We start from the raw sequence: 115,343 nt of genomic DNA, 5'->3' as shown, positions 1-115,343 counted from the left end.
GGAGGTGCCGGCCGCGATGCGCCGGTTCGCCGAGGCCGTCGCCCCCGGCGGGCTCGGCGTCATCGCCCAGGCCACCGGGCAGTCGCACTACCTGGTGTTCGACGAGGTCTTCCGGCGCTCCTTCGACCCGTCCGGCTCCCGGGTGCCGTACAGCACCGTCGAGCAGCTGGTCGCCGGGCTGGCCGGCTGCGGCGTCACCGCCGAGGGCCCCACGCTGCGCTACGAGACCTCGGTGGCCCGGGAGGACCGGGCGACGGCGGAGGGCTTCCTGCAGCGCTGCGCCTTCGACGACACGGTGTCGCTGGACCAGATGCTCGCCGACCCCCAGGTCGGGGCCTACCTGCGCTCCTGCGAGCGCGGCGACCGCTGGGTGTTCAGCCACGAGGTCCGGCTGGTGACCACCCGCCCGGTGGCCACCGCTCCGCAGCCCACGGCCGCGGCGCAGGCGGAGGTGCAGGCGTGAGCGGCAACCTCTCCCAGGACCACGCCGCGCGCGACGGGTTGGACCGCGCCTGGCAGGGCGACAACGAGCAGTGGTGGGACTGGTACCTGACCCTGGCCGACAACACCGACGGCGAGCCGGCCCCGCTGCTGGAGGTGTCGCCGCCGGCGGCCGTGCCGGCACCGGCCGCGGCCGAGCTCGACGCGCTGCTGGCCGAGGTGTACCCGGTCACCGAGGCGCACCGCGCGGCCTTCGCCCGCGACGGCTTCGTCAAGCTGCCCGCGGTGCTCACCCCCGCCGCGCTCGGCCTGCTGCGGCAGCGGCTGGTCGACCTGATGGCGGCCGGCGGGCGGCGGCCGGAGCCGGGCCGGTTCACCAGCCGGGAGCTGATGTGGACCGAGGACGCCGGCATCGCCGAGTTCGTGCTCAGCCGGCGGCTGGGCCGGATCGTGGCCGACCTGCTCGGGGTGGACGACGTGCGCGTCTACCACGACAACGTGCTGGCCAAGGAGTCCGGCTGCGGCCGCACCCCGTGGCACTTCGACGACCACCACTTCCCGATCGACAGCCAGGCGGTGGCCACGGTGTGGCTGCCGCTGCAGGCCACGCCGCAGGAGATGGGCCCGCTGTCCTTCGCCCGCGGCACCGACCTGCACCGCCTGGTGGCCGACGTGCCGTTCTCCACCTCCGACGCTAGCTACGACCGGGCGGTGTCGGCGGCGTTCCGGGAGGCGGGGGTCTCGGTGGAGGACGGGCCGTTCGAGCTGGGGGAGCTGTCGGTGCACTCCAGCCTGTGCTTCCACACCGCGGGCGCCAACCGCACGACGGCGTCCCGGATGGTGCTGGCGACCACCTACTTCGCCGACGGCGCCCGGGTGGTGCCGACCCCGACGCTGGTGTCCGGGGAGTGGCAGCAGTTCCTGCCCGGTGCCGCACCCGGAGAGGTGATCGACACCCCGCTGAACCCGGTCGTGTCCCGCTGAGGTGAGGGGGGCTTCGCCGCCCCTCTCACCGCTCAGCGGTTGAGCTCGAGCACCTGCGCGGTGTCGGCCAGGACGTCGGCCAGCAGGGCCGGGTCGTCGGAGAGCCGGCGACCGAAGGACGGGATGGCCTCGGTGAGCGCGGGCCGCCAGGCCTCGATGTGCTCGGGGAAGCAGCGCCGCAGCAGGGTCAGCATCGCCGAGGCGGCCGTGGAGGCACCGGGGGAGGCACCCAGCAGCCCGGCGATCGTGCCCTCGCCGCCGACGACGAGCTCGGTGCCGAACTGCAGCACGCCCCGCCCGCGGGCGTCCTTCTTGATCACCTGGACGCGCTGGCCGGCGGTGATCAGCTCCCAGTCGCGCGGGTCGGCCTCGGGCACGAAGTCGGTCAGGGCCTGGTGCCGGGCACCCCTGCTCTGCAGCACCTGCTGGATCAGGTACCAGGTCAGCGGCATGTTGGTGCGGGCGACGCCGAGCATGGAGGCCAGGTTGTCCAGGCGCACCGAGCGGGGCAGGTCCAGTAGCGACCCGGCCTTGAGGAACTTGGGGGAGAAGCCGGCGTAGGGGCCGAACATCAGCGTCTGGTCGCCGTCGACCAGGCGCAGGTCCAGGTGCGGCACCGACATCGGCGGGGCGCCGACCGCGGCCTGGCCGTAGACCTTGGCCTGGTGGGCGCCGACGAGTTCGGGGGAGCGGGTGCGCAGGAACTTGCCGCTGACCGGGAAACCGCCGAAGCCGGCGATCTCGGCGATCCCGGACTTCTGCAGCAGCGGCAGCGCACCGCCACCGGCGCCGACGAACACGAACCGGCTGCGCACCTCGCGGCGCTCGCCGGTGACCCGGTCCTGCACCGACACCGTCCAGCGGCCGTCGGTGCCGCGCGTCAGGTCGCGCACCCGGGTGTTGCGGTGCACGCGCACGCCGCGCGCCTCGGCGGCGTCCAGCAGCAGGCGGGTGAGCGTGCCGAAGTCCACGTCGGTGCCGGCGGTGGAGCGGGTGGCGGCGACCACCTGGTCGGCGGGACGGCCGGCCATCATCAGCGGGATCCAGGACTCGAGCTGCGCCCGGTCGTCGGTGTACTCCAGGCCGCCGAACAGCGGCTGGGCGGCCAGCGCCTCGTGCCGGTTGCGCATGTAGGCCCGGCCGGCCTCACCGGTCACGAAGCTGACGTGCGGCACCGGGGTGATGAAGTCCTTGGGCGACCCGGTCAGACCCGAGCGCACCAGGTGCGCCCAGAACTGCCGGGAGACCTGGAACTCCTCGTTGATGGTGACCGCCTTGGCGGGGTCGACCCGGCCGTCGGGGCCGGCGGGGGTGTAGTTCAGCTCGCACAGGGCCGAGTGACCGGTGCCGGCGTTGTTCCACGCGTTGGAGCTCTCGCCGGCGACCTCGGGAGCGGACTCGAAGACCGTCACCGACCAGTCGGGGGCGACCACGTCCAGCAGGCCGGCGAGCGTGGCGCTCATGATCCCCCCGCCCACGAGGACGACGTCGGTCTCACGTACGTGGTCGCTGCTCACTGGTGCCTCTCCCTGCTGCGGTCTCGGTCTCCCTCTGATCGTCGTCCGAAGAGCTCGGCTGCATGACCCCGACGGGGTGTGATCCATCTCCACCGCATGACATGGCTCACACGGCGGTGCCCCGGGTGCCGGACCCGCGCCGCTATCGTCTCGACGGTGGCGCCGCCCCGGCCGCCCGGCGATGCGAGGAGCGAGACAGGTGTCCGAGCCCGACCCGGTGGACGACGCCGAGACCCCGGTGCCCGCCGTCGGCGGCACCGACGAGCCCACGCCCCCCGCCCGGCCCCGCCGGCTGTCGCTGCTGGTGTGGCTGGCCCTGGTGGTGTTCGGCGTCGACCTCGCCAGCAAGCTGCTCGTGGTGGCCACCATCGAGCCCGGTGAGGACATCCGCGTGCTCGGCGGGCTGCTCTACCTGACCCAGGCCCGCAACACCGGTGCCGCGTTCAGCTTCGCTGAGGGCTTCACCGTGGTCTTCACGCTGGTGGCCGCAGTCGTCGTGGTGGTCATCGTCCGCACCGCCCGCCGGCTCTACTCGACGGCCTGGGCGGTGGCGCTGGGCCTGGTGCTCGGCGGCGCGGTGGGCAACCTGGTGGACCGGGTGTTCCGCGACCCCGGGTTCCTGCGCGGCGGTGTGGTGGACTTCCTGTCGGTGTTCGGCCCGGACGGCCGGTACTACCCGATCTTCAACGTCGCCGACTCCGCGATCGTCTGCGGCGGCGTGCTGGGCGCGCTGCTGGCCTTCCGGGGCGTCGAGTTCGACGGCAGCCGCAGCGGGGCGACCGCGCCCGCCGACTAGCTGTGGGGCCCGCGCGCGTGCGCGTGGTGAGCGGGGTGCGGTCCTCCCGCACAATGGTCGGGTGACCAGCTCCCCCGACCTGCACCGCGAGCTCCACGTGCCGGACGGTCTCGAGGGCCAGCGGGTCGACCAGGCGCTGTCCCGGCTGTTCGGGCTGACCCGCTCGACCGCCGCCGACCTCGCCGACGCCGGCGCCGTGCTCGTCGACGGCCGGGCCCGCGGCAAGGGCGACCGGCTCGTGGCCGGCAGCTGGCTGGAGGTCGAGCTGCCCCCGCCCCCGGGCGACCCCGTGGTCGCCGCACCCGTCGACGGGCTGGGCGTCGTGTACGACGACGAGGACGTCGTGGTCGTGGACAAGCCGGTCGGCGTCGCCGCGCACCCGAGCCCCGGCTGGGACGGTCCCACCGTCGTCGGCGGGCTGCTGGCGGCCGGCTACCGGATCTCCACCAGCGGTGCCGCCGAGCGCCAGGGCATCGTGCACCGGCTGGACGCCGCGACCACCGGCCTGATGGTGGTGGCCAAGAGCGAGCGGGCCTACACGCTGCTCAAGGCGGCGTTCAAGCAGCGCACCGTGGACAAGGGCTACCACGCCCTCGTGCAGGGCCACCCCGACCCGTCCCGCGGCACCATCGACGCACCGATCGACCGGCACCCGAAGCACGACTGGCGCTTCGCCGTCGTGACCGGGGGCCGGCCGTCGGTGACGCACTACGAGACGATCGAGGCCTTCCCCGCCGCCTCGCTGGTGGCGATCAAGCTGGAGACCGGCCGCACGCACCAGATCCGGGTGCACTTCTCCGCCCTCAAGCACCCCTGCGTCGGGGACACGACCTACGGCGCGGACCCCACCCTGGCCGCCCGGCTGGGCGTCTCCCGGCAGTGGCTGCACGCCCGGCGGCTCGGCTTCGCCCACCCCGGCGACGGCCGCTGGGTGGAGTTCACCAGCGAGTACCCGGCCGATCTCGCGGGTGCGCTGGCGGTCCTGCGGGCCGAGTACTGATCCCGTGACCGGCCTGCCCGACCAGTTGGACGACTTCGGGGCCGCCGCGTTCGCCGCCGTCGTCATCGCCGGGTACCTGGTGGTGGGGGAGCCGTTCGTCGGGCAGGCGCTGCACCGCCGGTTCGAGGCGCACCTGCGGGTCGACCCGGCCGCGCGCCGGTCGTTCTACCGGCGGCTGCTGCTGCTCGAGTGGGGCCTCGCCGCGCTGGTCGCCGTGGTCTGGCTCGCCGCCGCGGACGTCGACGCCGCCCAGCTCGGGCTGGCCTGGCCGCACAGCGCCCCCGGCCCGCTCACCGTGCTCGCGGTCGCCGCGGTGCTGGTCCTGCTGGTGCTGTCGGTGCGCAGCCTGCGGGCGGGCGTGCTGCTGGAGGACCCCGGCCCGGGCGCGGCCACCGACGCCGTCCCGACCGCGCCGGTCACCGTCGCCGAGCTGACCGGGCACCGGGCTGCCGGGGGCCGGCACGCCGGGCCGCCGGCCGAGCCGCCGGCCGCCGCGGTGCTGGCCCTGCTGCCGCGATCGCCCGCCGAGCGGCGGCTGTTCGCGCTGGTCGGGGTCACCGCCGGGGTCTGCGAGGAGTGGCTGTACCGTGGGTTCTTCCTCGCCGTCGTCGCGGCGCTGGCGCCGTCGGCGCCGGCCGGGGTGCTGGTGCTGCTGGCGGCGGTGGCCTTCGGTGCCGCGCACGCCTACCAGGGCCTGGCCGGGGTGCTGACCACCGGCGTGCTGGGCGGGGTGCTGGCCGCCCTCTACCTGCAGACCGGGTCGCTGCTGCTGCCGGTGCTGCTGCACGCGGCCATCGACCTGCGCTTCCTGCTGGTCCCGGCGTCCCGGCTGCCGGCCGCGCGCGTGCAGCCCGCCTCGTGAACACGCCCACCGCGTGCCGGGCGACGGCTGCGGACCTGCCGGAGGTGGCCGCCCTGCGGCACCGGGTGTTCGTGCTCGAGCAGGGTGTGCCCGCCGAGATCGAGCAGGACGCCGCCGACGCGGTGGCGGTGCACGTGCTCAGCCGGGACGCCACCGGCGCGGTCGTGGCCACCGGCCGGCTGCTGGAGCGCGACGGGCTCGCGGTGATCGGCCGGATGGCCGCCGACCGCGCCGTCCGCGGCCGGGGGCACGGCGCCGCCGTGCTGGACGAGCTGCACTGGCAGGCGGTGCTGCGCGGCCACCCGGCGGTGGAGCTGCACGCCCAGCTCACCGCCCGCGGGTTCTACGAGCGGGCCGGCTACGCCCCGGTGGGGGAGCCCTACCGGGAGGCCGGCATCGAGCACGTCACGATGCGCCGTCCGCTGCCGGTGCTGGAGGCCGACCCGGCGGCCCTGCGCTGGGCACTGTCGGACGCGGGGCAGGGGACCGTCACCGCGCTGGTGACCGGTGCCCCCGTCGCCGGCGGGAGCGTGACGCTCACCTCCCGGGCCGCCGCCGGCGGGCCGTGGGCCGGCCGGCTGGCCGCGCTGGCCCGCGCTGACCTGCACCGCGGCGGCCGGTCCGCGGAGCAGGCGACCGGGCCCGCCCGGACACGGGATGTCGGACCCTCGGCGTAGACCTCCAGGGGTGCGAGGATCGCAGGGGCTGCCCGTCCCCGTACCCGGGGCCGGGCCGCGTGCCCCGGCACCGGGGTCCACGCCTGCACGAGCCCGTCCTGCTTGAGGAGCACAGCGAGAACGTGACTGATCCGTCGAAGAACTTCGTGCACCTGCACGTGCACACCGAGTACTCGATGCTCGACGGCGCAGCCAAGTTGCCGGAGGTGACCAAGGCCGCCGCCGCCGAGGGCATGCCGGCCCTCGCCATGACCGACCACGGCAACGTGTTCGGCGCCTACGACTTCTACTCCAAGGCCAAGGCCGCCGGGGTCAAGCCGATCATCGGCATGGAGGGCTACTACACGCCCGGCTCCCGCTTCGACCGCGCGCCGTTCGACTTCGGCGAGAAGATGCTGGACGAGGAGGGTGACGGCGGCTCCAACCGCGGCAAGGCCGCGTACACCCACATGACCCTGCTGGCCCGCACCACCGAGGGCATGCACAACCTGTTCCGGCTGTCCTCGCTGGCCAGCCTGGAGGGCCAGTACCGCAAGCCGCGCTTCGACCGGGACCTGCTGGAGCGCTACGGCACCGGCCTGATCGCCACCACCGGCTGCCCGTCCGGCGAGGTCAACATGTGGCTGCGCGCCGGCAAGCCCGACCGCGCCCGGCAGGCCGCCGCGGACTTCCAGGACATCTTCGGGCGGGAGAACTTCTACGCCGAGATCATGGACCACGGTCTGGCGATCGAGAAGAAGACCAAGCCCGCGCTGCTGGAGATCGCCCGCGACCTGGGCATCCCGCTGCTGGCCACCAACGACCTGCACTACACCCACCGCGAGGACGCCGCGGCGCACGACGCCCTGCTGTGCATCCAGACCGGCTCCCGGCTCAACGAGCCCAACCGCTTCAAGTTCAACGGCGACGGCTACTACCTGAAGAGCGCCGCCGAGATGCGCGCGCTGTTCCCCGACCACCCCGAGGCCTGCGACAACACGCTGCTGGTCGCCGAGCAGTGCGAGGTGGGCTTCACCGAGGGCGCGGACCTGATGCCCCGCTTCCCGCTGCCGGAGGGCGAGGACGAGACCTCCTGGTTCGTCAAGGAGGTCGAGCGCGGGCTGCACAAGCGCTGGCCGGGCGGGACGATCCCCGACCACGTGCGCAAGCAGGCCGACTACGAAGTCTCGATCATCGTCCAGATGGGCTTCCCGGGGTACTTCCTCGTGGTCGCCGACTTCATCAACTGGGCCAAGGACCAGGGCATCCGGGTCGGCCCGGGCCGTGGCTCGGCCGCGGGCTCGCTGGCCGCCTACGCCATGGGCATCACCGACCTCGACCCGCTGGCGCACGGGCTGATCTTCGAGCGGTTCCTCAACCCCGAGCGCGTCTCCATGCCCGACGTCGACATCGACTTCGACGAGCGCCGGCGCGGTGAGGTCATCCGCTACGTCTCGGAGAAGTACGGCGAGGAGCGGGTCAGCCAGATCGTCACCTACGGGACGATCAAGGCCAAGGCCGCGGTCAAGGACGCCGCCCGCGTGCTCGACCGGCCCTACTCCGTGGGCGACGAGCTGACCAAGCTGATGCCGCCGGGCGTGATGGGCAAGGACATCCCGCTGTCGGGGATCTTCGACCCGAGTCACGAGCGCTACAAGGAGGCCTCGGAGTTCCGGGCCCGCTACGAGTCCGACCCGGGTGCCGCCGAGGTGATCGACCAGGCCCGCAAGCTCGAGGGCCTGAAGCGCCAGTGGGGCGTGCACGCCGCCGGGGTGATCATCGGCCGGTACCCGCTGATCGACAGCGTGCCGATCATGCGCCGGGAGTCCGACGGCGCGGTGATCACGCAGTTCGACTACCCGACCTGCGAGACGCTCGGCCTGCTCAAGATGGACTTCCTGGGCCTGCGCAACCTCACCGTGCTCGACGACGCGCTGCGCAACATCGTGGCCAACGGCAAGGAGCCGATCGACCTCGACGAGCTCAGCAAGGACCTCACCGACCCGGCCACCTACGCCCTGCTGGCCCGCGGCGAGACGCTCGGGGTCTTCCAGTTCGACGGCGGCCCGATGCGCTCGCTGCTGCGGCTGATGCGCCCGGACAACTTCGAGGACATCTCCGCCGTCGGTGCGCTCTACCGGCCCGGTCCGATGGGCGCCAACTCGCACACCAACTACGCGCTGCGCAAGAACGGCCAGCAGGAGATCACCCCGATCCACCCGGAGCTGGCCGAGGCTCTGGAGGAGATCCTGGGCCAGACCTACGGCCTGATCGTCTACCAGGAGCAGGTCATGGCGATCGCGCAGAAGGTCGCCGGGTACTCACTCGGCAAGGCCGACCTGCTGCGCCGGGCGATGGGCAAGAAGAAGAAGTCCGTGCTGGACGCCGAGTACGTGGGCTTCGAGGCCGGCATGAAGGCCAACGGCTACTCCGCGGCGGCGGTCAAGACCCTCTGGGACATCCTCGTCCCCTTCGCCGACTACGCGTTCAACAAGGCGCACTCGGCCGCCTACGGGCTGATCTCCTACTGGACGGCCTACCTCAAGGCCAACTACCCGGCCGAGTACATGGCCGGCCTGCTCACCAGCGTCGGCGACGACAAGGACCGCCGGCCGGTGTACCTGGCCGAGTGCCGGCGGATGGGCATCAAGGTGCTCCCGCCCGACGTCAACGAGTCCTCCTGGGACTTCACCGCCGTCGGCACCGACATCCGCTTCGGCCTGGCGTCGGTGCGCAACGTGGGGCACAACGTCGTGGACTCGATCGTGCGCGCCCGGGAGGAGAAGGGCCCGTACAAGGACTTCGCCGACTTCATGCGCAAGATCGACACCGTCGCCTGCAACAAGAAGGTCATCGAGTCCCTGGCCAAGGCGGGCGCCTTCGACTCCCTGGGCCACTCCCGGCAGGGCATCGCCGCCATCCACGTGCAGGCGGTCGACTCCGCGATGGGCCTCAAGCGCAAGGAGGCCGAGGGCCAGTTCGACCTGTTCGGCAGCTTCGGCGAGGACTCCGGGGTGGCCGACCCGCTCAGCGCCGCGCTGGACATCCCGATCCCCACCGCCGACTGGTCGAAGTCCGAGCGGCTGGTCTTCGAGCGGGACATGCTCGGCCTCTACGTCTCCGACCACCCGCTGTTCGGCGTGGAGCACGTGCTCACCTCGCACGCCGACACCGCGCTGGCCGAGATCATCTCCGGCGGCGTGGAGGACGGCGCCAACGTGACCATCGCCGGCATCCTCACCGCCGTGGCCCCGCGCACCAACAAGCAGGGCGCGCCCTGGGCGATCGCCACGGTGGAGGACCTCGAGGCCGGCATCGAGGTGCTGTTCTTCCCCAAGACCTGGGCGCAGGTGCAGGACAAGGTGGTCCGCGACGCGATCGTGGTGGTCAAGGGCCGGATCAGCCGCCGGGACGACACGCCCTCGCTGTTCGCCTCCGAGGTGTACGTGCCCGAGCTGACCGAGGGCCCGCGCGGCCCGGTGCTGGTGTCGATGCCGGCCTCCCGGTGCACGCCGCCGGTTGTGGAGCGGCTGCGCGAGGTGCTGGGCAGCCACCCGGGCACCACCGAGGTGCAGCTCAAGCTGATCAACGGGGGCCGGGAGACGGTCCTGCGGCTGGACCAGGGGCTGCGGGTACGGCCCAGCACCGCCCTGATGGGCGACATCAAGGCGTTGCTCGGGCCGACCTCGGTGGCGCTGCTGTGACGCCGGCCGCCCCGGGCGGGCCGCCGGGCCCCGCGGTCCCGGGCGGGCCGCCGGCCCACGGTGCCCCGTACCTGCCGCCGCCGGATCGTGACCCGGGTGGACCGTCGCCCGTGCCCGCTGTGCGTTCGGCCCGCTGGGACGGGCTGCGCGGTGCCCGGGGCGACCTGCGCACCGCCGCGGGTGTCGTCCTGGTGCTGGCCGTGCTCGGCGGGCCGGCCGGCCTGCTGTGGCTGTGGTGGGCCCCGCGGGCCGACTTCCGGATCACCGACACCGGGCCGGTCGCGATCGGCGACGTGTCCAGCGAGCTGCTGGCCGGCGACGACAGCGTCTACCTGTTCGTGCTCGCCGGCCTGGGCCTGCTCGCCGGGGCCGCGACCTGGGCGCTGCGCCGGCACCGCGGCGTCCCGGTGCTGGTCGCCCTGGCGCTGGGCATGGTCGCGGCGTCCGTCGTCGCCTGGCAGGTGGGGGAGCGGCTCGGCGCCGGGCCCAGCCCCGAGGAGCTGGTCGACGTCGGCCGGCGGGTCACCACGGCACTGGAGCTGAACGCGATCGCGGCGCTGGCCATCGGCCCGTTCCTGGCGGTGCTGGTCTACCTGCTGTGCACCGTGTTCGCCGCCCACGACGACCTGGACCGCGACGACTGGCCCGACGCCGATCCGGCCGACGCCCCCCACAGCGCCCACGACGGCGCCGCCGCCCGTGCCGACGCCACCGCCGCAGACGTCCCGCCGCTCAGGCCGGACCCGGCCACCGGCTCCGGCCTGGACACCCCGCGCCCGGGCAGCGGCACCCAGGCCTGAGGCGATCGGGCCGCGCCCATGCCGGGATGTACCCACCCGGCGCGGTGGTGCGTCCCGGCACGGGAACGGCCCGCGCGCAGGATCCCGCCCAGGCACCGTCCCCAGCCTGCGCGGGGTGAGGAGGACGGGTCCGTCAGTTGGGGGTCAGCGGCCCGGCGAACTGGTGCAGCGGCACCGGCACCGCACCGAGCTCGCGCAGCAGCATCAGCTCCCGGCGCAGCAGCCGGACCTCGCTGGCCAGCCGGCGCCGGGTGGCGGACTCGGCGAGCAGCGCCTGCCGGTCCTCGGTGGTCAGCAGCGCGGCCGAGGCGACCAGGTAGGACAGGCCGCGCGCGTCGTGGCTGACCTGGCGCAGCAGCGCCGCGGTCTCCGGGTCCAGCCCCGGGCCGTCCTCGCCGTCCAGCCCGAGCTGCGCGCCCGGCGCCAGCGCCGCGTCGAGGGTCGGGTCGACGTCGGACTCGTCGAGCACCCCGCCCTGCAGCAGCGCCACCTCGGTGGCGTAGCGGGCGAAGAGGTCCCGGACGTTGCGGGCCAGCAGGCCCATCGAGCCGCGGGCCACCGAGCGCGCCACCTCCGCGCTCTCGCTGCCCTCCGGGTCGCCACCGGGCACCGCGGGCGCCTGCAGGCCCTCGGAGTCCCCGGCGGCCTCCTCCGCTGCCTCCTCGTCGGCCAGCCACTCCACGTCGGCCTGCAGGTAGGGCGGGTCGTCCGCCACGTGCACGTCCAGCAGCCGGAACCGGTCACCGCCGACGGTGACGATCCGGAACCCGCCGTCGGGCTGCGGGGTGACCGCGCGCAGCAGGGCGGTGGTGCCGATGTCGAACAGGGCCTCGGCGGGGGCGACCCGCTCGACCTCCCAGCCCTGCCGGATCGCGACCACGCCGAAGAACCGGCGGTCGCTGCCCGCGGGCAGCGCCACCAGGTCGGCGACGAGCCGGCGGTAGCGGGGCTCGAACACCTGCAGCGGCAGCACCACGCCGGGGAAGAGGGGCGACCCCAGCGGGAACAGCGGGATCAGATCGCCCACGAGCCGCAGCCTACGCAGACCAGGGCCCCGGCGGTGGTGATCGGCGCCGTCGGTCCGGCGGGCGGGTGCTGGTTACGCTGGACCCTCCCCTGACGACCGCCGGAGGTGGCCCGTGCTCGCCCGCATCGACCTGCGTGGATCCGCGCTCCCCGGCGTACGGGAGCTGTCCGGCCTGCTGCCGCGCGCCGGGACGGACATCGACGCGGTGCTGGCCACGGTCCGCCCGCTCTGCGAGGACGTGCGCATCCGCGGCGCCCAGGCGGTCCGCGAGATCACCGCGCGCCTGGACGGCGTGGACGCCGAGGACTTCGCCGTCCCGCAGGCCGCCCTGGACGAGGCGCTGGCCGGCTGCGACCCGAGGCTGCGCGCCGCGCTGGAGGAGTCGATCGCCCGGGTACGCCGGGTGCACGCCGACCAGCGCCGCACCGACGTGACCACCGAGGTCGTCCGCGGCGGCACCGTCACCGAGCGCTGGGTGCCGGTGCGCCGGGTCGGGCTGTACGTGCCCGGCGGTCTGGCGCCGCTGCTGTCCAGCGTGGTCATGAACGTCGTCCCGGCCCAGATCGCCGGCGTGGAGTCGATCGCGGTGGCCACGCCGCCGCAGCGGGACAACGGCGGCCTGCCCGACCCCGGCGTCCTGGCCGCCTGCGCGCTGCTCGGGATCAGCGAGGTCTACGCCGTGGGCGGGGCCCAGGCGATCGCGGTGTTCGGCTACGGCGCAGGCTCCTGCGAGCCGGTCGACCTGGTCACCGGCCCGGGCAACGTGTACGTGACGGCGGCCAAGCGGCTGCTCCGCGGGCTGATCGGCATCGACTCCGAGGCCGGTCCCACCGAGGTCGCGGTGCTCGCCGACGACACCGCCGACCCGGTGCACGTGGCCGCGGACCTGATCAGCCAGGCCGAGCACGACCCGCTGGCCGGCGCGGTGCTGGTCACCACCAGCGAGGAGCTGGCCGACGCCGTCCTCGCGCTGGTGCCCGGGCAGGTGGCCGCCACCAAGCACTCCGACCGGATCACCACCGCCCTGGAGGGCACCCAGTCCGGGATCGTGCTGGTCGACGACCTGGACGCCGGGCTCGCCGTCGTGGACGCGTACGCCGCCGAGCACCTGGAGATCCAGACCCGGGACGCCCGGGCGGTCGCGTTGCGGGTGCGCAACGCCGGTGCGGTGTTCATCGGTCCGTGGGCGCCGGTGAGCCTGGGTGACTACATCGCCGGGTCCAACCACGTGCTGCCCACCGGGGGCTGCGCGCGGCACTCCAGCGGGCTGTCGGTGCAGACCTTCCTGCGCGGCATCCACCTGGTCGAGTACGACGAGCAGGCCCTGGCCGACGTCGCCGGGCACGTCGACGCCCTCGCCGGCGCCGAGGACCTCCCGGCGCACGCCGCCGCCGTGCGCGCCCGTGCCCGCTGACGCCGACGCACCGGTGACCTCGCTGGACGACCTGCCGCTGCGCCCGGAGCTGCGCGGGAAGACCGCCTACGGCGCGCCCCAGCTGGACGTGCGCCACCGGCTGAACACCAACGAGAACCCGCACCCGCTCCCCGCGGCGCTGCTGGCCGACCTGGGCACGGCACTGGCCGAGGCCTCCCGCGGCCTCAACCGGTACCCCGACCGGGACGCCGTCGCCCTGCGCACCGACCTCGCCACCTACCTCGCCCGCACCAGCGGCGTCCCGGTCGGGGCGGACCAGGTGTGGGCGGCCAACGGCTCCAACGAGGTGCTGCAGCAGCTGCTGCAGGCCTTCGGCGGCGCCGGGCGCACCGCGCTGGGGTTCACGCCGTCCTACTCGATGCACCCGATCATCAGTGCCGGCACCGGCACCGGCTGGGTCGACGGGCACCGGCGGGCCGACTTCACCGTCGACGCCGAGGCCGCCGTCGCCCAGGTGCGCGCGGTGCAGCCCGACGTCGTCTTCGTGACCAGCCCGAACAACCCCACCGGGACGGCGGTGGCGCTGGAGACCATCGAGGCGCTCTACGACGCGACCCGGGGCATGCTCGTCGTGGACGAGGCGTACACCGAGTTCGCCCGGCCCGGCACCCGCTCGGCGCTGACCCTGCTGGCCGGCCGGCCCCGGCTGGTGGTCAGCCGGACGATGAGCAAGGCCTTCGGCATGGCGGGCCTGCGGCTGGGCTACCTGGCCGCCGACCCCGCCGTGGTCGAGGCGGTGCAGCTGGTGCGGCTGCCCTACCACCTGAGCTCGCTGACCCAGGCCGCTGCCCGGGCGGCACTGGCGCACACCGACGCGCTGCTGGCAGGAGTCGACGCCGTCAAGGCCGAGCGGGACCGGATCGTCGCCGCCCTGCCCGGCATGGGGTTGACCAGCGTGCCCAGCGACGCCAACTTCGTGCTGTTCGGCCACTTCGGCGACGCACCCGCCGCCTGGCGGGCGCTGCTGGAGCGCGACGTGCTGGTGCGCGACGTCGGCCTGCCCGGCTGGCTGCGGGTCACCGCCGGCACCAGCGAGGAGACCGACGCCTTCCTCACCGCGCTGGGGGAGATCGTGCCGGTCGTCGGAGCCGGTCAGGGAGGATGAGCGGCATGAACCGCACCGCCCGCGTCGAACGGACCACCAGCGAGACCACCCTGACCGTCGAGGTCGACCTCGACGGCACCGGGAAGGGCGACATCCACACCGGGGTCGGCTTCTACGACCACATGCTGACCTCGCTGAGCAAGCACAGCGGCATCGACCTGACGGTGCGCGCCGACGGTGACCTGCACATCGACGCACACCACACCGTCGAGGACGTCGCGATCGCGCTCGGCCAGGCCTTCGCCGAGGCGCTGGGGGACAAGCGCGGCATCACCCGCTACGGCGACGCGACGATCCCGATGGACGAGGTGCTGGTGCAGGCCGCGGTCGACCTCTCCGGCCGGCCCTACTTCGTGCACGCCGAGCCCGAGGGCATGACGCCGATGATCGGGCCGGACTACCCGACGAGCCTGACGAAGCACGTGCTGGAGAGCTTCGCGTTCAACGCGCGCATCTCGCTGCACGTGCGCGTGCTCTACGCCGGCCGCGACGCGCACCACATCGTCGAGGGCCAGTTCAAGGCGCTGGCCCGGGCGCTGCGCGCGGCGGTGGCCCTGGACCCGCGGATCACCGACGTGCCCAGCACCAAGGGCGCCCTGTAGGTGAGCTTCGGCATCGCGCTCACCGCCCTGGGCCTGTTCCTGCTGGGCGGCGCGTGGAGCATCTGGCAGGCCGACCACGACGTGAAGGGCCGTACCACCCCGCAGGTGCTGTTCACCGTCGTCCTGCTCGTCGCCGCCGGGCTCGCCGTCGCGGCCGGGATCCTCTACCAGGTGTGAGCGACGAGCAACGGTTCCTGGACCTGGTCCTGGCCGCCCCGGACGTGGCAGCCGTCCTGGACCGGGCCCCGGAGCTGGGCGTGCAGGACTGGTGGCTGACCGCAGGCGTGCTGGTCCAGTCGGTGTGGAACGGGCTGACCGGCCGCGCGCCGGGCACCGGCATCCGGGACGCCGACCTCTTCTACTTCGACCCCGACACCTCCTGGGACGCCGAAGACGCCGTCATCCGCCGTGGTGCGGCGCTGTTCGCCGACGTCGGGGTGCCGGTGGAGATCCGCAACGAGGCCCGGGTGCACCTCTGGTACGCCGAGCACTTCGGCCGCCCGGCGCCGCCGTTCCGGGACTGCGCGGACGCCATCGACCACTTCGCGGCGGTGTGCTGCTGCGTCGGGGTGACGGTCGCGGGCGGCCGGCCCCGGGTGTACGCCCCGCACGGGTTCGGCGACCTGTTCGACCTGGTGGTGCGGCCGAACCCGCGGCTGGCGCCGCGAGCGGTGTACGAGGCGAAGGCGGCCCGCTGGCAGGCCCAGTGGCCGGAGCTGACCGTGCTGCCCTGGCCGGACGGCGTGCCCGGCTGAGGGCCGGCGCGGTGGCCGGAGCTGACGGTGCTGTCGTGGCTGTACGGCGTGCCCCCGGCTGAGAGCCGGCGCACGACGGGGAACAGGTCCGCGGTCGCTGCCGCTGGTGGGTAGCGTGGCAGCCGTGAAGAAGGTCGTCGTGCTCGACTACGGGTCGGGCAACCTGCGTTCCGCCGAGCGGGCACTGGCCCGGGTCGGTGCCGACGTGACCGTCACCGGGGACCCGCACGCCGCCCTGGAGGCCGACGGGCTCGTCGTCCCCGGCGTGGGAGCGTTCGCCGCCTGCATGGCCGGGTTGCGGGAGGCCGACGGGCCGCAGGTGATCGGCCGGCGGCTGGCCGGCGGTCGCCCGGTGCTGGGCATCTGCGTCGGCATGCAGGTGCTCTTCGAGCGCGGCGTCGAGCACGGCCAGGACGCGGAGGGCTGCGGTGAGTGGCCCGGCGTCGTCGAGCAGCTGAAGGCACCCGTGCTGCCGCACATGGGTTGGAACACCGTGCAGCCGGCTGACGGCACTCGGCTGTTCGCCGGTCTCGCCGACCAGCGGTTCTACTTCGTGCACTCCTACGGCGTGCGCGAGTTCCCCCTGCAGCCCGACGGCGGCCGGCTGCAGCCGCCGAAGGTCACCTGGGCCGAACACGGCGACCGGTTCGTCGCCGCCGTGGAGAACGGCCCGCTGTCGGCGACCCAGTTCCACCCGGAGAAGTCCGGGGACGCCGGCGCGCAGCTGCTCACCAACTGGCTCGCCACGGTCTGACTGCGGGGCCGCGAGGCTGCCGATGCTGCGCCAGGAGCGGACCACCAAGGCCCGGGAGGACGACCGGCGCTCACGGGGCAGAGGCTTCTAGGGGTAGTGCGGCCGGCTCCATCGGCGGCCCAGCTCCCACTCGCGTCCGAGCATCTCGACCCTCAGCACGGGGGACGACCGGAGCAGGCCGCGCCTCTGCACGATGCGTCCCTCGCCGTCCAGATAGGCACGGACGACGAGTGCCAGCGCCCGCAGGACGGCCTCCTTGTCGTCCTCCTCGTCGTCGTAGTCGTACAGCGCGGTCGAGACATCCAGGTCGAAGACGACCGCCTCGAACCACTCGTAGGACGCCCGGAGTCCCGCATGCCGCGTTCCACTCGGGTCGGTGAGCCGGACGCGGTGCTCGTGCGGGGCCTTCTCTGTCGAGTAGTCGACCCGGACGTCGGCAGCGAAGACGTCACCCACCACCCGTCGCAGCAGGGCGTCGATGTCGATGGCCATCAGGCGGACCCTGCCACGGCGCACGGCGCACGGCGCACGGCGCACGGCGCGCCGGTTCGATGACCGTGTTGCCCCCGAGCCAGTCCACATGCTCGGCCGACGGCGATCGGTCTCAGCTCGCAGGGCGCCAGCATCCCCGCAACGAGGTGGGGTGTGCGGCCGCTGCCGGACGTGGCCGCGTCCGGGACGTGCGACGTTCCCGCGGGAACGTCGGGAGGGGCGTCGCTCGGTCGTGTGCCGGGGCCGGTCCGACGGGTGCTCCCGCGGACCCGGGTGCGTCGTGGTCCGGGTGCGCCCGCAGAAGGCGAAGCGGGCCGGGCGCTTGGCCCGGGAGTCGCAGGACAGCTGCTGGCCGTCCCCGGGGGAGAAGGCGCGGGGTGGGCCGAGCATCCCACCCACGAGGACGTGGTCGTGCCACGACCGAGCGCCGACCACGCCGTGCGGGGAACCGGCCCCGGCTCAGCTGCGCAGGTAGGAGGCGCCGTTGACGTCCACGATGGTGCCGCTGGAGAACCGCGCCTCCGGCGAGGCCAGCCAGAGCACCGCGGTGGCGACCTCCTCGGGCCGGGCGACCCGGCCGAACGGCGACTGGGCGCGCACCGCGTCCCCGCCCGGGCCGTCGAGCACGTCGCGGGCCATCTCGGTCTGCACGAACCCCGGCGCCACCGCGGTCACCGAGATGCCCTGCGGTGCCAGCGCCAGGGCCATCGACTGCGCGAAGGCGTTCATGCCGGCCTTGGACGCGCCGTACGCCGGGCAGTTCGGCTCACCCCGGAACGCGCCCCGGCTGGAGACGTTGACCACCGCACCGCCGCCGGCGGCCACCAGGTGCGGCACGGCGCGGAACGTGGCGTGGGCCGCGCCCAGCAGGTTCACCGCCAGGGTGCGGGACCACGCCGCCTGCCACTGCTCGTAGTCGGTCTCCAGCGGCGGGTGGGCCAGGAACACCCCGGCGTTGTTCACCAGCACGTCCAGCCGGCCGAGCCCCGCGGCGGCCTCGTCGACCATCCGGCCCACCTGGTCGGCGTCGGCCAGGTCGGCCTGCACCAGCACGTGCCCGGCACCGGGCAGCCCGGCCAGCACCTGCTCCGCCTCGGCCCGCGAGCTGCCCCAGTGCACCGCGACCCGGTCACCCCGCGCGGCGAACGCAGCGGCGACGGCCCGGCCGATGCCGCGGGACGCGCCGGTGACCAGCACGCCCCGGCCGCTGCTCGCGGCGTCGGCGGTGCCGGACAGCCCGGTCGTGGGCTCCGTCGTCGTGGGCTCCGTGGTGTCCGTGATGGTGGGCTCCGTGGTCATGGCCCGGCAGTCAACCAGTCACCACGACCCCCGGTGCACCACCTCCTCGACCGGCCGCCGGCCCCGCCGCAGCGAGGGTGACCGGCGGTCCTCCGCCCCGGCGTAGCCCACCGAGACGCAACCGATCGGGCGGTGGTCCTCCGGGATGCCGAACGCGGCGCGCAGGGCCGGCACCCGCTCCGGCGGCACCCCGAAGAAGCACCCGGCCAGACCCTCGTCGACGGCGGTGAGCAGCATCAACAGGGCGGCCATGCCGGTGTCGACGTCCCAGTAGGGGACCGGCCAGCGGGACTCGTCGCGGTCGGTCCAGCCCTTGTCGGCCTCGGCGTACCGGTCCAGGTAGGCCGCCTTGTGCGACAGCGGCACGACCAGCAGCGGGGCCCGGCGCATCCGGGTGAGCCAGCCGTCCGGCGTGCCACCGTCGGTGGTCGCCGCCCAGAACCGCTCCCGCTCCCCGGCCGACTCCAGCACCAGGAACGCCCAGCCCTGGCTGAACCCCGCCGACGGCGCCCGGACGGCGTGCTCCAGCAACCGCTCGCGCACCTCAGGGGGCACCGGGCGATCGGGGTCGTAGTCGCGCACCATGCGCCGGCGACGCACCACCTCAGCGAACTCCACGGCGCGCACCTCCTCGGGACTGCATGCCCGGCACCCTGCCGCACCCCACCGACAGAACGGTGCGCGGGCCGGGCACGGACGTCCGGGCCGACACCAGCGGCCGGTGACGCGGACGCGCCGCCGCCGTCCCTACGCTGTGCGGGTGCCGAAGCTGCAGCTGCTCCCCGCCGTCGACGTCGCCGACGGCCTCGCCGTCCGCCTGGTCCAGGGGGAGGCCGGCAGCGAGACCTCCTACGGCGACCCCCTGGACGCCGCCCTGACCTGGCAGCGGGACGGCGCGGAGTGGGTGCACCTGGTCGACCTGGACGCGGCCTTCGGTCGCGGCTCCAACCGTGAGCTGCTCGCCCGGGTGGTCGGGGAGCTCGACGTGGACGTGGAGCTGTCCGGCGGCATCCGGGACGACGCGTCGCTGGAGGCCGCGCTGGCCACCGGCTGCCGCCGGGTCAACCTGGGCACCGCTGCGCTGGAGTCGCCGGAGTGGTGCGCCCGGGCGATCGCCGAGCACGGGGACCGGATCGCCGTCGGCCTGGACGTGCGGGGCACCCGGCTCGCCGCCCGCGGCTGGACCCGGGAGGGCGGCGAGCTGTACGAGACCCTCGCCCGCCTGGACGCCGAGGGCTGCGCGCGGTACGTGGTCACCGACATCACCAAGGACGGCACGCTGCAGGGCCCCAACCTCGGCCTGCTGCGCGAGGTCTGCGCCGCCACCGACCGGCCGGTGATCGCCTCCGGCGGGGTGTCCTCCCTGGACGACGTCCGGGCGCTGGCCGGGCTGACGACGATCGGCGTCGAGGGCGCGATCGTGGGCAAGGCGCTGTACGCGGGCGCGTTCACCCTGCCCGAGGCGCTGCGGGTGACCGGGGAGCAGCGGTGACGGTCCTGCGGCTGGGGTCCGGGGCGCCCTGGGAGTCGATCGTCGGCTACAGCCGGGTCGTGGTGCACGGCGACATGGCGTGGGTGAGCGGCACGACCGCCGTCGTCGACGGGGAGGTCGTCTGCCCGGGCGACGTCGCCGGACAGACCCGTCAGGCTCTGGAGACCCTCGCCGCGGGTGTGGAGAAGGCCGGGTTCTCGCTCACCGACGTCATCCGGACCCGGCTGTACGTGACCGACATCAGCCGCTGGAAGGAGGTCGGCCACGTGCACGGCGACGTGTTCCGGGCCATCCGCCCGGCCACCACCATGGTGCAGGTGGCCGCGCTCATCGACCCGGCGATGCTGGTGGAGATCGAGGCCGACCTCGTCCGCGGGGCCAGCGCGTGAGCCTGGCCGTGCGGGTCATCCCGTGCCTGGACGTCGACGCGGGCCGCGTCGTCAAGGGCGTCAACTTCGTGGACCTGGTGGACGCCGGGGACCCGGTGGAGATGGCCCGCGTCTACGACGCCGAGGGCGCCGACGAGCTGACCTTCCTGGACATCACGGCCAGCTCGGGCAACCGGGAGACCACCTACGACGTGGTGCGGCGCACCGCGGAGAGCGTGTTCATCCCGCTGACCGTCGGCGGTGGCGTGCGGGCCGCCGAGGACGTGGACCGGCTGCTGCGCGCGGGCGCGGACAAGGTCGCGGTCAACACCGCGGCCGTCGAGCGTCCGGAGCTGATCGCCGAGATCGCCGACCGCTACGGCAACCAGGTCCTGGTCCTGTCGCTGGACGCGCGGCGCTGCCGTGACGGCGCGCGGACCGACTCCGGCTTCGAGATCACCACGCACGGCGGCCGCCGCGGCACCGGCCGGGACGCCGTGGAGTGGGTGGTGCAGGCCGCGCAGCTGGGCATCGGCGAGGTCCTGCTCAACTCGATGGACGCCGACGGCACCCGCGCCGGCTTCGACACCGAGCTGATCCGCAGCGTCCGCCGGGAGGTCGCCGTCCCGGTGATCGCCAGCGGGGGAGCGGGTGCGGTCGAGCACTTCCCGCCTGCCGTGGCCGCCGGCGCCGATGCCGTGCTGGCGGCCAGCGTCTTCCACTTCGGCCAACTCCGGGTGGGCGACGTCAAGCAGGCGCTCGCCGCGGCCGGGGTGCCGGTCCGGCACGAGGGCGACACACCGCTGCCTGGCTGAGCACCCGGTCGACAGGTCGCCGTGTCGACATGTCGACGGGCCGGGGACGGGGCCGCCGGACGGGAGGCGGCAGGTGGTCCGTCCCGGCACCCGTCGCCGCGTGGCGCCAGGGCATCGGTCGAGCAGCCGACCAACCGCCGGGGTCGTGGCCGGCACTCCTGCCGTCAGGTGGGCGGCGTGACCGTCACCCGCGCGGCGTCCCGGCCACCGGCCCAGAAGAGCAGCTCCATCGGCTCGCCGGCCACCGACGTCACCGTGTCGCCCTTCTTCACCAGCTTCTCCACGCCCTCGACGTCGGTGCGGCGGAACAGCAGCCCGCCGGGGTGGTCGGCGCGGCCGGCCCGGGCCAGGAACGGCACCGCGCCCCACAACTGGTCCTGCGCCGACCGGGGCAGCACGCGCGGCTCCCAGCCCGGCTGCGCCCGCCGCACGTCCTCGTGGTGCACCGCCATCTCCGCGGTGTTGACCAGCCGGTCCACCGCGGGCCAGGCGGTCGGCGACCAGCGCGGCGGGCCACTGCGCACGTCCCGCACCAGGTCGGCGTAGTCCCGTTCCAGCCGGGTGCGCTCCAGCAACCGGGCGGTCCACGCGCCGAACGGACCGCCGAGCACCGCGCCCGGCGCCGAGTCCGGCCGCCGGTCCCGGATCACCAGGTGGGCCGCCAGGTGCGCGGTCGTCCAGCCCTCGCAGCAGGTCGGCGCACCCGGCCCCACCTCGGCCAGCAGGTCGGCGAGCGCGTGCCGTTCCGACACGGACAGCGAGGGGGTGGAGGTCACGATCCGAGGCTACCCAGCGGATGTGCTGCGCCGACCCCGCTCACCGGCCCGCTGCGAGCCACACTCGGCAGGTGCCCTCCCTCGTCCCGCCCGTCGTGCCGCCCGGGTCGCTGTCCGGTCGGGCGCAGCCGGTGCTCACCGCAGGGAGGCTGGTGCTGCGGCCCTGGGCCGTGACCGACGCGCCGGCCGTCACCGCCGCCTACGCCGACCCGGCCATCCAGCACTGGCACGCCCGCACGATGACACCGGAGGAGGCCACAGCCTGGGTCGACGCCCCCGCCGCGCGCTGGGCGGCGGAGACCGGGGCCGGCTGGGCGGTCACCGAGCACGGCACCCTGGTGGGCCGGATGGACCTGCGCACGCTGGACCTGCACGAGGGTCTGGCGTCGGTCGCCTACTGGGTGGTGCCCGCCGCCCGCGGCCGCGGGGTCGCCGCCCGGGCGCTCGACGCGATGACCCGGTGGGCGCTCGACGAGCTGGGGCTCAACCGGCTGGAGCTGCAGCACTCGGCGGCCAACCCGGCGTCCTGCGCCGTGGCCCGGGCCTGCGGCTACGACCTGGAGGGGACCAAGCGGCGCGAGGCCCGGCACGCCGACGGCTTCCACGACATGCACCTGCACGCCCGGCTGCGCGCCCTGGCCTGAACCGGACCACGTCAGGACGGCGGACCGCCGGCTCGCCCGGCGGTCCAGGCCGGCCGCTCGTGCACCGTGCTCCCGGCCTGCGCCAGGTTCCGGGCGCTGGGCGACCCCGGCGCGGCCGTGGCGGTCGCCAGCGTCGCGCCGGCGCCGCACGCGGCGGCCAGCCGGGCGTGCAGCAGCGCGGTCTGCCCGCCCCTGCCACGGTGAGCCGGCAGCGTCGAGGAGCCACCGAGCACGGCGACGTCGCCGTGCAGGCTCAGCGCCGCCGCGGCCACCGGCACCCCGTCCGGCCGGGCCACGAACCCCCGCACCCGGACATCGGCGTGCTCCGCGGCCAGGAACCGCCGGACCGCCTCATCACCCCCGTAGCCCGCGACGAGCACGTCGAGGAACGCTGGGTCGTCCCTGGTCACCGGCAGTGCCGTCGCCGGCGGTCCGGGCACGGGGGGCGCGGTCACCGACTGTCCGGCGCGGGGTGCCCGGTCCGCGTCGCCCACTGCCCGGACGCCGATCGGGCGGGGCGCCGTGCGCCGCAGCCCCAGCTCCTCCAGTACCGGCGACACCTCGGGCGAGCCCACCACGCCCACCACCTCGGCGCCACGGCCGGCGAGTGCTGCCAGCAGACCCGGCAGGGCACCCACGGTGTCGGCGTCCACCCCGGTCACCCCGGTCAGGAAGGCGAGCCCCGGCGACGTGCACAGCGTGAACCGCAGACCGTCGACCTCCCCGCCGTCCAGCACCCCGGGCAGGCCGGCGGCGCGCGCAGCGGCCAGGGCCAGCAGCGACCGGGCGTGCACCGCCCGCTCGGCCCGGGGCAGGTCCGCGGTCACCGGGCCACCCTGGCACGCAGGCACCCAGCACGCAGGCGCCCAGCACGTAGGCGCCCTGCACGCAGGCGATCGGGCACCCTGGCCCGCCCCGTGGAGTCCGTTAGGACTGGTAACCACCGGGTAGGCTCGGGCCACCCACCCCGAAGGAGCTCCGTGTCTGGCCGTGATGCCGTCGTCCGGCGCGGGATCCGCCACATCGGCCGGGCCATCGCGGGTGAGCCGGTCTTCTTCACCCTCGCGTTCCTGGGCAGCAGCCTCTACGCCGCCATGACCGTGGCCAGCGCGTACGTCATCGGCGGGGTCGCCGACCGGGTGATCATCCCGGCCTTCGACGAGGGCCGGACGACGGCAGGCGCGCTCGCCCTCGCCTCCGGCGTCATCGTCGGCGTCGCCGTGCTGAAGATCCTCGGGATCCTCGGCCGGCGGCTGTTCGCCGGCGTGATGGGCTTCCGGCTGCAGGCCGAGTACCGCCGCCGGGTCACCGGCCAGTACCTCCGGCTGCCGCTGAGCTGGCACCAGCGCCACCCCACCGGCCAGCTGCTGTCCAACGCCAACTCCGACGTCGAGGCCGCCTGGTTCTTCGTCTCGCCACTGCCCTTCGCCTGCGGCGCGCTGGTCATGGTCGCCATCACCGTCGTCGCCCTGCTGCTCACCGACCCGGTCCTCGCGCTGGTCGGCCTGGTCGTCTTCCCGCTGGTCTTCCTGGCCAACGTCGTCTACTCCCAGGTCATGTCCCCGCGCATGCAGCGTGCCCAGCAGCTGCGCGCCGAGGTCAGCGAGATCGCGCACGAGAGCTTCGACTCCGCGCTGGTCGTCAAGACCCTCGGCCGGGAGACGTCGGAGACCGCGCGCTTCGCCCAGCGGGCCGACGAGCTGCGCGACGGGCTGGTCGCGGTCGGCCGGGTCCGCGGCCTGTTCGACCCGGTGCTGGAGGCGCTGCCCAACCTCGGCACCCTCGCCGTGCTGTTCATCGGCGCCGGTCAGGTGGCCCGCGGGGACACCCAGCCCGGCGAGCTGGTGTCCATCGCCTACCTGTTCACCCTGCTGGTGCTGCCCGTCCGCGCGATCGGCTGGGTGCTCGCCGACCTGCCCCGCGCCCTGGCCGGCTACGACCGGGTCACCCCGGTCCTGGAGGCGTCGGGGGAGACCCCGCACGGCCCGGACACCGCCACCGGCGGCACCGGCGGCGCGCACGTGGCGCTGGACGGCGTCGACTTCGCCCACCAGGACGGCTCGGGGCAGGACCGGCAGGTGCTGCACGGGGTCACCTTCGACGTCCCGGCCGGGAGCACGGTCGCCGTCGTCGGCCCCACCGGTTCCGGCAAGTCCACCCTCGCCGGTCTGCTGGTGCGCCTGGTCGACCCGCGGGACGGCGCCGTGCTGCTCGACGGCGTGGACCTGCGCTCGCTGCGCGAGGGCGAGGTGAGCACCCAGGCCGCGTTCGTCCCGCAGGGCACCTTCCTGTTCGACGACACCGTGCGCGGCAACATCACCCTCGGCGGCGACCACAGCGACGCCGAGGTGCACCGCGCCCTCCGGACGGCGGCCGCCGACGACTTCGTGGACCGGCTGCCCGAGGGCCTGGACACCCAGGTCGGTGAGCGCGGCGCCACCCTGTCCGGCGGGCAGCGCCAGCGCCTGGCCCTGGCCCGGGCCGTGGTCCGGCGCCCGCGGCTGCTGGTGCTCGACGACGCCACCAGCGCCGTGGACCCCTCGGTGGAGGCCCGCATCCTGGACGCCCTGCGCCGACCCGACGCCCCCGGCGAGCAGCCGGCGACCGTGGTCGTCGTCGCCTACCGGCAGGCCACCATCAGCCTGGCCGACGAGGTGGTCTGGATCGAGCGCGGCCGGCTGGTCGCCCGCGGCAGCCACGAGCAGCTGCTCGCCTCCGTGCCCGGCTACGCCCGGCTCGTCCAGGCCTACGTCGACGACCCGGCAGCAGCACCGGGTCGTGGTCCGTCGCCCGCCGGGGAGAAGGTGCCCGCGTGAGCGCCGCGCCCCTGCCCGACGAGCGCACCGGCGAGCGGCCGGAGGAGAGCGCCACCCGCACCCTGCGGCGCGGGCTGGCCATGATGCCGGAGTTCCGCCGCGGCCTCCCGGCCACCCTCGCCCTGGCCCTGGTCGCCACCGCGGGCCGGGTGGTCGTGCCGATCGCCGTGCAGCAGACCCTGGACCGCGGGCTGAACGCCCCGGGCGGCCCGGACATCACGTTCGTCCAGGTCGTCGTCGGCATCTGCGCCGTCGTGGTGCTGGTCACCGCGCTGGCCGTGTACCGGATGAACGTGCGGCTGTTCCGCACCACCGAGACGGCGCTGGCCGGTCTGCGGGTGCGCGCCTTCCGGCACGTGCACGACCTCACCGTGCTGCACCAGCAGGGCGAGCGGCGCGGGTCGCTGGTCTCCCGGGTCACCAGCGACGTCGACCAGCTGTCGGTGTTCATGCAGTGGGGCGGCGTGCTCGGTCTGGTCAGCATGGGCCAGCTGGTGGTCGCCACCGCCGTCATGGCGTTCTACTCCTGGCAGCTGACCCTGGTCGTGCTGGTCTGCTTCATCCCGCTGGGCCTGGCCGTGAAGTGGTTCGCCCGCCGGCTCGCCGCGGTCTACGGCGTGGTGCGCGAGCGGGTCGGCGACGTGCTGGCCGCCGTCTCCGAGAGCGTCGTGGGCGCCCCGACCGTGCGTGCCTACGGCATCCGGCAGCGCACCGCCGCCCGCATCGACGCCGCCGTCGACCGGCACTACCAGGCCTCGGTCCACGCCCAGAAGGTCACCGCCGGCGTCTACGTCACCGGTGAGTTCGTGGCCGCGGTCGCCAACGCCGCCGTCGTCGTGGTCGGGGTGCTGCTCGGGGTGGGCGGCGACCTCAGCGCCGGCACGCTGATCGCCTTCCTGTTCCTGGTCACCCTGTTCGTCTCCCCGGTGCAGACCGCCAGCGAGGTGATCAACGAGGCGCAGAACGCCGTCGCCGGGTTCCGCCGGGTGCTCGACGTGCTGGACACCGAGCCGGACATCCGCGACCCCGCGGTCATCGACCCGGCCACCGCGCGGCAGCTGCCGCCCGGGCCGCTCGGCGTGCGCTTCGACCACGTCACCTTCCGCTACTCACCCGGCGGCCGGCCCGCACTGGACGACGTCGACCTGGTCGTCGCCCCGCGCACCCGGGTGGCCGTCGTGGGCGAGACCGGGTCGGGCAAGACCACCTTCGCCAAGCTGCTGACCCGGCTGATGGACCCCACGTCGGGCCGGGTGCTGCTCGGTCACGACGGCACGTGGGTGCCGCTGGACCAGGTGGCGTTCGACTCGCTGCGGATGCGGGTGGTCATGGTGCCGCAGGACGGCTTCCTGTTCGACGCCACCGTCGCCGACAACGTGCGCTACGGCCGGCCCGGGCTCACCGACGCCGAGGTCACCGCGGCCTTCGCCGAACTGGGGCTGGACGACTGGGTCGGTGGCCTCGCCGACGGCGTCGGCACCCCGGTCGGCCAGCGCGGCGAGTCGCTGTCGGCCGGGGAGCGGCAGCTGATCGCCGTCGCCCGGGCCTACGTCGCCGACCCCGACGTGCTGGTCCTCGACGAGGCCACCAGCGCCGTCGACCCGGCCACCGAGCGGCGGCTCACCCTGGCCCTGGACCGGCTCACCGACGGCCGGACGACGCTGACCATCGCGCACCGGCTGTCCACCGCCGAGCGCGCCGACGAGGTGGTCGTGGTCGACGCCGGACGGGTCGTGCAGCGCGGCCGGCACGACGAGCTCGTCGACGTCGACGGCGTCTACGCCCGGCTGCACGCCTCCTGGCGCCGCTCCTCCGGCGGGCTGCGCGCACCGGTCGGCTGACCCGCGCCGGTCGGCCGACCCGCACCGCCCGCCCCACCGGTCACGACACCCACGCCTGCCTCCGGACCACCCCGCGGACGCCGGACGGCGCCTAGCGTGCCCTGCCATGAGCTCCTCCCCGGTGACCGTCGACCGCGTCGCCCCGGCCGCCACCGCGCCCCGCACCCCGGTCGCCGCGGTCCTGGCCGCCGTCGCCGCGGTCGTCGGGGTCGTGCCGCTGGCGTTCGCCGGCTTCGTCTTCTGGGCGTTCTCCGCCGGCCACGGCGACTGGTCGGGCTGGTGGCTGGTCGCCGTCCCGGCCGTGCTGAGCGTGGCCGTCCTCATCGGCGTGGTGCGGCTGCTGCGCCGGCGGTCCTGGGCGGTTCTCGCGGTGTCGGCCCTGGCGACGACCGCCGTCGTCGCGGTGTTCGCCTGCGCCGACGGGATCACCGCCGATGCACTCGGGACGGTCGCCTTCTTCGGCGCCGGGCCGCTGCTCGCGACGGTGCTGCCGGTCCTGCCCCAGGTGCGACGCTGGGTCGCCGCCTGCCACCACTGACCGACCCCGGTCACGTTGTCGGCCGCAGCCAAGCGCCGGGGCAGCGGGTGTCCGCCGCCGCCAGGACCGGTGCGGTCCGCGGCGGTAGCTTCGCACCCATGGACGCTGACGTCATCGTGGTGGGTGCGGGGCTGGCCGGACTGGTCGCCACCGCAGAGCTGGCCGACGCCGGCAGGCGGGTGATCGTGCTGGACCAGGAGCCGGCGAGCAACCTCGGCGGCCAGGCGTTCTGGAGCTTCGGCGGGCTGTTCCTCGTGGACAGCCCGGAGCAGCGCCGGCTCAAGGTGAAGGACTCCCTCGAGCTCGCCCGCCAGGACTGGTTCGGCACCGCCGGGTTCGACCGGGACACCGACCACTGGCCTCGCCAGTGGGCCGAGGCGTACCTCCAGTTCGCCGCGGGGGAGAAGCGGTCGTGGCTGCGCCAGCAGGGCATACGGTTCTTCCCCGTCGTCGGCTGGGCAGAGCGCGGCGGCTACGGCGCCACCGGCCACGGCAACTCGGTGCCCCGCTTCCACATCACCTGGGGCACCGGCCCCGGCGTGCTCGAGCCGTTCGTCCGCCGCGTCACCGACGCCGTCGCCCGTGGGCTCGTGGAGATCCGCTACCGGCACCGGGTGACCGGGCTGGTGGTCACCGACGGCGCCGTCACCGGCGTGCGCGGTGCCGTGCTCGAGCCCAGCACCGCGGCCCGCGGCGTGGCCACCTCCCGCACCGAGGTGGGCGAGTTCGAGCTGTCCGCGCAGGCCGTCGTGGTCACCTCCGGCGGCATCGGCGGCAACCACGAGCTGGTGCGCCGCAACTGGCCCGCGCGGCTCGGCCCGGCGCCGGAGAAGATGCTGTCCGGCGTCCCGGCGCACGTCGACGGGCTGATGCAGCAGACCGTGCAGGACGCCGGCGGCCACGTGGTCAACGCCGACCGGATGTGGCACTACACCGAGGGCGTGGAGAACTGGGACCCGATCTGGGCCCGGCACGGCATCCGGATCCTGCCCGGCCCGTCGTCGCTGTGGCTCGACGCCACCGGCAAGCGGCTGCCCGTACCGCTGTTCCCCGGCTTCGACACCCTCGGCACGCTGGCCCACATCGGCACGACCGGGTACGGGCACACCTGGTTCGTGCTGGACCAGAAGATCGTGGAGAAGGAGTTCACCCTCTCCGGCTCCGAGCAGAACCCCGACCTGACCAACAAGGACGTGAAGCTCCTGCTCACCCGGGTGCGCAAGGGCGCCCCCGGCCCGGTGCAGGCCTTCCTGGACAAGGGCGTCGACTTCGTCGTGGCCGGCACCCTCGCCGAGCTCGTCGAGGGGATGAACAAGGTCACCGGCGGGACGCCGACGGTCGACCTGGCCACCGTCGAGGCCGAGGTGGTCGGGCGCGACCGGGAGATCGCCAACGCCTTCACCAAGGACATGCAGGTCACCGCCATCCGCGGCGCACGGAAGTTCCTCGGCGACAAGCTGATCCGGGTCGCCACCCCGCACCGGCTGCTCGACCCGGCGGCCGGCCCGCTGATCGCCGTCCGGCTCAACGTGATCACCCGCAAGAGCCTCGGCGGGCTGGAGACCGACCTGTCCGGCCGGGTGCTCACCCCCGGCGGCGAGCCGTTCCGCGGGCTGTACGCGGCCGGTGAGGTGGCCGGTTTCGGTGGCGGCGGCGTGCACGGCTACCGCTCGCTGGAGGGCACCTTCCTGGGCGGCTGCATCTTCTCCGGCCGCACCGCCGGCCGGGCCGCGGCCGCCGCCGTCTGAGCCCGGCGTCGGCTGCTCGTCGTCGGCTGCCTGGAGGTGGCTCCTGCGGTGTTGCCCCCGCTCCCGCGGTGCTGCCCGGCCGCAGGAGCGCGGGCAAGGCCGCACGACCACGGCGGGGGTGGCGCGGCGGGGTCGCGCAGCGCGGTGGGGACGGTGCGGCGGGAGGGCGTGGCGCGTGCGGGAGGATGGGGCGCATGCCCGTCGTCCCCGCGCTCGACCCCGTCCCGTCGCTCGACCCCGCGGTCGCCACGCTGCTCCGCCGGGACCCGGCCGGGCTGGTCGCCGCCGTGGTGCAGCAGCACGACACCGGCGAGGTGCTCATGCTCGCCTGGATGGACGACGAGGCGCTGCACCGCACGCTGACCACCGGCCGGGCCACCTACTGGTCCCGCAGCCGCGGCGAGCACTGGGTCAAGGGCGAGACGTCCGGGCACCGGCAGTGGGTGCGCGACGTGCGGCTGGACTGCGACGGCGACGCGCTGCTGGTGCTCGTCGACCAGGAGGGCCCGGCCTGCCACACCGGCGCCCGCAGCTGCTTCGCCAGCTCCCTGGCGCCGGTCGTCGGGGTGCCGGCGTGAGGCTCGGCGTCACCAGCCCGGACCGGGCCACCGCCGACGGCCTGGACCAGCCGATGCTCCCGGTCACCCGGCGGCTGCTGGCCGACAGCGAGACCGCCGTCGGCATCTACCGCAAGCTGGCCGGCAACCGGGCCGGCACCGTGCTGCTGGAGTCGGCCGAGCAGGGCAAGCAGTGGTCGCGGTACAGCTTCATCGGGGTCCGCAGCGCCGGCCTGCTCACCGAGCGCGACGGCGCCACCGTCTGGACCGGCGACGTGGTGGCCGGTCTCACCGACGACCTGCCGGCCGACCCGCTGGAGGCGGTCCGGGTGCTGTCCCGCCGGCTGCGCTCCCCGCGTGACCCGGAGCTGCCGCGGCTCACCGGGGGCCTGGTCGGCTACCTGGGCTACGACGTCGTGCGGCGCCTGGAGCGGCTGCCGGACAGCAGCACCGACGACCTCGGGATGCCCGAGCTGGCGATGATGCTGGTCACCGACCTGGCCGTGCTGGACCACACCGACGGCACCGTGCTGCTCATCGCCAACGTGCTGCGCGGCGTGCCCGGCGGCTACGACGACGCCGTCGCCCGGCTGGACGCGATGGCCGACGCCCTGACCACCGCGGGCCCGCCGGCGGTGGCCACCGTCGAGACGGCCGACGTGCCCGAGGTGCAGAGCAACATGGCCCCCGGTGTCTTCACCGCCGGCGTGGAGCGGGTGCGCGAGCACATCCGCGCCGGCGACGCCTTCCAGGTGGTGCTCAGCCAGCGCTTCACGCTCACCACCGCGGTGGAGGCCCTGGACCTCTACCGGGTGCTGCGGGCCACCAACCCCTCGCCGTACATGTACCTGCTGCGCTTCGCCGGGCGGGAGTCGCCGTTCGAGGTGGTCGGCTCCTCGCCCGAGGCGCTGGTCACCGTCACCGGCAGCGCCGCCGTCGTGCACCCGCCGGCCGGCACCCGCCCGCGCGGGGCCACCCCGGAGGAGGACCTGCGGCTCACCGAGGAGCTGCTGGCCGACCCCAAGGAGCGGGCCGAGCACGTCATGCTCGTGGACCTGGCGCGCAACGACCTCGGCCGGGTCAGCGTGCCGGGCACCGTGGAGGTCGCGGACTTCATGCGGGTCGAGCGGTACAGCCACGTCATGCACCTGGTCTCCACCGTCGGCGGGGAGGTCGCCCCGGGCCGGGACTCCCTCGACGTCGTCGACGCCACCTTCCCGGCCGGCACCGTCTCCGGGGCGCCCAAGCCCCGGGCGATGGAGATCATCGAGTCCCTGGAGCCCACCCGGCGCGCGCTGTACGCCGGCACCGTCGGCTACGTCGCCGCCACCGGCGACCTGGACATGGCCATCGCCATCCGCACGGCGGTGCTGCACGCCGGCCGTGCCCACGTGCAGGCCGGCGCCGGGATCGTCGCCGACAGCGACCCCGACCTGGAGGAGGCCGAGACCCGGCACAAGGCCCGGGCCGTGCTGAGCGCGATCGCCACCGCCGAGCGCCTGCGGCTGGTCGTGCCCACGCCCCGGGACGACCGGTGAGCTCTCCCGACCAGCCGGCGCCCCGTACCCGGCGCGAGCTGTCGGCGGCGGTCGTGGGCAGCGCCGCGGCCGGCGGGCTGGCCCTGATGACCTCCGGTCAGACCTGGGTCGACGTCACGGTCACCCGCAGCCCGCCGCTGCCGCCGTTCACCGACCAGCTGTCCGGTGCCGCCACCTCGCCGCTGGTCTCGGCCACCGGGCTGGTGCTGCTCGCCGCCGCGCTCGCCGTGCTCGCCGTCCAGGGCGTGCTCCGGGCGGTCGTCGGCGTGCTGATGGTGCTCGGCGGCCTGGCGCTGGCCTGGACCGGGGTCGACGTGCTCACCGGCGGGTCCCGGCCCGACCTCTCCGACATCACCACGGTCAGCGTCGTGGACGCCACCCTGGACACCCGGGTGCACGCCACCTGGCCGGTGCTGGCCGTGCTCGCCGGGCTGGTCGCCGTCGCCGTCGGGGCGTTCGTGGTGCTGCGCGGGCGCCGCTGGTCGGGGACCGGCCGGCGCTACGAGCGGACGCCGGGACCGGCCGCCGGCGCCACCGCCCGCGGCACCGGGCCGGCCCGGCCGATGACCGCCGAGGACCGGCACCAGGCGGCGTGGAAGGCCCTGGACCGCGGCGAGGACCCCACCGCGTGAGCACGTGACCAGGGGCCGGGCCCGGCACCGGGCGGACGCCGTCCCGCGGCCCCGCCCGTGGTGCGCCACACAGCTCTCTCTACAGTCAGCACACCGATCCGGGCCGGGGCACGCGTGGGCGGGCGCCGTCGAGCACCCCTCGGGCAGGGCCTCCGGGGCCCGGGTCGCACCAGCGGACACCCGTCCGACCACCATCGGCCAGGAGGGCTCATGAGCGTCCTCGACGAGATCGTCGCCGGCGTCCGGGAGGACGTCGCGGCCCGCCAGCAGGCCACCCCGCTCGACGCCGTGCGGGCCGCCGCCGACGCCGCCAGCCCGGCCCTGGACGCCCTCGCCGCCCTGCGCGCACCCGGCGTCGGGGTCATCGCCGAGGTGAAGCGCCGGAGCCCGTCCAAGGGTGACCTGGCCTCCATCGCCGACCCCGCCGCCCTCGCCGTGCAGTACGCCGCCGGCGGGGCCCGGGTGATCAGCGTGCTCACCGAACGGCGCCGCTTCGGCGGGTCGCACGCCGACCTCTCCGCGGTCCGCGCCGCGGTGGGCGTGCCGGTGCTGTGCAAGGACTTCGTCGTCAGCAGCTACCAGGTGCACGAGGCCCGGGCCCACGGCGCGGACGTCGTCCTGCTGATCGTGGCCGCCCTGGAGCAGAACGCCCTGGTCGGCCTGCTGGAGCGGATCGAGTCCCTCGGCATGACCGCGCTCGTCGAGGTGCACACCGAGGGAGAGGCCGACCGGGCGCTCGCCGCCGGCGCCCGGGTCATCGGTGTCAACGCCCGCGACCTCACCACCCTCGACGTCGACCGCTCCACCTTCGAGCGGATCGCCCCCGGGCTGCCCTCGGAGGTGGTCAAGGTCGCCGAGTCCGGCGTGCGCGGCCCGCACGACCTGATCGGCTACGCGGCCGCCGGAGCCGACGCCGTCCTGGTCGGCGAGGGCCTGGTCACCGCCGGCGACGCGCGGCAGGCCGTGGCCGACCTGGTCACCGCCGGCGCGCACCCCGCCACCCCGCGCACCACGCGCTGAGGACCCCTCACCCCACCCCCGAGAGGGGCCGTGGGGGGAGGTCCCCGGGCCGTCGGGCCGGTTCGTCGGCAGCTCGTGTCAAGCTGGTGCCATGACCACCACACCCGTGCGCCCGTCCGAGGAACTGCTCTCGCCGGCCCGCCCGGAGTGGCCCGACGCCGGCGGTCACTTCGGCGTCTACGGCGGCCGTTTCGTGCCCGAGGCGCTGATCGCCGCGCTGGACGAGCTGACCGAGGCCTACGCCGCGATGCGCCGCGACCCGGAGTTCCACGCCGAGTTCGACCGGCTGCAGCGCGAGTACACCGGCCGGCCCTCGCCGATCACCGAGGTGACCAAGTTCGCCGAGCACGCCGGGGGCGCCCGCGTGCTGCTCAAGCGCGAGGACCTCAACCACACCGGCTCGCACAAGATCAACAATGTGCTGGGCCAGGCGCTGCTGACCAAGCGGATCGGCAAGAAGCGGGTCATCGCCGAGACCGGCGCCGGGCAGCACGGCGTCGCCACCGCCACCGCGGCGGCGCTGATGGGCCTGGAGTGCGTGGTCTACATGGGCGAGGAGGACACCCGCCGGCAGGCGCTCAACGTGGCCCGGATGCGGCTGCTCGGCGCCACCGTCGTCCCGGTCACCACCGGCTCGCGCACGCTGAAGGACGCGATCAACGAGGCGTTCCGCGACTGGGTCACCAACGTCGAGACGACGAACTACGTCTTCGGCACCGTGGCCGGCCCGCACCCGTTCCCGGAGATGGTGCGCGACTTCCAGCGGGTCATCGGCGACGAGGCCCGCCAGCAGGTGCTCGAGCGGGAGGGCCGGCTGCCCGACGCGGTGCTGGCCTGCGTCGGCGGTGGCTCGAACGCCATCGGCATCTTCACCGCCTTCGTGCCCGACGCCGGCGTGCGGCTGATCGGCCTGGAGGCCGGCGGCGACGGCGTCGGCACCGGCCGGCACGCGGCCTCCATCACCGGCGGTGACCCGGGCGTGCTGCACGGCGCCCGCACCTACCTGCTGCAGGACGACAACGGCCAGACCATCGAGTCGCACTCCATCTCCGCCGGGCTGGACTACCCCGGCGTGGGCCCGGAGCACTCCCACCTGCACGACATCGGCCGCGCGGAGTACCGGCCGGTCACCGACACCGAGGCCATGGAGGCCTTCGCGCTGCTCTGCCGCACCGAGGGCATCATCCCGGCCATCGAGACCGCGCACGCCCTGGCCGGCGCGCTGGTGGTGGGCCGTGAGCTGGGGCCGGAGGCCCTGCTGCTGGTGAACCTCTCCGGCCGCGGCGACAAGGACGTCGAGACCGCCACGGCCTGGTTCGGCCTGGGCCAGGCCACCACCGACGGCGACGCCCGCGCGGTCGAGGCCGGCCACGGCGCGCAGCCGGGCCCGGCCCTGGGCACCGCGGACGACACCACCGTGCAGGACGGGACCGCGCTGTGAGCGCGCTGGCCGAACGCATCGCCGGGGCCCGTGCCGAGGGCCGTGCCGCCCTGATCGCCTACTTGCCGGTGGGCTACCCGGACGTGCCGGGGTCGATCGAGGCGATGACCGCCGCCGTGGAGGGCGGGGCGGACATCGTGGAGATCGGCGTGCCCTACTCCGACCCCGGCATGGACGGCCCCACGATCCAGGAGGTCGTCGAGGTCGCCGTCCGCGCCGGGGTGGGGATGCGCGACGTGCTGGCCGCCGTCTCCGCCGTCGCCGCTGCCGGCGCCGTCCCGGTGGTGATGAGCTACTGGAACCCGATCGAGCGCTACGGCGTCGACCGGTTCGCCACCGACCTGGCCGCGGCCGGGGGAGCGGGGGCGATCACCCCCGACCTCGTGCCCGACGAGGCCGCCGCCTGGCTGGACGCCTCCGACCGGGTCGGCCTGGACCGGGTCTTCCTGGTGGCGCCGTCCTCCACCGAGGCCCGGCTGCTGTCCACCACCGCCGCCTGCCGCGGGTTCGTGTACGCGGCGTCCACGATGGGGGTCACCGGCACCCGGAGCACGGTCTCCGGCACGGCCGAGCAGCTGGTGACGCGCACCCGCGCCGCCGCGGCCGACCTCGCGGTCTGCGTCGGGCTCGGCGTGTCCGACGGTGACCAGGCCGCCGAGGTGGCCGCCTTCGCCGACGGCGTGATCGTCGGCTCGGCCTACGTGCGCGCCCTGGTGGACGGCGGGCCGGAGGCCGTCCGGGCGCTGTCGGTCGACCTCGCCGCCGGTGTGCGCCGCGGCCAGCGGGTGCCGGCGTGACCGTCCTGGCCAGCATCCCGAGCCCCAGCCAGGGCGTCTGGGAGATCGGGCCGTTCCCGCTGCGGGCCTACGCGCTGTGCATCATCGCGGGCATCGTGCTGGCCTCGGTCATCGTGGAGAAGCGCTGGGTGGCCCGCGGCGGCATCCCCGGCGAGGCGCTGGACATCGCCGTCTGGGCGGTGCCGTTCGGGATCGTCGGTGGCCGCGTCTACCACGTGATCACCACCCCGGAGCCGTACTTCGGCGAGGGCGGCGACCCGATCCGGGCCTTCGCCATCTGGGAGGGCGGCCTGGGCATCTGGGGTGCCATCGCCCTGGGTGGGGTCGGCGCGTGGATCGCCTGCCGGCGCCGCGGCATCCCCCTGCCGGTCTACGCCGACGCGCTGGCCCCCGGGCTGCTCGTCGCGCAGGCGGTCGGCCGGCTGGGCAACTGGTTCAACCAGGAGCTCTACGGCAGGCCCACGACGCTGCCCTGGGCGCTGGAGATCGACCAGCAGCACCGGGTCGCCGGCTACCTGGACGCGGCCACCTACCACCCCACGTTCCTCTACGAGCTGCTGTGGAACCTGGCCGCGGCCGCGGTGGTCGTGTGGGCCGACCGGCACTTCCGGCTGGGCCACGGCCGGGCGTTCGCCCTGTACGTGGCGCTCTACTGCCTGGGCCGCGGCTGGATCGAGATGCTGCGCATCGACACCGCCGAGTACTTCTTCGGGCTGCGGCTCAACGTGTTCACCTCGGTCGTCGTCGGGCTGCTCGCGGTGGCCTACCTCGTAGCCCTGCGGGGCCGCCCGCGCGAGGTGCTCACCCGCGCCGCCGACGCGGCGGCGGCCGAGGCGTCCGCGGAACCGGCCGGTGCGGTGCCGTCGCCGGGCACGGTCACGACCGTCGCCGCGGGCGGCGACGGTGACGCCGACCACCCCGCAGCAGGGGCTCCCGACACGCCGTCGGGGAGACCCGCCGACCGCGCCCCGGACTGACGTCGGGGAGGCGGCCAGCAGCGGTCACGACGGTGACGTGGCTGTGTACGCTGCCGGTGGACCGCCAGCGATCCTGGCCGGTCCGTCCCTGTCGGAACCGGGCCAGCGCTGCCCCGAGCACGACCGGTCCGTCAGCCACCAGTGGCGGGCCGAGCGCAGCTGTCCCCGGGTCGGACGCACCGTGTCTGCACCGGTAGCCCCACCCCGCACGGCAGGCAGCCCTGCACCGCACCACGCAGTCCACCGGCGACGCTGAGCACAGCGAGCCGGTCCTCAGACCACCGGCCGGGTACCCACCCGACGCACCGGCACCCCCTCGGGTGGTGCCGCGGCCAGCCGACGACGGGAGTGACATGTCTGCCCCCACCGCCCCTGAGCACTCGGCCAGCACCGACCACCGAGCGCTGCCCGCATCGGCACCCGTCCCGACGGCCCGTCCCGTACCCGGCACCCGGGTGCCGTTCTCGGCCGTCCCGGCAGCCTCCGGTCTGTACGACCCGGCCCACGAGCACGACGCCTGCGGCGTGGCCTTCGTGGCCGACGCCCGCGGCCGGCGCTCCCGGAAGATCGTCGCCGCCGGGCTCACCGCCCTGCACAACCTCGACCACCGCGGTGCCGCGGGCTCCGAGCCGAACTCCGGTGACGGCGCCGGCATCCTCACCCAGGTGCCGGACCGGCTGCTGCGGGCCAGCGTCGACTTCGACCTGCCGCCCAGCGGCGAGTACGCCGTCGGCATCGCGTTCCTGCCGGTCGACGAGGCCGAGCGGGCCGCCCGGCACGAGGACGTCGCCCGGATCGCCGCCGAGGAGGGCCTGACCGTCCTGGGCTGGCGCGAGCTCCCGGTCGACCCCGACGGGGCCGACGTCGGGCCGACCGCGCGCGCGGTGATGCCGCACTTCGCCCAGCTGTTCGTCGCCGAGACCACCGGTGGCCGCGCCGACGAGCGCGCCTTCGGCGGCACCGTCGCCCCGCACGGGGTGACCCGGCTGGAGCGGCGGGCCTTCGTGCTGCGCAAGCGGGCCGAGCGGGCCGCCGTCGACGCGGGCAGCTCGATGTACGTCCCGTCGCTGTCCTCCCGCACGATCACCTACAAGGGCATGCTGACCACCGACCAGCTGCCCGCCTTCTTCCCCGACCTGACCGACGAGCGGTACGAGTCGGCGATCGCCCTGGTGCACAGCCGGTTCTCCACCAACACGTTCCCCAGCTGGCCACTGGCGCACCCGTTCCGGTTGATCGCGCACAACGGCGAGATCAACACCATCAAGGGCAACCGCAACCGCATGCGGGCCCGCGAGGCCAAGCTGTCCACCGAGCTGTTCGACGGCCCGGCGGGCCCCGCCTCCGAGCTCGGCCTGGAGCGGATCTTCCCGGTCACCGCCGGTGACTTCAGCGACTCGGCGACCTTCGACGAGGTGCTGGAGCTGCTGCACCTGTCCGGGCGCTCGCTGCCGCACGCCGTGCTGATGATGATCCCCGAGGCGTGGGAGAACCACGACGAAATGGACCCCGCCCGCCGGGCGTTCTACCGCTTCCACTCCGCGCTCATGGAGCCGTGGGACGGGCCGGCCTGCGTGGCCTTCACCGACGGCACCCTGATCGGCGCCGTGCTCGACCGCAACGGGCTGCGCCCCGGCCGCTGGTGGCAGACCAAGGACGACCTGGTGGTGCTGGCCAGCGAGGTCGGCGTGCTGGACATCCCGGCCGGTGACATCGTCGCCAAGGGCCGGCTGCAGCCGGGCCGGATGTTCCTGGTCGACACCGCCTCCGGGAAGATCGTCTCCGACGAGGACGTCAAGGGCGCGCTGGCCGCCCAGGCCCCGTACGACGACTGGCTGCACGCCGGGCTGATCCACCTGCCCTCGCTGCCCGAGCGCCGCCGGTCGAGGCCCAGCCACGAGTCCGTCGTCCGGCGCCAGCAGCTGTTCGGTTACACCGAGGAGGACCTGCGGGTCCTGCTCACCCCGATGGCGTCCTCCGGCGCCGAGCCGATCGGCTCGATGGGCACCGACACCCCGGTGGCGGCGCTGTCGGACCGCTCCCGGCTGCTCTACGACTACTTCGGGCAGCTGTTCGCCCAGGTGACCAACCCGCCGCTGGACGCCATCCGCGAGGAGCTGGTGACCAGCCTCGGGCGCACCTTCGGCCCGGAGCACAACCTGCTGCAGGCCACCCCGGCGTCCTCCCGGCAGGTGTTCCTGCCGTTCCCGGTCATCGACAACGACGAGCTGGCCAAGATCCTGCACATCGACGACGACGGCGACCTGCCCGGCTTCGCCGCCGTCCGGATCACCGGCCACTACGACGTCGACGGCGGGGGAGCCGCGCTCGCCGAGGCCGTCGAGCAGCTGCGCACCAAGGTCAGCAAGGCGATCGCCGCGGGCGCCCGGATCATCGTGCTGTCCGACCGGGACTGCGACGAGAAGCGCGCGCCGATCCCGTCGCTGCTGATGACCGCCGCCGTGCACCACCACCTGGTGCGGGCGAAGACCCGCATGGAGGTCGGTCTCGTCGTCGAGTCCGGCGACTGCCGCGAGGTGCACCACGTGGCGCTGCTGCTCGGCTACGGCGCCGCGGCCGTCAACCCCTACCTGGCCTTCGAGAGCGTCGAGGACCTGATCCGCGACGGCATGCTCACCGGCGTGCAGCCCGCCCAGGCCGTGCGCAACCTGGTCAAGGCCATGGGCAAGGGCGTGCTCAAGGTGATGAGCAAGATGGGCATCAGCACCGTCGGCAGCTACACGATGGCGCAGATCTTCGAGGTCGTCGGCCTGTCCCAGGAGCTGGTGGAGGAGTACTTCACCGGGACGTCGTCCACCCTGGGCGGCGTGGGCATCGACGTGCTCGCCGAGGAGGTCGCCATGCGGCACCGGCGGGCCTACCCGACCAACGCCACCGAGCGGGCGCACCGCCGGCTGGAGACCGGCGGGGAGTACCAGTGGCGCCGTGAGGGCGAGGTGCACCTGTTCAACCCCGAGACGGTGTTCCTGCTGCAGCACGCCACCCGGGCCCGGCAGTTCGACGTCTTCGAGAAGTACACCGCCGCCGTCGACCAGCTCTCCGCCGACGCCGCGACGCTGCGCGGGCTGTTCCGGGTGCGCACCGGTGTGCGCCCGCCGGTGCCGATCGAGGAGGTCGAGCCGGTCAGCGAGATCGTCCGGCGGTTCTCCACCGGCGCGATGAGCTACGGCTCCATCTCCGCCGAGGCGCACCAGACCCTGGCGATCGCCATGAACCGGCTGGGCGGCAAGTCGAACACCGGGGAGGGCGGGGAGGACCCCGACCGTTTCGTCCGCGACCCCGACGGCGACTCCCGCCGCTCGGCGATCAAGCAGGTCGCCAGCGGGCGGTTCGGGGTGACCAGCGAGTACCTGGTCAACGCCGACGACATCCAGATCAAGATGGCGCAGGGCGCGAAGCCCGGCGAGGGCGGCCAGCTGCCCGGCCAGAAGGTCTACCCGTGGATCGCCCGCACCCGGCACTCCACCCCGGGCGTCGGCCTGATCTCCCCGCCGCCGCACCACGACATCTACTCCATCGAGGACCTCAAGCAGCTCATCCACGACCTCAAGAACGCGAACGACGAGGCGCGGGTGCACGTCAAGCTGGTCTCCGAGGTGGGCGTGGGCACCGTGGCGGCCGGGGTCAGCAAGGCCCACGCCGACGTCGTGCTGATCTCCGGGCACGACGGCGGCACCGGTGCCGCGCCGCTGACCTCGCTGAAGCACGCCGGCTCCCCGTGGGAGCTGGGCCTGGCCGAGACGCAGCAGACGCTGCTGGCCAACGGCCTGCGCGACCGGATCACCGTGCAGGTCGACGGCCAGCTCAAGACCGGTCGTGACGTGCTGGTCGCCATGCTGCTGGGAGCCGAGGAGTACGGCTTCGCCACCGCCCCGCTGGTGGTCAGCGGCTGCGTGATGATGCGGGTCTGTCACCTGGACACGTGTCCGGTGGGCGTCGCCACGCAGAACCCCGAGCTGCGCAAGCGGTTCACCGGGCAGCCGGAGTTCGTCGTCACCTTCTTCGAGTTCCTCGCCGAGCAGGTGCGCGCGTACCTCGCCGAGCTGGGCTTCCGCACCGTCGACGAGGCCGTGGGCCACGCCGAGCTGCTCGAGGTGGCCCCGGCGGTCGACCACTGGAAGGCCGCCGGCCTGGACCTGGCCCCGATGCTGGCCGTGCCGGAGCTGCCCGAGGGCGCCCCGCGCCGCCGGGTCCGCGGGCAGGACCACGGGCTGGACGTCGCCCTGGACCAGACGCTGATCCAGCTGTGCGAGGGTGCGCTGCTGGACGCCCGGCCGGTGAGCCTGGAGCTGCCGGTGCGCAACGTGAACCGCACCGTCGGCACCATGCTGGGCTCGATGGTCACCCGCCGCTTCGGCGGCGCGGGCCTGCCCGACGGCACGATCGACCTGACCTTCACCGGGTCGGCCGGGCAGTCCTTCGGTGCCTTCGTGCCCGCCGGCATCACCATGCGGCTGCTCGGGGACGCCAACGACTACGTGGGCAAGGGCCTGTCCGGGGGGCGGATCGTGGTCCGGCCCGCCGCCGAGGCCACCTTCGCGGCCGAGGACTCGGTCATCGCCGGCAACGTCATCGGCTACGGCGCCACCGGCGGGGAGATCTTCCTGCGCGGGCGGGTCGGCGAGCGCTTCTGCGTGCGCAACTCCGGTGCGCTGGCCGTCGTGGAGGGCGTGGGCGACCACGCCTGCGAGTACATGACCGGTGGCCACGCGGTGATCCTGGGCGCCACCGGGCGCAACATCGCCGCCGGCATGTCCGGCGGGGTGGCCTACGTGCTCGACCTCGCCCGGCACCGGGTCAACCCGGACATGGTCGACATCGAGACGCTGGAGCCGGAGTCCTCGGCCTGGCTGCGCGAGGTGCTGGAGCGCTACGCCGTCGAGACCGAGTCGACGGTCGCCTCCGCGCTGCTGGCCGACTGGGGCCGCTGGTCGGAGCGGTTCAGCGTGATCATGCCGCGCGACTACCGCCGCGCCATGGAGGCCCGGCGGGCCGCCGAGGCCGCCGGCTACGACGTCGACCTCGCCGTCATGGAGGCCGCTCGTGGCTGACCGGCCGCTGTTCCCGCCTGCCGTCCCCTGCTCGTCCCTGGAGGTGCCCCGTGGCTGACTCGACCGGCTTCCTGAAGTACGACCGCGCGGTGCCGCCGCGCCGCCCGGTCGACGTGCGGATCACCGACTGGAAGGACGTCTACCTCGACCGGGAGAACGGTGGTGAGGCGTTCTTCGGCACCGCCGCGCTGCGCACCCAGGCGGCGCGCTGCATGGACTGCGGGATCCCGTTCTGCCACCACGGCTGCCCGCTGGGCAACCTGATCCCGGAGTGGAACGACCTGGTCCGCCGGGACGACTGGAAGGAGGCCATCGAGCGGCTGCACGCCACCAACAACTTCCCCGAGTTCACCGGCAAGCTGTGCCCGGCGCCGTGCGAGGGCTCCTGCGTGCTCAACCTGCAGGACTCCCCGGTCACCATCAAGCAGATCGAGTTCGAGATCATCGACCGGGCCTTCGCCGAGGGCTTCGTGCGGCCGCAGCCGCCGCAGGAGCTCACCGGCAAGAAGGTCGCCGTCGTCGGCTCCGGGCCCGCCGGGCTCGCCGCGGCCCAGCAGCTCACCCGGGCCGGGCACGAGGTGACCGTGTACGAGCGGGCCGACAAGATCGGTGGCCTGCTGCGCTACGGCATCCCCGAGTTCAAGATGGAGAAGCGCTACCTCGACCGCCGGCTGGACCAGATGCGCGCCGAGGGCACCCGGTTCGTCACCGGCGTGGAGATCGGCGGGGCGGGGGAGTCCGACCTGTCGGCCGAGCAGCTGCGCGAGCAGTACGACGCCGTCGTGCTGGCCGGCGGCGCCACCGTCGGCCGGGACCTGCCCGCGCCGGGGCGCGAGCTCGCCGGCATCCACCTGGCCATGGAGTTCCTGCCCTACGGCAACCGGATGGCGCTGGGGGAGATCGAGGAGCCGCCGATCAGCGCCCGCGGCAAGCACGTGGTGATCATCGGTGGCGGTGACACCGGCGCCGACTGCCTCGGCACCTCGCACCGCCAGGGTGCGGCGTCGGTGACCCAGCTGGAGATCATGCCGGAGCCGCCGACCAGCCGCGGGGAGAAGAACCCGTGGCCCACCTACCCGATGGTGCTGCGCGTCTCCAGCGCCCACGAGGAGGGCGGCCAGCGGCTCTACTCGGTCAACACCGAGCGCTTCCTCGACGACGGCGAGGGCAACGTGCGCGCCGTGCTGGTGCACGACGTGGAGATGGTCGACGGCCGGTTCCAGAAGATCGAGGGCACCGACCGCGAGCTGCCCGCAGACCTGGTGCTGCTGGCCATGGGCTTCACCGGCGCGCAGCGGGCCGGCCTGGTCGAGACCCTGGACCTGGGTGTGGACGCCCGGGGCAACGTGACCCGCGACGGGGAGTTCATGTCCACCGTGCCCGGGGTGTTCGTCGCCGGTGACGTGGGCCGCGGCCAGTCGCTCATCGTGTGGGCCATCGCCGAGGGCCGGGCCGCCGCCGGGGCCTGCGACGCGTGGCTGGTGGGCAGCTCCATGCTGCCCCGTCCGGTGACCCCGACGGCCGTCGCGCTGCGCTGACGCAGGTGCCGCCCCGGCCCGAGCCGGGGGCGGCACCGCGCCGCCCACCCGCTAGCGTTGGGGCCATGTCCCGACGCGCCAAGATCGTCTGCACCCTCGGTCCGGCCACGTCCTCTCCGGAACAGATCACCGCGCTCGTCGAGGCGGGGATGGACGTCGCCCGCCTCAACTTCAGCCACGGCGAGCACGCCCACCACGCCGAGTCCTACCGGCTGGTCCGGGAGGCCTCGGACAAGGTGGGCCGCGCCGTCGCCGTCCTCGCCGACCTGCAGGGCCCCAAGATCCGCCTCGGCCGCTTCGCCGACGGCCCGGTCGTCTGGGAGGCCGGCACCCGCGTCTGCATCACCGTCGAGGACGTGCCGGGCACCGCCCAGCGCGTCTCGACCACCTACAAGAACCTGGCCAACGACGTCCGCCCCGGCGACCGGCTGCTGGTCGACGACGGCAACCTCGCCCTGACCTGCGTCGAGGTCGACGGCCCGGACGTGTGGTGCCTGGTCATCGAGGGCGGCAAGGTCTCCAACAACAAGGGCCTGTCCCTGCCGAACGTCGCCGTCAGCGTGCCGGCCATGTCGGAGAAGGACGCCGAGGACCTGCGCTTCGCGCTGTCGCTGTCGGTGGACTTCATCGCCCTGTCCTTCGTCCGCTCACCCGACGACGCCGAGCTGGTGCGCGAGATCATGCGCCAGGAGGACGTCGAGGTCCCGGTGATCGCCAAGCTGGAGAAGCCGGAGGCGGTGGAGAACCTCGAGGCCATCGTGGAGGCCTTCGACGGCATCATGGTCGCCCGCGGCGACCTGGGCGTGGAGCTGCCGCTGGAGCAGGTGCCGCTGGTGCAGAAGCGGGCCGTGCAGGCCGCCCGCGAGCGCTCCAAGCCGGTCATCGTCGCCACCCAGATGCTCGAGTCGATGATCGGCAACTCCCGGCCGACCCGGGCCGAGGCCTCCGACGTGGCCAACGCGGTGCTCGACGGGGCGGACGCGGTGATGCTGTCCGGGGAGACGTCGGTGGGCAAGTACCCCGTCGCCGCGGTGCGCACCATGGTCCGCATCCTGGAGGCGGTCGAGTCCTCCGACATCCGGGTGCCCCCGGTCGTGCGGCCCTCCCGGTCCCGCTCCGGCGCCATCGTGCGGGCCGCCAAGGACGTCGGCGAGGCCCTCGAGGTCAGCGCCCTGGCCACCTTCACCCAGACAGGCGACACCGCCCGGCGGCTGGCCGCACTGCACACCCCGCTGCCGATCCTGGCCTTCACCATCGACCCCCGGGTGCGCAGCCGGCTCGCGCTGTCTTGGGGTGTGGAGACGTTCCTGGTGCCGCTGGTCGAGCACACCGACGACATGGTCCGCCAGGTCGACTTCTCGCTGCTGTCCATCGGGCGCATGCGCGAGGGCGACCGGGTGGTCGTGGTCGCCGGCAGCCCGCCCAACACGGTCGGCTCGACCAACCTGGTGCGGGTGCACGAGATCGGCACCGATGCGTGAGCGCACCCGCTGAGCCGTCCGCGCCGGTCCCGCCGGCCGCGGACGGCCCGTCCCGGGCCCGGCCCGAGGTGCAGACCCAGGCGGCCGCGCTGATGGTGGTGTTGGAGCTGGAGGAGCGGGCGCCGGACCTCTACGTCGGGCAGACCCCCCGTTCCCCGCTGCAGCGCATCTTCGGCGGCCAGGTCGCCGGTCAGGCTCTGATGGCCGCCGACGTCACCGTGCCCGAGGGCCGGTACGTGCACTCGCTGCACTCCTACTTCCTGCGGCCGGGCGACCCGCACGAGGAGATCCGGTACGAGGTCGACCGGATCCGCGAGGGCCGCTCGTTCAGCACCCGCCGGGTGGTCGCCCGGCAGACCCGGCGGGGCGAGGACGTCGCGATCTTCGCGCTCACCGCCGACTTCACCGCCGGCGAGCGGCCCGCCGTGGAGCACTCGCTGCCGATGCCCGACGTGCCCGGACCCGAGGGTCTGCCCGGCCTGGACGAGGTGCTCGCCGCGCACCCCGACCGCAGCCAGACCGCCCGGGCCATCGGGCTGGCCGTGGAGCAGCGCTACCTCGAGGACCCGTACGACCCCACCCCGAAGGCCCCGCCGCACACCGCGTCACGGACGTGGATGCGTGTCGCCGGCCGGCTGCCCGACGACGACGGCGTGCACGGCGCCGCGCTCACCTTCGCCAGCGACCTGACCTTGCTGTCGGCCGGCTTCGCCCGGGTCGGCGGCGGCTGGGGCGGCCGGATCGTGGGTGCGAGCCTGGACCACGCGGTCTGGTTCCACCGGCCGGTGCGGGCCGACGAGTGGTTCCTCTACGAGATCGACAGCCCCGCCGCGGCCAGCGGCCGGGCGCTGTGCACCGGCCAGATCTGGTCGGCCGACGGCACCCACGTCGCCAGCGTCGCGCAGGAGGGCCTGCTCCGCGCCGTCGAGGAGTGACCGCCGGTCCCCACGCGGGTGGGGACCGGCGGTGCCTCAGCGCGGTCCGGGGCCGTCCAGCTCGTCCACCGGGGGGACGGTGAGCTCCTCGGCCGCGGGCGCGGCCGGCTCGGGCCTCCCGGCGGTGGGCAGGTGCTCGACGACCTGCTCCAGCGGGGCCTGCGCCGCCACCTGCGCGGCGGTGACGTCCTGCGCGGCCGGTACGTCGACGGCGGGGTGCGCGGTGGCGAGTGCCTCTTCGGTGGGCCCGTCGACGGCGGGCTGGTCCGCCGCCTGGCGTGCCTGCCGGTCCTCGGTCTGCTGGTCCTCGGTCTGCTGGTCCCCGGTCTGCTGGTGCTCGGTCTGCTGACCCTCTGCCTGCTGACCCTCTGCCTGCTGGGCGGTCCGGTCGTCGGCCTCCTCGCGGGCGCGCTGCTCGGCGGCGAGCAGCTCCGTGGCGGCCCGCTCGGCCGCGGCGGCCTCCTCGGCCGCTGCCTCGGCAGCAGCCCGGGCGGCGGCGGCCTCGGCGTCCCGGGCGGCCTGCTCGCGGGCCTGCTCGGCGAAGTCCGCCGCCAGCCAGTCGTGCGCCTCGCCGAGCAGCGCCCACACCCGCTCCACGTGCCGGCGCTCGGTGGTCGGTGCGCCGATGGCGACCCGCAGCACCGCCTGGCCGCCCACCGTGGTGTGCGTCAGGAACACCTCGCCGGCGTCGTTGAGCCGCTCCAGCAGGGTCATGGTGGCCACGTCGGCGTCGATCCCGTCCGCCCAGCGTGGCCGCAGGCAGACCAGCGACAGCGGGTGCGGCGCGGCGACGTCGAAGCGCGGGTCGGCCCGCGCCCAGCCGGCCAGTTCCTGGGCCAGCGCCACGTGCCCGCGGATGTACTCGCGGAGCCCCTCGGCGCCGTACCAGCGCACCACGAACCACAGCTTCAGCGCCCGGAAGCGCCGGCCCAGCTCGATCTGCCAGTCCCGGTAGTCGACCACGGTGCCGGTGTCGGTGGCAGCGTTGCGCAGGTACTCCGGCAGGATCGCCAGCGCCCCGGTGAGCGCGGCCCGGTCGGCCACGTAGAACAAGGTGGCGTCGAAGCCGGTGAGCAGCCACTTGTGCGCGTCGGTGGTGTAGCTGTCGGCCCACTCCAGGCCGGCCTGCAGGTGGCGCAGCTCGGGGACGACGGCGCTGACCCCGGCGTAGGCGGCGTCCACGTGCAGCCAGACGCCGTGCTCCCGGCAGATCGGGCCGATCTCGGCCAGCGGGTCCACCGCGGTCGTCGACGTCGTCCCGACGGTGGCGCAGACCATGACCGGGGTGAAGCCCCGGTCGCGGTCGCGCTGCAGCCGCGCGGCGAGCGCCGCCGGGCGCATGGCCAGGTCGGCGTCCACCTCGACGATCCGGACGGCGTCGCTGCCCAGGCCGGCGATCCGCACCGCCTTCTCCATGGAGGAGTGCGTCTCGGCGGAGACGTAGACGAGCTGGTCGTCGGGCAGCACGCCGCCGCGGACGGTGGCGCCCTTGCTGACCCGGTGCAGCGCGGCCAGCAGGGCGACCAGGTTGGCCCCGGAGCTGGAGTCCTGCACCACGCCGCCGCCGGTGCCGGTGGAGCGGAACGCCGCGGGCAGGTCGAGCAGGTCAGCCAGCCAGTCCAGGACGTGCTGCTCGAGCTCGGTGGCGGCCGGGCTGGTCACCCAGGACATGCCCTGCACGCCGAGCCCGGCGGAGACCAGGTCGCCGAGCACCGAGGGCCCGGACGTGTTGGCCGGGAAGTAGCCGAAGAAGCCGGGGTGCTGCCAGTGCGTGAGCCCGGGGACGACGACCCGGTCGAGGTCGGCCAGCATCGCCGAGACCGGCTCGCCCTGCTCCGGTGCCTGCGCGGGCAGCCCGGCCCGGACGTCGCCGGGTGCCAGCGGCGAGCGCACCGGCAGGGTCTCCAGCCGCGACCAGTAGTCGGCGATCCAGTCCACGACCTCGTGGCCGTGCTGGCGGAACTGCTCAGGGGTCATGTGGCCGGTCACGGCGCCCATTGTGGCCCTCTGGTCACGCCGCGGAGCCGGGCCCCCGGGAGGTGCGCCGCCCGGCCCCGGCACCGCGACGGGCAGTGCCCGCTCGGGCGGCGGCGGTGCCCGCTCGGGGCCGGCGGTGCCGGCTCTGGACGGCGGGCAACGCCCGGAGGACGCGGGCAGTGTGTGGTGTGCCCGGGCGCTCGCCACCGCAACGCGTGGCGTGGGCCACCGCGCTCGTCGCCACCGCGTTCGTCGCGATCGCGCCGGGACCCGGCCGCGCCCGGACCCGGCCGCGACGGGAGCCGGGGTCGCGGAACGGTGCCCCCGGTCCGACTCGAACGGACACTGCGCGGGTTTTGAATCCGCTCCCTCTACCGATTGGGGTACGGGGGCTCACAGTCGCACTCAGCCTAACGGGCGCGCCGGACCCCCGGTGATGGCTAGGCTCCCAGCCGTGACCAGTGCTGCGACGCGTGTCCTCATCGCCGAGGACGAGGCCCTCATCCGACTCGATCTCAAGGAGATGCTGGAGGAGGAGGGGTACGTGGTCGTGGCCGAGGTCGGCGACGGCCAGCAGGCCGTCGACCAGGCCCGCGCGCTGACGCCGGACCTGGTGATCCTGGACGTGCAGATGCCGGTGCTGGACGGCCTGGCCGCAGCGGAGCAGATCGCCGCCGCCCGGATCGCCCCGGTCATCGTGCTCACCGCGTTCAGCCAGCGCGAGCTGGTGGAGCGCGCACGCGACGCCGGCGCGATGGCCTACCTGGTGAAGCCGTTCTCCAAGAACGACCTGGTGCCGGCGATCGAGGTGGCCCGCGCCCGGTTCCTGGAGATGACCGCCCTGGACGCCGAGGTGGGCGACCTGAAGGAGCGGCTGGAGGCCCGGAAGGTGGTCGAGCGGGCCAAGGGCAAGCTGATGGCCGACCGGGGGATCACCGAGGCCGAGGCGTTCCGCTGGATCCAGCGCACCGCCATGAACGAGCGCACCTCGATGCGGGTGCTGGCCGAGGCCATCATGGAGGAGCACTCCGTCACCGAGCCCGAGGGCGACCCGGCCGCGCGCTGACGGAGTTCTTCCGGCCCGGGAGCCGGGCAACCGGAGGAGGTCACGACCTCATCACGGTGCACGACGGTCCGTCCACAGGGAGCAGAACCGCGGTTACGGTCAGCGCCGAATCTCCCGGGGCCCCGTGTCGCGTGGAGCTTCTCCGACGAACCGACACAGCTCCCTGGAGTCACTTGATGCGAACAGGCAAGATCGCCCGTGCGGTCTCGGTCACGGCAGTCGTCCTGCTCGCTGCCTCGGCGTGCGGCAGCGACGACAGCTCCGACGAGGCGACCGCCAGCAGCAGCGGCGGCGCCGGTGCCGGCGAGGACGTCACCAACATCTACGGCTCCGACGGCAACATGGGCAGCAGCCTGGGTGACCAGTTCACCGACCAGGGTGCTCTCGCCGGGATGAAGGGCACCACCCCGCTCACCGACCTCAGCACGGACTTCAAGGCTCGCCTGGACGCGCTGAACCCCAACCTGGGTGGCACGTACAACTACGCCGGTGAGTCCTACGACGCTGTCGTGCTGACCGCCCTCGCGGCCCAGTCGGCCGGCACCAACGACGCCACCGCCTTCGCGCCGTACATCAACGGCCTCACCTCCGGCGGCGAGAAGTGCACCGACTTCGCGGCCTGCCTGGCGATCCTGAACGCCGGCGGCGACGTGGACTACGACGGGCCGTCCGGCCCGCTGGACTTCGCCGCCCCCGGTGAGCCCGCGGTCGCCAGCTTCGGCCTGCTGCAGTTCGGCGAGGACAACAAGATCGACGACTCGCTGACCGACTTCCAGGTCGCCGGCGACGAGTCGATGGCCGACACCGCCGTCCCGCCGGCACCGGTCGCCCCCGGCGCCACCGGCGATCCGCTGATCATCGGCACGCTGCTGCCGCTGACCGGTTCGCTGGCCTTCCTCGGCCCGCCCGAGGTCGCCGGCGTGCAGCTCGCCGTGCAGGAGATCAACGCCGCGGGCGGCGTGCTCGGCGCTCCGGTCCAGCTGGTCGAGGGCGACTCGGGCGACACGTCGACCGACACCGCCAACACCACGGTCGACCGGCTGCTCGCCGCGAACGTGAACGCCATCATCGGTGCCGCGTCGTCGTCGGTGAGCCTCACCGTCATCGACAAGATCGTGAACGCCGGGGTCGTGCAGTTCTCCCCGGCCAACACCTCCGACCAGTTCACGACCTACGCGGACAAGAACCTCTACTTCCGCACCGCGCCGCCGGACCAGCTGCAGGCCGTGCCGCTGGCCGACCTCGTGCTGGCCGACGGCAACACCAAGGTCGGGATCCTGAACCTGAACGACGCGTACGGCACGGGTCTGGCCACCAACGTGACCAAGAACCTCGTCGCCGGTGGGCTCGCCGAGGGCGACATCCGGGCCATCACCTACGACCCGACGGCGTCGTCCTACGACACCGAGGTCCAGCAGATGGTCGAGTTCGCCCCCGACGCGATCATCGTCATCGGCTTCGACGAGTCGGCCCGCATCATCCAGGAGCTCAACGCGCAGGGCATCGGCCCGGCCCGCTGACCCACCGCACCACCGCATCACCGCACTGACGGAGCGGCCCGGCACCTCGACGAGGAGGTGCCGGGCCGCTCTGCGTCGTGGCCGGGCCAGGGTCGCGTGGCCGAGCTCGGCCGTCGGCCCACCGGCGGCACGTCACGCGCTCACCGCCGCGTCCCGCCCCGCCTGCAGGGCGGCACGCCACCCGGACGCTCCGGTGCAGGCGACCCAGGAGCAGCGCCGACCGCACGGCCACGGGGCCAGGACCGGTCGCGGGTCGTCAGCCGCGCAGCACCGCCACCAGCACGACGAGCGCGTTCGCGAGGGCCGCGGCCAGCCGGACGGCGTCCACCCGGAGCAGTGCCCGGTGTGCCTGGCGGTCCCACCCGGCATCCAGGCGCCGGTGCAGCGGCACGGCCCCCAGGGCGGTGACGCCGAGCACGACCGCGAGCAACGCCCCGGACGCGAGCACCCAGCCGGGGGACAGCCCGTCCGGACGGTCGGCCAGCAGCCACAGGACGGTGATGCCCTGCCCGGCGAACAGCGGCCCGACCACGACGCTGACCCGGCGCTGGTGCGCCCGCTCGTAGCCGGCGAAGGCCTGCTCGGGCACCTCGGCGAACTGCGGGTAGACCAGCCCGCGCACGGTCCACTGGAACCCGGCGTACGCGCTGACCAGCACCAGGTGCACGAGCAGCAGCGTCACCGCGCCGGTCGCTTCCGCGGCTTGCCGCGCCAGGCCAGGCTCTGCGCGTCGAGCTCCCGCAGCACCGGGTCGCCGCCGGCGGCCACCTGCTCGGCGACCCCGACCGCCCGGGCCAGCTGCTCGTCGTCCAACTGGGCGAACGCGGGGGAGCGGCGGCGGTCCAGCACGTCGTACCAGCGACCACCCACCGCGTGGTCGAGCACGATCCGGCCGAAGCAGTGGTCGGCGGTCACCACCCACCGCCCGGCCCGCGCCCGCCGCGGCAGCTCACCCAGCACCAGGTGCCGGTAGCGGGCCAGCAGCTGCTCACGTGTCACCCGCCCAGTCTGCCCACCGGGCGCACCCCCTCCGCACACCCCAGATCCCCACGACGACGGCTGCCCGCGACGCCCACCGCGAGCCGGCGGCGAGGACGGCGGGCGTGCACCCGACCGACGTCCGGCTGCACACCCTCGACGGCCCGGTGCTGCATGCCCGGCACCCGGGACGTCCCCGCGCGGGTCACGGCCCACTTCGACCCGGACTCGGCCCCCCGCGACCTGGTGGACGGTCACGCCGGGCGAGGCGGACGGCGCCGACCCCGGCGGGCCGGCGCCGTGGGCGTCACTGGGCCTTGGCGAGGGTCCCCAGGTACAGCTCGATGACCTTCGGGTCGTTCATCAGCGAGCGGCCCGAGTCGGTGTAGGCGTTGCGGCCCTGGTCGAGCACGTAGCCCCGGTCGCAGATCTGCAGGCACCGGCGGGCGTTCTGCTCGACCATGATGATCGAGACGCCGGTGGCGTTGATCCGCCGGCAGCGGATGAACACCTCGTCCTGGTAGACCGGCGACAGGCCGGCCGAGGGCTCGTCGAGCAGCAGCACCGACGGGTCCATCATCAGCGCCCGGCCCATGGCCACCATCTGGCGCTCGCCACCGGACAGGGCACCGGCCTTGCCCTTGCGCCGCTCGCCGAGCAGCGGGAACAGGTCGATGACGTAGTCGAAGCGCTCCTTGAACGTCTTCGGCCGCAGGAACACGCCCATCTGCATGTTCTCCTCGATGGACAGCGAGGGGAACACGTTGTTGTTCTGCGGCACGTAGCCCACGCCCATCGAGACCAGCCGGTGCGCCGGCGCACCGGTGATCGACTCCCCGCGCAGCGTGACCTCGCCCGAGCGGACCGGGATCAGCCCGAACAGGGTCTTCAGCAGCGTCGACTTGCCGGCGCCGTTCGGGCCGATGATGCCGACCAGCTCGCCGTCCTGCAGGTAGAAGTCGCAGCCCCGCAGGATGTTGACCCCGGGCACGTAGCCGGCGACGAGGTCGTCGGCCCGCACCAGGGCGCCCTCCGCGAGCTTCAGGTGCTCCTCGCGGGTGGCCGCCTTCTCGGCGGGGGACAGCTCGGCAGCCGACGACGCGGTGTCGGCCCGGGTGACGTCCTCGCCGGTCTCGTCGACCTCGAACAGCGGCTCGCTCACCGTCGCACCTCCAGTGCGGTGCCCGTGCTCGTGCCCTCGGCGCTCACAGTCCGGTCCTCTCGCTGGGGGTCCCGGCGGGGGCCCGCTCGGCGATGATGGCGGCGCGGGACTCGGCGAGCACCCGGTCCTCCTCCTCGGAGGTCAGCGGCGCGTCGTGGTGGGCGCCGAGGTAGGCGTCGACGACGTCCTTGTTCTGCGAGATCGACTCGGGTGGGCCCTCGGCGATCACCCGGCCGGCGGCCATGACCACGACCCAGTCGCTGATGTCGCGGACGACGTCCATGTCGTGCTCGACGAAGATCACCGACATGCCCTCCTCGCGGAGGTCCTTGACGTGCCCGAGCAGGCTCTGGGTCAGCGCGGGGTTCACCCCGGCCATCGGCTCGTCGAGCATGACGACCTTCGGGTCGCTCATCAGCGCCCGCGCCATCTCCAGCAGCTTGCGCTGCCCGCCGGACAGGGTGCCGGCGAAGTCGTCCTTCTTGGCGTCCAGCTTGAAGCGGCGCAGCAGGTCCAGCGCCTTCTCCGTGTTCGCCTTCTCCTGGCCGCGCCAGGTGGTGGGCAGCAACGCCTTGAAGAAGCTCTCCCCGCTCTGGTCCTTGGCGCCGAGCAGCATGTTCTGCAGCACGGTCAGCCGGGACAGGGCCTTGGTGAGCTGGAACGTGCGCACCACGCCCAGCCGGGCGACCTGGTGCGGGGCGAGCTTGCCCAGCGGCCGGCCGTCGAAGCTCCAGGTGCCGGTGTTCGGCTGGTCGAAGCCGGTCAGCAGGTTGAACAGCGTCGTCTTGCCGGCACCGTTGGGCCCGATCAGGCCGGTGATGCCGCCACGCTGGATCTCCAGGTGGTCGACCGAGACCGCCGTCAGCCCACCGAAGGTGCGGGTGACGCCGTCGACGACCACGACCGGGTCGGGCTTGGGCACCCCGACCTGCCAGGGCAGGTCGGCCAGCGCGGTCTGGGCGAGCCGGGCGGGGGCGTCGCCGCGTGCCCAGGCGCGGGCCGGTGCGTCGGCGTCGGCGTCGGGGCCGGGCGCCGGCGCCCGGGTCGCCCCGGCTGCTGGGTCGCCGGCGGGGGAGGAGCCGTGGGGTGTCGGGTCAGCGGGCATCGAGCATCACCTCTCGTCGGTCACCGATGATGCCCTGCGGCCGGAAGACCATCAGCAGCATGATGCCCAGCCCGATGATCACGAAGCGGGCGTAGGAGACGTCGGTGGTGGAGAAGACCTCGTCGAGCCGGAACAGCCCGAAGAAGCTGACACCGCTGTCGACCAGGGCGGTCAGGCCGCTCTCGGAGAACGCGATGATGAACCAGAGCAGCATCGCGCCGATCACCGGCCCGAGCACCCGCGCGGCACCGCCCAGGATGAGCGCCCCGTAGGCCAGGAACGTGTTGGCGTTCTGGTACTGGTCGGGCTGGACGGCCCCGGTGCCCACCGCGTAGACCATCCCGCCCAGGGCCCCGAACACGCCGCCGAGCACCAGGGACTGCATCTTGTAGGCGTAGACGTTCTTGCCCAGCGCGCGGGCGGCGTCCTCGTCCTCGCGCACGGCGCGCAGCACCCGACCCCAGGGGCTGCGCATCAGGGCGAAGACCAGCAGCGAGCAGAGCAGCACCAGCGTCCAGCCGACCGTGATCACCCACAGCTCGGCGCCGCTCCACCGGGTGCCGAGGATGTCGTAGCGCTTCGCGACCGTCCACGGGCACAGCGCCAGGAAGCCGCCGTTGAAGGCCTGCAGTCCCAGCGTGCTGCCGGTCAGGTCGGTGGCGGACACCGACCGGAACAGCAGCCGGAGCGCCTCCGCCGCCGCGATCGTCACGATGCCCAGGTAGTCCGCGCGCAGCCGCAGCGTGGGCAGGCCGAGCAGCAGCGCCAGGACCACCGCCGCGCCCAGGCCGACCAGCACGCCCACCCCGAAGGGCAGGCCCCACTGGCTGACCGAGATGGCGATCCCGTAGCCGCCGAGCATCGCGAAGGCGATCTGGCCGAAGTTGAGCAGCCCGGTGTACCCGAAGTGCAGGTTCAGGCCGATGGCGAGCAGCGCGAAGAACACCGCCTGGTAGGCGAACATCGCGCGCACGCCGAGCTGCAGGGCGTCGAGGAACTCGGTCATGCCGGTCAGCCGATCCGTGCGCGACTGCCCAGGATGCCCTGGGGTCGGATGACGAGGATGACGATCAAGAGGAGCAGGCCTCCGACGTACTTGACGTCATCGGGGATGACGAGGGTGGACAGCTGGACGAAGACACCGACGATGAGGCTGCCGACCAGCGCGCCGTAGGCCGTGCCCAGCCCGCCGAGGGTGACGCCGGCGAACATCAGCAGCAGCAGCCGGAAGCCCATGTCCCACTGCACCTGGTCGGACAGGCCGAGCAGCACGCCGCCGAGCGCGGCCAGCGCACCGCCCATGCTCCAGACCACCAGGATCACCCGGTCCACGTTGATGCCCGAGGAGGCAGCGAGGTCGCGGTTGTCCGCGACGGCCCGCATGGCCTTGCCGATCCGGGTGCGCTGCAGCATCACCGCGACCCCGACCAGCACCAGGATCGAGATGACGATGGAGTACAGGTCGCGGTCGGTGAGGGTGAACAGGCCGTAGTCCCGGGCCCGCTGCGACTGGTAGTCGATGTAGGCCCGCGACCGGCCGCCGTAGAAGGTCTGGATGAGGTAGCGCCCGGCCAGCGAGAGACCGATCGAGACCACCAGGGCGGCGACCAGGCCGGTGCCGCGACGGCGCAGCGGGCGCCACAACCCGAGCTCGTTGAGCGCGCCGACCGCTGCGCCGGCCACCACGGCGACGAGGCCGGCCAGGATGAGCGGCACACCACCGCTCACGTTCACCGCCAGCGCCACGACGGCGCCGAGGGTGACCAGCTCGCCGTGGGCGAAGTTGGTCAGGCCCGTCGTGCCGAAGATCAGCGACAGGCCCACGGCGCACATGGCGATCAGCAGGCCGAACCGGACGCCGTCGACCAGCAGCTGGACGGCCAGGATGCGGCCGGTGCCGCCGCTCTCGCCGTCGGAGAGGGCGAAGTTGACCGGCGCCCGCCGCCCGGTGGTGACCGTGACGGTGCGGGTGTCACCGGCCGGGCCGACCTCGACGCCGTCGGGCAGCGACTCGGCGTCCAGGGTCACGACGTAGTCGCCGGGGCCGGGCAGGTCGACCGCGAACTGGCCGTTCTCGTCGGTCTCGACCTCGTCGACCTCGGCCCCGTCGGCGGTCTCCACGGTGATCGTGGCGCCCTCGATCGGCCCGGTGGCGCCGGTGGTCAGCGTGCCGCGCACCTGCTCACCGGCCGCCTGGGCCACGCCGGGCACCAGCGTGGCCAGCGCCATGGCGAGCGCAGCCAGCACGAGCGTCAGGAGCAGGGGGCGGCGGGCGGAGGACCATCGCGTCCGCCTCCGGAGTCGCGCCCCGGGACGAGCCGTGCGGTCCCCGGCGTCGCGGACGGGTCGGTCCACGTTCTCGGGCGCACGGTGTGGCGCGTGGGTCACTCGACCTCCCAGCCGTTGGATTGAGCCGGGACAGTAACCCACGCCTGTGACGGTCTCGGGTCGTCCTGGTACGAGCTGTGACCTCATCGCGACCCGGCGCGGTTCCTCCCCGTCCGAAGTGGGGGCCACGAGTTCGTTGCTGAGGGTTGCGGCGCGCCGCCATGTGTGCATGCCGCGGAGGGTGCAGGCTGCACGCACCGTCCGGGGAGGGCTCCAGTGTCCGCAGTTGTGTCTGGTGAGACAGGATCGACCGCGGGCCGCGGCTGGCCGGTGGCGACGAGCGCGCCCACGGAGTTCCGGGCCCCGGTGACCGCCGTGCCCGTGCCCAGCCCGCGCCCGCCCTCCGGGGTCGTCCGCAGCGGCCGGGCCGGTGCGGCCCACCGGTCGGCCGTGCAGACCCGGGTCGCCCGCGGGGACGACCTCGCCGCCGTGCTCGCCCTGGTGCGCCAGTACCGGGCCGAGTCGCACGTCGAGCACGTGCTCACCGGCCAGGGCCCCGGCGCCGCCGCGGCCGCCGGCTTCCGCCGGCTGCTCGCCGACCCGCAGCACCGGGTGGTCCTCGCCGTCCTGCCCGGCCCGAACGCACCCGGCGCCGACACCGCGGGGGAGGTCGCCGTCGGCCTCGCCGTGCTCGGGGTCGACCCGCTGTCGGTGGTGCTGGGCAGCCCGCAGGTCACCGTGGACTCCTTCGTCGTGCACCGCGACCACCGGCGGCGCGGCGTGGGTGCGGTGCTGCTCGCCGCGGCTGCCGCCTACGCCGAGCAGACCGGCGCCGAGCACGTCGTCGCCGCCGCCGGTGGGCACGAGGCCGAGCGTCAGCGCTTCCTCTCCCGGATGGGCTTCGCCCCGCTCACCACCCGGCGCATCGTCTCCCGCGAGCAGCTGTCCCGGTCGTTGTCGGCCTGGCAGCGCAGCTGGCTGCCCGGCACGGCGCTGCTCCGCGCCGCGCCGCGCCGCCGCCCCGGCACGTCGACCGGCTCGTTCCCCGTCGTCCGACCCCGGCCGGACGCCGGCTGAGCCTCAGCTCCTGGTCAGGCAGGTGAGCCGGGCGCTGGCCGTGACCCGGCCCTCGTCGTCGGTGAGCTCGATGGCGAAGGTGGACAGCGTCCGGCCGCGCCGCACGGGCGTGCACACGGCGGTCACCGTGCCCGAGGTCGCCGCCCGCAGGTAGCTCACGTTCAGCTCGACGCCGACCACCTGCCGCTCGGGCCCGGCGTGCAGCGCCGCGGCCCAGGAGCCCACCGTCTCCACCAGCGCGCAGGTGGCCCCGCCGTGCAGCAGGCCGGCGGGCTGCTCGTTGCCGGCGACCGGCATCGTGGCCACCAGCCGGTCGGGGTCGTGGTCGGTGATCCGGATGCCCAGCTTGTCGTCGAGCGGGCTCGTGGTCCCGTGGGGCACCCAGTCGGGGGCGGCGGTCGGCATCCCCCGACCGTAGCCACCCTCACCGCCACCGGTCGCACCTGCGCGGCTCCCGTGGTCCGGCCCGGTGCTCCGCCGCGGTCCGCCGGGTCGGTGTCCGGGTGCCTCGGTGCCCCTCGCGGTGTCGGTGGGCGCACCTAGGATCGTGGCGATGTCTGCTCCGGTCACCACCCCTGCGCCCAGCGGCCCCGAGTCGTCCGCGTCCGAGCCGTCGGCTCCCGAGTCGGCGCCGGTGGACGCCGTGGGCGGTCCGCCCGGCGCGCGGCCGCGGCTGCTGCTGCTGGACGGCCACTCGCTGGCCTACCGCGCGTTCTTCGCGCTGCCGGTGGAGAACTTCTCCACCACCACCGGTCAGCCGACCAACGCCGTGTACGGCTTCACCTCGATGCTGATCAACGTGCTGCGGGACGAGGCACCCACGCACCTGGCCGTGGCCTTCGACGTCAGCCGGACGACCTTCCGCAGCGAGATCTTCGCCGGCTACAAGGCCAACCGCAGCGAGACGCCGACCGACTTCCGGGGCCAGGTCAGCCTGATCCAGGAGGTTCTCGCGGCGCTGCACGTGCCGGTGATCACCGCCGAGGGCTTCGAGGCTGACGACGTCATCGCCACGCTCACCGTGCAGGCCACCGCGCAGGGCATGGACGTGCTCATCTGCACCGGCGACCGGGACGCCCTGCAGCTGGTCTCCCCGCACGTCACCGTGCTGTACCCGCGCAAGGGCGTCTCGGACCTGACCCGGTTCACCCCCGAGGAGGTCGAGGCCAAGTACGGCCTGTCGCCGGCCCAGTACCCCGACTTCGCGGCCCTGCGCGGCGACCCGAGCGACAACCTGCCCGGCATCCCCAGCGTCGGGGAGAAGACGGCGGCCAAGTGGATCCGGGAGTACGGGTCGCTGGACGTCCTCGTCGACCAGGTCGACACGGTCAAGGGCAAGGTGGGGGAGAAGCTGCGCGAGCACCTGTCCTCGGTGCTGCAGAACCGGCGGCTCACCGAGCTCGACCGCTCAGTGGCCCTGCCGCTGGGCCCGGCCGACCTCGGCGTGCAGGCGTGGGACCGCAACGAGGTGCACACGCTCTTCGACAACCTGCAGTTCCGGGTGTTGCGCGACCGGCTGTTCGCCACCCTCACCAGCGCCCAGCCGGAGGTCGAGGGCGGCTTCGACGTCACCGCCGACGACGTCCCGGCCGGTGCGCTCGACGACTGGCTGGCCACCCACGCACGCCCCGGCCGCACCGGCGTCGCCTTCCGGGGCACCTGGGGTCGCGGCGTCGGCGAGCTGACCGGCATCGCGCTGGCCGCGGCCGACGACCACGCCACCTTCGTGGACCTGGGCCCGGACCTGGACACCGCGGACGAGCAGGCGCTGGCCGCGTGGCTGGCCGACCCGTCCGCGGAGAAGGTCGTGCACGAGGTCAAGGGCCCACTGCTGGCGGTGTGGGCGCGCGGCTGGGAGCTGGAGGGCATGGTCAGCGACACCGCGCTGGCCGCGTACCTGGCGCTGCCCGGGCAGCGCTCCTTCGACCTGGGCGACCTCGCGGTGCGCTACCTCAAGCGCGAGCTCAAGGACGACGCCCCGGCCGAGGCGCAGCTCACCCTGGACGGCCTGGGCCCCAGCGAGGAGGACGTCGCCGCGGCCGCCGCGCACGCCGACGTGCTCAAGGCTGTGGCGGTCAACGACCTGTCCGACGCCCTGGAGCAGCTGCTCGGCCAGAAGGGCGGTGACCACCTGCTCACCGACCTGGAGCTGCCGCTGACCACGGTGCTCGCCCGGATGGAGCGCCGGGGCATCGCCGTCGACCTGGACCTGCTGCACGACCTGCAGTCGGAGTTCGCCGCCGGGGTGGCGTCGGCCGCCGCCGAGGCCTATGACGCCATCGGCGGGACCGAGATCAACCTCGGCTCGCCCAAGCAGCTGCAGACCGTGCTGTTCGACCAGCTGGGCCTGCCGAAGACCAAGAAGAACAAGACCGGCTACACCACCGACGCCGAGGCGCTCGCCTCCCTGCAGGCCAGCCACCCGCACCCGTTCCTGGAGGCGCTGCTGCGCCACCGGGACGTCACCCGGCTGCGGACGGTCATCGACGGGCTGATCCCGATGGTGGACGACGCCGGGCGCATCCACACCACGTTCCAGCAGACCATCGCGGCCACCGGCCGGCTGTCCTCGACCGACCCCAACCTGCAGAACATCCCGATCCGCACCGCCGAGGGCCGGCGCATCCGGCAGGCGTTCGTGGTCGGCGGGGGCCACGAGACGCTGATGACCGCCGACTACAGCCAGATCGAGATGCGGATCATGGCGCACCTGTCCGAGGACGCCGGCCTGATCGAGGCGTTCACCTCGGGGGAGGACCTGCACTCCTTCGTCGCCTCCCGGGCCTTCGGCATCCCCATCGAGCAGGTCGACCCGGAGATGCGCCGCCGGATCAAGGCGATGAGCTACGGCCTGGCCTACGGGCTGAGCGCCTACGGACTGGCCCAGCAGCTGCGGATCACCCCGGAGGAGGCACGTGCCCAGATGCACGCCTACTTCGAGCGCTTCGGCGGCATCCGCGACTACCTGGACGGCGTCGTGGAGGACGCGCGGCAGACCGGGTACACCGCGACCACCCTCGGCCGCCGCCGCTACCTGCCGGACCTGAACAGCGACAACACCCAGCGCCGGCAGATGGCCGAGCGGATGGCGCTCAACGCCCCGATCCAGGGCTCGGCCGCCGACGTGATCAAGGTGGCGATGCTGAACGTGGAGCGGGCCATCGCCGCCGAGGGCCTGCGCTCCCGGATGCTGCTCCAGGTGCACGACGAGCTCGTGCTCGAGGTCGCCGAGGGCGAGCACGACCGGCTGGAGGAGCTGGTGCGCCGGGAGATGGCCGGCGCCGCCCAGCTGTCGGTCGACCTCGAGGTGTCGGTGGGCTTCGGCACCAGCTGGGACGCCGCCGCACACTGACGAGGGACCCGGCTCCTCGCCCTGGTGACGAGATCGCCTCCTGCGGGGCCGGCGCGGGGACGTATCACCTGGTCAGGGGACGGTCACGTGCTGTCAACCGAGAAGCGGTACACGATCGGATGATTCCCGTGACGGTGGGTAACGTGATGTGATGTGACCCGGCCCTCGTCCACAGATCGCGTGGGCCGTCGTCACAGCTGAGGAGTCAACGGTGTCACCCTCGTTCCCCCGGCGCGCCCGCGCCACCGCCCGTCCCCGTCGTCGCGGCGGGATGGCCCTCGCGGCTGCTGCCCTGATGACGTTCGCCGCCGTCGCGTTCGCCGCGCCTGCCTCGGCTGCTCCGCCCGCCCCGGCGCCGGCGCCGGCATGCCCCACCGCAGGCGGCATCCCCTTCAGCTCCACGCTCAGCAACGGTTCGTTCCAGATCGGCCGGCTGGCGACTGTGTCAGGCGCCTCGGCCACCGCCTGTGGCGTGGTTACCGGCTCGGACTTCGCGGCGCTCACCTCGGTTGTGAAGAAGGAGAACGTCTTCTTCGCGCCGACCACCACCAAGGTCACGTTCCTCGGCCTGCCGACCACCGTCACCCCGCTGGGCGACCTGACCGGCCCAGCCAGCCTGGTCAACGGGGTCACCAACGTGACGCTGCGCGGCAAGGTGCAGGTGACCACGACCATCCTCGGCTCGAAGTGCTCCTTCCCGCTGGATCTCTCGCTGACCACCGGCACGAGCGGCAAGCTGACCGGCACCCCGCTGGTCGGCGGCGGCACGGACGGGCTGCTGAGGGGCAAGGTCGTGGCCAACGACTTCTCCGTCCCGAAGTTCCAGCCGTCCTGGGCCTGCAACGTGCTGCTCACCTCGAGCAGCAACCTGCTGCTGGGCCTCCCGCTGGCCCCCGGCGCGTCGTCGATCTCGTTCGACATCGCGCTGAAGCTGGACGTCTGACCCCTGGCTCCCGGCCCTGACCGGGCCCCCGGCGCCGGCGCGCCGGGGGCCCCGGCACGGGCCCGGGGGTCGGCCGCCGTGGACCGGCAGGACGACCCTCAGCCCGAGGTCGAGGTCCCCGGGCGGGAGCAGACCAGGATCAGGGTGCCGGGCACCAGGGCCCCGCGGGCGGGTGACCACTGGCCCCACACCTCGGTGCGGCCCGGCGTCCACTCCGGCTCGACCAGGTCGGTCAGCACGAGCCCGGCCCCGACGACCGCGCGCACCCAGTCCCCGACGGTGCGGTGGTGCTCCACGTAGACCACCTCGTCGTCCTCGCCGGTCTCCACGTAGGGCGTGCGGTCGAAGTAGGAGCCCACCACCCGCAGGTCCGCAGGGTCGGGGGAGTCCGGCAGCGCCCAGCGCAGCGGGTGGTTGACCGAGGCGACGAACCGCCCGCCGGGCCGCAGCACCCGCGCCACCTCGGCCAGCGTGGCCTCGACGTCGGCGACGAACGGCAACCCGCCGAACGCCGAGCAGACGACGTCCACGCTGTCGCCGGCCAGCGGCAGCGCACCCACGTCGGCCTGCAGCAGCGGCACCGGGACGCCGGTGGCCCGGTTGGCCGCCGCCGCGGCGGCGAGCATCCCCGCGGACAGGTCCAGTGCCACCACCTCGGCGCCCTGGCGGCGCAGCCAGCGGGAGCACGGCGCCGAGCCGCAGCCGATCTCCACCACCCGGCGCCCGGCGACCGGCCCGAGCAGCCCCGCCTCCGCCTCGCGCAGGCCCTCCGGGCACCACAGGAAGTCGACCGCACCGAGGTCGTCGCCGTGCTCGGCCAGGTACGCGGGCGCCGCGGCGTCCCACCAGCGCCGGTTGGCCCGCACCGACTCCTGCGACCCGGTGTCCCGGCGCTCCACCCCGCCGGCGGCGGGGTAGCCGTCGGAGGCCAGCGGCAGCGGGTCTGCCGCCGGGGGCCGGTCCGACGGTCGCGCCGCGGGCGGCGGGGTCGAAGACGGTCTCACGGGTGACGGCAGTGACGGGGGCAGCGGCGGCGGGTGCGGGGTCATGGGCACCGTCGATGGTGGCACGCCCGGGCGGGGAGCCGAGGTGGACCGCACCCTGCAGGGTCTCTACGATGGTGGGGCGCCAGAGGTCTGTGGTGCCCCCCCCGGCAACGGGCGTGGGTGTCGCGTCCGCTCCGCCGAACACCACCCCGCGGCCGTACCGGCCGCGGGTCGTCCTGTCCCTACGCATCCCCCGTCCGGAGCACTCGACCACATGACCTCCACCCAGGTCCGTCCGAACAGCACCCCCCAGATCGCGGTCAACGACATCGGCACCGCCGAGGACTTCCTCGCCGCCATCGACCAGACGATCAAGTACTTCAACGACGGCGACATCGTCGAAGGCGTCATCGTCAAGGTCGACCGGGACGAGGTGCTGCTGGACATCGGCTACAAGACCGAGGGCGTCATCCCCTCGCGCGAGCTGTCCATCAAGCACGACGTCGACCCCAACGAGGTCGTCAAGGTCGGCGACGAGGTGGAAGCCCTCGTCCTCCAGAAGGAGGACAAGGAAGGGCGCCTGATCCTCTCCAAGAAGCGCGCCCAGTACGAGCGCGCCTGGGGCACGATCGAGGCCAAGAAGGAAGCCGACGAGGTCGTCACCGGCACCGTCATCGAGGTCGTCAAGGGCGGCCTGATCCTCGACATCGGCCTGCGCGGGTTCCTCCCCGCCTCGCTGGTCGAGATGCGTCGCGTCCGCGACCTGCAGCCCTACGTGGGCCGCGAGCTCGAGGCGAAGATCATCGAGCTGGACAAGAACCGCAACAACGTCGTGCTGTCCCGCCGTCAGTGGCTGGAGCAGACCCAGTCCGAGGTGCGCAGCGAGTTCCTCAACAAGCTCGCCAAGGGCCAGGTCCGCACCGGTCAGGTCTCCTCGATCGTCAACTTCGGTGCCTTCGTGGACCTGGGTGGCGTCGACGGCCTGGTGCACGTCTCCGAGCTGTCCTGGAAGCACATCGACCACCCGTCCGAGGTCGTCGAGGTCGGTCAGGAGGTCACCGTCGAGGTCCTCGACGTCGACCTGGACCGCGAGCGCGTCTCCCTGTCGCTGAAGGCGACCCAGGAGGACCCGTGGCGTCAGTTCGCCCGCACGCACCAGATCGGGCAGGTCGTGCCCGGCAAGGTCACCAAGCTGGTGCCCTTCGGTGCGTTCGTTCGCGTCGACGAGGGCATCGAGGGCCTGGTGCACATCTCCGAGCTGGCCGAGCGCCACGTCGAGATCCCGGAGCAGGTCGTCCAGGTCGGCGACGAGATCCTGGTCAAGGTCATCGACATCGACCTCGACCGTCGCCGCATCTCGCTGAGCCTCAAGCAGGCCAACGAGGGCACCGTCGGTGAGGACGACCAGTTCGACCCGGCCGCCTACGGCATGGCCGCGTCCTACGACGCCGAGGGCAACTACCTCTACCCGGAGGGCTTCGACACCGGCGAGTGGCGCGAGGGCTTCGACGCCCAGCGCGAGGAGTGGGAGCGTCAGTACGCCGAGGCTCAGGCCCGGTTCGAGGCGCACCAGAAGCAGATCGCCGAGGCCAAGGCAGCAGACGCCGAGGCCAGCGCCGGCGGCAGCTACTCCAGCGCCGACGTGGCCACCGACGACGCCCCCAGCGTCGGCGGCGGCAGCAGCACCAGCGGTGGCGGCACCCTCGCCTCCGACGAGGCGCTGGCTGCCCTGCGGGCCAAGCTCGCCGGCGGCGAGTGAGCCTGATCAGCTGATCACCAGCCGATGACCGTGCGCCGTCCACCAGCTCTGGTGGGCGGCGCACTGTCGTCGGTGGGGCTGATGGGGGTGCTGGGGCTGGCGGGCTGCACCGCCGGCGGCGGCACCACCGCCGCCGCCCCCAGCACCACGACACCGTCGAGCAGCGCCGCGGCCCCCACGAGTGCCGCACCGCCGTACGCGCTGCCCGACTCGTGCAACGCCCGGCTCACCGTCGCCCAGATCGAGGACGGCTTCGGGTCGTCGCTGGCCGGCGGCACCAGCTACGTGGTGGGGGAGCCCGAGCCCGGGATCGGTCGCACCGGCCGGGTCACCTGCGCCTTCGGCACCACCCCGGCCACGGACACCGCACCGGCCGGGCCGCCGCTGCTGGAACTGTCGGTGTTCACGTACACCGATGCCGCAGCCGCAGCCGACCGGGTACGGGCCACCGTCGAGGCGCAGGCCGTCCAGGGCGTCCGCTCGGACGCGGTGCCGCTCGCCGGGTGTGCCGGTGCACCCGGTGAGCCGACGGGCCGGGCCACGGTGCTCTCCTCGGCGTCCGACGTCACCGCGCTGTGCACGGTGCAGTCACGCACCTACGCGCTGACGTTCTCCGCGGCTGTCTTCGGGCCGGACGGCACGTCGCCGGTCGCCGTGCGGCTGCTCGGCACGGTCGTGGCCAACGACGCGCCCCAGCCGGCCGCCACCCCCGGGGGTGCGGGTCCGACGGGCACGGTCACCACGACCGGCTGAGTCGGCGGCAGGGCCCCACCGCCGCCTCCCGCCCGTGCGTGGGTTAGGGAGCAGCATGCCGCGTCCGCTCGGCTGTGAGCGTCTCGCGCACGTCCGCGGGGGCCGGTCGGGGGACGACAGCCTGCGTGCCCGGACCCGGGTCGTGCCGCCCTCCTGGGCGTGGGCCTCGGATGCCGGCAGGTCGATCAGAGGCTGAGGATGATCGCGAACGCCGTGCGGGGGCGGCCGCCCACGCTGGTGAGGAAGTCCCAGGTGTGCCGGCCGGCGGGGGTGGTCGGGCCGAGCACGCGCTGCAGCAGGGAGGTGCGGGCCGGCCGGTCGGCCAGCCGCTCGCGGACGCCCGGCAGGTCGGAGCAGCGGACGCCGGCGGGACGGTCGAGGCGGTGCCGGCCGGGACCCCGCCGTCCGGTGGTGGGGGCGGCGGCCGCGACGGCGGACGTGACGAGCGACATGGGGGGCCTACCTCTCTCGGCGGGTGTTCGCCGGGACGGACGTTAAGTCCTGGGACGGGTGGGACTGGTGCGACGCGCCGCGCGGTCGCGCCCCGTGACCGGAGCGTGTCCGGCGCACGGCCGGGCCCGCCGCTAGGGTCCCGGTGTGCTGCGGATCGGACTGACCGGCGGGATCGGATCGGGCAAGAGCACCGTCGCGGCGATGCTCGTCGCGCGCGGGGCGGTGCTCGTGGACGCCGACCGGATCGCCCGTGCGGTGCTGGAGCCCGGCACGTCCGGGCTCGCGGCCGTGGTCGAGGAGTTCGGGGAGGCGGTGCTGGCGGCCGACGGGTCGCTGGACCGGGCAGCCCTCGCCTCGGTCGTGTTCGCCGACCCGGCGGCGCGGGCCCGGCTGGACGCCCTCGTGCACCCGCTGGTGCGGGAGCGGGCCGCCGAGGCGATCGCTGCGGCCCCGGCGGACGCCGTGGTGGTCCAGGACGTGCCCCTGCTCGTGGAGACCGGGCAGAGCGCCGCCCACGACCTCGTCCTCGTCGTGCAGGCGGACCTGGCCACACGGCTGGCGCGGTTGGCCGACCGGGGGACGACCGAGGCCGACGCCCGGGCGCGGATCGCGGCCCAGGCCAGTGACGAGGAGCGGGCGGCCGTCGCCGACGTCGTGCTGGACAACAGCGGCACCCGTGCGGACCTGGAGGCGGCCGTCGAGGCGTTCTGGCGAGAGCGGGTCGCCATGCGCGGCTGACCGGCCCCGGACGTGCGAGAGGCCCAGGTCGTCGACCTGGGCCTCTCGCTGGTGGGCGATACTGGGTTCGAACCAGTGACCTCTTCGGTGTCAGCGAAGCGCTCTACCACTGAGCCAATCGCCCGTGCCCGGCCTCGCGGCCGGCCCGTCTCCATCCGGATCACCACGAGGGTGACGCCGAGGTGGAGACGGGATTTGAACCCGTGTAGACGGCTTTGCAGGCCGTTGCCTCGCCTCTCGGCCACTCCACCGCACGAAGGCACCGGCCTCTCGGCCGGTGCACCTCGTTCCGAGCGGACGACGGGATTCGAACCCGCGACCCTCACCTTGGCAAGGTGATGCTCTACCACTGAGCCACGTCCGCAGTGCGCCTAGAACTCTAACCGACCGCTCCGGGCCCCTCCACACCGGGGGGTGTCCGACGGTGAACGCGCAGGTGGCGGGCCATTTCCCGGCTCAGCGGCCGGTGGGGTCGGTCCCGTCGTCCTGCAGCAGCGCAATCAGCTCGTCGTCGATCAGCAGCAGCCCGGTCTCGGTGCCGCGGGGCACCAGCTCCTCGGTGCGGGCGAGGAAGGCCTCCACGACCCCGCGGGACAGCTCGAACAGCGCCTCGCCGGAGGGCGCCCGCAGCTGGAGGAACAGCGCGTCCGATCCGCCGCGGCCCGGCCAGAGCCGGACGTCGCCCTCCCCGGCCGGCCGGGTGGTGCCCGACCGCAACAGGTCCCGGCTCAGCAGCCACTCGACGCCCGGGTCGCCCTCGCCGCGCTCGGCGTCGGTGCCGAACAGCACCCGGACGGCGAAGGGCTCGGCGAGCTCGTAGCGCAGCGCCGCCGGCACGGCCGTCCAGCTGTGCGGGCCGACGAGGTGGAGGGTGGCCCGGGTGGAGCACCCGGTTGCGCGTCTGCTCGGCATGCCCGGGTCAACGAACGGTGGCCCCGGAGGTGACGAGCCGTCGCCCGTCCGGGTGACCCGCCGGGACCACCCGCGGTGGGGAGGTGAACCGCAGGCGGTTCCGGATGCGAACCAGACGTGTGACCATGGGACTCGTGAGCCGCCCGGCGCGGCGTCCGGAGGATGCCTCCGCAGACGCCGACCTGGTCCGACGTGTCACTTCGGGCGACCGAACTGCCATCGACGACCTCTATGAGCGTTTCCGCCGCCCGGCCTTCGCGCTGGCCAGGCGGATCCTCGCCGACGACACGCTCGCCGAGGACGTGCTGCAGGACGTCTTCCTGTCCGTCTGGAAGGACCCCGGGGCCTTCGACGGCTCACGGGGCAGCTTCTCGTCTTGGCTGATGGCGATGGTCCACCACAAGGCCGTCGACGCCGTCCGCCGCGAGGAGTCCCACCGGCGGCGTCAGGGCCGGGCCGAGGACGACATGGTCCTCACCGCGCCGACGATGCAGGACGACGTCGTGGACGAGGTGTGGACGCGGGTCGTGTCCGAGCGCGTGCGGGTCGCCCTGGCCACCTTGCCGGCGCCGCAGCGCGAGGCGCTGACGCTCGCCTACTACGGCGGGTACACCCAGCGTGAGGTCGCGGCGCTGACCAACACCCCGCTCGGGACGGTCAAGACACGGATGCTCGCCGGCATGCGCCGGCTGAAGGAGAACCTCGGCGGTGCCGTTGCCGGCAGCGCCTTCGGCGGCGCCCACGGGGGCGCGGACGGGGCAGCACGATGAGCGGCGACCTGGGCGCGCGGCGACCCGGCGACCACGACGACCACGAGACGCTGGACGAGCTCGCCGTCGGCTGGGCCCTGCACGCGCTGGAGCCCGAGGACGAGGCCGACTTCCTGGCCCACCTCGCCGGTTGCGCCCGCTGCGAGCGCACCGTCGCCGAGACCCACGAGGTGATGGCCGCCATGGCCACCGACCTGCCGCCGGTCGAGCCGTCGGAGTCGCTGCGGCACCGGCTGCGGGCCGCCGTCGAGCAGACCGAGCAGGTCGTGCGGCCGTCCGACGCCCAGCCCCCGGCCCCGCTGCCGCTCGGCGTGCCCGTGCCGGACGCCGAGCCCGCCGCCGCGCCCCTGCCCGGCCGGCTGGTCGAGCGCTCCACCGGCTCCCGCGCCCGGCACGGCCGCTCGCTCGGTGGCCGGCCGGCCTGGCGCCGGGTCGTGCCCAACGCCCTGGCCGCCGCCGCGGTGGCCGCGGCGCTGGTGGTGGGCACCTGGAACGTGGTGGTCATCGGCGAGCGGGACGACGCGCGCCAGACCGTCGCCGAGCAGGCGGACATGATGGAGTCGCTGCTGAGGCCCGGCCAGGCCCGGATCGCCCCGCTGGCCGGCACGGACGGCCACACGGTGGCCACCGTCGTGGCCCGGGAGGGGCAGCTGCAGGTGGTCGCGAACGGCATGCGGCCCAACGACAGCGACCACACCTACGTGCTCTGGGGCATGTCGGACGACGCGGCGCCGGCGGCGCTGGGCACGTTCAGCGTGCACACGGCTGACCTGGACCTGCGCACCGTATCGTCCCAGGCGACCGGGTTGGACGACTTCACCGGTTACGGGATCAGCATCGAGCCCGGCAACCAGGCCCCGGCCACCCCCGGGGACATCGTCGCGATGGGGTAGGTGACCGGGTGAGCACACCGGACACGGTCGAGACCGCGCCGGATCCCGAGCCGTCCGCGGGTCGGGCAGCGGGCGCCGGGTCGGCCCGCCGGCAGGCCGCCGACGAGCGTCGTGCCCGGCTGGACTCCGACGACGTCGTCAGCCTGCGCGAGCGGGTCGCGCACACCCCGGCGCGGCGGTGGATCGCCCGGCGCCCCCCGGTCAACCAGGCCTACCGGCTGCTCGTGGCGCTGGCCGGCACCGTCGTCGTCGGCCTGGGGCTGCTGCTCATCCCGCTGCCGGGCCCGGGCTGGTTCATCGTGTTCGGCGGGTTGTTCGTCTGGGCCACCGAGTTCACCTGGGCCGAGCGCCTGCTCGCCTTCGCCCGGGCGAAGGTGGGTGCCTGGTCGGAGTGGCTGGGCCGGCAGCCCCGGTGGGTGCAGGGCCTGGTCGGGCTGGCCACCCTGGCGTTCGTCTACGGCGTCGTGGTCGTCACGCTGCACGTCGCCGGCGTCCCCGGGTGGGTCCCGGGGTGGGTGCCACTCTGGCGGTGAGCGTCTGGCACAATCGTGCTCACCCGCACGGCGGGCGATTGGCTCAGTGGTAGAGCGCTTCGTTCACACCGAAGAGGTCACTGGTTCGAACCCAGTATCGCCCACAGCACACCAGGCCCCGGCCGGCTCCGTCAGGAGCCGCCGGGGCCTTCTCGTGCGGTCAGAGGTGCTCGAGCGGGCGGGCGCGCAGGGCGCCCACGGTGCTCACCACCGCGGTCAGGAGCAGGTACCCGCAGGCCAGCCACGGGCTGCCGCCGCCCGCGGCCAGCAGCGAGCCGAGGACGAGCGGGGTGAACCCGGAGGCGTAGATGCCGCCGCCCTGGAAGGCCAGCGACATGCCGGTGTAGCGGGTCCGGGCCGGGAACACCTCGGCGAACAGCGTCGACTCGGCGCCGCTCATGATGCCGTAGGCGACCCCCAGCATGAGGGCGGTGACCAGCCCCACGACCACGATGTCACCGGTCTGCAGGCCGAGGAAGCCGGGGAACACCCCCAGGCCGAACAGCACGCTGCCGGCGGCGAAGACCCGCCCGCGCCCGATCCGGTCGCCCCAGGCCCCGGCCAGCGGGACGACCGCGGCCTCGAGCAGCGCCGCCAGGGTGATCACCACCAGCACCTGCGTGCGGTCCATGCCCAGGGTGTCCACCGTGTAGGACACCGCGAACACCGCCCAGGTGTTGAACGACGCGCCCTCGGCCCAGCGGGCCATCAGCGTCCAGCCCAGGTTGCGCCGCGACGGCGGGTCGCGCAGCACGTCCAGCGCGGGCACCCGGGACACCTCGGCGGCCTGCTGCACCCGGCGGAACGCCGGGGTCTCCATCACCTTCAGCCGCACCACCAGGCCGACCAGCACGAGCAGCAGGCTGGCCACGAAGGCGATCCGCCAGCCCCAGCTGGTGAACGCGGCGTCGTCCATGACCACGCCGAGCAGGGCGAACACGCCGGTGCCCAGGGCCAGGCCCAGGCCCAGGCCGATCTGCGGCACCGATCCGTAGAGCCCCCGCCGGCCGGGCGGGGCGTACTCCACCGCCAGCAGGACGGCGCCGCCCCACTCACCGCCGACCGCGATGCCCTGCACGATGCGCAGCACCACCAGCAGCACCGGCGCGAGGACGCCGATCGAGTCGTGGCCGGGCAGCAGGCCGATGAGCGCGGTGCTGATGCCGGTCATGGCCATCGTCACGATCAGCGTGGTGCGGCGGCCGAACCGGTCGCCGACGTGCCCGAACACCAGCCCGCCGATCGGCCGGGCGAGGAAGCCCACGGCGAAGGTGGCGAAGGACAGCAGGCCGGCCACGGTCGGGTCGTTGTCGCCGTAGAACACCTGGGGGAACACGATCGCGGCGGCGGTGGCGAACAGGAAGAAGTCGTACCACTCGATCGTCGTGCCGATGAGCGAGGCGGTGAGGACCGTGCGGCGCTCGGACGCCAGGCTCTCCTCCGGGCCGGTGTCCCCGCCGGGCGCCGCCGCGCGTGCCGGTGCGGTACCGGCCTGCGTGGTGCTCACCGCGCGCTGCCGGCGAAGGGCACCGCGGCGGCCACCGGGGTCGCTGCCGCGGAGCCGGCCGGCGGTGCCCACAGGCCGCGGCGGCCGAGCTCGGGCAGCACGCCCTCCCCGACCCAGTACGCCTCCTCCAGGTGCGGGTGGCCGGAGAGCACGAACTCGTCGATCCCCAGGGCGTGGTACTCGGCGATCCGGTCGGCCACCTCCTGGTGGCTGCCGACCAGCGCCGTGCCGGCGCCACCGCGCACCAGGCCGACGCCGGCCCACAGGTTGGGGGAGACCTCGAGGTCGCCGGCCGAGGCCGAGCCGCCGGAGTGCAGGGCGCGCATGCGGCGCTGGCCCTCGGACTCGCTGCGGGCCAGGCTGGCCTGCACGTCCTCGATCATCCCGGCCGGGATGCCGGCCAGCAGCTGCTCGGCCTGGGCCCACGCGGCGTCCGAGCTGTCCCGGGTGATGACGTGCAGCCGGATGCCGAAACGCACGGTGCGGCCCTCGGCCGCGGCCAGCCGCCGGATCCAGGCGACCTTCTCCGCCACCGCCGCCGGGGGCTCGCCCCAGGTCAGGTAGACGTCGCTGTGCCGGGCGGCGACCTCCCCGGCCAGCGGCGAGGAGCCGCCGAAGTACAGCGGCGGCACCGGGTCGGGGGCGCGCTCCAGGCGGGCCTCCTCGACCTGCACGTGCTCGCCGGCCAGGCTCACGGTCTTCCCGCGCCAGAGCCCGCGCACCACCTCCAGGAACTCACCGCACCGCCGGTACCGGTCGTCCTTGCCCAGGTGGTCGCCGTAGGCCCGCTGCTCCCGGGCCTCCCCGCCGGTGACCACGTTGAGCAGCAGCCTGCCGCCGGAGTGCCGCTGGAAGGTGGCCGCCATCTGCGCGGCGAGGGTGGGCGAGACGAGGCCCGGCCGGAAGGCGACGAGGAACTTCAGCCGCTCGCTGTGCGCGGCCAGCATCGCCGTGGTCAGCCAGGCGTCCTCGCACCAGGCGCCGGTGGGGGTGAGCGCGCCCTCGAAGCCGACGGTCTCCGCGGCCCGGGCGATCTGGCTCAAGTACCCCAGCGAGGCGGGGCGCGCGGCCGTCGCGGCGGTGGCCGCCATGCCGTGCCCGCCCCCGACCAGCCCGCGCGAGTCGCCGTAGGTCGGCAGGAACCAGTGCGCGACCAGCGGGGGCCGGCGGCCGCCGTCGGCGTCCGCGGCCCCGGGCTCGCCGGGGCCGGCCGGGGTGGGGGAGAGGACGGGGGCAGCGGTCATGGGGTCGCTCCAGGTCAGGTCGAGGGGAGCCCGGGGGGCGGCCGGGCCCAGGGGCCGGGCCGCGCGGTGGGCGAGCGGGGGGAGGCGCGCGGACGTGCCCGCGCAGAGGCGCGCGAGGTCAGCGCAGCAGGGTGCTCGACGTCGCCGGACACGCCGCGTGGGCGACCCGGACGAGGTCGATGTGCAGCCGACGGGTCAGCGGAGGGCCGACCGGACCGGGCTGCGTCACCGCTCCACCTTGTAAGTCGATCGGGGTGGTGTCAAATGCGCTCTCCGTTGCCGCCCCCGCTGCCGCGGGGGACGATCGGGTCGATGGCCCGGTCGACGTCCCCGCCGCCTGTGCCACGGCCGGCCGGCCCCCGCCAGCCCGGCCGCGCCGTCCGGCTGGAGCAGGCCGTGGCCCGGGACGGCGCCACCTGCGTCTGGTGCGGGCGCGCCTTCGGGCCCGCCGTCCCGCCCACCACCGAGCACGTCGTGCCCCGGGTCAAGGGCGGCCCGTCCTGGGCGGAGAACGAGGTCGCGGCCTGCCCCCGCTGCAACGGCGAGCGCGGTCACCGCGGTCCCGTCGACTGGCTCGAGGAGTGCGAACGCCGCGGCTGGTGCCCGGACGAGACCCGGGTGGCGGCCGCCCTGGACGCCCTCGCCGAGGCGATCGGCCGGCGGGGTGGGCAGCGCCGGGCGCGGCCCTACCTGGAGGCCCAGCGCACCCGGCTCGGACGCCGCCCGGCCCGGCAGGGCGGCGGGCCGCGTAGCGTCCGCGCCGTGGAGCGGGACAGCGGCACCGGCGGTGCGGGCCGGGTCGTCGGCACGGTCGGGTCGGTGTGGGTGCACCCGGTGAAGAGCCTGGCCGGCCGCTCGGTGCCCGAGGTCGACGTGGGCCCGGCAGGGTTGGCCGGCGACCGGCTGTACGCCGTCGTCGACGCGGCGACGGGGGAGCGGCTGCGGGCGAAGGCGGCCCCGCAGCTGGCCGGGTTGACGGCCGTCGGGGACCCCGCGGCGGACGGCGACACCATCGGCCGGGCGCTCGGCCGCGCCGTGCGCCTGGAACGCGCGGCGGCCCCGCAGGTCGACGTCGCCGCGGTGCACCTGGTCAGCCGGCAGGCGCGGGGACGCGCCGACGCCGGGGAGGTCCCGGACGGCTGCTCCGCCGAGGACCCGCGGGCCAACCTGGTGCTCGAGCTGCCCGACGACGACGAGCGCGGCTGGGTCGGTCGCGAGGTACGGGTGGGCGACTGCGTGCTCATCGTCACCCGCACGCCGAAGCACTGCCTCGGCGTCTACGCGGAGGTGCGCACCCCCGGACGGGTCCGGGTGGGCGACGCCGTGCTGCTCGTCGGCTGAAACCGTCGGGGACGGGCAGGGGTGGGCACTACCCTCTGCGGGGGTGGTGGTCCCTGGACCGCCGCCCCGGGCGAGCCGGCCCCGTGCCGCGCCCGGACCTGACCGTACGACCCACAGGAGCTCTCGTGTCCACCGCGCCCTCGCCGTCCACCGCCGCCGCCCTCCGGGTGCCGGCCGGGACGACGGCCATGCAGGCGCTCAAGGACGCCGGGGTGCCGCTCAAGGGCCCCGACGGCGCCGTCGTCGTCCGTGAGCTGGTGTCCGGTGACCTCCGCGACCTGGCCTGGACCCCGGACGTCGACGCCGAGGTCGCCCCGGTGCCGGCCGCCAGCCCGGACGGGCGCGCGGTGATCCGGCACTCCACCGCGCACGTGCTGGCCCAGGCGGTGCAGGACCTGTTCCCCGGGACCCGGCTGGGCATCGGGCCGCCGGTCACCGACGGCTTCTACTACGACGTCGACCCCGAGCGGCCCTTCACCCCGGAGGACCTGCAGGCGATCGAGAAGCGCATGCAGGCCATCGTCAAGGAGGGCCAGTTCTTCGCCCGCCGGGAGATCGGCGACGACGACGCCCGCGCCGAGCTCGCCCACGAGCCGTACAAGCTGGAGCTGATCGGGCTCAAGGGCGGTGCCGGCGACGCCGCCGAGGGGGCCGACGTCGAGGTGGGCGGCGCGCAGCTGACCATGTACGACAACCTGGACCCCCGGACCAAGGAGCGGGTCTGGACCGACCTGTGCCGCGGCCCGCACCTGCCGCGCACCTCCGCCATCCCGGCCTTCGCGCTGACCCGGGCGGCGGCGGCGTACTGGCGGGGCAGCGAGAAGAACCCGCAGTTGCAGCGGGTGTACGGCACCGCCTGGGAGTCCAAGGACGCGCTCAAGGCGTACCAGGAGCAGCAGGCCGAGGCCGAGCGCCGCGACCACCGCAAGCTGGGCACCGAGCTGGACCTGTTCAGCTTCCCCGACCAGGTCGGCTCCGGGCTGGCCGTGTTCCACCCCAAGGGCGGGATCATCCGGCGGGAGATGGAGAAGTACAGCCAGCACCGCCACGAGGAGGCCGGCTACTCCTTCGTCAACACCCCGCACATCACCAAGGGCCAGCTGTTCGAGACCTCCGGCCACCTGGACTGGTACGCCGAGGGCATGTACCCGGCGATGCAGCTGGACGAGGAGCGGGACGCCGACGGTCACGTGCGGCGGCAGGGGCAGGACTACTACCTCAAGCCGATGAACTGCCCGATGCACAACCTGGTCTTCGACTCCCGTGGCCGCTCCTACCGGGAGCTGCCGCTGCGGCTGTTCGAGTTCGGCACCGTGTACCGCTACGAGAAGTCCGGCGTGGTGCACGGTCTGACCCGGGCCCGCGGCTTCACCCAGGACGACGCGCACATCTACTGCACCCCCGAGCAGATGGCCGGGGAGCTGCGGGGTCTGCTGGACTTCGTGCTCGGGCTGCTGGCCGACTACGGGCTGACCGACTTCCACCTGGAGCTGTCCACCCGGAACCCGGAGAAGTCGGTCGGCACCGACGAGAGCTGGGAGGTGGCCACCGAGGCCCTGCGCCAGGCGGCGGTCGACTCCGGTCTGGAGCTGGTGCCCGACCCCGGCGGCGCCGCCTTCTACGGCCCGAAGGTGTCCGTGCAGGTGCGGGACGCGATCGGCCGCACCTGGCAGATGTCGACCATCCAGGTCGACTTCAACCTGCCCGAGCGCTTCGGCCTGGAGTACACCGCGGCCGACGGCTCCCGGCAGCGCCCGGTGATGCTGCACCGGGCCCTGTTCGGCTCGATCGAGCGGTTCTTCGGGGTGCTCACCGAGCACTACGCCGGTGCGTTCCCGGCGTGGCTGGCGCCGGTGCAGGTGGTCGGCATCCCGATCACCGACGAGCAGGTGCCGTACCTGACCGACGTCGCGCTGCGGCTGCGGGCCCACGGCATCCGGGTGGACGTCGACGACTCCGACGACCGGATGCAGAAGAAGATCCGCACCGCCAGCAAGCAGAAGGTGCCGTTCGTGCTCATCGCCGGGGCCACCGACGCCGAGGCCGGCGCGGTGTCCTTCCGTTACCGCGACGGCAGCCAGCGCAACGGGGTGCCGGTGGCGGACGCCGTCCAGCAGGTCGTGGACTGGGTCGCCGCCCGGCACAACAGCGACCCCACCGCCCCGCCCGCTGCCGACCAGACCGCTGCCGACCAGACCGCTGCCGACCCGACCGTCGGTGCCGGCGGGCTGCCCGTGGGGTCGGAGGGCCCGCCGTGACCCGGCCCGACGAGCCGCACCCCGCCGGCGGCCCGCGCGCGGCACCCGGGGAGAGCTACGAGGTGCCCGTCTCGGCCGACGAGGGCGGGCCGACCAGCGGGTTCCAGCACCTGTGGACGCCCTACCGGATGGCCTACATCCGCGGTGCCGGCAAGCCGACGGACTCCAGCGACTGCCCGTTCTGCCTGATCCCGGCGATGAGCGACGAGGACGGGCTGGTCGTCGCCCGGGGCGAGACGGTGTTCGCGGTGCTCAACCTGTACCCGTACAACGCCGGGCACCTGATGGTGGTGCCGTACCGGCACGTGCCGGACTACACCGACCTGACCGACGCCGAGGTGGCCGAGCTCGGCGCATTCACCCAGACGGCGATGCGTGTCGTGCGCGCGGTCAGCGGCGCGCACGGTTTCAACATCGGCATGAACCAGGGTTCGGTGGCCGGTGCCGGCATCGCCGACCACCTGCACCAGCACGCCGTGCCGCGCTGGGGCGGGGACACCAACTTCATGCCGGTGCTCGGCCTGACCCGGGTGCTGCCGCAGGTGCTCGCCGAGACCCGCGCGGTGCTCGCCGAACGCTGGCAGACCGGCACCGACCCGACGCAGTCCGGCCAGGTGGGCTGAGTGCTCGGCTTCGCGCGCCCGGCTGTGGGCAAGGTCATCGCCCCGCTGGTCGCCGTGCTGGCCCGCGCCGGCGTCACACCGGACGCGATCACGATCACCGGCACCGTGGGTGCGGTCGCGTCGGCGGCCTTCCTGATCGGCACCGGGCACCTGTTCTGGGGCGCCTTCGCGGTCACCGTGTTCGTGTTGCTGGACATGCTCGACGGCGCGCTGGCCCGGGCCCGCGGCGGCGGCTCGGTGTTCGGCGCCGTGCTCGACTCCACCGGTGACCGCGCCGCGGACGCCGCGATCTTCGCTGCGCTGGCGTGGTGGTACTCCGGCGCCGGGGACAACCGGGTGCTGGTGCTGCTGGCCCTGCTCTGCCTGGTGCTCGGCATCCTCACCAGCTACGTCAAGGCCCGGGCCGAGGGTGTGGGCATCCGGTGCGACGTCGGCATCGTGGAGCGCACCGAGCGGCTGATCCTGGTGCTCGTCGGCACCGGCTTCACCGGGCTGGGCATCCCGTACGCGGTGGACGTGGCGCTGTGGGTGCTGCTGGCCGGCAGCCTGGTCACCGTGGGCCAGCGTTTCGTGGCGGTGTACCAGGGCGCGAAGGGCATGTCGCTGCCCACTGCTCCCGCGGCCCCGCCTGCGCCCGCCGCGTCGTCCTCGGCCACCCCGCCGTCGGCGCCTCCCGCGTGAGCCGTGCCTGACCGTCCCGCCCCGCTGACCGGCCGCCTCCGGGACCGGCTGGTCGACCTCGGCTACGGGCTGGGCTGGTCGCTGGTGCAGCGGGTGCCGGAGTCCTGGGCGCGTGGGGCGTTCCGGGCCGGCGCCGCCGTGGCCGTCCGGCGGGACGGCCGCGGGGTGCGGCAGCTGCGGGCCAACCTGCGGGTGGCCACCGGTGGCCGGCTGGGCGAGCAGGAGCTCGACGCCCTCACCGCCCGGGCGCTTGCGTCCTACGCCCGCTACTGGCAGGAGGCGTTCCGGCTGCCGGTCATCTCGCCCCGCCGGGTCGTCGAGGGCACCGAGGTGGTCGGGTTGGAGCACGTGCTGCCCGCGGCGGAGCAGGGCCGCGGCATCGTCTTCGCCCTGCCGCACAGCGGGAACTGGGACGCCGCCGGCGTCTGGCTGGTCGACTTCCTGGGCGGGGAGTTCCTCACCGTTGCGGAGAGGGTGAGACCGGAGTCGCTGTACGACCGGTTCGTGGCGTTCCGTGCGTCGCTGGGCATCCGGGTGCTGCCGCTGACCGGCGGCGAGCGGCCCAGCGCGACGGTGCTGCGGGAGTGGGTCGCCGCCGGTGGGTCGACCTGCCTGCTGGTCGACCGTGACCTGGGGAGCGGCGGGCTCCCGGTGACCCTGTTCGGCCGGCCGGCGACGATGCCCGGCGGGCCCGGGCTGCTCGCCGCACAGACCGGGGCCGCCCTGGTGCCGGTGCACTGCTCGTTCACGCCGGCCGGGTGGCGGGTGGTCTTCTGCCCGGAGGTGGTGCTGCCGACCGGCGGCCGGCTGCGCAACCGGGTGGCGACGGCGATGCAGCAGGTCGCCGACGCGTTCACCGAGACGATCGGTGCCCGGCCCGAGGACTGGCACGTGCTCGGCCCGATCTGGCCGGACGTGCCGCCGGACCCGCCCCGCGGCAGGCCCCGCCCCCGCTCTCGACCTCGACCTGAGGTGCAGGGTCGCGGCCGGACCGCCCCGGGGGTGGTGGCCTGATGCGGGTCGGGCTGGTCTGCCCCTACCAGTGGGACGTGCCGGGTGGCGTGCAGTACCACGTCCGCGACCTCGCCGAGACGCTGCGCGCCCAGGGCCACCACGTCGAGGTGCTCACCCCGGCCGAGCACGAGGAGAGCCTGCCCGCCGAGCACGTCACCTTCGCCGGGCGCACGGTGCCGGTGCCCTACAACGGTTCGATGGCCAGCATGCAGTTCGGGCCCATCTCCGCCGCCCGGGTGCGCCGCTGGCTCCGGGAGGGCAGCTTCGACGTGGTGCACGTGCACGAGCCGGTGTCGCCGTCGGTGTCGCTGCTGGTCTGCATGATCGCCAAGGGCCCGATCGTGGCCACCTTCCACGCCGCCAGCGTCCGCTCCAAGTGGCTGGCCGTGATCGGGCCGTGGGCCCGGCCGTGGGTCGAGCGGATCAGCGGCCGCATCGCGGTGTCGGACTTCGCCCGGCGGCTGCAGGTGGAGCACCTGGGCGGGGACGCGGTGATCATCCCCAACGGCGTGCACGTGGACCGGTTCGCCCACGGGCCGACCCTGCCGGGCCTGACCCGGGGCGGGGCCCCGCTCACCATCGGCTTCCTCGGCCGCTACGACGAGCCGCGCAAGGGCCTCGCCGTGCTGCTGGAGGCGATGCCCGCCGTGCTGGCCGCCCACCCCGGCACCCGGCTGCTCATCGCCGGACGGGGGGACGCCGAGGAGCTGCACGCGCTGGTCGGGCCGGAGCTCGGACCGGCGGTCACCCTGCTCGGCGAGCTCAGCGAGGCGGACAAGGCGGCCTTCCTGCGCTCGGTCGACGTGTACTGCGCGCCGAACCTGCTGGGGGAGAGCTTCGGGGTGATCCTCATCGAGGCGATGGCCGCGGGCGCCCCCATCGTGGCCAGCGACCTGGACGCCTTCACCCGCGTGCTGCGCGGCGGCGACGCAGGGGTGCTGGTGCGCCGCGGCGACCCCGGTGCGCTGGCCGCCGCCCTGGTCGACGTGCTGGGCGACCCGGCCCGCCGTGCCGCGCTGGCCGCGGCCGGGTCTGCCGCGGCCCGGGCGTACGACTGGTCGGTGGTGAGCGAGCGGATCGTCGCCGTCTACGAGACGGTCGTGCTCCCGGGTGCCGGTGCCGTGTCGGCCACCGAGGCCGGCACCGAGGCGCTGCTGGAGCTGCTGCCCCGTCCGCCGCGGGACGGCGCGCCCGTCCCGGTGGACGACGACGACCCACCCGGCCCGCCGGACGACGACCCGCCCCGCCCGGGCGCACCGGCCCGCCCGGTGTGGCACCGCCGCGTGCGCCGCTGAGCTCCCGCCGCCGGTGCGGCCGAGCCCCCCACCGCGGGCGGTGCCGGGCGGCCGTCGGCACCGGCTGGCGCGCCGGGCGGACCACCCCGTGCGGGGGAGGAACCGGACCGGGGCGTCCGCACCGGGCTAGCCTGACTCCTCGTGAGCTCCGGGGTCTGGCTGCTGATCGGTGCCGGGGTGCTGGCCCTCGCCGGCTGCTGGGTGCTCTGGACGCTGACCCGGCTGCGCCGGCTCGAGCGGCGGGTGCAGCTGGCCTGGTCGGCCCTGGACGTGCTGCTGCAGCGCCGCGCCGAGGTGGTCGCCCAGGTGGTCGACCGGCACCCCGCCGTCCTGGGCGAGCGGCGTTCGGCCCAGCTCACCGAGGCCGTGGCTCGGGTGCGCGTGCCGGCCGGGCCGGACCGGGAGGCGGCCGAGAACGGCCTCGCCCGCGCGCTGGCCCAGGCCGCCGACCGGCTGGCCGCGCTGCCGCCGGCGCTGCAGCACGAGGTGGAGGACACCGGCACCCGCGTGGGCCTGGCGCGCAGCTTCTACAACGACGCCGTCCGGGACACCCGGTCGCTGCGCGGGCGCCGCCGCTCCCGGTGGCTGCGGCTGCACGGGCGCCGGCCGCTGCCCCGGTACTTCGACATCCAGGCGGGCACCGCGGTGACCCGGTCCCGGGCGGCGCAGGCGACCGGGCGGGACGTCGCCTGAGCCGCCGTAGCATCGCAGGCCCCGAGCAGTCCCCGACGTCCGAAGGCAGACCGTGTCCGAGCAGAGCGACACCCGCACCCCCGACACCACCCCGGCCACCGGCACCGACCGCGTCAAGCGAGGCATGGCCGAGCAGCTCAAGGGCGGCGTGATCATGGACGTCGTCACGCCCGAGCAGGCGCGGGTCGCCGAGGACGCCGGCGCGGTCGCCGTCATGGCGCTGGAGCGCGTCCCGGCCGACATCCGGGTGCAGGGCGGGATCGCCCGGATGAGCGACCCGGACATGATCGACGGCATCATCGCCGCGGTCTCCATCCCGGTGATGGCCAAGGCCCGCATCGGTCACTTCGTCGAGGCCCGGGTGCTGCAGAGCCTCGGCGTGGACTACATCGACGAGTCCGAGGTGCTCAGCCCGGCCGACGAGGCGCACCACATCGTCAAGAGCGACTTCACCGTGCCCTTCGTCTGCGGCGCCACCGACCTCGGCGAGGCGCTGCGCCGGATCGCCGAGGGCGCGGCGATGATCCGCTCCAAGGGCGAGGCCGGCACCGGCAACGTGGTGGAGGCCACCCGGCACATGCGCTCGATCCGGGCCGGCATCCGGGCGCTGACCACGCTGGACGACACCGAGCTGTTCGTGGCGGCCAAGGAGCTGCGGGCCCCGCACGACCTGGTGGTGGAGGTGGCCCGCACCGGCAAGCTGCCGGTCGTGCTGTTCACCGCCGGCGGCATCGCCACCCCCGCGGACGCGGCGATGATGATGCAGCTGGGCGCCGAGGGCGTGTTCGTCGGCTCGGGCATCTTCAAGTCCGGCGACCCGGCGCAGCGGGCCGCGGCCATCGTGGCCGCCACCACCTTCCACGACGACCCCGACGTGATCGCCAAGGTCTCCCGCGGGCTGGGCGAGGCCATGGTCGGCATCAACATCAGCACGCTCACCGGAAGCGAGCACTTCGCCACCCGCGGCTGGTGACCGGTCGCGGCCCCACGGTCGGGGTGCTCGCGCTGCAGGGCGACGTGCGTGAGCACCTCGCCGCGCTGGCGAGCGTCGGCGCGGTGGGCGTGCCGGTGCGCCGGCCGGCGGAGCTCGCCGCGGTCCAGGGGCTGGTGCTGCCGGGCGGTGAGTCCACCACCATCGGCCTGGTCGCCGCCCGGACCGGGCTGCTGGAGCCGCTGCGGGCCGCCGTCCGGGCGGGCCTGCCGGTCTACGGCTCCTGCGCCGGGATGGTGATGCTCGCCGACCGGGTCGTCGGTGCCCCGGCCGGCCAGCACACGATCGGCGGCCTCGACGTCACCGTGCGCCGCAACGCGTTCGGCCGGCAGGTCGACTCCTTCGAGTCCACCGTCGAGGTGGACGGCGTGCCCGGGGGGCCGTTGCACGCGGTGTTCATCCGTGCCCCGTGGGTGGAGCAGGCCGGTGCGGGGGTGCAGGTCCTCGGCCGGGTCGTGGCCGGGCCGGCCGCCGGTAGGATCGTCGCCGTCCGTCAGGGGCGGCTGGTCGCGACGAGCTTCCACCCCGAGCTGACCGGGGACACCCGGGTCCACGACCTCTTCGTGCAGATCGTGCGCGAGCACCCCGGACGGGACGACAGACGCGCAGACGGTGCCGACGACGGCGCCAGTGAGGGAGGTGTTCGATGAGCGGCCATTCCAAGTGGGCGACGACGAAGCACAAGAAGGCCGGGATCGACGCCAAGCGCGGCAAGCTCTTCGCCAAGCTCATCAAGAACGTCGAGGTCGCGGCACGCACCGGCGGCGGTGACGTGAACGGCAACCCGACGCTGTTCGACGCCGTCCAGCGGGCGAAGAAGTCCTCGGTGCCCAACGACAACATCGACCGCGCGGTCAAGCGCGGCGCGGGCCTGGAGGCCGGCGGCGCCGACTGGCAGACCATCACCTACGAGGGCTACGGCCCGGCCGGTGTGGCGCTGCTCATCGAGTGCCTCACCGACAACAAGAACCGGGCCGCAATGGAGGTCCGCACCGCGATGACCCGCAACGGCGGCTCGCTCGCCGACCCGGGCTCGGTCGCGTACATGTTCACCCGCAAGGGCGTCGTCGTCGTGCCCAAGGCCGGCGAGCTCAGCGAGGACGACGTGCTGCTGGCCGTGCTCGAGGCCGGTGCCGAGGAGGTGCGCGACACCGGGGACTCCTTCGAGGTGGTCAGCGAGCCGACCGACCTGGTCGCCGTGCGCACCGCCCTGCAGGACGCCGGCATCGAGTACGACTCGGCGGACGCCTCGTTCGTGCCCAGCGTGCAGGTCGAGCTGGACGAGGACGCCGCGGGCAAGGTCTTCCGGCTGATCGACGCCCTGGAGGACAGCGAGGACGTGCAGAACATCTACGCGAACTACGACGTGTCCGACGAGGTCATGGAGAAGATCGACGCCTGAGCAGTCGGCCGCCGACCGGCCCCGGCTCCCGCCCGAACACGTCGGAGCGGCGTGTCGTGCGGCCGGGTCCGTCCCCCTGAGAGGCTAACGTCTCGGGTCGAACGTGTGTTCGGGCTACGACGGAGGGGCGGTCCCATGCGGGTGCTCGGCATCGACCCGGGGCTGACCCGGTGCGGCTGGGGCGTGGTCGACGGCGTGCCCGGGCAGCGTCCCACCGCCGTCGGCGTCGGTGTGGTGCGCAGCTCCCCGGACCTCGCCCTGGAGGTGCGCCTGCTGCAGCTGCACTCGGAGGTCACCGCGCTGCTGCGCACGCACCGCCCGGACGTCGTCGCCGTGGAGCGGGTCTTCACCCAGAGCAACAAGGGCACCGCCACCGGCACCGCCCAGGCCGCCGGCGTCGCCGCGCTGGCCGCCGCCCAGGCGAGCCTCTCGGTGGCCTGGCACACCCCCAGCGAGGTCAAGGCCGCGATCTCCGGCAGCGGCCGGGCCGACAAGGAGCAGGTCACCCTGATGGTCATGAAGGTGCTCGGGCTCACCGTCGCACCGAAGCCCGCCGACGCCGCCGACGCACTGGCGCTGGCGGTCTGCCACGTGTGGCGCGGGCCGGCCACCGACCGGCTGCGGGTCGCCGCGCTGGCCACCGGCGCCGGCGTCGCCCCCGACCTGCCCGGCGGCTACGGCGCCGGGCTGTCCCTGGGTGCCCGGCCGGCGCCCCGCGCCAGCCGCTGGACGGGGATCGGCCGGTGATCGCCAGCGTGCGGGGCCGGGTCACCGCCGTCGCGCCGGACGGCGCCGTGGTCGAGGTCGGCGGGGTGGGCCTGGCCGTGCAGTGCACGCCGGGCACGATCGCCCGGCTGCAGGTCGGGGAGGAGGCCCGGTTGGCGACCACCCTCGTCGTCCGGGAGGACTCGCTGACCCTCTACGGCTTCGCCGACGACGACGAGCGCCAGCTGTTCGAGCTGCTGCAGACCGCCAACGGCGTCGGCCCCCGGCTGGCCCAGGCCGTGCTCGCCGTGCACCCGCCGCGCGAGGTGCGCCGGGCGGTGTCGATGGCCGACGTGAAGGCGTTGATGGCGGTGCCCGGGATCGGCAAGAAGGGCGCCGAGAAGATGATCATCGAACTGCGCGACCGGCTCGGGGTGCGCAGCGACAGCGGCCCGCTCGACGGCGCGGACGCGTCGCCGGCGGCCGGGGTCACCGCGGTCGCCCTCTGGCGCGACCAGCTGGAACACGCCCTGGTCGGCCTGGGCTGGACCAGCCGGGAGGCGGAGGGCGCCGTCGCCGAGCTGGCGCCGGTCGCCGCCGAGCAGGTCGCCGCCACCGGCGCCGTCGACGTCGCCGTCCTGCTCCGGCAGGGCCTGCGGCTGCTGGGCCGCCCGTGACCGGGCCGGGGCGCGACGGTGGGGACCCGTCGGACACGGTCGTGTTCGGCGAGGTGAGCCCGCAGGCCGGCGACGATGAGCGGGTCGTCGAGTCCGCGCTGCGGCCGCACTCGCTGGGCGAGTTCATCGGCCAGCCCAAGGTCGCCGCCCAGCTGGGGCTCGTGCTCGAGGGCGCCAAGAGGCGCGGCCGGCCACCGGACCACGTGCTGCTGTCCGGCCCGCCCGGGCTGGGCAAGACCAGTCTGGCGCTGATCATCGGCTCCGAGCTGGGCACCGCGGTGAAGATCACCAGCGGCCCGGCGATCGAGCGGTCCGGCGACCTCGCCGCGATGCTCAGCAACCTCGCGCCCGGTGACGTGCTGTTCATCGACGAGATCCACCGCATCGCCCGCCCGGCCGAGGAACTGCTCTACATGGCGATGGAGGACTTCCGGGTCGACGTCGTCGTCGGCAAGGGTCCCGGTGCCACGGCCATCCCGCTGGACATCAACCCGTTCACCCTGGTCGGGGCCACCACCCGCGCCGGGCTGCTCACCGGCCCGCTGCGCGACCGGTTCGGCTTCGTCGGCCAGATGGAGTTCTACTCACCGGCCGACCTGCAGCGGGTGCTGGACCGCAGCGCGTCGCTGCTCGGGGTGCAGCTGACCGGCGACGGCGCCGCGGAGATCGCCGGGCGGTCGCGCGGCACGCCGCGGATCGCCAACCGGCTGCTGCGCCGGGTGCGCGACTTCGCCGAGGTGCACGCCGACGGCCGGGTCACCCGCGGCGTCGCCGAGGCCGCGCTGCGGCTCTACGACGTCGACCACCTGGGTCTGGACCGGCTGGACCGCGCCGTCCTGGAGGCCCTGGTGGTGCGCTTCGGGGGTGGACCGGTGGGTGTGAGCACGCTCGCGGTCGCCGTGGGGGAGGAGCCGCACACCGTGGAGGAGGTGTGCGAGCCGTTCCTGGTACGCGCCGGCCTGCTGGCCCGCACCCCGCGCGGCCGGGTGGCGACCGAGGCGGCCTGGACGCACCTGGGGCACACGCCGCCGCAAGGGGCTGGTGTGCTGCGCGGGGGCGCAGGGGAGCCGGACCCGGGCGGGGCTTCGTCACAGACGCTGTTCGACGCCTAGACTCACCCCGCTGGCGCAGGCCCCGGCTGCGTCCGGGGCCACTGCCCGGGCGCACGCTGCGCCCGGGTGCCCCGCGCCCCCGTCCCGACCGCACAGGTCCCGACCTGTCGACCCGAGCGGCCCGCCCCGGCGGCCGCACCCACCGCGCGCACCCGGCGCGGTAGAGAGGCACCTCCACCGTGGACTCGTTGTTCCCGCTGCTCGTCATCGTGCTGGCCTTCGCGCTGCTGGTCGTGCTGCCCGCACGCCAGCGCAAGAAGATGGCCGCCCGCGCCCAGGAGCTCCAGGAGTCCCTGACCATCGGCACGCCGGTGATGCTCACCAGCGGCATCCACGGCACGGTCGCCGAGCTCGGCGACGGCACGATCGGCATCGAGGTGTCCCCCGGCGTGGTGCTCACCGTCGTCCGGGCCGCCGTGCTGGAGGTGCGCCCGCAGCCCGGCGCCGCCCCCGACCGGACCGCCGACCTCGGTGACGACGTCCCGTCCACGGGCGGCAGCACCGGCCTGGACCGCGGGCCGGACCCCACCGACCGCTCCCGCTGAGCCCCGAGCCGACAGGAGCTGCCCACCGTGGCCTCACGCACGTTCTCCGCGCGGAACTACTTCCTCGCCCTCGTCGCCGTCCTCGCCGTCATGTACGGCCTGGTGTTCTTCACCGGCAACTCCCGGACGCCGACCCTGGGCCTGGACCTGCAGGGCGGCACCACCGTCACCCTGACCGCCCGCACCCCGGGCGGCGGCCCGCCCAGCCAGGTCGACCTGGAGCAGGCGCGCAGCATCATCGAGCAGCGCGTCGACGGCCTGGGCGTCGCCGAGGCCGAGGTCGTCACCGAGGGCGACTCGAACATCGTCATCTCCGTGCCCGGCGACGACGGCGACCAGGCCCGGGAGCTCGGCCAGACCGCCCAGCTCCGCTTCCGCGGCGTCATCCAGGGTGAGCCGGTCGGCGGCGCGCCGACCGACCCGGCCGCGCCGGCGACCGACCCGGCCGCCCCGCCCGCGGACCCGGCCGCGCCCACGAGCGACCCGGCCGCGCCGCCGGCGGACCCGGCCGCGCCCACGACCGACCCGGCTGCACCCACGACCGACCCGGCTGCGCCGACGAGCGCCCCGCCCACCCAGGGCTTCGTGGACGACCCCACCCCGACCACCGACCCGGCTGCGCCGAGCACCGACCCGGCTGCGCCGACGTCCGCCCCGGCCACGTCCGGGGACGGCGCCCCGGCCGACCCCGGCACCGACCCGGCCACGCCCGCCGTCTCCCTGGAGGAGGCGCAGGCCGCCTACGCCACCCTCACCTGTGACGGCGACGCCACCAACACCCAGCCCGACCGGCCCGAGGACAACATCGCGGTCTGCTCGGAGGACGGCAGCACCAAGTACCTGCTCGGCCCGGCCGTGCTGGAGGGCACCCAGGTCACCGACGCCGCCGCCGGCACCCGGGCCAACACCGGTGAGTGGATCGTCACCCTGGATCTCAACAGCGAGGGCACCGCATCCTGGGCCCAGTACACCGCGGCCAACGTGAACAACCAGGTCGCCATCGTGCTGGACCAGCGGGTCGTCTCCGCGCCCACCATCAACGGCGTCATCAACGGCGGGTCCACCGAGATCAGCGGCAACTTCACCCAGGCCGAGGCGGAGTCGCTGGCCAACCAGCTGAAGTACGGCTCGCTGCCGCTGACCTTCACCCAGGCCACCGCCCAGTCGATCTCCACCGAGCTGGGTGGCGAGCAGCTGCGCGCGGGCCTGATCGCCGGTGGGCTGGGCATCCTGCTGGTGTTCGTGTACTCGCTGCTCTACTACCGCGGCCTCGGCCTGGTCATGATCGCCAGCCTGATCCTGTCCGGCCTGGTCGTCTACGCCAGCCTGGTGCTGCTGGGCCGGCAGATCGGCTTCGCGCTGAGCCTGGCCGGGATCGCCGGGTTCATCGTGTCGATCGGCATCACCGCCGACTCCTTCGTCGTCTACTTCGAGCGGCTCAAGGACGAGATCCGGGAGGGCCGCACGCTGCGCAGCGCCGTGCCCCGCGCCTGGGTGCGGGCCCGGCGCACGATCCTCTCCGCCGACGCCGTCAGCTTCCTGGCCGCGGCCATCCTGTACTGGCTGGCCATCGGTGACGTGAAGGGCTTCGCGTTCACCCTGGGCCTGTCGACCGTGCTGGACCTGGTCGTCGTCTTCCTCTTCACCCACCCGCTCATGGCGGTGCTGTCGCGGTTCAAGCGCTTCGGCAGCAACCGCTTCTCCGGCCTCGGCCAGGTCGACCGCACCCGCCGGTCCGCCGCGCCCCGGGTGCCGGGCGACACCGCTCCCGACCGCGACCTCGTCGCCGCCGGCCGGGGCACCACGACGAGGAGCCCCCGATGACAGGCAGCACCCGCCCGGACGGCGCCGGCACCCCCGCGGCGGACGACCACGCCGTCCTCCCGGTCCCGCAGGGCACCGACGCCGACGAGGCCGCCGCCGAGGCGACCGCCGCGGCCGAGGTCGAGCAGCAGGCCGCCGAGTCCGCCGACGACCGCGCGCTGGCCCACGCCGGCCTCGGCGCCGAGGGGGCAGCCGGCCCACGCCAGGCCAGGGGCTCGCTGGCCCACCGGCTCTACAACGGCGAGACCGGGCTGGACGTCGTGGGCCGGCGCCGCTTCTGGTTCACGGTGACCGCTGTCATCGTGCTGCTGTGCGTGCTGTTCATGGGCGTGCGGCAGTTCAACTTCGGCATCGACTTCGCCGGCGGCAACAGCCTGCGGGTGGCCGGCACCAGCTCCGACATCGCCGCGGTCCGCTCGGCGGCCGAGGACGCCGGCGCCCAGGTGGCCAGCGTGCAGGTGGTCGGCGGCAACGAGGTGCTGTTGCGCACCTCGGCGCTGACCAACAGCGAGGAGGACGCCGTCGTCGACGCCGTCGCCGGCGCCGTGGGCGCCACCCCCGGGGACGTGAGCGTCGAGGCGGTGAGCGCCGACTGGGGCCGGGACATCACCGACCAGGCGCTGCTCGCCCTCGCCGTGTTCCTGGTCGCGGTGGTGCTGTTCCTGGCCATCCGCTTCCAGCCGAAGATGGCCATCGCGGCCATGGCCGCGCTGCTGCACGACATCATCGTGACCGCGGGCATCTACGCCCTGATCGGTTTCGAGGTGTCGCCCTCGACGGTCGTCGGGCTGCTGACCATCCTGGGCTTCTCGCTGTACGACACCGTGGTGGTGTTCGACAAGGTCGACGAGAACGTCAAGGACCTCGACCGCGGGGCCCGCATGACGTGGGGCGAGGCCGCCAACCTGGCGGTCAACCAGACGCTGATGCGCTCGATCAACACCTCGGTGATCGCGCTGCTGCCGGTCGCCGGGCTGCTGTTCGTCGGCGCCGGCCTGCTCGGCGTGGGCACGCTCAAGGACCTGGCGCTGGTGCTGTTCGTCGGCATGGCCGTGGGCACCTACTCCTCGATCTTCCTGGCGACGCCGGTGCTGGCCGAGCTCAAGGAGCGCGAGCCCGCCCAGGTCGCCCTGCGCAAGCGCGTGCTCGCCCGCCGCTCGTCGGAGGCCCGGCAGGCCGCGGCCCGCTCCGGCGTCGCCGCGGGTCCGGTGGCCACCGCCCGCCGGGCCCGGCGCGGCCCGGCGAGCGCCACCGCCGACGGCGCCGTCCGCGCGAGCTCCGGGGGCGCCACCGCGCTGGCCGAGGCCGAGCGGGGGACCGAGCTGCCCGGGCCGATCGAGGCCGACGTGCCCATCGAGTCCCCGTCGTCGGTGACCCGTTCGGCCCCCACCTCCGCCCCGCGCCCGGGGGCCCGCCCCCAGCGGCCGGGACAGCGCGGCCCGGGCACCAAGAAGCGTCGGTGACCTCCGCGGGCGGGGACGAGGCGCGGGGCGGGACCCCGGAGCAGGTCGGGGTCCCGGCGCTCGGCGGGGAGCTGCCGGTCGACGAGCTGATCGCGGCGTTCGTCGTCGACGTGCCGGACTTCCCGTCCCCGGGGATCGTCTTCCGTGACCTCACCCCGGTGTTCGCCGACGCCGGGGCCTTCCGCCGGGTGGTGGAGGCGCTGGCCGCACCGGCCGCCGTCGACCCGCGGGCCGCGGCGCTGTCCGGTGCGGCGCGGCAGCCGGACTTCGACGTCGTGGTCGGGGTGGAGGCCCGCGGGTTCCTGCTGGCGGCGGCGGTCGCGCTGGTCACCGGCACCGGTGTCGTGCCGGTGCGCAAGGCCGGCAAGCTGCCGCGGGAGCGGGTCTCCGCCGACTACGCCCTGGAGTACGGCACGGCCACCCTGGAGCTGCACACCGACTCGATCACCCCGGGCCAGCGGGTCCTCGTGGTCGACGACGTGCTCGCCACCGGCGGGACGCTGGAGGCGGCCGTCTCCCTCGTCGAGCAGCTCGGCGGCGTGGTGACCACGGTGGCCGTCGTCGTGGAGCTCGCCGCCCTCGGCGGCCGGCAGCGGATCGCCCCGCACGCCGTGCACGCACTCTGGCTGGTCTGAGCCGGGCCCTCACCTCCGGCGCGGCGGCCGGCCCGGACACCCCCCTCAGCGGGGGCTCGGGCGGCACCCGGTGCCGCCCCGCCGCTAGCATGGAGGAGCTCCCCTCCCTCCTCGAGAACGCAGGAGATCCCGTGGCCCCAGACGTCGCCGCCTCCCGGCCGGCCACGGGCGCGCCCGGTCTCCCGGAGGTCCAGGGCCCGGATGGTCGGGGCGCGGATGGTCGGGGCCCAGATGGTCGGGGCCCGGAGCCCGCCGGCGTGGCGACCGCCGTCCCGGAGCCCGCCGGCCGGGAGCCCGCCGTCCCGGTGTCCGACGCCGCGGACCGGGTGGGGCCGGCCCCGGCCGGGCCACCGCCCGCCCCGCTGCCCCCGCGCCCGGCCGTGCAGCTGCCCGCCCCGGACGCCGCGGCGCCGGCCGGTCCGCCCGCGTCCCCGACGCCCGCGGACGTGCTGCCCCGCCGCCGCGTCCGTGACCGGCTGGCCCGCCGGATCGTGGCCGGTCAGCGCAGCACCGCCATCCGCCCGGTGCTCGAGCCGCTGGCCGTGCTGCACCGCCAGTCGCACCCCAAGGCCGACCTGGTGCTCCTCCAGCGGGCCTACGACGTGGCCGAGGCCGCGCACGAGGGGCAGAAGCGCAAGAGCGGCGACCCCTACATCACCCACCCGCTGGCCGTGGCCACCGTGCTGGCCGGCCTGGGCATGGACACCACCACGCTGGTGGCCGCCCTGCTGCACGACACCGTCGAGGACACCGGGGTGTCGCTGGAGTCGGTGGTCGACGACTTCGGGGCCGAGGTCGCCCACCTGGTCGACGGCGTCACCAAGCTGGACAAGGTCAAGTTCGGCGACGGCGCCCAGGCCGAGACGATCCGCAAGATGATCGTGGCGATGGCCAAGGACCCCCGGGTCCTGGTGATCAAGCTGGCCGACCGGCTGCACAACATGCGCACCCTGCGTTTCCTCCCGCCGGAGAAGCAGGAGAAGAAGGCGCGCGAGACGCTGGAGATCCTCGCCCCGCTGGCGCACCGGCTGGGCATGAACACGATCAAGTGGGAGCTGGAGGACCTCGCGTTCGCCACGCTGTACCCCAAGCGCTACGACGAGATCGTGCGGCTGGTCGCCGAGCGGGCGCCGTCCCGGGACACGTACCTGACCGAGGTCACCTCGGAGGTGACCGAGCAGCTGAAGGCGGCCGCCATCGCCGCGACGGTCACCGGGCGGCCCAAGCACTACTACTCGATCTACCAGAAGATGATCGTGCGCGGCCGCGACTTCACCGACATCTGGGACCTGGTCGGCATCCGGATCCTGGTCGACTCGGTGCGCGACGTGTACGCGGCGCTGGGCATCATGCACGCGCACTGGCAGCCCGTGCCGGGCCGCTTCAAGGACTTCGTGGCGATGCCGAAGTTCAACATGTACCAGTCGCTGCACACCACGGTGATCGGCCCGCAGGGCAAGCCGGTCGAGCTGCAGATCCGCACGCACGACATGCACCGCACCGCCGAGTACGGCATCGCCGCGCACTGGAAGTACAAGGCGAAGCCCGGTGCCAAGGCCGACCCGCAACCCGGCCGCGGCGGGGACGACATGCTCTGGCTGCGCCAGCTGCTGGACTGGCAGCGCGAGGCGCAGGAGCCTGGGGAGTTCCTGGAGGACCTGCGCTACGACCTGGGCCCGCAGGAGGTCTTCGTCTTCACGCCCAAGGGCGACGTGATCAGCCTGCCCGGCGAGGCCACCCCGGTCGACTTCGCCTACGCGGTGCACACCGAGGTCGGGCACCGGTGCATCGGCGCCCGGGTCAACGGCAACCTGGTCAGCCTGGACAGCAAGCTCGCCAACGGCGACGTCGTGGAGGTCTTCACCTCCCGCTCGCCCACGGCTGCGCCGTCCCAGGACTGGCTGATGTTCGTCGGGTCCTCCCGGGCCCGCACGAAGATCCGGCAGTGGTTCACCAAGGAGCGCCGCGAGGACGCGATCGACGTCGGCAAGGACGCGATCACCAAGGCGATGCGCAAGGCGGGCCTGCCGCTGCAGCGGCTGCTCGGCGGTGAGGCGCTGGGCACGATCGCCAAGGACCTGCACTTCGCCGACGTGAGCGCGCTGTTCGCCGGGGTGGGGGAGAACCAGCTCTCCGCCCAGTCGGTGGTGGAGAAGCTGCTGTCGGCACTGGGGGGCGCCGAGGGCGCGGTGGAGGACATCGCCGAGACAGCCGTGCCGACCCGGCGCACGGTCAACCGCACCACCAGCGGCGACTCCGGGGTGCTGGTACGCGGGATGAGCGAGGTGTGGGCCAAGCTCGCCAAGTGCTGCACCCCGGTGCCCGGGGACGACATCCTCGGCTTCGTCACCCGCGGGGGTGGGGTCAGCGTGCACCGCACCGACTGCACCAACGCCGACGACCTGCAGCGCAAGCCCGAGCGGCTGGTCGAGGTGGAGTGGGCCTCGGCGCCCGGCGCGGTGTTCCTGGTCGCCATCCAGGTCGAGGCGCTGGACCGGCACCGGCTGCTGTCCGACGTCACCCGGGCGCTGGCCGACGAGCGGGTCAACATCCTGTCCGCGTCGGTGCAGACCAGCCGCGACCGGGTGGCGGTCAGCCGGTTCACCTTCGAGCTTGCCGACCCCGCGCACCTGGGCGCGGTGCTGCAGACGGTGCGCAACGTGGAGGGCGTCTTCGACGTGGAGCGCGTCACCGCGTGAGCCAGGGGGCGCCACCTCGATGGTGACGCCCCCTCGACTCCTGCCTCAGTGCCTCAGTGCCGGCGCCGCCAGAGGGCGGCCAGGGCCAGCAGCAGCAGCGCGCCGCCGGCGGCCGGGACGGCCGGGCCGCCGCTGCGCAGCGCCGCACCGGCGTGCAGCCGGGCCCGCCGGGTGCCCAGCAGGGCAGAGCCGGCGGGGGAGTCGACCGCCGCGCCCAGGGTCAGCACCCGGCCCGCGGGCCCGTCGAGCCGGGCGGTGAGCCCGTGCTCGGCGAGGGTGTCGGCGACCCGGGCGAACTCGGTCCGCCCCGGCGCGCCCTGCGTGGTGGCGCCACCGGCGACCCGCACCGCGGCGAACAGCTGCCGCAGGTCGCCCGACGTCACGGTCACCTCGGAGCCCGATGCGCTGACCTCCACCGGGACGCCGTCGACGTCGAGGGTGAGGTCGGCGGTCACGTCGAGTGCGGGCCGACCCTCCCCGGTCATCCCCGGCTGGCGTTCTCGGCGGTGGTGATGCGCAGCGTGCCGTTCAGCTTCCACGTGGCGCGCGGGGCCTGGGCGCCGGTCTCCCGGGGCACCTCGACGGTCATGTCGACGAACTCGTAGTTGATCGCCGCGCCCTTGCCGGTCAGGTAGGCCCACATCTCCTTGCCGAGGTCGGCGAAGCTGGTGGTCTCGTGCGACTTGATGTCCCGGGAGCCGGTGGCGACGTCGTTCTTGGTGCTGGCGGTCATGCGAACTCCTCGTCGGGTGGTGGTCTGGGCGGGGCCGGAGCCCGCACCCCACGTTCGCACAGGACCGGGCGGGATGCTCGTCGTCCGGACGACGACCTCGAGTGGTGCGCGTCCGGCTCAGCCGAGGGTGGCGCAGAGCGTCCCGGGGTCGTCCGGGCAGCGGCTGCCCACGGTCGGGTCGGACAGCGTCAACGCGGGCTCGCTGGTGTCCGGGTCGTACCGGATCTCCCGGAGGTCCTCCAGACGGACCGTCACCCGGGGCAGGGCCGCCGGGTCGCTCACCCCACCGCCGGGACCGGCGGCGACCACGAAGGCCTGCACCGTGGCGCGGGTCCCCGAGCCGACGTCCGGGGCGGCGAAGGTGTCCGAGCCCTCCAGCCCGGTGCCGACCGGGCAGGCGTCCTGTGCCGCCGAGGAGGCCACGAGCGCACCGACGGCGTCGGCCGGGTCCTGTGCCGCCACCCGCACCCGGCCGGCCACCATGAGACCGGCCTGTTCCCCCCGGGAGTCGGTCACGACGCCGGACAGGGTGAGGGACAACCGCACCGAGCGGGTCGGGTCGCCCGGCGCCAGCGTGCACCCGCTCAGCCCGGCGCCCATCGGGAGTCCTGGCCGTACCGGGTCGGCGGTCACCGTCAGCGTCACCCGGGCGCCGTCCACGGCCACCAGCACGGCCTCGGCCACCACGACCGGCTCGTCCGGCGGGGTCGACGGCGCCGCGGCAGCCGTGGCGGACGCGTCCGGGAACGGTGAGGGCGCGGGGTCCGCGTCGGTCAGGTCGGACGCGAAGCCGCAGCCGGTGAGCAGCGCGACCGCGCCGGCGGCGGCGAGCAGGCGTGCCGGGCGCGGGCTCACGACGTCGGCGGGTCGGCGGCGAAGCCGGGGTTCTCGCACGTCGCGCCGGGCTCCGGCGTCGTCTCCGGGTTGTAGGTGAGCAGGTCGGCGAACTGGCCGATCCGCGGGTCGGCGGCGGAGGCGGTGCGCAGCTGGTGGTTCCAGGCCTGCACCGAGACCGCGGCGGCCTGGTCGGGGTAGGGCGACAGGAACAGCCCGCTGCGGCCCTCGACCAGCTCGGTGAGGGTCGCGACGTCCTCGGCCGAGGCCACGTCCGGGTCGTAGGTCACCCACACGGCGCCGTGCTCCAGGGAGTGCACGGCGTTCTCCGGCCGGATGACGACGGCGTAGACGGTGCCGGTGCAGTCGGCCCACTGCGGGTCGTGCGGCCCGCCCACGGGCGGGCTCTCGGCGTAGTCGACGCTGGTGGTGCGGTGCTGCTGCCCGGCGGCGTAGTCGGCCACCCGGGTGCCGCCGACGCTGACCGCGGCCGCCGAGGCGGCGCCGTCCACGGTCGACGTGCACCCGGCGAGGGCCAGCGCCGCCAGGGCGACCGGCACCCGCCACGCGGTCACGACAGGTGCCTCACGACACGACCGTCACGACTGGACCGCGGCCTTCTCGATGGTGACCGGGGTGACCGGTGCGCCGCCGCCGGGGCTGGGGTCCAGGGAACCGTCGTTGCCGGCCTCGGCGATGCCGTCGAGCACCAGCAGGCCGGCCTCGTCCACCACGCCGACCGCGGTGTAGTCCGGGGACAGCTCGGTGTCGACGAAGCACAGGAAGAACTGGCTGCCGGTGGAGTCCGGCTGCCCGGTGTTCGCCATCGCGACCGTGCCGCGCGGGTAGGTCGTGGTGTCCCGGACCTCCTGCGCGTAGCGGTAGGTCGGCCCGCCCCGCCCGGTGCCGGACGGGTCGCCGCACTGCAGCACCCCGAAGCTCGGCTGGTTGACCTCGCGGTGGCACGGGCTGCCGTCGAAGAAGCCCTGCTCGGCGAGGTACGTGAAGCTCGCCGCGGCGCAGGGCGTGCCCGAGCGGTCCAGGGTGATCCCCAGGTCGCCCTGGCCCAGGGTGAGGGTCAGCGTGCCGATGCCGGTGGCCGGCACCTGCGCCGGCGGGGTGCCCACGTCGCGCTCGTCCGGGTTGGACCCGTCGGTGGGGATCCACTCGCAGGTCGCGGTGCCGTCGGCGGCCGCCGGGGTGTCGGCGCTGTCGCCGTCGGAGGAGTCGGAGCAGCCGGCCAGCAGCAGGGCGGTCAGCGCCAGGGCGGCGGGGGTGGACCTCATGCGACCACCGTCATCGACTCGATGGTGACCGGCTGGGTGGGGGCGCCGTCGTTCGGGCCGTTGGAGCCGTCGTTGCCGGCCGCGGCGATGGTGTCCAGCACGGCCAGGCCGGGCTCGTCGATGGTGCCCACCACGGTGTAGTCCGGGGGCAGGTCGCTGTCGCCGTAGACCAGGAAGAACTGGCTGCCGTCGGTGCCCTGCCCGCTGTTGGCCATGGCGAGCGTGCCGCGCGGGTAGGTCTCCGCGCCGGTGACCTGGGTCGGGAAGGTGTAGCTGGGGCCGCCGGTGCCGGTGCCGGACGGGTCGCCGCACTGCAGCACCTTCAGGCCCTCGGAGTCGGTCTCCCGGTGGCAGGGCGTGCCGTCGAAGAACTTCTGCTGCGTCAGGTAGTCGAAGCTGGCGGCGGCGCACGGTGCCGCGGCGCGGTCCAGCGTGAGCCCGATGGTGCCCACGTTGGTGACCATGGACAGCATCGAGGTGCCGGTGGCCACCACCTCGGCCGGCGGGATGCCGACGTCGGTGGTGGTGTCGCTGGCGGCCGGGTCGGGCGTGAAGTCGCAGGTGCCGTCGGCGCCGTCGACCACGCCGTCGGCGGCCGGGGTGCTGGCCGCGGCGCCGGGGCTGCTGGCCGTGTCGGTCGAGTCGTCGCCGTTCAGTCCGGTGATCAGCAGCACCGCACCCACCACGACGACGACGGCGAGCGCGGCGGTGCCGACCAGGACGTTGCGACGGCGCTTGCGGGCCAACTCGGCGCGGCGTTCGAGCTGGCGCTGCAGGCGACGCTGGGCGGCCTCGCGGCGCTGCTTGTTGCTGGGCACGGGGGCGTACTCCTCGGCGGGTGCTGATCGGCGGGTGGACCGTCCGGGCCGACCGGTCCGGGCTCGGGACGGCTCGGTGGCGCGCCCCGGCACTCGGCGGGAGTCTAGGCGGGCCGCCTGGGCGTCCCCTGCCAGGACGCGGCCCCGGGCCTGTCCGCCGGCCCGACCGCCGGACCGGCCGCCGGTGCCGGGCCCGCGCCGGGAGGGCCCCGCGCGGCTCCCGCGTAGCCTGCACCGGTGCTCATCCGCTCGTTCCCCGCCGGCGCGTTCGGCACCAACTGCTATGCCGTCGCCTCCGGTCCCGGCGCCGAGTGCGTCGTCGTCGACCCCGGCATGGAGGCCCTGGAGCCGCTGCGCGAGCTGCTGGCCGCCGACGGGCTCAAGCCGGTGGCCGTCGTGCTCACCCACGGCCACCTGGACCACACCTTCTCCGTGCTGCCGGTCTGCGAGGGGTACGGCATCCCGGCCTACCTGCACCCGGCCGACTCCGGGATGCTCAGCGACCCGATGCGCTGGCACGGCCCGGCCCTGGCGCCGCTGATCGGCCAGGTGGCGCTGCCCGACCCGGCCGACGTGCTCTCCCTGGACGACGGCGCCACCCTGTCGCTGGCCGGCGTCGACCTCACGGTCCGGCACGCCCCCGGGCACACCGAGGGCTCGGTGGTGTTCTCCCTGGACCTCGGCGAGGGCCCCGGCCTGCTGGCCGGCGACGTGCTGTTCGCCGGGTCGGTGGGCCGGGTCGACCTGCCCGGCGGCTCCTGGGAGGCGATGCTCGGCTCGCTCCGCGACGTCGTCCTGCCGCTGGACGACGCCACCGTCGTGCTGCCCGGGCACGGCCCGGCCACCACGATCGGCCGGGAGCGGGCCACCAACCCCTACCTGGCCGAGGCCGCCGCCGCGCCCAAGGGCCGCGGCCTGTGAGCGAGATGCGGGCGCCGAAGGGCACGTTCGACACGCTGCCGCCGGCGTCGGCGCAGTTCGTCGCCGTCCGCGACACGCTGACCGCGCCGCTGCGGCGGGCGGGCTACGGCTACGTGGAGACCCCGGTCTTCGAGGACACCAGCGTGTTCGCCCGCGGGGTGGGGGAGTCCACCGACGTCGTGGCGAAGGAGATGTACACCTTCAGCGACCGCGGTGGCCGTTCGCTGACCCTGCGCCCGGAGCTCACCGCCGGGCTGATGCGGGCCTTCATCGAGCACCGCCTGCACACCGGCGGCCTGCCGGTGAAGCTGTGGACCGTCGGCTCGGCGTTCCGCTACGAGCGGCCCCAGGCCGGCCGCTTCCGGCACTTCACCCAGGTCGACTGCGAGGCCCTCGGCGTCGACGACCCGGCGCTGGACGCCGAGGTGGTCGCCCTGGGCGTGCAGGGCTTCCGCGACCTGGGGCTGACCGACTGGCAGCTGCAGCTGACCTCGCTGGGCGACTCCACCTGCCGCCCGCAGTACCGCGAGCTGCTCACCGCGTTCCTCGCCCGGCTGGACCTGGACGAGGACACCCGGCGCCGGGCGGAGATCAACCCGCTGCGGGTGCTGGACGACAAGCGGCCCGAGGTGCAGGCCCAGCTCACCGACGCCCCGCTGATGGTCGACCACCTGTCGGACTCCGCCCGGGCCCACCACGACGCCGTCCGGCAGCACCTCACCGACCTCGGCGTGGCCTGGGTGGAGGCGCCCCGGCTGGTGCGCGGGCTGGACTACTACACGAAGACCACCTTCGAGTTCGTGCACGGCGGCCTGGGTGCGCAGTCGGCGATCGGCGGTGGCGGTGGCTACGCCGGGTTGTCCGCGGCCCTGGGCGGCCCCGACCTGCCCGGCATCGGCTGGGCGATGGGCGTGGACCGCACGCTGCTCGCGGTGCAGGCCGAGGGCCTGGACGTCGCCGTCGCGGCCGGGGTGCGGGCCTTCGTCGTCCCGCTGGGGGCCGAGGCCAAGCGCTTCGCCGTCCGGTTCGTCGGGCAGCTGCGCGAGGCCGGGGTCGCCGCCGACACCGTCTACGGCGACCGGGGGCTCAAGGGCGCGATGAAGGCCGCCGACCGGTCCGGGGCCACGCACGCAGTGGTCGTCGGCGACCGGGACCTCGCCGCCGGGGTGGCGCAGCTCAAGGACCTGCGCAGCCAGGAGCAGACCGCTGTGCCCCTCGGCGAGCTGCTGTCGGTGGTCCGTGACACGGTGGGCCCATGACTGCTTCCGTGACGCCGATGGAGACCCGGCCCCTGGGCCGGACCGGTGCCGACGTGTCCGTCGTCGGCCTCGGCACCTGGCAGCTGGGCGCCGACTGGGGCGAGGTGTCCGACGAGGCCGCCGCCGAGCTGCTCGACGCCGCCCTGGACGCCGGGGTCACCCTGCTGGACACCGCCGACGTCTACGGCGACGGCGTGTCCGAGCAGCGCATCCGGCGCTGCCTGGCCGCCCGCGGGGACCGGCCGTTCGTGGCCACCAAGGCCGGCCGGCGCGCGGACCCGTTCGAGGCCGCCACCTACACACCGGAGAACCTGCGCGCCTGGGTGGACCGCTCCCGGCAGAACCTCGGGGTGGACACCCTGGACCTGGTGCAGCTGCACTGCCCGCCGCCTGCGGTCTACAGCGACCAGCGGGTGTACGACACCCTGGACGCGCTGGTCGCCGAGGAGGCGATCGCCGGCTACGGCGTCTCGGTGGAGACGGTGGCCGAGGGCCTGACCGCGCTGCAGCACCCCGGTGTGCAGTCGATCCAGGTCATCCTCAACGTGTTCCGCCGCAAGCCGCTGGAGGAACTGCTGCCCGCCGCGGCCGCGGCGCAGGTCGGCATCCTGGCCCGGGTGCCGCTGGCCAGCGGCCTGCTGAGCGGCAAGTACGACGAGTCGACCACCTTCGGTGCCGACGACCACCGCACCTACAACCGCAACGGCGAGGCCTTCGACGTCGGCGAGACGTTCTCCGGGGTGCCTTTCGAGGTGGGCGTCGCCGCCGCCCGCGAGGTCGCCGAGATCGCCGGCCCGGACCTCAGCACCGCCGCGTTCTCGCTGCGCTGGGTGATCGACCAGCCCGGCGTCACCGCCGTCATCCCCGGTGCCCGCACCGTGCAGCAGGCGCTGGGCAACGTCTCGGCGGCCGGCCTGCCGGCGCTGACCGCGGCGCAGCTCGCCGACCTGGAGCGGGTGTACGACGAGCGCATCCGCGCGCACGTGCACGACCGCTGGTGACCTCCGGCCCCCTCCCTGCCGCCCGCCCTGTCTCGAAAGGCTCCTCCGTGCTCCGCACCCACGACGCCGGCACCCTCCGGGCCGCCGACGCCGGCTCCACCGTCACCCTCGCCGGCTGGGTGGCCCGCCGCCGCGACCACGGCGGGGTGGTCTTCCTCGACCTGCGCGACGCCTCGGGCTACGCCCAGGTGGTGGTGCGGGAGTCCGACGCGCACGCGCTGCGTGCCGAGTACTGCGTGCTCGTCACCGGTGAGGTGCAGCGCCGCCCGGCCGGCAACGAGAACCCCGACCTGCCCTCGGGGGAGATCGAGGTCGCCGCCGCCGAGCTGCGGGTGCTGTCCGCCGCCGCGCCGCTGCCGTTCCCCATCGAGACGGCCCAGCCGGCCGGGGACGACGTGCGCTACAAGTACCGCTACCTCGACCTGCGCCGGCAGGGCCCCGCGGCGGCGATCCGGCTGCGCAGCGAGCTCAACCGCGTCGCCCGCGGCGTCATGGCCGGGCACGGCTTCGTCGAGGTCGAGACGCCGTCGCTGACCCGCTCCACGCCCGAGGGCGCCCGCGACTTCGTCGTCCCGGTGCGGCTGCAGCCCGGCAGCTGGTACGCGCTGCCGCAGTCGCCGCAGCTGTTCAAGCAGCTGCTGATGATCGGTGGCCTGGAGCGCTACTACCAGATCGCCCGCTGCTTCCGGGACGAGGACTTCCGCGCCGACCGGCAGCCGGAGTTCACCCAGCTGGACTTCGAGATGAGCTTCGTCGAGCGCGACGACGTGCTCGCGATCGCCGAGGACGTCGTCCGGGCGCTGTGGCGGGAGCTGGCGTCCTACGAGGTCCCGGAGATCCCGCGGATGACCTACCGGGAGGCGATGGACCGCTTCGGCTCCGACAAGCCCGACCTGCGCTTCGGCGTGGAGCTCACCGAGCTGACCTCGTTCTTCGCCGACACCCCGTTCCGGGTGTTCCAGGCGCCCTACGTCGGCGCGGTCGTGATGCCCGGTGGTGCCGCGCAGCCCCGCCGGGCCTTCGACGCCTGGCAGGACTGGGCCAAGTCCAGGGGCGCCCGCGGGCTGGCCTACGTGACCGTCGCCGAGGACGGCACCCTGGGCGGGCCGGTCACCAAGAACATCTCCGACGCCGAGCGCGCCGGCCTGGTCGAGGCCGTCGGCGCCGCACCCGGTGACTGCGTGTTCTTCGCCGCCGGGGCCCGCCGGGGTGCGCAGGAGCTGCTGGGTGCGGCCCGCAACGAGATCGCCAGGCGCCTGGAGCTGATCACGCCCGGCTCGTGGTCGTTCCTGTTCGTCGTGGACTTCCCGATGTTCGAGGAGTCCGAGGACGGGTCGTGGACGTTCATGCACCACCCCTTCACCTCGCCCACCCCCGAGTGGCGCGACCGGTTCGCCGAGGACAAGGGCGCCGCGCTGTCCGACGCCTACGACATGGTCATCAACGGCAACGAGGTGATGAGCGGCTCGGTCCGCATCTACGACGCGGCGCTGCAGGAGAAGGTGTTCGAGACCCTCGGGATGTCGACCGAGGAGGCGCGCGACCGCTTCGGCTTCTTCCTCGAGGCCTTCGCCTACGGGCCGCCGCCGCACGCCGGCGCGGCCCTGGGCTGGGACCGGCTGACCGCGCTGCTGGCCGGCGTCGACTCCATCCGCGAGGTCATCGCCTTCCCGAAGACCGGTGCCGGCTACGACCCGCTGACCGGCGCCCCGACGCCGATCTCCGATGCCCAGCGCGTCGAGGCCGGGATCGACCACGTCGCCGAGCCCCCGGCCCCCGCCTGAGCTCCGGGCACGCGGGGGGCGGGCCGCTCTCCTCCGGGCGAGCGGGGTCACGTTCCGTCCGGGGCGTCCATCGGCCATCATCACCGGTCATGGACGCCTTCGACGACGTGCTCAGCGCCAACCAGCAGTACCAGCGCACCTTCACCGACGCCGGGCTGCCCGGCCGGGCGGCCAAGGGGCTGGCCCTGGTGACCTGCATGGACTCGCGGATCGACCCGCTGGGGCTGCTCGGCCTGCACGCCGGTGACGCCAAGATCCTGCGCACCGCCGGCGCCCGGGTGACCGACGACGTGCTGCGCAGCCTGGTGCTCGCCCACCACCTGCTCGGCGTCGAGCGGGTGATGGTGCTCGCGCACACCGACTGCGGGATGGCCAAGGCCACCGACGAGAAGGTGCACGCCACGATCCGGGAGCGGTCCGGCGTGGACAGCCGCAGCGTCGACTTCCAGACCATCGACGACCAGCAGGCCACCCTCGCCCACGACGTGCAGCGGATCCGCAGCAGCCCCTACCTGCCGGCCGACATGCCCGTCGTCGGCGGGGTGTACGACGTGTCGACCGGCGCGGTGGAGCTGCACGCGACCTGAGCCCGCGCGGCCTCGGCGCCGGGTCCTGGCCCGGCTGACGCCCCGGGAGACCGACGTGCTGCGGCTGGTGTGCCGCGGCGCGAACAACGCCGAGCTGCGGATGCGGGAGCGGACGGTGACGTCGCACGTCTCCGCGCTGCTCGCCGAGCTCGGCGCCCCCCACCCCGCCGACCCGTTGACCATCGCCATCTGGTGGCTCGACACGCCGGCGCACGGTGTGTCGAGCGACCACGTGCCGATGATCAACTCGGCGGGCCGGGGCGCCAGCCGCGGTTGAGCAGGACGGCGCGGGTGCGGGCGACGACCACGTGCGGGCCGCGCAGGTGCCGCCGGGAGAAGCGGAGCACGAGCCAGTCGCCGGTGGCCATGAGCGAGTACCGGTCCACGTCGCGGTCGAACTGCTCGGCGTCGGCGTGCTGGCGGCCCTCGTACTCCAGCAAGGTCCGCCACTCGCGGTAGCCGAGGTCACCGTGGGCCACGACCCGGCCGGAGCGGTCGTGCACCGGGACCTGGGGCTCCGGGGTGGGCAGGTCGCTGGCGAGCAGCCAGTAGCGCATGAGGCTCTCCGGCCGGGACTGCGCGAGCGGGGTCAGCAGCGGTGCCACCGCGCGGGCCCGCACCACACCACGGACCCGGCCGGCCCGCATCAGCCGTTCGGTGAGGTGGTCGGCGGTGAGGTGTCCGCGTCGCATGAGCGCGTCACCGACGGCGGTGAGCTCCGCGGCGGGCAGCCGTGCCGCCAGGTCCAGGAAGGTCTGCGCCCCCGACGTCACGCGCAGCCCCCCGGCGGCCACGACGTCGACGTCGGTCAACGCGCGGGCGTGCACGTCCACCCAGCCGTGCTGGGGCAGCACCCGGCGAGGGGTCAGTGCGATCTGCGGCCGCGCGGGCAGGTCGACCGGGGCGCCGAGCAGCGCCGCAGCGGTGTCGTGACTGAACGCCGCGTCCGCCGGCAGCGCCGACGCGAGCAGGCCGAGCAGCTCCACCCGGTCGACGGCGTCGGTGAGCGGGACCCGGACGTCGTGCGCCAGCCGGACGTGCTCGATCCCGCGTCGCCGGCTCCGGCTCGTCCCGGCTGCGCGAGCTGCGGCGGCCGACCACGGGCGTGGTGACTCCATGCCCGGACCCTGCCGCCGCGACCGCCCGACGAGCCGGCTGCAATCGCTCCTGTGGACACCCCACCCACCTGTGGACAGGCCTCACCCGTCGCCGTCCCCCGTCGTCGATCATCGTCTCGTGGCGGTGCGACGCGCCGTGGCACCGCGTGCCGGACGACCACGAGGCGATGATCGACAGGCGGGGCGATCGGCGCCCGCGGGGGTCAGGGGTCAGGGGTCGGGGGTCGGGGGTCGGGGGTGGGGGTCAGGGGGTGAGGCAGGTGTCGAGGCGGCGCTTGTGGTCCTCGGTGAGGGTCAGGTCGGCGGCGGCGGCGGAGTCGCGGATGGAGTCCGCGCGGGAGGCGCCGGGGATCGGCAGCACCACGTCGGCCTGGGCCAGGTGCCAGGCCAGCGTGACCTGGTAGACCGACACGCCGAGCTCGCCGGCGACCGCGCTGAACTCACCGGCCGACGAGCCCAGCGACGGCGCCGCCGACACCCCGCCGAACGGGCTCCACGGCAGCCAGGCCAGGCCGTGGGCGGCGCAGTGCCGCAGCTCGTCCAGCGAGGAGTTCCAGGCCGGCGAGAACTGGTTCTGCACGCTGACCAGGGCGTCGCCGACGATCTCGCGGGCCACGTCGATCTGGCCGACGTCGGCGTTGGAGATGCCGACCATGCGCACCTTGCCGGCGTCGTACAGCTCGCGCAGCGTGCCCATCACGTCGGCCCACGGCGTCGCCGGGTCGGGCCGGTGGTACTGGTACAGCCCGATCGCCTCGACGCCGAGCCGCTGCAGGGAGCCGTCCACGGCATGCCGCAGGTAGGCCGCGGAGCCGTCCACGCCCCACTCGGTGCCGCTGCGGGTGTGCCCGCCCTTGGTGGCCACCAGCACGTCATCGCCGCGGCCGGCCAGCGCGCGGGCCAGCAGCAGCTCGTTGTGCCCGAACTCGGCCTCGTCGTAGGAGTACGCGTCGGCGGTGTCGAACAGCGTGACCCCGGCGTCCAGCGCGGCGTGCACCACGCCGACCGCCTCGTCGGCCGAGGGCCGGGGGTCCTTGGTCGACAGCGGCATGACGCCCATGCCGATCGCGCCGACCTGGACCCGGCCGACGGTCTCGTTGCCGATGGTGCGCTGCTGCACGGCGGTTCTCCTCACGGGACGGGCGGGGGACGTCGTCCCCCGCGGGTAGCGTCGCCGTCGTGACGGCGGGCGACACCACTCTCTTCGACACCGCGCCCGACGGCGACCCCGGGGCCGCCCCCGCCTTCGACCCGTCCGCCCCGCTGGCGGTGCGGATGCGGCCGCGGAGCCTCGACGAGGTGGTCGGCCAGCAGCACCTGCTCGGCCCCCGGGCGCCGCTGCGCCGGCTGGTCGAGGCCGACGAACCGATGTCGCTGGTGCTCTACGGCCCGCCCGGCACCGGCAAGACTTCGCTGGCGCACGTCATCTCCCTGGCCACCGAGCGCTCCTTCGTGCAGCTGTCCGCGCTGGACGCCGGGGTGAAGGAGGTGCGGGCGGTCATCGCGCAGGCCAAGCGCGAGCTCACCCACGCCGGCCGGCGCACCGTGCTGTTCATCGACGAGGTGCACCGGTTCTCCAAGACCCAGCAGGACTCGCTGCTGTCGGCGGTGGAGGACCGGATCGTCAGCCTGATCGCCGCCACCACCGAGAACCCGTTCTTCTCCGTCGTCTCCCCGCTGCTCTCCCGGTCGCTGGTGCTCGCCCTGCAACCGCTGGCCGACGACGACGTCCGGGCGGTGCTGCGCCGGGCGCTGGCCAGCGACCGCGGGCTGGACGGCGCGGTGACGCTCACCGCCGACGCCGAGGAGCACCTGCTGCGGGTGGCCGGCGGTGACGCGCGCAAGGCGCTCACCGCGCTGGAGTCCGGCGCGGGGGCGGCCCGGGCCGCGGGCGGCGACGTGCTCGACCTGGCCACGCTGGAGACCGCGGTCGCCCAGGCGGCGGTGCGCTACGACCGGCAGGGCGACCAGCACTACGACGTGGCCAGCGCGCTGATCAAGTCGATCCGGGGCAGCGACGTCGACGCGGCGCTGCACTACCTGGCGCGGATGGTCGAGGCGGGGGAAGACCCCCGGTTCGTCGCCCGGCGGCTGGTGATCGCGGCCAGCGAGGACGTCGGCATGGCCGACCCCACCGCGCTGCTCACCGCGGTCGCCGCGGCCGACGCAGTGGCGTTCATCGGGATGCCGGAGGGGCACTTCGCGCTGGCCCAGGCGGTGGTGCACCTGGCCACCGCGCCCAAGTCGAACGCGCTCACCGTGGCCATCGGCGAGTCGGTCGCCGACGTGCGGGCGGGGCTGGCCGGCCCGGTGCCGGCGGGCCTGCGCGACGCGCACTACGCCGGGGCCCGGAAGCTGGGTCACGGCGCCACCTACCGCTACCCGCACGACCACCCCGACGGCGTGCTGCCGCAGCAGTACCCGCCGGACGCGCTGGTCGGGCGGGACTACTACCGCCCCACGGCGCGCGGGGTGGAGGCGGGCCTCGGCGCCCGGCTCGGCAAGCTCCGGGCGATCGTCCGACGTCGCGGCTAGGGTGATCGGGGCCCTGTGGCAGACCGGGGTCGGCACACCAGACCCACGACGATGCAGATGAGAGGGACCGCGTGTCCGCAGGAGAGATCATCGGGCTGGTCGCAGTCCTCGTTTTCCTGGTCCTGGTGGCGGTGATCGCCGTGCCGCTGCTCAAGCTGGGCCGCACCCTCGACGAGACGACGCTCACCATCCGTCAGGTCCGCGAGCAGTCGCAGCCGATCCTGAGCCAGGCCTCGACCACCGTCGCGCAGGTGAACTCCAACCTCGAGCGGGTCGACGGCATCACCGGCAACGCCGAGAACGTGTCCAGCAACGTCGCCGCGCTGACCAGCGTGTTCGCCGCCACGCTGGGCAGCCCGCTGATCAAGGTGGCCGCCTTCAGCTACGGCGTGCGCACCGCGGCGAAGAAGAAGCGCGAGGGCGCCGCGCAGGCGTCGGCCGCGCGGTCGGCGAAGGACGAGCGCCGCTCGCGTCGCGCGTCGCGGCGGGCCGCCTGATGCGCCGGCTGTTCTGGCTCGCCATGGGCGTGACCATCGGCGCGCTGGTGGTGCGCAAGCTGACCGCGGCCGCCGACCGGCTCACCCCGCAGAGCATCGCCGGGCAGCTGGCCGACGGGCTGCGCGAGCTCGGCGAGGCCATCGCCGACTTCGGTGCCGACGTGCGCGCCGCGGCCGCCGACCGCGAGGATGAGCTGCGGGCCGGCACCGGCCTGGACGCCCCGCTGCCCACCCGCGACGAGGCGGCCCCGGGCGGCCCGGCCGCGCTGCGCCGCGGGGCGCACGCCGCCGACAGCTGAGCCACCGGGCTCCCCGAGCCCGCCGGCGTGCCGGGCGGCACCGGCCCGGCCACCCGCACGACCGCACCGGCCCGGACGCCCGCCCGACCCGCACCGGCCACCCGCACGACCCGCACCAGCCCGACCCGCCCGGGGGTCGCCGGGCCCACCGGCCCGCCCCACGGGACCGCCCTCCAGCGACGAACTGAGCCGAGATGCAGACCGCCGAGATCCGCCGCCGCTTCCTGGAGCACTTCGAGAAGCGGGGGCACACCGTCGTCCCCAGCGCCTCGCTGGTGTCCCCGGACCCGTCCCTGCTGTTCACCGTGGCCGGGATGGTGCCGTTCATCCCGTACCTGACCGGCCGGGAGCCGGCGCCCTACCCGCGGGCGACCAGCGTGCAGAAGTGCGTGCGGACCCTCGACATCGAGGAGGTCGGCAAGACCACCCGGCACGGCACCTTCTTCCAGATGAACGGCAACTTCAGCTTCGGCGACTACTTCAAGGACGACGCCATCCGGCTCGCCTGGGAGCTGGTCACCGGCAGCGTGGACGACGGTGGGCTGGGGCTGGACCCCGAGCGCATCTGGCCGACCGTGTACCTGGACGACGACGAGGCCTTCCGCGCGTGGGAGACCTTCGTGCCGGCCGAGCGCATCCAGCGCCGCGGCAAGGAGGACAACTACTGGCACACCGGCGCACCGGGCCCGGCCGGCCCCTGCTCGGAGATCCACTACGACCGCGGCCCGGCCTACGGCCCGGACGGCGGGCCGGAGGGCGACCCGACCGGCGACCGGTTCCTGGAGATCTGGAACCTCGTCTTCATGCAGTACGAGCGCGGCCCGGGGGAGGGCAAGGACTTCCCGATCCTGGGTGAGCTGCCGAAGAAGAACATCGACACCGGCATGGGCCTGGAGCGGGTGGCCTTCCTGCTGCAGGGCGTCGAGAACATGTACGAGATCGACGAGGTCGCCCCGGTGCTGCACCGGGCCGCCGAGCTCGCCGGGGTCACCTACGGCGCCGACCGTGACGCCGACGTGCGCCTGCGGGTCGTGGCCGACCACGTGCGCAGCGGGATGATGCTGATCAGCGACGGCATCACCCCGGGCAACGAGGGCCGCGGCTACATCCTGCGCCGGCTGCTGCGCCGCGCGGTGCGCTCGATGAAGCTGCTCGGTGTGGAGGACGCCAGCCTGCCGCTGCTGCTGCCGGTCTCCCGGGACGCGATGAGCGCCAGCTACCCCGAGCTGGTCACCGATTTCGAGCGCATCTCGCGGGTCGCCTACGCCGAGGAGGAGGCCTTCCGGCGCACCCTGGTGGCCGGCACCGCGCTGTTCGACACCGAGGTGCGGCGCGCCAAGGAGTCCGGCACCCCCGCGCTGAGCGGCGAGCAGGCCTTCAGCCTGCACGACACCTACGGCTTCCCGATCGACGTCACGCTGGAGATGGCCGCCGAGCAGGGCGTCACCGTCGACGAGGCCGGGTTCCGCGCGCTGATGGCCGAGCAGCGCGCGCGGGCCCGGGCCGACTCCCGGGCCAAGCGCGCGGGCTCGGTCGACGTGGCCGTCTACGGGCGGCTGCTCGAGCAGCACGGCCCCACCGACTGGCAGGCCTACGAGACGCTGCGCACCGACTCCCGGGTGCTGGGCGTCGTCGGCGACGACGGCTCCGACGCGGTCGTGACGCCGGGCGGGGTCAGCCGCGTCGTGCTGGACCGCACGCCGTTCTACGCCGAGTCCGGTGGCCAGGTCGCCGACGCCGGCGAGCTGGTCTGGGACGGCGGCCGCGCCGAGGTGCTCGACGTGCAGCGCCCGGTCAAGGGCCTGGTCGCCCACCAGGTGCGGGTGCTCGAGGGTGAGCTCCGCCCGGGTGTCGAGCTGACCGCCGAGGTGGACGAGGAGTGGCGGCGCAGCGCCTGCCAGGCGCACTCGGGCACCCACGTGGTGCACGCCGCGCTGCGCCAGGTGCTCGGCCCGCAGGCACTGCAGAGCGGCTCCTACAACCGGCCCGGCTACCTGCGCCTGGACTTCGCCTGGCAGGGCGCGCTGGACCCGGAGCAGCGGCACGACGTCGAGGACGTCGCCAACGCCGCCGTCCGGGCCGACCACGCCGTCCGTGCCCTGCAGATGACGCTGCCCGAGGCCCGCGAGTTCGGCGCGCTGGCCCTGTTCGGGGAGACCTACGGTGAGCAGGTGCGCGTCGTCGAGATCGGCGGTCCCTGGTCGCGGGAGCTCTGCGGTGGCACGCACGTGCGCGGCAGCGCCCAGATCGGCACGCTGGCGCTGACCGGGGAGTCCTCGGTGGGCTCCGGGGTGCGCCGCGTGGAGGCCGTCGTCGGTCTGGAGGGCTTCCGCTACCTGGCCCGCGAGCGCGACCTGGTGCGCCAGCTGGCCGACCTGCTCAAGACGCCGCAGGACGGTCTGGTCGAGCGGGTCTCCGGGATGCTGTCCCGGTTGCGCGACGTGGACCGGGAGCTCGCCGAGCTGCGGGGGCAGCAGACCCTGGCCGTCGCCGGTGAGCTGGCCGCGGCCGCCCGGGACGTGTCCGGTGTGCAGGTGGTGACCGGCTCCCCGGCCGGGCTCGCCGCCGGCGACCTGCGCACGCTGGCCCTGGACGTGCGCGGCCGGCTGCCGGCCGAGCGGCCCGGTGTGGTCCTGCTGGCCTCCGAGGCCGGCGGCAAGGTGGCGCTGGTCGCCGCGGTCACCCCGCTGGCCCAGCAGCGCGGGCTGTCGGCGAACACCGTGCTGCGCGCCGCCGCGGTCCCCGTCGGTGGCCGGGGCGGGGGGAAGGCGGACGTCGCGCAGGGCGGCGGCACCGACCCCGCAGGCATCCCCGCGGCGCTCGCCGCCGGGGTCGAGGCGATCGGGGCGGCGGGGGCATGAGCCGGCACGAGGAGGAACGGGCACGCGCGGCCCGCGACCGGGCGGCCAGCGAACGGGCCGGCCGCGAGCAGGCCGCCCGGGACCGGGAGGCGCGGGCCCGGGCCGCGCGGGAACGCGAGGCCCGGGAGCGGGCCGGCGGGGCGCCGGAGGCGGGCGCGCAGCACCGCACCGAGCAGGTGCCCTGGCCGCTGCCGCCGCTGGACCCGCGCTCGGCACCCGCGGCCGCCCCCACCCCGACCACACAGACGCCGACCACCCACGGGCCGGCCGTCCGGCCCCCGGCTCCGCCGGCCGGCGCTCAGCACCGCACCGAGCAGGTGCCCTGGCCGCCGCCGTCCCCGCCGCCCGCGCCGCCGGCCCGGCCCCAGCCGCGGGACCCCGAGCCGGACGAGACGGGCCGGCTGTACCTCAGCGAGTACCCGCCCCGCGTGCCGGGCCCGGACGACCCGAGGCGCACCAGCTCCTCGGTGGAACCCCCGGCCGACGACGGCGGCCACGGTGCCTGAGCCCGCGCCGGTGCAGGCCGGCGCGGGCGCCGCGTGGGTGCCCGGCCGCCGGCTGGGGGTCGACGTGGGCACGGTGCGGGTCGGCGTCGCGATGTCGGACGCTACCGGCATGCTGGCCAGCCCCCTGGTCACCCTGCAGCGGGCCAGGAACGGCGCCGACCTGGACCGGCTCGCCGGGCTCGTGACGGAACACGAGGTGCTGGAGGTGGTCGTGGGGGACCCGCGGCACCTCTCGGGTGCGTCGGGGGCGTCGGCGCAGGACGCTGCGACATACGCTCGCGCACTGGCAGGCCGGCTGGACGGCGTGCCGGTCGTTCTCATCGACGAAAGGCTCTCCACCGTGACCGCAGCAAGTCACCTGCGTGCCGGCGGCATCCGCAGCCGCGACCAGCGGGCGGTGATCGACCAGGCGGCGGCCGTGGTGATCCTCCAATCGCACCTGGACGCCGGGCGGCGCCGATCGTGAGCGCCGGACGGGGCGGCGGTCGCCACTCCTCGCCCGAACCGGAGGAGACCGGCAGCTCGACCGGTCCGTTCAGCTGGCTGCCCTCCGGCGTGCAGCCCGGCGACGGTGCCGCAGAGGACCGGGCGACCGGCACCGCGGGGCTGCGCACCACCGGCCGCCAGCGGCGGATGCCCGGTGGCCTGCCCAAGGCGAGCATGGCGCGCACGCTGGCCCAGCGGCGCTCCCAGCGCCCCGCCGCCGGCACCGGCGAGGGCCACCCCCTGAGCGCGGGTCACCCTCGCGCCGCCGGTCCCGCCCCGGCCGGTCGCCCGTCCGCCGGCCCGTCCGCGGCCGGCCCCCTGGCCGCCGACGGCGGGGACGTCGACCCGGGCTCGGAGACCGTCGTGCTGCCACCGGTGGCCCCGACCCTCGAGCAGCGCCGGGTGCTGCCACCGGACGCGGGCCGGTCCGCCGCGCCCCGCGACACCGCCGCACCCCCTGCTCCTGCCGCACCCCATGCCCCCGTCACGACCCATGTCCCCGTCACGACCCACGCCCCCGCCCCGGCCGTCGCGCTCGTCGACGCCGGCAGGTGGGAGGGCGATCGTGGCCGCCGGGACCCCTCCGGCGCGCCGGACGACCACGAGCAGGACACCGCGGCCTGGCTCGACGACGAGCCCGCGCCCGGTCCGCTGCGCGCCGGTACCCCGGCGGCGGGTCGCCAGGTGCCCACCCGCCAGCTCGAGTACCGGCACTCCCGCGACGACGACGCGCACGACGACCAGCACGACGACCACCACCCCGACGAGACCGACGGCTACTCCCTGCACGACCTGGACGAGACCGGTGGCCTGGAGGTCGTCGGCGCCGGCGGGGGCGGCGGGGGCGGTGGCCGGGGCGGTCGTGGTGGCGGCGGCGGGGGTGGCCGGCGCAAGCGCCGGCCGATCGCGGTGCTGCTGTCGCTGGTCGTGCTGGCCGGCCTGGTGGCCGGTGTCTTCTACGGCGGCCGCGCGCTCATCGCCCAGATCAACCCGGTGGCCGAGGACTACGCCGGCGCCGGGTCCGGTGAGGTGAAGGTGCGGATCAACCCGGGGGACAACCTCCGGCAGATCGGCCGCACGCTGGTCGCCGCCGACGTGATCGCGTCCGTCCCGCCGTTCACCGACGCCGCCGCGGCCGACCCGGCGGCGACCGGCATCCAGCCCGGCGTCTACAGCATGCAGCTGCAGATGAGCGGGCAGGCGGCGCTGGACCGGCTGCTGCAGCCGGAATCCAAGCTGTCCTTCGGGGTCACCGTGCGCGAGGGCCTCACCGTCGCCCAGACGTTCCAGACGCTGAGCGAGGCGACGCAGATCCCGGTCGAGCAGTTCACCGCCGCGGCCGCCGACCCCGCCGCGCTGGGGCTGCCGCCCTACGCCAACGGGCTGCTGGAGGGCTTCCTCTTCCCGGCCACGTACACCTTCGACCTCGACGAGCAGCCGGCCGCGATGCTCGGTGACATGGTGACCCGCGCCGTGCAGGCGCTGGACGAGCTCCAGGTCCCGGTCGACCAGCGGCTCACCGTGGTCACCAAGGCCAGCCTGGCCCAGGCCGAGGCCGGCTCCGCGGAGGACATGGGCAAGGTGGCCCGGGTGATCGACAACCGGCTGCAGCAGGGCATGCCCCTGCAGTTCGACACCACGGTGAACTACGCCAACGGCAAGAGCGGGCTCACCACCACGCCGCAGGACCGGCTGAACCCCTCTCCGTACAACACCTACGCCAACCCCGGCCTGCCTCCCGGTGCGATCGACAGCCCCGGTGAGGACGCGCTGCGCGCCACGCTGAACCCGACGCCGGGCTCGTGGCTGTTCTTCGTCGTCGTCAACCCCGACACCGGCGAGACCCGGTTCGCCGACACCGCGGAGGAGCACGCGGCCAACGTGCTGCTGTTCCAGCAGTGGCTGCGGGACAACCCCGGCGGATGAGGGCCGCCGTGCTCGGCCGGCCGGTGTCGCACTCGCTGTCCCCGCTGCTGCACCGGGCCGCCTACGCGGCGCTCGGGCTCGACGACTGGCAGTACGACGCGCTGGACATCGGTGCCGACGACCTGCCGGTGCTGCTGGCCGGCCTCGGCCCGGAGTGGCGTGGCTTCTCGGTGACCATGCCCTGCAAGCAGGCCGCCGTGGACGTCGCCGACCAGGTCGAGCCGCTGCCCCGGCTGCTGCACGCCGCCAACACCCTGGTGCGCACTGATTCGGGCTGGCGCGCGGAGAACACCGACGTGCTCGGCATCGGCACCGCCCTGCAGGTCGCCGGGGTGGAGGAGGTCGGGCAGGCGGCGGTGCTGGGTGCCGGTGGCACCGCGGCCGCGGCCGCCGTGGCACTGGCGTCGCTGGGTGCCACCGGGGTCGACGTGCTGGTGCGCGACCCGGCCCGCGCGGCCGGCGTGCTGCACGTGCTGGAGACCCTCGGCGTGCCGGCTCGCGCCGGGTACCTCGCCGAGGGCACCGCGGCTCCCGTCGTGGTGAGCACGGTGCCGGCCGGCGGGCAGGAGACCGTGGCGGCGCTGCCCTGGCGGCACGGGCAGATCGTGCTGGACGTGCTGTACGCCGGCTGGCCGACACCGCTGGCCCGGCAGGTCGACGAGGCCGGCGGCGTCGCGATCAGCGGCCTGGACGTGCTGTTCTGGCAGGCCACCGCCCAGGTGGAACTGATGACCGGGCACCCGGCGCCGATCGCCGCCATGCGCGCGGCGCTCGACGCGCGCTGAGCCCGCGCCCGTGCACGCCGTCCTGGCCGCCGCCGCGGCGGTCGCCGGGCTCGCCCTCGGCCACCCCCTCGCCGGCCTCACGCTCCGGCTCGCCGACACCTACCGCGCCCCGGTGGCCGGCAGTGCGCCGGGCGCCGGTCACGCTCCGGTCACCGACCCCCCGCTCGCCGACCCGACGGTGCGCGGCACCGGCGTCGTCCCGTCCCGCGGCCGCGTGGTGGCCACCTGCCTGCTCGCCGCCGCGGCGATGGCCGGTTCGGTGGCGGTGACCGGCGTCCGGCCGATGACCGTGGGTGTGGTCGCGGCGGCGGCGGCCGCGGTTCTGCTGGGCGGGGTGGACCTGCTGGTGCACCGGCTGCCCGACCGGGTGACCGGCCCCGCCGTCCTCGTCGTCCTCGGGGCGCTGCTGCTGGACGGCGCGGTGACCGGGCAGTGGCCGGCGGTGCTGCGCGCGGTGCTGGCCGGTGCGGTGGCCGCCGGCGGTGCGGCGGCACTGTGGCTGGCGGTCCCGCGGGGGCTCGGCCTGGGCGACGCGAAGCTGCTCGGGCTGCTGGGCCCGGTGCTGGGCTGGCGTGGCTGGGACGTGCTGCTGGCCGGGGTGTTCCTCGGACTGCTGGTCGGCGCCCTGCTCTCCCTCGGGCTGCTGGCCACCCGGCGGGCCGGCTGGCGCACGGCCGTCCCGTTCGGCCCACCCCTGCTGATCGGCGCCGCCCTCGCCCTCGCCGCCGCCGGTCCACCCTGACCCGACGCCGCGCCGCACCTCCTGTACCGAGAGCGTCGCACTTTCTGTACAGAAAGTGCCGCGCTTTCTGTACAGAAAGCGCGGCACCGTCTGTACCGGGAGCGCGGCAGCTCCGGTGCCGGGGGCTCGGCGCTCTGCGCACCGGGAGCGCAGGGGGCCGTGCGGGGCAGTGGCTGCGGTGGGGCTGGCAGAATGCCCGGCATGTTGCGCTGGTTGACCGCAGGGGAGTCGCACGGTCAACAGCTGACCGCGGTGCTGGAGGGCCTGCCGGCCGGGGTGCAGGTGCAGACGTCCGACGTCGACGCCCAGCTCGCCCGACGCCGGCTGGGCCACGGCCGCGGCGCCCGGATGAGCTTCGAGACCGACGAGGTCACCCTCACCGGCGGTGTGCGGCACGGCCGCACCCAGGGCGGGCCGATCGCGGTCCAGGTGGGCAACACCGAGTGGCCCAAGTGGTCCACCGTGATGGCCGCGGACCCGGTGGACGCCGAGGTGCTCTCCGGGCAGGCCCGCAACGCCCCGCTCACCCGGCCGCGCCCGGGCCACGCCGACCTGGCCGGCATGCAGAAGTACGGCTTCGACGACGCCCGCCCGGTGCTCGAGCGGGCCAGCGCCCGGGAGACCGCCGCCCGGGTCGCGCTCGGCGTCTTCGCGAGTGCCTTCCTGCGCCAGGCCCTCGACGTCCGGGTGGTCAGCCACGTCGTGGCGATCGGCCCGGTCCGGGTGCCCGACGGCGTGCTCCCCGGCCCGGACGACGGCGCCCGCATCGACGAGGACCCGGTGCGCTGCGCCGACCCGGACACCAGCGGGCTGATGACCGCCGAGATCGACGACGCCCGCAAGACCGGGGACACCCTCGGCGGGGTCGTGGAGGTCGTGGTGCACGGCCTGCCGCCGGGCCTCGGCAGCCACGTGCACTGGGACCGGCGGCTGGACTCCCGGCTCGCCGCGGCGCTGATGGGCGTGCAGTCGGTCAAGGCCGTCGAGGTCGGCGACGGCCTGGAGACCGCCCGGCGGCGCGGCTCGGTCGCCCACGACGAGATCACCGTGGCCGGCACCGTGGACGGGCAGCGCACCGTGCAGCGCTCCACCGACCGGGCCGGCGGCATCGAAGGCGGCATGACCAACGGCGAGGTGCTGCGCGTGCGGGCGGCGATGAAGCCGATCTCCACCGTGCCCCGCGCGCTGGCCACCATCGACACCGCCACCGGCGAGGCAGCGGTGGCCATCAACCAGCGCAGCGACGCCTGCGCCGTGCCCCGCGGCAGCGTCGTCATGGAGGCGATGGTGGCCCTGGTGCTGGCCGACGCGGCGCTGGAGAAGTTCGGTGGCGACTCCGTGGCCGAGACCCGGCGCAACGTCGCCGGCTACCTCGACTCGCTCAGCTACCGGTGAGCACCGACCTGCCCGCCGACCCCGACGGCCCGGGCCGGTCCGGGCCGCTGCTGGTCGTCGTCGGCCCGCCCGCGTCCGGCAAGACCACCGTCGGCCGCGCGGTCGCCCGCCGGCTCCAGGTCGGCTTCCGGGACACCGACCACGACGTCGAGACCGCGACCGGGACGACGATCAGCGACCTGTTCGTCAACGCCGGCGAACCGCACTTCCGCGCCCTGGAGGAGCGGGCGGTGGCCACGGCGCTGGCCGAGCACGACGGCGTGCTGGCCCTCGGCGGCGGCGCGGTGACCAGCGCCGCGACCCGGGCGCTGCTGGTCGCGTACGGCCGCGCCGGGGGCACCGTCGTCTGGCTGGACGTCGACCTCGCCTCGGCCGCCTCCCGGGTGGGCCTCAACCGGGACCGGCCGCTGCTGGCGGTCAACCCGCGGGCGATGCTGCGTCACATGCTGGCGCAGCGCGCACCGCTGTACCGCGAGGTGGCCACCCGCACCGTGCCCACCGGCGACCGCCCGGTCGACCACGTGGTGGCCGAGGTGCTCGCCGCCGTCGCTGCGCACCCGGCACCGCACGGCCAGCTGGACCGGGGCCGGCGGTGAACGCCCACCGGGTCACCGTCGCCGGGGCTGCGCCGTACGAGGTGGTGATCGGCCCCGGCGTGCAGGCCGAGCTGGGCTCCGTGCTGGCCGGCACCGCGCGGGCGGTGGTGGTACACAGCCCGCCGCTGGCCGACGCCGCCGCTGCCGCGCTCGCCCGCCTGCGCGAGGTCGGGGTCGACGCGCACCCGCTGGTCGTGCCGGACGGCGAGGCCGCCAAGGACGCCGCCGTCGCCGTCGCCGGGTGGGAGGAGCTGGGCCGCCGCGGGTTGACCCGCTCCGACGCCGTCGTCGGGCTGGGTGGGGGAGCGGTCACCGACCTGGCCGGCTTCCTGGCCGCCACCTGGCTGCGCGGCGTGCGCGTGGTCCAGGTGCCGACCAGCCTGCTGGGCATGGTCGACGCCGCGGTGGGCGGCAAGACCGGGATCAACACCGCGGCCGGCAAGAACCTGGTCGGTGCCTTCCACCCGCCCGCGGCGGTGCTGGCCGACACCGACGCGCTGGCCGGGCTGTCCGAGCCGGAGTTCCGCTCCGGGCTGGCCGAGGTGGTCAAGTGCGGGTTCATCGCCGACCAGCAGGTGCTGGAGCTGCTGGCGGCCGACCCGACCGGGCGCCGCGACACCGCCGAGCTGATCACCCGCGCCGTGCAGGTCAAGGCCGATGCCGTGGGCGAGGACCTCTACGACACCGGCCGGCGCGAGTTCCTCAACTACGGGCACACCCTGGGCCACGCCGTGGAACGGGTGGAGGACTTCGGCTGGCGGCACGGCGAGGCGGTCGCGGTGGGCATGGTGTTCGCCGCCGAGCTGGGTGCCGCTGCCGGCCGGCTGGACCGCGCGGGCGCCGACCGGCACCGCGAGCTGATCGCCGCCATGGGCCTGCCGACGACGTACCGCGGCGACTGGGACGCCCTGCTGGCGGTCATGCGCATCGACAAGAAGGCCCGCGGTGCCGCGCTGCGGTTCGTCGTCCTGGACGGACTCGGCCGCCCGGGCATCCTCACCGACCCCGACCCGGCCTGGCTCGCCCAGGCCTGGGACGCGGTCTCGTCCCCGGCGGGAGCACACGCGTGACCATCCAGGTGCTCAACGGCGCCAACCTCGGCCGG

The 115,343-nt window shown here is 74.7% G+C and carries 110 protein-coding genes and 5 tRNA genes (2 of these 115 cut by a window edge); 82 read left to right on the top strand and 33 right to left on the bottom strand.

Features of this window, described 5'->3' with window-relative positions; genetic code table 11:
• Positions 1-463: the end of a class I SAM-dependent methyltransferase gene (locus tag G1H19_RS05210; RefSeq protein WP_152730664.1), read on the top strand. Its footprint begins 476 nt before the window's first position; 463 of the gene's 939 nt are visible here — the last part of the coding sequence; its start codon lies off the left edge, out of view; its stop codon occupies positions 461-463.
• Positions 460-1,425, top strand: a complete 966-nt coding sequence (locus G1H19_RS05205) for a phytanoyl-CoA dioxygenase family protein (RefSeq protein ID WP_162392543.1) — start codon at positions 460-462, stop codon at positions 1,423-1,425. Before G1H19_RS05210 ends, G1H19_RS05205 begins: the two co-directional genes overlap by 4 nt.
• Before the next feature lie 32 nt (positions 1,426-1,457).
• Here G1H19_RS05205 and G1H19_RS05200 read toward each other — a convergent pair whose 3' ends face one another.
• Positions 1,458-2,942, bottom strand: a complete 1,485-nt coding sequence (locus tag G1H19_RS05200) for a malate:quinone oxidoreductase (protein ID WP_235927987.1) — start codon at positions 2,940-2,942, stop codon at positions 1,458-1,460.
• A gap of 199 nt (positions 2,943-3,141) precedes the next feature.
• Between G1H19_RS05200 and lspA the strand changes: the two genes are divergently transcribed.
• From lspA to G1H19_RS05170, 6 genes are all read left to right on the top strand, one after another.
• The gene (lspA, locus tag G1H19_RS05195; protein WP_235927986.1) at positions 3,142-3,738 is read left to right on the top strand and encodes a signal peptidase II; all 597 of its coding nucleotides are present in this window, start codon (positions 3,142-3,144) and stop codon (positions 3,736-3,738) included.
• Between the two features lie 61 nt (positions 3,739-3,799).
• Complete coding sequence (locus G1H19_RS05190; protein WP_202925826.1) at positions 3,800-4,738, top strand: RluA family pseudouridine synthase; 939 nt, start codon at positions 3,800-3,802, stop codon at positions 4,736-4,738.
• A 4-nt stretch (positions 4,739-4,742) separates the two neighbouring features.
• Positions 4,743-5,600 (top strand): CPBP family intramembrane glutamic endopeptidase, encoded by an 858-nt coding sequence (locus G1H19_RS05185; protein WP_162392542.1) that lies wholly within the window; start codon positions 4,743-4,745, stop codon positions 5,598-5,600.
• Complete coding sequence (locus G1H19_RS22515) at positions 5,597-6,277, top strand: GNAT family N-acetyltransferase (RefSeq protein WP_202925825.1); 681 nt, start codon at positions 5,597-5,599, stop codon at positions 6,275-6,277. The genes G1H19_RS05185 and G1H19_RS22515 overlap by 4 nt, the downstream gene beginning before the upstream one ends.
• Before the next feature lie 122 nt (positions 6,278-6,399).
• Positions 6,400-9,960 (top strand): DNA polymerase III subunit alpha, encoded by a 3,561-nt coding sequence (dnaE, locus tag G1H19_RS05175; protein WP_235927985.1) that lies wholly within the window; start codon positions 6,400-6,402, stop codon positions 9,958-9,960.
• A gap of 110 nt (positions 9,961-10,070) precedes the next feature.
• On the top strand, positions 10,071-10,760 hold the full coding sequence (locus tag G1H19_RS05170) for a DUF2567 domain-containing protein (protein ID WP_162392541.1): 690 nt from the start codon (positions 10,071-10,073) through the stop codon (positions 10,758-10,760).
• Between the two features lie 133 nt (positions 10,761-10,893).
• Here the strand turns inward: G1H19_RS05170 and G1H19_RS05165 are convergent, their stop codons facing one another.
• Entirely contained in the window at positions 10,894-11,787 is an 894-nt protein-coding gene (locus tag G1H19_RS05165; protein ID WP_162392540.1) for an LON peptidase substrate-binding domain-containing protein, read from the bottom strand.
• 112 nt (positions 11,788-11,899) lie between these two features.
• On the opposite strand from G1H19_RS05165, the gene hisD reads away from it, so the two are divergent.
• The 6 genes from hisD to hisH all read left to right on the top strand — a co-directional run bounded on the left by hisD (position 11,900) and on the right by hisH (position 16,438).
• Entirely contained in the window at positions 11,900-13,201 is a 1,302-nt protein-coding gene (gene hisD, locus G1H19_RS05160) for a histidinol dehydrogenase (protein ID WP_162392539.1), read from the top strand.
• Positions 13,191-14,327, top strand: a complete 1,137-nt coding sequence (locus G1H19_RS05155; RefSeq protein WP_235927984.1) for a histidinol-phosphate transaminase — start codon at positions 13,191-13,193, stop codon at positions 14,325-14,327. Before hisD ends, G1H19_RS05155 begins: the two co-directional genes overlap by 11 nt.
• A gap of 5 nt (positions 14,328-14,332) precedes the next feature.
• Positions 14,333-14,929, top strand: coding sequence for an imidazoleglycerol-phosphate dehydratase HisB (gene hisB, locus G1H19_RS05150; protein WP_152730659.1), 597 nt, complete (start codon positions 14,333-14,335; stop codon positions 14,927-14,929).
• Positions 14,930-15,106: a hypothetical protein gene (locus G1H19_RS22510; protein ID WP_174278077.1), complete on the top strand. Its 177-nt coding sequence runs from the start codon at positions 14,930-14,932 to the stop codon at positions 15,104-15,106.
• Positions 15,103-15,684, top strand: a complete 582-nt coding sequence (locus G1H19_RS05145; protein WP_162392538.1) for a nucleotidyltransferase family protein — start codon at positions 15,103-15,105, stop codon at positions 15,682-15,684. The genes G1H19_RS22510 and G1H19_RS05145 overlap by 4 nt, the downstream gene beginning before the upstream one ends.
• A gap of 124 nt (positions 15,685-15,808) precedes the next feature.
• A complete protein-coding gene (gene hisH / locus G1H19_RS05140; RefSeq protein ID WP_162392537.1) occupies positions 15,809-16,438 on the top strand; it encodes an imidazole glycerol phosphate synthase subunit HisH in 630 nt (209 codons plus the stop codon).
• Between the two features lie 87 nt (positions 16,439-16,525).
• Here hisH and G1H19_RS05135 read toward each other — a convergent pair whose 3' ends face one another.
• The 3 genes from G1H19_RS05135 to G1H19_RS05125 all read right to left on the bottom strand — a co-directional run bounded on the left by G1H19_RS05135 (position 16,526) and on the right by G1H19_RS05125 (position 18,847).
• Complete coding sequence (locus tag G1H19_RS05135; RefSeq protein ID WP_152730657.1) at positions 16,526-16,930, bottom strand: hypothetical protein; 405 nt, start codon at positions 16,928-16,930, stop codon at positions 16,526-16,528.
• 459 nt (positions 16,931-17,389) lie between these two features.
• Positions 17,390-18,229 carry an SDR family NAD(P)-dependent oxidoreductase gene (locus G1H19_RS05130; RefSeq protein ID WP_152730656.1) on the bottom strand — a complete coding sequence of 280 codons (840 nt, stop codon included), beginning with the start codon at positions 18,227-18,229 and terminating at the stop codon, positions 17,390-17,392.
• Between the two features lie 18 nt (positions 18,230-18,247).
• Complete coding sequence (locus G1H19_RS05125; protein WP_162392536.1) at positions 18,248-18,847, bottom strand: nitroreductase family protein; 600 nt, start codon at positions 18,845-18,847, stop codon at positions 18,248-18,250.
• Positions 18,848-18,989: 142 nt separating this feature from the next.
• On the opposite strand from G1H19_RS05125, the gene priA reads away from it, so the two are divergent.
• Genes priA through hisF form a run of 3 tightly spaced genes read left to right on the top strand, consistent with a single transcriptional unit; the run spans position 18,990 to position 20,904 of the window.
• Entirely contained in the window at positions 18,990-19,721 is a 732-nt protein-coding gene (gene priA, locus G1H19_RS05120; RefSeq protein WP_162392535.1) for a bifunctional 1-(5-phosphoribosyl)-5-((5-phosphoribosylamino)methylideneamino)imidazole-4-carboxamide isomerase/phosphoribosylanthranilate isomerase PriA, read from the top strand.
• Positions 19,718-20,110 (top strand): RidA family protein, encoded by a 393-nt coding sequence (locus G1H19_RS05115; protein ID WP_162392534.1) that lies wholly within the window; start codon positions 19,718-19,720, stop codon positions 20,108-20,110. The genes priA and G1H19_RS05115 overlap by 4 nt, the downstream gene beginning before the upstream one ends.
• On the top strand, positions 20,107-20,904 hold the full coding sequence (hisF, locus tag G1H19_RS05110) for an imidazole glycerol phosphate synthase subunit HisF (protein ID WP_162392533.1): 798 nt from the start codon (positions 20,107-20,109) through the stop codon (positions 20,902-20,904). The genes G1H19_RS05115 and hisF overlap by 4 nt, the downstream gene beginning before the upstream one ends.
• Positions 20,905-21,068: 164 nt before the next feature.
• Here the strand turns inward: hisF and G1H19_RS05105 are convergent, their stop codons facing one another.
• On the bottom strand, positions 21,069-21,680 hold the full coding sequence (locus tag G1H19_RS05105; RefSeq protein ID WP_235927983.1) for a TIGR03085 family metal-binding protein: 612 nt from the start codon (positions 21,678-21,680) through the stop codon (positions 21,069-21,071).
• Positions 21,681-21,751: 71 nt separating this feature from the next.
• On the opposite strand from G1H19_RS05105, the gene G1H19_RS05100 reads away from it, so the two are divergent.
• On the top strand, positions 21,752-22,324 hold the full coding sequence (locus tag G1H19_RS05100) for a GNAT family N-acetyltransferase (RefSeq protein WP_162392532.1): 573 nt from the start codon (positions 21,752-21,754) through the stop codon (positions 22,322-22,324).
• Positions 22,325-22,335: 11 nt separating this feature from the next.
• Here G1H19_RS05100 and G1H19_RS05095 read toward each other — a convergent pair whose 3' ends face one another.
• Positions 22,336-23,151 (bottom strand): GNAT family N-acetyltransferase, encoded by an 816-nt coding sequence (locus G1H19_RS05095; RefSeq protein ID WP_152730654.1) that lies wholly within the window; start codon positions 23,149-23,151, stop codon positions 22,336-22,338.
• A gap of 153 nt (positions 23,152-23,304) precedes the next feature.
• On the opposite strand from G1H19_RS05095, the gene G1H19_RS05090 reads away from it, so the two are divergent.
• The 15 genes from G1H19_RS05090 to G1H19_RS05020 all read left to right on the top strand — a co-directional run bounded on the left by G1H19_RS05090 (position 23,305) and on the right by G1H19_RS05020 (position 45,255).
• Positions 23,305-25,140, top strand: coding sequence for an ABC transporter ATP-binding protein (locus G1H19_RS05090; RefSeq protein WP_162392531.1), 1,836 nt, complete (start codon positions 23,305-23,307; stop codon positions 25,138-25,140).
• Positions 25,137-26,981: an ABC transporter ATP-binding protein gene (locus G1H19_RS05085; protein WP_235927982.1), complete on the top strand. Its 1,845-nt coding sequence runs from the start codon at positions 25,137-25,139 to the stop codon at positions 26,979-26,981. Before G1H19_RS05090 ends, G1H19_RS05085 begins: the two co-directional genes overlap by 4 nt.
• A 106-nt stretch (positions 26,982-27,087) precedes the next feature.
• Complete coding sequence (locus tag G1H19_RS05080; protein WP_152730653.1) at positions 27,088-27,519, top strand: hypothetical protein; 432 nt, start codon at positions 27,088-27,090, stop codon at positions 27,517-27,519.
• Positions 27,520-27,617: 98 nt separating this feature from the next.
• Complete coding sequence (locus G1H19_RS05075) at positions 27,618-29,267, top strand: FAD-binding dehydrogenase (RefSeq protein ID WP_152730652.1); 1,650 nt, start codon at positions 27,618-27,620, stop codon at positions 29,265-29,267.
• 194 nt (positions 29,268-29,461) lie between these two features.
• Positions 29,462-29,845, top strand: a complete 384-nt coding sequence (gene hisI, locus G1H19_RS05070; RefSeq protein WP_152730651.1) for a phosphoribosyl-AMP cyclohydrolase — start codon at positions 29,462-29,464, stop codon at positions 29,843-29,845.
• On the top strand, positions 29,842-31,362 hold the full coding sequence (locus tag G1H19_RS05065) for an anthranilate synthase component I (RefSeq protein WP_235927981.1): 1,521 nt from the start codon (positions 29,842-29,844) through the stop codon (positions 31,360-31,362). Before hisI ends, G1H19_RS05065 begins: the two co-directional genes overlap by 4 nt.
• Complete coding sequence (locus tag G1H19_RS05060; protein ID WP_235927980.1) at positions 31,359-31,994, top strand: Trp biosynthesis-associated membrane protein; 636 nt, start codon at positions 31,359-31,361, stop codon at positions 31,992-31,994. Before G1H19_RS05065 ends, G1H19_RS05060 begins: the two co-directional genes overlap by 4 nt.
• Before the next feature lie 210 nt (positions 31,995-32,204).
• Positions 32,205-33,014: an indole-3-glycerol phosphate synthase TrpC gene (gene trpC / locus G1H19_RS05055; RefSeq protein ID WP_152730650.1), complete on the top strand. Its 810-nt coding sequence runs from the start codon at positions 32,205-32,207 to the stop codon at positions 33,012-33,014.
• A gap of 91 nt (positions 33,015-33,105) precedes the next feature.
• Entirely contained in the window at positions 33,106-34,455 is a 1,350-nt protein-coding gene (gene trpB / locus G1H19_RS05050; protein ID WP_162392530.1) for a tryptophan synthase subunit beta, read from the top strand.
• Positions 34,452-35,252 carry a tryptophan synthase subunit alpha gene (gene trpA, locus G1H19_RS05045; RefSeq protein WP_162392529.1) on the top strand — a complete coding sequence of 267 codons (801 nt, stop codon included), beginning with the start codon at positions 34,452-34,454 and terminating at the stop codon, positions 35,250-35,252. Before trpB ends, trpA begins: the two co-directional genes overlap by 4 nt.
• On the top strand, positions 35,249-36,229 hold the full coding sequence (gene lgt / locus G1H19_RS05040; RefSeq protein WP_162392528.1) for a prolipoprotein diacylglyceryl transferase: 981 nt from the start codon (positions 35,249-35,251) through the stop codon (positions 36,227-36,229). Before trpA ends, lgt begins: the two co-directional genes overlap by 4 nt.
• Positions 36,230-36,582: 353 nt before the next feature.
• Positions 36,583-41,301: a glutamate synthase large subunit gene (gltB, locus tag G1H19_RS05035; RefSeq protein ID WP_235909918.1), complete on the top strand. Its 4,719-nt coding sequence runs from the start codon at positions 36,583-36,585 to the stop codon at positions 41,299-41,301.
• A 50-nt stretch (positions 41,302-41,351) separates the two neighbouring features.
• On the top strand, positions 41,352-42,839 hold the full coding sequence (locus tag G1H19_RS05030; RefSeq protein WP_162392527.1) for a glutamate synthase subunit beta: 1,488 nt from the start codon (positions 41,352-41,354) through the stop codon (positions 42,837-42,839).
• Between the two features lie 65 nt (positions 42,840-42,904).
• Positions 42,905-44,320 carry a pyruvate kinase gene (pyk, locus tag G1H19_RS05025; RefSeq protein ID WP_152730648.1) on the top strand — a complete coding sequence of 472 codons (1,416 nt, stop codon included), beginning with the start codon at positions 42,905-42,907 and terminating at the stop codon, positions 44,318-44,320.
• Positions 44,317-45,255 carry an acyl-CoA thioesterase gene (locus tag G1H19_RS05020; RefSeq protein ID WP_235927979.1) on the top strand — a complete coding sequence of 313 codons (939 nt, stop codon included), beginning with the start codon at positions 44,317-44,319 and terminating at the stop codon, positions 45,253-45,255. The genes pyk and G1H19_RS05020 overlap by 4 nt, the downstream gene beginning before the upstream one ends.
• Before the next feature lie 36 nt (positions 45,256-45,291).
• Here the strand turns inward: G1H19_RS05020 and G1H19_RS05015 are convergent, their stop codons facing one another.
• Positions 45,292-47,244, bottom strand: coding sequence for an aminotransferase class V-fold PLP-dependent enzyme (locus G1H19_RS05015; RefSeq protein ID WP_235927978.1), 1,953 nt, complete (start codon positions 47,242-47,244; stop codon positions 45,292-45,294).
• A 307-nt stretch (positions 47,245-47,551) separates the two neighbouring features.
• Positions 47,552-47,625: transfer RNA gene (locus G1H19_RS05010), tRNA-Leu, on the bottom strand.
• 61 nt (positions 47,626-47,686) lie between these two features.
• Here G1H19_RS05010 and G1H19_RS05005 point away from each other — a divergent pair.
• Both G1H19_RS05005 and G1H19_RS05000 read left to right on the top strand, forming a co-directional pair.
• Complete coding sequence (locus G1H19_RS05005) at positions 47,687-48,298, top strand: ANTAR domain-containing response regulator (RefSeq protein ID WP_268895985.1); 612 nt, start codon at positions 47,687-47,689, stop codon at positions 48,296-48,298.
• A 176-nt stretch (positions 48,299-48,474) separates the two neighbouring features.
• Complete coding sequence (locus G1H19_RS05000; RefSeq protein WP_152730646.1) at positions 48,475-49,818, top strand: ABC transporter substrate-binding protein; 1,344 nt, start codon at positions 48,475-48,477, stop codon at positions 49,816-49,818.
• Between the two features lie 256 nt (positions 49,819-50,074).
• Here the strand turns inward: G1H19_RS05000 and G1H19_RS04995 are convergent, their stop codons facing one another.
• From G1H19_RS04995 to G1H19_RS04970, 6 genes are all read right to left on the bottom strand, one after another.
• The gene (locus G1H19_RS04995; RefSeq protein WP_162392526.1) at positions 50,075-50,500 is read right to left on the bottom strand and encodes a DUF1772 domain-containing protein; all 426 of its coding nucleotides are present in this window, start codon (positions 50,498-50,500) and stop codon (positions 50,075-50,077) included.
• Positions 50,497-50,817: a hypothetical protein gene (locus tag G1H19_RS04990; protein WP_162392525.1), complete on the bottom strand. Its 321-nt coding sequence runs from the start codon at positions 50,815-50,817 to the stop codon at positions 50,497-50,499. The genes G1H19_RS04995 and G1H19_RS04990 overlap by 4 nt, the downstream gene beginning before the upstream one ends.
• Positions 50,818-51,103: 286 nt before the next feature.
• The gene (locus tag G1H19_RS04985; protein ID WP_202925824.1) at positions 51,104-51,958 is read right to left on the bottom strand and encodes an ABC transporter ATP-binding protein; all 855 of its coding nucleotides are present in this window, start codon (positions 51,956-51,958) and stop codon (positions 51,104-51,106) included.
• A 43-nt stretch (positions 51,959-52,001) separates the two neighbouring features.
• Entirely contained in the window at positions 52,002-53,063 is a 1,062-nt protein-coding gene (locus tag G1H19_RS04980) for an ABC transporter ATP-binding protein (RefSeq protein WP_152730645.1), read from the bottom strand.
• Positions 53,053-54,069 carry a branched-chain amino acid ABC transporter permease gene (locus G1H19_RS04975; RefSeq protein ID WP_152730644.1) on the bottom strand — a complete coding sequence of 339 codons (1,017 nt, stop codon included), beginning with the start codon at positions 54,067-54,069 and terminating at the stop codon, positions 53,053-53,055. Before G1H19_RS04975 ends, G1H19_RS04980 begins: the two co-directional genes overlap by 11 nt.
• Before the next feature lie 5 nt (positions 54,070-54,074).
• Positions 54,075-55,310 (bottom strand): branched-chain amino acid ABC transporter permease, encoded by a 1,236-nt coding sequence (locus G1H19_RS04970; RefSeq protein WP_235927977.1) that lies wholly within the window; start codon positions 55,308-55,310, stop codon positions 54,075-54,077.
• Positions 55,311-55,757: 447 nt separating this feature from the next.
• Here G1H19_RS04970 and G1H19_RS24405 point away from each other — a divergent pair, with 447 nt between their 5' ends.
• Entirely contained in the window at positions 55,758-56,468 is a 711-nt protein-coding gene (locus G1H19_RS24405) for a GNAT family N-acetyltransferase (RefSeq protein WP_152730643.1), read from the top strand.
• A gap of 3 nt (positions 56,469-56,471) precedes the next feature.
• Here G1H19_RS24405 and G1H19_RS04960 read toward each other — a convergent pair whose 3' ends face one another.
• A complete protein-coding gene (locus G1H19_RS04960; RefSeq protein WP_152730642.1) occupies positions 56,472-56,873 on the bottom strand; it encodes a PaaI family thioesterase in 402 nt (133 codons plus the stop codon).
• Between the two features lie 148 nt (positions 56,874-57,021).
• Between G1H19_RS04960 and polA the strand changes: the two genes are divergently transcribed.
• Complete coding sequence (polA, locus tag G1H19_RS04955) at positions 57,022-59,820, top strand: DNA polymerase I (protein ID WP_152730641.1); 2,799 nt, start codon at positions 57,022-57,024, stop codon at positions 59,818-59,820.
• A 211-nt stretch (positions 59,821-60,031) separates the two neighbouring features.
• Positions 60,032-60,763, top strand: coding sequence for a hypothetical protein (locus G1H19_RS04950; RefSeq protein WP_152730640.1), 732 nt, complete (start codon positions 60,032-60,034; stop codon positions 60,761-60,763).
• Positions 60,764-60,861: 98 nt separating this feature from the next.
• Here the strand turns inward: G1H19_RS04950 and G1H19_RS04945 are convergent, their stop codons facing one another.
• On the bottom strand, positions 60,862-61,767 hold the full coding sequence (locus G1H19_RS04945; protein WP_235927976.1) for a class I SAM-dependent methyltransferase: 906 nt from the start codon (positions 61,765-61,767) through the stop codon (positions 60,862-60,864).
• 256 nt (positions 61,768-62,023) lie between these two features.
• Between G1H19_RS04945 and rpsA the strand changes: the two genes are divergently transcribed.
• Together rpsA and G1H19_RS04935 are read left to right on the top strand one after the other, a co-directional pair.
• Entirely contained in the window at positions 62,024-63,508 is a 1,485-nt protein-coding gene (rpsA, locus tag G1H19_RS04940) for a 30S ribosomal protein S1 (protein ID WP_163638790.1), read from the top strand.
• 24 nt (positions 63,509-63,532) lie between these two features.
• Complete coding sequence (locus G1H19_RS04935) at positions 63,533-64,261, top strand: hypothetical protein (RefSeq protein WP_152730637.1); 729 nt, start codon at positions 63,533-63,535, stop codon at positions 64,259-64,261.
• A 185-nt stretch (positions 64,262-64,446) separates the two neighbouring features.
• Here G1H19_RS04935 and G1H19_RS04930 read toward each other — a convergent pair whose 3' ends face one another.
• Positions 64,447-64,713, bottom strand: coding sequence for a hypothetical protein (locus tag G1H19_RS04930; protein WP_152730636.1), 267 nt, complete (start codon positions 64,711-64,713; stop codon positions 64,447-64,449).
• 145 nt (positions 64,714-64,858) lie between these two features.
• Here G1H19_RS04930 and coaE point away from each other — a divergent pair, with 145 nt between their 5' ends.
• Entirely contained in the window at positions 64,859-65,452 is a 594-nt protein-coding gene (gene coaE / locus G1H19_RS04925) for a dephospho-CoA kinase (protein ID WP_162392524.1), read from the top strand.
• Between the two features lie 49 nt (positions 65,453-65,501).
• On the opposite strand, the gene G1H19_RS04920 is transcribed toward coaE, so the two are convergent.
• The 4 genes from G1H19_RS04920 to G1H19_RS04905 all read right to left on the bottom strand — a co-directional run bounded on the left by G1H19_RS04920 (position 65,502) and on the right by G1H19_RS04905 (position 66,364).
• Positions 65,502-65,576, bottom strand: a tRNA-Val gene (locus G1H19_RS04920).
• A gap of 56 nt (positions 65,577-65,632) precedes the next feature.
• Positions 65,633-65,703: transfer RNA gene (locus G1H19_RS04915), tRNA-Cys, on the bottom strand.
• Between the two features lie 41 nt (positions 65,704-65,744).
• Positions 65,745-65,816 (bottom strand) — tRNA-Gly (locus G1H19_RS04910).
• Between the two features lie 92 nt (positions 65,817-65,908).
• Positions 65,909-66,364 (bottom strand): SsgA family sporulation/cell division regulator, encoded by a 456-nt coding sequence (locus G1H19_RS04905; protein WP_152730635.1) that lies wholly within the window; start codon positions 66,362-66,364, stop codon positions 65,909-65,911.
• Between the two features lie 125 nt (positions 66,365-66,489).
• Here G1H19_RS04905 and G1H19_RS04900 point away from each other — a divergent pair, with 125 nt between their 5' ends.
• From G1H19_RS04900 to G1H19_RS04885, 4 genes are all read left to right on the top strand, one after another.
• On the top strand, positions 66,490-67,134 hold the full coding sequence (locus tag G1H19_RS04900; protein WP_152730634.1) for a sigma-70 family RNA polymerase sigma factor: 645 nt from the start codon (positions 66,490-66,492) through the stop codon (positions 67,132-67,134).
• Positions 67,131-68,027: an anti-sigma factor gene (locus tag G1H19_RS04895; RefSeq protein ID WP_152730633.1), complete on the top strand. Its 897-nt coding sequence runs from the start codon at positions 67,131-67,133 to the stop codon at positions 68,025-68,027. Before G1H19_RS04900 ends, G1H19_RS04895 begins: the two co-directional genes overlap by 4 nt.
• Positions 68,028-68,035: 8 nt before the next feature.
• Complete coding sequence (locus G1H19_RS24400) at positions 68,036-68,560, top strand: PGPGW domain-containing protein (RefSeq protein ID WP_235927975.1); 525 nt, start codon at positions 68,036-68,038, stop codon at positions 68,558-68,560.
• 32 nt (positions 68,561-68,592) lie between these two features.
• A tRNA-Val gene (locus G1H19_RS04885) sits at positions 68,593-68,664 on the top strand.
• Between the two features lie 56 nt (positions 68,665-68,720).
• Here G1H19_RS04885 and G1H19_RS04880 read toward each other — a convergent pair.
• The 3 genes from G1H19_RS04880 to G1H19_RS24395 all read right to left on the bottom strand — a co-directional run bounded on the left by G1H19_RS04880 (position 68,721) and on the right by G1H19_RS24395 (position 71,540).
• Complete coding sequence (locus G1H19_RS04880; RefSeq protein ID WP_162392522.1) at positions 68,721-70,067, bottom strand: MFS transporter; 1,347 nt, start codon at positions 70,065-70,067, stop codon at positions 68,721-68,723.
• Entirely contained in the window at positions 70,064-71,311 is a 1,248-nt protein-coding gene (locus G1H19_RS04875; RefSeq protein WP_152730632.1) for an LLM class flavin-dependent oxidoreductase, read from the bottom strand. The genes G1H19_RS04880 and G1H19_RS04875 overlap by 4 nt, the downstream gene beginning before the upstream one ends.
• A 118-nt stretch (positions 71,312-71,429) precedes the next feature.
• Positions 71,430-71,540: a putative leader peptide gene (locus G1H19_RS24395; protein ID WP_322099349.1), complete on the bottom strand. Its 111-nt coding sequence runs from the start codon at positions 71,538-71,540 to the stop codon at positions 71,430-71,432.
• An 83-nt stretch (positions 71,541-71,623) separates the two neighbouring features.
• Here G1H19_RS24395 and G1H19_RS22960 point away from each other — a divergent pair, with 83 nt between their 5' ends.
• The 18 genes from G1H19_RS22960 (at position 71,624) to G1H19_RS04780 (ending at position 91,269) form a co-directional block, all read left to right on the top strand.
• A complete protein-coding gene (locus G1H19_RS22960) occupies positions 71,624-72,652 on the top strand; it encodes an MOSC N-terminal beta barrel domain-containing protein (protein ID WP_235909917.1) in 1,029 nt (342 codons plus the stop codon).
• Positions 72,653-72,777: 125 nt separating this feature from the next.
• Positions 72,778-74,910 (top strand): threonine--tRNA ligase, encoded by a 2,133-nt coding sequence (thrS, locus tag G1H19_RS04860; protein ID WP_162392521.1) that lies wholly within the window; start codon positions 72,778-72,780, stop codon positions 74,908-74,910.
• Positions 74,907-75,533 (top strand): HIT family protein, encoded by a 627-nt coding sequence (locus tag G1H19_RS04855; protein ID WP_322099348.1) that lies wholly within the window; start codon positions 74,907-74,909, stop codon positions 75,531-75,533. The genes thrS and G1H19_RS04855 overlap by 4 nt, the downstream gene beginning before the upstream one ends.
• On the top strand, positions 75,534-76,214 hold the full coding sequence (gene pgsA, locus G1H19_RS04850; RefSeq protein WP_162392520.1) for a phosphatidylinositol phosphate synthase: 681 nt from the start codon (positions 75,534-75,536) through the stop codon (positions 76,212-76,214).
• A 3-nt stretch (positions 76,215-76,217) separates the two neighbouring features.
• The gene (locus G1H19_RS04845; protein WP_235927974.1) at positions 76,218-77,228 is read left to right on the top strand and encodes a phosphatidylinositol mannoside acyltransferase; all 1,011 of its coding nucleotides are present in this window, start codon (positions 76,218-76,220) and stop codon (positions 77,226-77,228) included.
• A complete protein-coding gene (locus G1H19_RS04840) occupies positions 77,228-78,523 on the top strand; it encodes a glycosyltransferase family 4 protein (protein ID WP_152730631.1) in 1,296 nt (431 codons plus the stop codon). The genes G1H19_RS04845 and G1H19_RS04840 overlap by 1 nt, the downstream gene beginning before the upstream one ends.
• 141 nt (positions 78,524-78,664) lie before the next feature.
• Positions 78,665-79,216, top strand: a complete 552-nt coding sequence (locus G1H19_RS04835) for a LemA family protein (protein ID WP_162392519.1) — start codon at positions 78,665-78,667, stop codon at positions 79,214-79,216.
• A 52-nt stretch (positions 79,217-79,268) separates the two neighbouring features.
• Positions 79,269-80,189 carry a pyridoxal 5'-phosphate synthase lyase subunit PdxS gene (gene pdxS / locus G1H19_RS04830; RefSeq protein WP_162392518.1) on the top strand — a complete coding sequence of 307 codons (921 nt, stop codon included), beginning with the start codon at positions 79,269-79,271 and terminating at the stop codon, positions 80,187-80,189.
• Positions 80,186-80,857 carry a pyridoxal 5'-phosphate synthase glutaminase subunit PdxT gene (gene pdxT / locus G1H19_RS04825; protein ID WP_162392517.1) on the top strand — a complete coding sequence of 224 codons (672 nt, stop codon included), beginning with the start codon at positions 80,186-80,188 and terminating at the stop codon, positions 80,855-80,857. Before pdxS ends, pdxT begins: the two co-directional genes overlap by 4 nt.
• Entirely contained in the window at positions 80,854-81,609 is a 756-nt protein-coding gene (locus G1H19_RS04820; protein ID WP_152730629.1) for a YebC/PmpR family DNA-binding transcriptional regulator, read from the top strand. The genes pdxT and G1H19_RS04820 overlap by 4 nt, the downstream gene beginning before the upstream one ends.
• A 135-nt stretch (positions 81,610-81,744) precedes the next feature.
• Positions 81,745-82,356: a crossover junction endodeoxyribonuclease RuvC gene (gene ruvC / locus G1H19_RS04815; protein WP_152730628.1), complete on the top strand. Its 612-nt coding sequence runs from the start codon at positions 81,745-81,747 to the stop codon at positions 82,354-82,356.
• Positions 82,353-82,991: a Holliday junction branch migration protein RuvA gene (gene ruvA / locus G1H19_RS04810; RefSeq protein ID WP_162392516.1), complete on the top strand. Its 639-nt coding sequence runs from the start codon at positions 82,353-82,355 to the stop codon at positions 82,989-82,991. The genes ruvC and ruvA overlap by 4 nt, the downstream gene beginning before the upstream one ends.
• Complete coding sequence (ruvB, locus tag G1H19_RS04805) at positions 82,988-84,103, top strand: Holliday junction branch migration DNA helicase RuvB (protein ID WP_202925823.1); 1,116 nt, start codon at positions 82,988-82,990, stop codon at positions 84,101-84,103. The genes ruvA and ruvB overlap by 4 nt, the downstream gene beginning before the upstream one ends.
• A 179-nt stretch (positions 84,104-84,282) precedes the next feature.
• Positions 84,283-84,648 carry a preprotein translocase subunit YajC gene (gene yajC / locus G1H19_RS04800; RefSeq protein ID WP_162392515.1) on the top strand — a complete coding sequence of 122 codons (366 nt, stop codon included), beginning with the start codon at positions 84,283-84,285 and terminating at the stop codon, positions 84,646-84,648.
• Between the two features lie 27 nt (positions 84,649-84,675).
• Positions 84,676-86,472 (top strand): protein translocase subunit SecD, encoded by a 1,797-nt coding sequence (gene secD, locus G1H19_RS04795; RefSeq protein WP_202925822.1) that lies wholly within the window; start codon positions 84,676-84,678, stop codon positions 86,470-86,472.
• Positions 86,469-87,935, top strand: coding sequence for a protein translocase subunit SecF (secF, locus tag G1H19_RS04790; protein ID WP_152730627.1), 1,467 nt, complete (start codon positions 86,469-86,471; stop codon positions 87,933-87,935). The genes secD and secF overlap by 4 nt, the downstream gene beginning before the upstream one ends.
• Positions 87,932-88,570, top strand: a complete 639-nt coding sequence (locus G1H19_RS04785; protein ID WP_322099347.1) for an adenine phosphoribosyltransferase — start codon at positions 87,932-87,934, stop codon at positions 88,568-88,570. The genes secF and G1H19_RS04785 overlap by 4 nt, the downstream gene beginning before the upstream one ends.
• A gap of 257 nt (positions 88,571-88,827) precedes the next feature.
• A complete protein-coding gene (locus G1H19_RS04780) occupies positions 88,828-91,269 on the top strand; it encodes a RelA/SpoT family protein (RefSeq protein ID WP_322099346.1) in 2,442 nt (813 codons plus the stop codon).
• 53 nt (positions 91,270-91,322) lie between these two features.
• On the opposite strand, the gene G1H19_RS04775 is transcribed toward G1H19_RS04780, so the two are convergent.
• From G1H19_RS04775 to G1H19_RS04750, 6 genes are all read right to left on the bottom strand, one after another.
• Positions 91,323-91,754 carry a hypothetical protein gene (locus G1H19_RS04775; protein WP_152730626.1) on the bottom strand — a complete coding sequence of 144 codons (432 nt, stop codon included), beginning with the start codon at positions 91,752-91,754 and terminating at the stop codon, positions 91,323-91,325.
• Positions 91,751-92,002, bottom strand: coding sequence for a hypothetical protein (locus G1H19_RS04770; RefSeq protein ID WP_152730625.1), 252 nt, complete (start codon positions 92,000-92,002; stop codon positions 91,751-91,753). Before G1H19_RS04770 ends, G1H19_RS04775 begins: the two co-directional genes overlap by 4 nt.
• A gap of 117 nt (positions 92,003-92,119) precedes the next feature.
• Entirely contained in the window at positions 92,120-92,857 is a 738-nt protein-coding gene (locus G1H19_RS04765) for a hypothetical protein (protein WP_152730624.1), read from the bottom strand.
• Positions 92,854-93,411 (bottom strand): DUF3105 domain-containing protein, encoded by a 558-nt coding sequence (locus tag G1H19_RS04760; RefSeq protein ID WP_162392514.1) that lies wholly within the window; start codon positions 93,409-93,411, stop codon positions 92,854-92,856. The genes G1H19_RS04765 and G1H19_RS04760 overlap by 4 nt, the downstream gene beginning before the upstream one ends.
• 24 nt (positions 93,412-93,435) lie before the next feature.
• A complete protein-coding gene (locus tag G1H19_RS04755; RefSeq protein WP_152730623.1) occupies positions 93,436-94,122 on the bottom strand; it encodes a peptidylprolyl isomerase in 687 nt (228 codons plus the stop codon).
• Positions 94,119-94,940, bottom strand: a complete 822-nt coding sequence (locus tag G1H19_RS04750; RefSeq protein WP_162392513.1) for a peptidylprolyl isomerase — start codon at positions 94,938-94,940, stop codon at positions 94,119-94,121. Before G1H19_RS04750 ends, G1H19_RS04755 begins: the two co-directional genes overlap by 4 nt.
• A 237-nt stretch (positions 94,941-95,177) precedes the next feature.
• Here G1H19_RS04750 and G1H19_RS04745 point away from each other — a divergent pair, with 237 nt between their 5' ends.
• The 6 genes from G1H19_RS04745 to G1H19_RS04720 all read left to right on the top strand — a co-directional run bounded on the left by G1H19_RS04745 (position 95,178) and on the right by G1H19_RS04720 (position 100,769).
• The gene (locus G1H19_RS04745; protein ID WP_162392512.1) at positions 95,178-95,861 is read left to right on the top strand and encodes an MBL fold metallo-hydrolase; all 684 of its coding nucleotides are present in this window, start codon (positions 95,178-95,180) and stop codon (positions 95,859-95,861) included.
• Between the two features lie 5 nt (positions 95,862-95,866).
• Positions 95,867-97,120 carry a histidine--tRNA ligase gene (gene hisS / locus G1H19_RS04740; protein ID WP_152730742.1) on the top strand — a complete coding sequence of 418 codons (1,254 nt, stop codon included), beginning with the start codon at positions 95,867-95,869 and terminating at the stop codon, positions 97,118-97,120.
• On the top strand, positions 97,117-98,121 hold the full coding sequence (locus G1H19_RS04735; RefSeq protein ID WP_202925821.1) for an aldo/keto reductase: 1,005 nt from the start codon (positions 97,117-97,119) through the stop codon (positions 98,119-98,121). Before hisS ends, G1H19_RS04735 begins: the two co-directional genes overlap by 4 nt.
• A 47-nt stretch (positions 98,122-98,168) precedes the next feature.
• Positions 98,169-99,905: an aspartate--tRNA ligase gene (gene aspS / locus G1H19_RS04730; protein WP_162392511.1), complete on the top strand. Its 1,737-nt coding sequence runs from the start codon at positions 98,169-98,171 to the stop codon at positions 99,903-99,905.
• 89 nt (positions 99,906-99,994) lie between these two features.
• A complete protein-coding gene (locus G1H19_RS04725; RefSeq protein WP_152730622.1) occupies positions 99,995-100,492 on the top strand; it encodes a beta-class carbonic anhydrase in 498 nt (165 codons plus the stop codon).
• A gap of 25 nt (positions 100,493-100,517) precedes the next feature.
• Positions 100,518-100,769, top strand: coding sequence for a LuxR C-terminal-related transcriptional regulator (locus tag G1H19_RS04720; RefSeq protein WP_152730621.1), 252 nt, complete (start codon positions 100,518-100,520; stop codon positions 100,767-100,769).
• Here G1H19_RS04720 and G1H19_RS04715 read toward each other — a convergent pair.
• Together G1H19_RS04715 and G1H19_RS04710 are read right to left on the bottom strand one after the other, a co-directional pair.
• Positions 100,735-101,610 carry a hypothetical protein gene (locus tag G1H19_RS04715; RefSeq protein ID WP_152730620.1) on the bottom strand — a complete coding sequence of 292 codons (876 nt, stop codon included), beginning with the start codon at positions 101,608-101,610 and terminating at the stop codon, positions 100,735-100,737. The genes G1H19_RS04720 and G1H19_RS04715 overlap by 35 nt on opposite strands.
• Positions 101,611-101,854: 244 nt before the next feature.
• Positions 101,855-102,730 (bottom strand): aldo/keto reductase, encoded by an 876-nt coding sequence (locus G1H19_RS04710; RefSeq protein ID WP_162392509.1) that lies wholly within the window; start codon positions 102,728-102,730, stop codon positions 101,855-101,857.
• Between the two features lie 59 nt (positions 102,731-102,789).
• Between G1H19_RS04710 and G1H19_RS04705 the strand changes: the two genes are divergently transcribed.
• From G1H19_RS04705 to aroQ, 13 genes are all read left to right on the top strand, one after another.
• Positions 102,790-104,145, top strand: coding sequence for a replication-associated recombination protein A (locus G1H19_RS04705; RefSeq protein WP_162392508.1), 1,356 nt, complete (start codon positions 102,790-102,792; stop codon positions 104,143-104,145).
• 71 nt (positions 104,146-104,216) lie between these two features.
• Complete coding sequence (locus G1H19_RS04700; protein ID WP_162392507.1) at positions 104,217-104,642, top strand: DUF948 domain-containing protein; 426 nt, start codon at positions 104,217-104,219, stop codon at positions 104,640-104,642.
• Entirely contained in the window at positions 104,642-104,941 is a 300-nt protein-coding gene (locus G1H19_RS04695; protein ID WP_152730619.1) for a hypothetical protein, read from the top strand. The genes G1H19_RS04700 and G1H19_RS04695 overlap by 1 nt, the downstream gene beginning before the upstream one ends.
• 194 nt (positions 104,942-105,135) lie before the next feature.
• Positions 105,136-107,802 (top strand): alanine--tRNA ligase, encoded by a 2,667-nt coding sequence (gene alaS, locus G1H19_RS04690; protein ID WP_152730618.1) that lies wholly within the window; start codon positions 105,136-105,138, stop codon positions 107,800-107,802.
• Positions 107,799-108,308 (top strand): hypothetical protein, encoded by a 510-nt coding sequence (locus tag G1H19_RS04685; RefSeq protein ID WP_152730617.1) that lies wholly within the window; start codon positions 107,799-107,801, stop codon positions 108,306-108,308. The genes alaS and G1H19_RS04685 overlap by 4 nt, the downstream gene beginning before the upstream one ends.
• Positions 108,301-108,774 carry a Holliday junction resolvase RuvX gene (gene ruvX / locus G1H19_RS04680; RefSeq protein ID WP_162392506.1) on the top strand — a complete coding sequence of 158 codons (474 nt, stop codon included), beginning with the start codon at positions 108,301-108,303 and terminating at the stop codon, positions 108,772-108,774. Before G1H19_RS04685 ends, ruvX begins: the two co-directional genes overlap by 8 nt.
• The gene (gene mltG, locus G1H19_RS04675; RefSeq protein ID WP_235927972.1) at positions 108,771-110,720 is read left to right on the top strand and encodes an endolytic transglycosylase MltG; all 1,950 of its coding nucleotides are present in this window, start codon (positions 108,771-108,773) and stop codon (positions 110,718-110,720) included. The genes ruvX and mltG overlap by 4 nt, the downstream gene beginning before the upstream one ends.
• Positions 110,717-111,505 (top strand): shikimate dehydrogenase, encoded by a 789-nt coding sequence (locus G1H19_RS04670; protein WP_152730616.1) that lies wholly within the window; start codon positions 110,717-110,719, stop codon positions 111,503-111,505. The genes mltG and G1H19_RS04670 overlap by 4 nt, the downstream gene beginning before the upstream one ends.
• 10 nt (positions 111,506-111,515) lie before the next feature.
• Positions 111,516-112,247, top strand: coding sequence for a prepilin peptidase (locus tag G1H19_RS04665; protein ID WP_235927971.1), 732 nt, complete (start codon positions 111,516-111,518; stop codon positions 112,245-112,247).
• A gap of 201 nt (positions 112,248-112,448) precedes the next feature.
• Positions 112,449-113,642 carry a chorismate synthase gene (aroC, locus tag G1H19_RS04660; protein WP_152730615.1) on the top strand — a complete coding sequence of 398 codons (1,194 nt, stop codon included), beginning with the start codon at positions 112,449-112,451 and terminating at the stop codon, positions 113,640-113,642.
• Positions 113,639-114,238, top strand: coding sequence for a shikimate kinase (locus tag G1H19_RS04655; protein WP_235927970.1), 600 nt, complete (start codon positions 113,639-113,641; stop codon positions 114,236-114,238). The genes aroC and G1H19_RS04655 overlap by 4 nt, the downstream gene beginning before the upstream one ends.
• Positions 114,235-115,308, top strand: coding sequence for a 3-dehydroquinate synthase (aroB, locus tag G1H19_RS04650; protein WP_162392505.1), 1,074 nt, complete (start codon positions 114,235-114,237; stop codon positions 115,306-115,308). Before G1H19_RS04655 ends, aroB begins: the two co-directional genes overlap by 4 nt.
• Positions 115,305-115,343 carry the 5' portion of a type II 3-dehydroquinate dehydratase gene (aroQ, locus tag G1H19_RS04645; RefSeq protein ID WP_162392504.1) on the top strand. 396 nt of this gene lie beyond the right edge of the window, so 39 of the gene's 435 nt are visible here — the first part of the coding sequence; the start codon lies at positions 115,305-115,307; its stop codon lies off the right edge, out of view. Before aroB ends, aroQ begins: the two co-directional genes overlap by 4 nt.

The organism is Goekera deserti, from assembly GCF_010685995.1.
In the GTDB taxonomy this organism is placed as follows: domain Bacteria; phylum Actinomycetota; class Actinomycetes; order Mycobacteriales; family Geodermatophilaceae; genus Goekera; species Goekera deserti.
Note: the sequence above shows the minus strand (reverse complement) of the source record. Positions and strands in the feature narration are given on the sequence as shown.

Coding starts and splice junctions, on each gene's coding strand:
- hisB (WP_152730659.1), top strand. CDS start 14,333: ATGAACCGCACCGCCCGCGTCGAACGGACCACCAGCGAGACCACCCTG.
- G1H19_RS05135 (WP_152730657.1), bottom strand. CDS start 16,930: ATGGCCATCGACATCGACGCCCTGCTGCGACGGGTGGTGGGTGACGTC.
- G1H19_RS05130 (WP_152730656.1), bottom strand. CDS start 18,229: ATGACCACGGAGCCCACCATCACGGACACCACGGAGCCCACGACGACG.
- G1H19_RS05080 (WP_152730653.1), top strand. CDS start 27,088: ATGAGCTCCTCCCCGGTGACCGTCGACCGCGTCGCCCCGGCCGCCACC.
- G1H19_RS05075 (WP_152730652.1), top strand. CDS start 27,618: ATGGACGCTGACGTCATCGTGGTGGGTGCGGGGCTGGCCGGACTGGTC.
- hisI (WP_152730651.1), top strand. CDS start 29,462: ATGCCCGTCGTCCCCGCGCTCGACCCCGTCCCGTCGCTCGACCCCGCG.
- trpC (WP_152730650.1), top strand. CDS start 32,205: ATGAGCGTCCTCGACGAGATCGTCGCCGGCGTCCGGGAGGACGTCGCG.
- trpB (WP_162392530.1), top strand. CDS start 33,106: ATGACCACCACACCCGTGCGCCCGTCCGAGGAACTGCTCTCGCCGGCC.
- gltB (WP_235909918.1), top strand. CDS start 36,583: ATGTCTGCCCCCACCGCCCCTGAGCACTCGGCCAGCACCGACCACCGA.
- pyk (WP_152730648.1), top strand. CDS start 42,905: ATGTCCCGACGCGCCAAGATCGTCTGCACCCTCGGTCCGGCCACGTCC.
- G1H19_RS05000 (WP_152730646.1), top strand. CDS start 48,475: ATGCGAACAGGCAAGATCGCCCGTGCGGTCTCGGTCACGGCAGTCGTC.
- G1H19_RS04980 (WP_152730645.1), bottom strand. CDS start 53,063: ATGCCCGCTGACCCGACACCCCACGGCTCCTCCCCCGCCGGCGACCCA.
- G1H19_RS04975 (WP_152730644.1), bottom strand. CDS start 54,069: ATGACCGAGTTCCTCGACGCCCTGCAGCTCGGCGTGCGCGCGATGTTC.
- G1H19_RS04960 (WP_152730642.1), bottom strand. CDS start 56,873: ATGCCGACCGCCGCCCCCGACTGGGTGCCCCACGGGACCACGAGCCCG.
- polA (WP_152730641.1), top strand. CDS start 57,022: ATGTCTGCTCCGGTCACCACCCCTGCGCCCAGCGGCCCCGAGTCGTCC.
- rpsA (WP_163638790.1), top strand. CDS start 62,024: ATGACCTCCACCCAGGTCCGTCCGAACAGCACCCCCCAGATCGCGGTC.
- G1H19_RS04935 (WP_152730637.1), top strand. CDS start 63,533: ATGACCGTGCGCCGTCCACCAGCTCTGGTGGGCGGCGCACTGTCGTCG.
- G1H19_RS04930 (WP_152730636.1), bottom strand. CDS start 64,713: ATGTCGCTCGTCACGTCCGCCGTCGCGGCCGCCGCCCCCACCACCGGA.
- G1H19_RS04905 (WP_152730635.1), bottom strand. CDS start 66,364: ATGCCGAGCAGACGCGCAACCGGGTGCTCCACCCGGGCCACCCTCCAC.
- G1H19_RS04900 (WP_152730634.1), top strand. CDS start 66,490: ATGGGACTCGTGAGCCGCCCGGCGCGGCGTCCGGAGGATGCCTCCGCA.
- G1H19_RS04895 (WP_152730633.1), top strand. CDS start 67,131: ATGAGCGGCGACCTGGGCGCGCGGCGACCCGGCGACCACGACGACCAC.
- G1H19_RS04875 (WP_152730632.1), bottom strand. CDS start 71,311: ATGACCGCTGCCCCCGTCCTCTCCCCCACCCCGGCCGGCCCCGGCGAG.
- G1H19_RS22960 (WP_235909917.1), top strand. CDS start 71,624: ATGGCCCGGTCGACGTCCCCGCCGCCTGTGCCACGGCCGGCCGGCCCC.
- G1H19_RS04840 (WP_152730631.1), top strand. CDS start 77,228: ATGCGGGTCGGGCTGGTCTGCCCCTACCAGTGGGACGTGCCGGGTGGC.
- G1H19_RS04820 (WP_152730629.1), top strand. CDS start 80,854: ATGAGCGGCCATTCCAAGTGGGCGACGACGAAGCACAAGAAGGCCGGG.
- ruvC (WP_152730628.1), top strand. CDS start 81,745: ATGCGGGTGCTCGGCATCGACCCGGGGCTGACCCGGTGCGGCTGGGGC.
- secF (WP_152730627.1), top strand. CDS start 86,469: ATGACAGGCAGCACCCGCCCGGACGGCGCCGGCACCCCCGCGGCGGAC.
- G1H19_RS04775 (WP_152730626.1), bottom strand. CDS start 91,754: ATGACCGGGGAGGGTCGGCCCGCACTCGACGTGACCGCCGACCTCACC.
- G1H19_RS04770 (WP_152730625.1), bottom strand. CDS start 92,002: ATGACCGCCAGCACCAAGAACGACGTCGCCACCGGCTCCCGGGACATC.
- G1H19_RS04755 (WP_152730623.1), bottom strand. CDS start 94,122: ATGAGGTCCACCCCCGCCGCCCTGGCGCTGACCGCCCTGCTGCTGGCC.
- hisS (WP_152730742.1), top strand. CDS start 95,867: ATGCGGGCGCCGAAGGGCACGTTCGACACGCTGCCGCCGGCGTCGGCG.
- G1H19_RS04735 (WP_202925821.1), top strand. CDS start 97,117: ATGACTGCTTCCGTGACGCCGATGGAGACCCGGCCCCTGGGCCGGACC.
- G1H19_RS04725 (WP_152730622.1), top strand. CDS start 99,995: ATGGACGCCTTCGACGACGTGCTCAGCGCCAACCAGCAGTACCAGCGC.
- G1H19_RS04715 (WP_152730620.1), bottom strand. CDS start 101,610: ATGGAGTCACCACGCCCGTGGTCGGCCGCCGCAGCTCGCGCAGCCGGG.
- G1H19_RS04695 (WP_152730619.1), top strand. CDS start 104,642: ATGCGCCGGCTGTTCTGGCTCGCCATGGGCGTGACCATCGGCGCGCTG.
- alaS (WP_152730618.1), top strand. CDS start 105,136: ATGCAGACCGCCGAGATCCGCCGCCGCTTCCTGGAGCACTTCGAGAAG.
- G1H19_RS04685 (WP_152730617.1), top strand. CDS start 107,799: ATGAGCCGGCACGAGGAGGAACGGGCACGCGCGGCCCGCGACCGGGCG.
- G1H19_RS04670 (WP_152730616.1), top strand. CDS start 110,717: ATGAGGGCCGCCGTGCTCGGCCGGCCGGTGTCGCACTCGCTGTCCCCG.
- aroC (WP_152730615.1), top strand. CDS start 112,449: ATGTTGCGCTGGTTGACCGCAGGGGAGTCGCACGGTCAACAGCTGACC.